We start from the raw sequence: 115,343 nt of genomic DNA, 5'->3' as shown, positions 1-115,343 counted from the left end.
AACGTGCCCGTGCCGCGCCGGGATCGGCTCGGCGCGGAGGGCCAGGGCAAGGACATCATCTATCACGGCGTCTCGCCGGTGTACCTCATCGGGCTCGGCGCCGCGTGGCACGGCGTCGCCCGCGGCGCGCTCGCGACCGTGACCCAGTACGCGCTCGGCACGGTGCACCGCGACTTCAATCGCCGGCTCGCCGATTACCAGGTCCTCCGCCAGCAGCTCGGAGAGGCCAAGGTCCTCGTCGAGAGCCTCCGCCCCTGGCAGGCGGCGCTCGCCGAGCAGCTCGACGAGCTCCAGGCGGCGGGCAAGCCGCAGGGCGAGCTGCTCATGCCGCTCACGGAGTTCAAGGTCCACGCCGCCGAGGTGGCCAACAAGGTGGCGCGCCTCGCGCTCGACGTGAGCGGCGGCTACGGCTACCGCCGCGGGCCGCTCGAGCGCGCCTTCCGCGACGCGCGCGCCGCGATCGGCATGGGGCCGTCCAACAACATCGCGCGCGAGTGGATCGGCAAATCCCTCGTCGGCTTGCCGCTCGAGCTCTTCGAGGCCGGCGGAGAGTGAGCCCCCGCGGGCACGCCTGGAGGAATGAAATCATGAGTGATCACGGAAATATCCCGCTGACCGCGCTGGCCTCGACGGCGCCTTCGCGCGGCCCTGTGAAGTTCGCGTACTGGGTGCCGAACGTCAGCGGCGGCCTCGTTGTGAGCAAGATCGAGCAGCGGACGCACTGGGGCATCGACTACAACCGCAAGCTCGCCCGGCTCGCCGAGAACAGCGGCTTCGAGTACGCGCTCAGCCAGGTCCGGTACATGGCGAGCTACGGCGCCGAGTATCAGCACGAGTCGACGTCGTTCAGCCTGGCGCTCTTGCTCGCGACCGAGCGGCTCAAGGTGATCGCGGCGGTCCACCCGGGGCTGTGGCACCCCGGGGTGCTCGCGAAGCTCGGCGCGACCGCCGACGACCTGTCGGGCGGGCGGTTCGCCGTCAACGTCGTGAGCGGCTGGTTCAAGGGGGAGTTCACCGCCCTCGGCGAGCCCTGGCTCGAGCACGACGAGCGATACCGGCGCTCGGAGGAGTTCATCCGGGCGCTCCGGGGCATCTGGACCGAGGACAACTTCTCGCTGCGGGGCGACTTCTACCGGATCAACGACTTCACGCTGAAGCCGAAGCCGGTGCAGAAGCCGCACCCCGAGATCTTCCAGGGCGGGAACTCGAAGGCAGCGCGGCAGATGGCCGCCCGCGTGTCCGACTGGTACTTCATGAATGGCAACTCCATCGAGGGCGTCCGCGCGCAGGTGACCGAGATCCAGGAGCACGCGGCGCGGGCGGGGCGCCGCGTGAAGTTCGGCCTGAACGCCTTCATCATCGCCCGCGACACGGAGGAGGAGGCGCGGCAGGTCCTGCGCGACATCATCGCGCACGCGGACGTCGAGGCGGTGAACGGCTTCGGCGACGCCGTGCGGCAAGCCGGCCGCGCGTCGCCCGAGCGCGAGGGCATGTGGGCCAACTCCAATTTCGAGGATCTCGTGCAGTACAACGACGGCTTCCGCACGGGCCTCATCGGCACCCCCGAGCAGATCGCGCGGCGGATCGTGGCGTATCAGGCGGCCGGGGTCGATCTGGTGCTGGGCGGGTTCCTGCATTACCTCGAGGACGTGGAGCAGTTCGGGAAGAAGGTCCTGCCGATCGTCCGCGAGCTCGAGGCCGACGAGGCGCGCAAGGCGGCCTGACGGCGGCCGGCGCCCGCGCGGGCGCCGGCGCCTTCTGACGAGCTCGGTCCGGGCGGCGCGGGCGCCCCGCGGGCGGTCGGCCCGCGATCAGCCCTCCTCGTCGCCCGGACGGCGCACCATGCACCCGTACATGAACGGCGGATAGTCGGCGTCCTCACCGTGGTTGCGCCAGGCGGCGACGGGGGTGATTCCATCGCTCGTCAGCCGCCACGGGCCGAGCAGGCGGCGGATGGCCTCCGGGGCGCGCATGTGAAACCGGAGCCCCGGCGCCTCGAGCAGCTCGACGATCCGCGGGTACCGGAGGCACATCTCGCTGTCGAAATCGAGCGCCATCAAGCTGCCGGCCGGCGCCAGGTCGTAGAGCGACGCGAACGTCGCCGCCAGCTCCTCGTCGGCGATGAAGGCGGCGACCCCGACGAACACGATCCCGAGCCGCCGGATCGGCCCGAGCGCGCGCTCGATCGACGCCCGATCGAGCGTGGTCAGGTCCGAAGCATCGCAGTAGGCATACGCGGCGTTCGGCAGGCCGGCGAGGATCCGCTGCCCCATCGCGATGTTGATGCGATCCACGTCGGTGTAGAGCACCCGCGCGTCCGGCACGGCCTCGTGGACGTTCCCGGAGGTCGGCAGCCCGGCGCCGAAGACGAGGAATTGATCGACCCCCTCCGCGCGGATCGCCCTCGCGGCGCGCCCGATGTACGCGCGCAGGACGCGGAAGATGCCGCGGAAATCGCCGTACGCGGCCTCGTATTCCTTCGCCGCCTCGACGTCGACCGGCAGGTAGTGAATGCCGCCGAGCCAGTAATCGATCATGCGCGCCGCGTTCGCGTGAGCGAACCGGCGCATGGCTGCTGAACCGCTCATCATCTGTCATCTCCGCGTCGCGCGCCGGCCGGCCCCGGTAAGGCGCCTCATCGGCGCGCGACCAAAAGGACGCCATCGTCGCCGATCGTGCTCGGCTTCCTCGCGAAATGGGCCCGCAGCTCGCCTGCGAGCCGCCTCTTCATGAGCTCCGCCGCCGGGTGCCGGTCGTACCAGAACCGCTGGAGGACCTCCGCGGCGCTCGCTATCCTCTCCTCGAGATCGGCCTCCTCGCAGCGGAGCTCGACGTTCACCCTCGTCATCTCGATGCTCCTGAAGCCGCGGTCGAAGAGCACCTCCGCGGCCGTCGCGAGCAGGTATCCCTGATGATCGGCCGCGTCGCCCGCCACGGCGCAGCAGTTCCTGTTCAGCAGGCCGATCATCTCGTTGTCAGGGGCCCCCTGCACGATCAAGATCCTCGACCCGCGCTCGTCGCACACCCGGATCATCTCCTCCACGGCCCTCACGACGTCATCGACGTAGTGGAGCACCCAGGTCGATACGACCGCATCGAACGTGTCGTCCTCGATCGGCAGGCGCTCGGCCTTGCCGCGCAGCACGCGGATCCTGTCGCCCGCTCGCCCCTCCCCGATCGCGGAGGCGCTCGCCGCGTCGGGCTCGACGGTCGTGCACCCGCCGAGCGCCTCCGCGATGCGCCGCACGACCACCCCGGTCCCCCCGCCGATATCCAGGATCCTCGTGCACCCCTCCAGCCGGTCGAGGATGGGCGGGATGTCGTTGCGGACGAACCGGTGCGACGCGAGGGCCCAGGCCTGGTGGGTCAGCCGATGCGGCCGGCGGAGGCGCGCTGGCATCGCCTCCGGCGCACCGCAGAGAGGATAACGGCTGACGTCGAACCCGATCATGGCCTCTCTTGTCGGCGTCACGACGCGCCGCCCCGCGCTCGGATCTCGTGGATGACGTGCGCGTGAGGCCCGTCGTCGTCGCGGCGCACGATCCGGGACGTGTACCCGAGCCGCGCCGCGATCGCGCCCGGATCGTTCTCTGCTCCCGCCATCTGCGAGAAGGGCATGAGAATGACGGAATCGCGCCCCACGAAGCCCCTCGCCTGGATCAGGAACCGCTCGATGATGGCGCGGCCGCCGTCGCGCTTCATGCCGAAGACGCCTCCCGGGGCCGTGCTGGGATAGAAGGGCTGATTGAACACGATGAGATCGAACGTCGTGGAGGGCGCGATCGACGCGAACAGATCGCTCTCCACCGCGCGAACCCGGAGCGGCGGGTTCCTCGCCACGTTCGCCATCGTGCACGCGATCGCCGGAGGATGGTTGTCCACCGCCCAGACCTCTCTGGCTCCGTTCTTGCTCAGCACCAGGGCGAGGTACCCCGAGCCGCAGCCCATATCGAGGGCGCGATGAGGCGTGTACCGCCCGAGGACGGCCGCGAGCCGACGTGGCGAGTAGCCCAGATCGGGAGGAAAGACGTCTTGTGCGACCCAGATCCGAAGTCCGTCGACGTCGATCGCGTACGGCTGCCGGCGGCGGAGCGCGCGGAGCTCGGCGTCGCGTCGAGTGTGTTCGCTCGACAACATGCCTCATCCATATAAGTACGAGATGCGCCGCAACAAGAGAGGATGCGCGACTTCGTGCGTGCGCGAGGGCGATTGTAGGTGGCGGGGTGCGGCGTCGTGTCCTGGTCGGTCGCTCAGGACAGACGGCGAGCCCTCCTGCTCTGCTCCAGCGCGTAAGCGATCCCGCTCTGCAGGGTCCCCTTCGTCACGATCGCCCCGAAATCGATGTCCAGCGCGACCAGCGTCTGCGCGACGTCGCCGCGGACGCCCGTGATCACCGCCTGCGCGCCGAGCAGCCGGAGGGCGTTCGCCGTGCGGATGAGCGAGGCGGCGACGCTCGTGTCGATCGATTTCACGCCGGTGATGTCGAGGATCACGACCTGCGTGCTGTTCGCGTCGACCCCTTGCAGCGCCGTGTGCAGCACCTGCTGGGCGCGCGCCGCGTCCATCGTCCCGATGAGCGGCATCACCATGATGCGATCGGTGATGGGGATGAGCGGCGTCGACAGCTCGGCCAGCCTGTCGTTCTGGACCCGGATGATCTCCTCCTGGAGCGACGCCCGGGTCTGCTCGGAGCGCGCACGCTCGGCGAGCTCGAGCTCCAGCCGCTCGCCGGCCACGCGCAGCTCCTCGGTGCGGTGCTGCAAGTGCGCGTAGAGCAACGCGTTCTCCACGGCGATGGCCGCCTGCGACAGGAGCAGCCCGAGGAGCTCTATCCGCGCCGCCGTGAAGGCGTTGCTGACGGCGTTGTTCTCCAGGTAAAGCACGCCCGTGAGCCGGCCCCGGTGGACCATCGACATGCAGAGGACCGACCGCGGGCGGCTCGCGACGATGTACGGATCGGCCGCGAAGCGCGCGTCCTCGGTCGCGTCGCCCAGGACGACCGGCTCCCGGGTCCGGGCGACGTACTGCACGACCGAGACGGCGATGTCGGCGCTGTCCTCGACGGGCGTCGTCATGCCCGTGCGGACCGCGTCGGGATCGACGGTCGCGAGCGCCTCGACCACGAGCCGCTCGCCGCGATCGAGGACGAGCGCGCCCCGCTGCGCCCCCGCGTTCTCCACGGCGATCCGCATCAGCTGCTCGAGCACGTTGTCGAGCTCGACCTCGCCGGCGATCACCTGCGCCGCGCGGATCATCGCGGTCACGTCGAGCACCCCTTTGCGCCCGGTGCTCGCGGTCGAGGAGCTCGACACGGTGAAGGACACCGGCGAGCCCGCGCGGTCCGAGCCGGCCGCGGGCTGGAGGGCGAGCGCTGGATACCTGTCCACGAGGGCCTGCGCCTTGGCCGTGGCCCCCCAGCGGATATACCCGTAGCACGCGCTCGCCAGGTAGAACCGCGCCGTCTTGCGCCTGCCCTTCGCGAGGTGGAGCTTCGCGCAAAGCTCGCTCGCGAGCGCCTCGTCCCTGACGACCCCGCTCTCTTGCGCGGCCTCGATCGCCTCTTCATAGCGCGCCATCGACCCGAGCTCGTCGCCGGACGCGCGGGAGCGCTCGGCGACGACCAGGAGGTGCTTGTGCCGGTAGTTCTCCGGGCAGCTCTCCGCCCAGCGCGCGAGCCTCGCGTGATGCTCCTCGAGCATCGCCGCGCTCCGCGCCGGCCCCTCCGGCGCGGCCTCGCCCAGGGCGAGCAGCGTCAAGCAGATGTAGAACGACAGCTCGGTCGTGGAGAAATACCCCATGCTGCTCGCGAGGGCCCGCTCGGCCGCGAGCGCCTCCGAGAGCGCGGCGGCGTACTCCTCGTCCAGGAACAGGAGCTGTAGCTTGACCACGTGATACCAGAAGGCCGTGAACATGGCGCTCGGCGCGCCGAGCGTCGCCGCGAGCGCGGCCTCGTCGAACTCGTCGTCGCCGAGCGAGGCGCCGCCGTCGGTGCGCCCCTCGAGGCAGGCGACCATCTGCCGCGCGACGCAGAGGAAGGCCGTCGACAGGGCGTTCTTGGTCCGCGCCATGAGGCCCAGGAAGCGGTCGATCTCCTTCCTGACCGACGCGAGCTCGTCGCCGAGCCCGAGGCGGGCCATGACGATCGCGTTGCACGTGTACGAGAGGTAGGCGAAGTCCGCGGACACCATCCCTGCCTCGAGCGCGCTCCGGAGGTGCTCGACCGTCTCGCGCAGCGGGGAGAAGAAATGCGCGTAGACGCCGAACGTGAAGTGGATCTTGCAGGCCAGCTCGACGTTGTCGAACCTCCGGTTGAGCTCGATGCCGAGCCGCCCGAACCGCCGCGCCTCGTCGTACCGGTCGCGCAGCACCGCCATGTAGAGGCCGTACAGCACGAAGCCGAACGCGGACACCTCCGAGTGCCCGCGCCGGAGCGAGAGGTTGACCTGCTTCGCCGTGACGAGCGCCGCGAGCCTCGCGTCGGTGAGGTACGCCGGCGAGGAGAGGTTCGTCAGGAGCTTCAGGACGATCAGCGTCTCTCGGTCCCGGAGCGCCGGGGCGGAGGCCAGGTCCTCGATCCGCCGGCCCCCGAGGTTGACGGGCACCTCCGCGAGCTCCGCGTCGAGCGCCGCCTGGACCTGGTCCTCGGAGCGAGGCAGCTCGATCCCGAACAGCGCGAGGCCCGCGCGCCCGACGCTGATGCAGTCCGCGACCTTGAACAGGGTGAGGTAGAGGACGATCCGCAGGTTGTGGACCTGCGCTCGCTCCAGGGTGGAGCTCGCGCGGGACAGCAGGAGATCGAAGAGCGACTCGGCGCGATCGAAGTGACCGCACATGTACTCGCACTCGGCGCGCGTCACGGTGAGCGCGAACATCAGCTCGCCGTCGCGGGCCCACGCATCCTCGCCGAGCAGCGAGGCCCCGACCGCGAGGTAGCCGGCGGCCGCCTGGTGGGCGTTCGCCGCCTTCGCCCTCCTCCCCGCGGCGAGGTTCAGCCTGGCGAGCTCCGCGCGCTCGCCCGGATCGGAGATCAGGTCGGCGGCGAGGTTCATCTGGTGGACGACGGCGAACAGGGCGTCGTCGCGCGGGCTCGCGCCGGCCTGCGAGAGGAGCAGCCTGCCGATCCGGAGGTGCGCCGCCCTCCGGCGCTCGTCGTCGAGCAGCGAGTACGCGGCCCGCTGGACGCGATCGTGCAAGAACCGGTAGGACACGTTGAACCTGGTCGAGGGCACGTCGTCCGCCGCGTCGCCGCGCGAAGAGTCGTGGACGAAGCGGTACTCGGTGCCCGTGGGCTGGATGAGCCCGTCCCGTAAGGCCTCCCAGAGATCGCCGGCCGTGTCCCGGCGCGATCGATCGCAGATCGCCGAGAGCACCTCCAGCTCGAACTCGTGGCCCAGGCACGCCGCGAGCATCAGGGCGCGCTGGGTGTCCGGCGCGAGCTTCTGGAGCTTGCCCGCCATCAGCGCCACCACGTTGTCCGTCATCTGCATCGCCTGGATCGGGGCGAGATCCCATGTCCAGGCGCGGGAGCGCGCGTCGAAGCGCAGGAGATCGTCCTGGCGGAGCGACCGCAGGAACTGGCTCACGAAGAACGGGTTGCCGCGGGTCTTGTCGAAGACGACCTCCGAGAGCGGCGCCGCCTGCTCCGCCGCGCAGTCCAGCGCCTCGGCGACGAGCTGAGCGACGGCGGACCGCGGGAGCGGCTCGACGGCGATCGCGTGGACGGCGACGCTCGCGCTCCGCAGCGCGTCGACCAGCAGGCGCAGCGGGTGGGCCGCGGCGATCTCGCCCTCCCGGGTCGTGCCGATGACCAGGAGATGCGCGGTGCCCGGCCCGGTCATGAGCGTGTGGATCAGCGTGAGCGAGGCCGCGTCCGCCCACTGGAGGTCCTCGAGCGCGAGCACGACCGGGTGCTCCCGCGTCGCGAAGACGCGGAGGAAGTTCTGGAACACGAGGTTGAACCGGTTCTGGGACTCGGTAGGTCCGAGCTCGGCCACGGCCGGCTGGGGGCCGATGACGAGCGCGAGCTCGGGGACGAGGTCGAGGAGCACCTGGCCGTTCGGGCCGAGCGCCTCGAGCAGCCTCGCCTTCCAGAGCTCGAGGGCGCTCGTGCGCTCGGCCAGGAGGCTCCGGACGAGGCTCCGGAGCGCGCTCGCCACGGAGGCGTACGGCGTGCTGCGGCCGATCTGCTCGAACGCGCCTTCGATGAAGTACGCGCGGCGGTGCGCGATCGCCTTGTGGACCTCCTGCACCAGCGCGGATTTGCCGACGCCCGCCTCGCCCGAGACCAGGAGGAGCTCGACCGCGCCCCGGCTCGCGCGGTCGAACGCCGCGAGGAGCGTCGCCGTCTGCTCTTCGCGACCGTAGAGCTTCTGGACGATCCGGAGCTCGCCGACGCGGTCGTAGCGCCCGAGCGCGAACGGCTCTATCTCGCCGGTCGCCTCCAGCTGGCGCAGGCACTCTTCGAGATCGGCCTTGAGCCCGGCGCCGCTCTGGTAACGCGCCTCGGCGGTCTTGGCGAGGAGCTTCATCACGATTTCGGAGACGATCTGGGGCAGCTGCGGGCTCACCTCCGCCGGCGGCGCCGGCCTCCTCGCGATATGGTGGTGCACGAGCTCCAGCGCGTCGTTCGCCTGGAACGGGAGCACGCCGGTGAGCATCTCGTACAGGGTGACGCCGAGCGAGTAGAGATCGCTGCGGTGATCGACCACGCGGTTCATCCGCCCGGTCTGCTCGGGCGACATGTACGCGAGCGTCCCCTCCAGCGCCTCCGGCGCCAGCGCGGCCTGGCTCTCGCGCGACAGCCGCGTGGCGATGCCGAAGTCGATCAGCTTGACCTGCATCGTCTCGGGGTCGACGAGGATGTTGTGCGGCTTGATGTCCTTGTGGATGACGTGGCGCTGGTGGACCGAGTCGATGATGTCGGCGACCGACGCCGCGATCCGCAGCGCCGACGCGAGGCTGAGCCGCTGCGCCCGCATCATGTCGCTCAGCGACCGCCCGCCGCTGTCCTCCATGATCAGCGCGAGGCCGTTCCCGTGCTTCCCCACGTCGAGCACCACGGGGATGCCCGGGACGCGGAGGTCCCGCATGAGCGCGTGCTCGTGCCGTATCTTGGCGAGCTCTCGCGGATCCGGGTACTCGCTCTTGAGGAGCTTCACCGCGACAGGCAGCCGATCCGCGTTGCGGTGACCACGATAAAGAACGGACGTGATGCCCTCGTAGATCTTTTCCGTGGCAGTGTAGTCCTGAAGAATCAGCATGTAATGAGCCCCTCTGGGTCATCGTACAGCAGTCGAACGCTTGAGTTCCACCTGCCCTGTTGAACAGCGCTGTGTGAAGAGGCGACGGAATGAAGTGTGGAGTCGGGCCGCGTCGCTCCCCGCGCGCGCTCGATCGCGTTTGACTGCGACGGTCTCGCGCCGTCCGCCACGAAATTGGCGACGCGCCACGTGAATCGCCTTACCATGCGCGGCATGTCCAACCAGCAACCCGAGCTCGCCCCGGTCCCGCCCGAAATCAGGGCGGGACGGGCGAGCCGCGCCCTCGACGCGCTCGAGCGGGCGGGCAACAAGCTCCCCGACCCGGCTCTGCTCTTCGTCGTGCTCGCCGCCGTGGTCGTGATCCTGTCGGCGGCGCTCGCGCCGCTCCAGTTCAGCGAGATCGACCCGAGGACGAAGCAGCCGCTCGTGATCCAGAGCCAGCTCTCGGGCAAGGCCGTCACCGAGTTCCTCGCGAGCATGGTCCCGACCTTCACGGGCTTCCATCCGCTCGGCGTGGTGCTCGTGGCCTTGCTCGGCGTCGGGATCGCCGAGCACTCGGGGTTCATCAACGCCGGCCTCAAGAAGCTCCTCGCGGTGACGCCGAGGGCGCTGCTCACGCCGATGCTGATCCTCGTGGCCATCGTCAGCCACACGGCGGCCGACGCGGGCTACGTGCTCGTCATCCCGCTCGGCGCGGTCATCTTCCACACCGCGGGCCGGCACCCGCTCGCCGGCATCTCCGCCGCGTTCGCGGGCGTCTCCGGGGGCTTCAGCGCCAACTTCATCCCTTCCAGCCTCGACCCGCTGCTGCAAGGCCTGACCCAGGCCGGCGCCGGGATCCTCGATCCGAAGCGCGCCGTCAACCCGCTCTGCAACTGGTTCTTCTGCAGCGCCTCATGCCTCTTGATCGTCGGGCTCGGCTGGTTCATCACCGACCGCGTGATCGAGCCGCGCATCGCCCGCACGCCCGTCGACGCCGCGCCGGAGCAGGAGCCTCGCGCGGCGGACCTCACGCCGCGCGAGGCGCGCGCGCTCTGGGCGGGGCTCGCGGCGATGGCGATCTGCATCGGCCTGCTCGTCGCGGCGAGCGCGCCCGCGTCGTCGCCCCTGCGCGCGCCGGGCGGTCAACTGACGATCAGCACGGCGCCGCTCATGAACGCGATCGTGCCGCTCATCTTCCTGTTCTTCTTGATCCCCGGGATCGTCTACGGCTACACGGCCGGCACGTTCACGAGCCACCGCGACGTGATCGGCGGGATGAGCAAGACGATGGGCACGATGGCCTATTACCTGGTCATGGCCTTCTTCGCCGCGCAGTTCATCTACCTGTTCAACAAGTCGAACCTCGGCGCGCTCGTGGCGCTCAAGGGCGCCGCGGCGCTGCAGGCCATGGCGCTCCCGAGCACCGTGACCATCGTGGGCATCATCGCCCTCACGGCGACGGTGAACCTCTTCATCGGCTCCGCGTCGGCGAAATGGGCGCTGCTCGCGCCGATCTTCGTGCCCATGCTCATGTCGCTCGGCATCTCGCCGGAGCTCACCCAGGCGGCTTACCGCGTCGGCGACTCGACCACGAACATCATCACGCCGCTCATGGTGTATTTCCCCTTGGTGGTGGTCTACTGCCAGAAGTACGTGAAAGGCACCGGGATTGGCACGCTCATGGCGCTGATGCTGCCGTACTCCGTGACGTTTCTCGTCGCATGGAGCCTGTTCCTCCTCGCCTACTGGCAGCTCGGGCTCCCCCTCGGGCTCGACGCCCCCTACGTCTACCCCTGAGCGCCTGCGCCCCCGGGCCGCGCCGCCCTCTCCGCCGCGCGTGCGCGGCGGAGAGGGCGCAGCCACGCGCACCCACCTCTGCGCCTTCGGTGCGCCTCGGCGCGGCCGAGATTTCGACGAACGCGCATCGATTGCGTGCCCCGCGCGACAGATGCGCACGCGATGCGGCCTCAGCCGTCAGAACCACGTGAGCTCGCGTATTTAGCCGACGGCGCGCGGCGTGCAAGCACGGACGGTATGCAGGGCCGGACGGCAAAGCGAGGAGGGTGTTTGTATGAGCTCAATGCATCGCGGTGCGGCAACGAACGCTGTCGTGGTGTCCTCGACGCCCCTCCTGACCGGCGGCGGGTCGGTCGTTCCTAACGCAACGGGGTGTGCGCCCGCTGACAAGGATGCGGAGCCGCCAGCCTCGGTCGCGCGCGCGCTGGCCGCCGCAGCGCAGGCCCAGGGCGCTGAGCGCTCCGAATCCTGGGAGCTGTGCGGCGTGCTGCTCGCCGTCGCCACCGGGTGGCTCGCCTGGTCGCTGCCCGCGCCGAACGCGCGCGACGTCCTGCTCGTCGCGCTCTGCTTGACGCTCGTCACGCTCGAGTACCGCCGCGCCGGGGCGCGGTTCCGCAAGGCGATCGCCGCGGCCGCGGGGGCCCGCGGGTTGACCGCCGGCGAGGCGGCGCGCGAGGCGCGGCGGCTCGACGCGGCCTTCCGCACGGCCCGCGCGGCGGGGCAGGCCGCGCCGGACGCTGACGCAGAGCGCCGCTGAGCGGCCTCACCCGCCAGCTATCCGCACCGCGGGCGCCAGCCGCCCCCCAGGTCGCGCTCGCGGAACTCGGCGCGCAGCTCGCTGCGCGCGTCGGCCGCGAGCAGCTCGCACGGGTCGAAGTAATGCGGCGTCCGGGCCTGCGCGGCGATGGGCGGCAGCGCGCCGGAGAACTCCGGCACCCCGGGGCAGCGATGGTGCCAGAGGGCATAGCGGTCCGGCACCTCGCCGAAGCAGAGCACCTCCTTGACCCCGCCGTTGCAGTTGGTGCTCACGACGAGCACCGGACCGGGCAGCGGCGCGAAGCGATGAATCCGAATGACCACGTCGTGGTGGAACTCGCCCTGCGTCCAGTGCGCCAGGAGGTCGAACTCTCCATGTCGATCCCGGACCTCCTGCAGCAGCGAGCCGAGATCCAACGCATCGGCGAGGGCTTGAACACACGCATTCCCCATGGCGCACGCTCCTTACACGGCAGGCCTTGCTCACGTTGTAGCACAGCGCCCGCCCGGCCACCGGACCTGAGCCGCACGACCCCCTCGCGAGGCGCGCGCGACGACGGCGCGACGCGATTCAACTGAAATCAGGAGCGCTGATGGCCGCCGGTCGGGCCTCGCCGCGGCCCCGGCGAGGATCGACCTCACGGCCGCCGGCGCCGAACGCCGCTGGCGGACGCGCCCGCTTTTCATGAGATACTCGATCGCGCATGACACCGGGGGAGCGCTTGGGGGCGCGCTACACGATCGAGCGGCAGGCCGGCAAGGGCGGCCTCGGGACCGTCTACCGCGCGCGCGACGTCGAGAGCGGCGCGCCGGTGGCGATCAAGGTGCTCCGGGAGCCGACCGAGGAGAAGCGCAGCCGGTTCGCCCGTGAGGCGCGCGCGCTCGCCGCCCTGTCGCACCCGAGCATCGTCCGGTACGTCGCCCACGGGACGACGCCGGACGGCGAGCTCTACCTGGTGATGGAGTGGCTCGAGGGGGAAGATCTCGGGGCGAGGCTCGCCCGGGGCCGGCTGGAGGCGACCGCCGCGCTCAGGCTCCTGGTCCGGGTGGCCGACGGGCTCGCGTTCGCGCACGCGCAGGGCATCGTCCACCGCGACATCAAGCCCCAGAACATCTTCCTCCCGGGCGGAGAGATCGAGCGGGCGACGATCGTCGACTTCGGCCTCGCGCGCCTCGAGGACGCGACGTCGTCGCTGACGCGCACCGGGGCGACGGTGGGCACGCCGTCGTTCATGGCGCCCGAGCAGATCATCGGCGATTGCGAGGTCGACGCCCGCGCGGACATCTACTCGCTCGGGTGCGTCCTGTTCGCCTGCCTGACCGGCCGGCCGCCCTTCGCCGCGCCGCACCCGCTCGCCCTGCTGGCCAGGGTGGTCTTCGAGGAGGCCCCGCGCCCGAGCGCGCTCGTGGCCGGGCTGCCGCGGGAGCTCGACGCCTTCGCGACGCGGCTGCTCGCCAAGCGGCCGGGCGATCGCCCCGCCGCGCGGGCCGCCGTCGACGAGCTGCGCGCGCTCGCCGAGCGCGTCGCCGAGTCGTCCTCGACCGCGCCCGCCTCGGTCGCCGGCCTGACGCGCCGCGAGCGGCGCCTCGTCAGCGTCATCCTCGCGTCCGAGGCGCCCGGCGGCGGCCAGGCCCCCGCGCGCGCCGACTCCCTCGAGCTCACCGCCTCGCTCAGCGACTCCCCGCTGCTCAGCACGCTCTTCAACACGTCGCAGGCGCTCCGGCAGGTCGCCGCCCGGCACGGCGCGCAGCTCGAGCTGCTCCGGGACGGCTCCCTCGCGACCGTCCTCGCCGGCTCGGGCTCGCCGACGGATCTCGCCGTGAGCGCCGCGCGCTGCGCCCTCGCCCTCCGCGATCTCCTGCCGCACGCGCGCGTGGCGCTCACGACCGGCTGGGACGAGCTCGAGAAGACGCAGCCGATGGGGCAGGTCATCGACCGCGCGAGCGCGCTGCTCGCGGCGAGCTCGGCCGGCGTGGCCCCCGTCCTCCTCGACCGGATGACCGCGGATCTCCTCGGCGACCGCTTCGACGTGTCCGTCGAGGGCACGGGGCTCGCGCTCGTCGGCGAGCTCGAGCCCGCGGACGAGGCGCGCAAGCTGCTCGGCAAGCCGACGCGGTGCGCCGGGCGGGAGCGCGAGCTGCTCCTCCTCCAGGCGACGTTCGACGAGTGCGTGGCCGAGTCCGAGGCCCGCGCGGTGCTGGTCACGGCCGAGGCCGGGGTGGGCAAGTCGCGCCTGCGCCACGAGCTGGTGCGGCGCCTCGCCGGCCGCGGGGAGCCGTTCGAGCCGTGGATCGCGCGCGGCGACCCGATGCGCGAGGGCGCGCCGTTCGGCATGCTCGGCCAGGTCGTGCGGCGCGCCGCGCGGCTGCTCGACGGCGAGCCGCTCGACGCGCGGCGGCAGAAGCTCGCCGCGCGCGTCGCGGCGACCGTCGCCGAGCCGCTGCGGCGGCAGGTCGCCGAGTTCCTCGGAGAGATGGCGGGCACGCCCTTTCCGGCGGACGACAGCGTGCTGCTCCGGGCGGCGCGGCAGGACGCCAAGCTCATGGGCGACCAGATGCAGGCGGCGTGGGTGGAGCTCGTGCGCGCCGAGTGCCGCGCGCGGCCGCTCCTGCTCGTGCTGGAGGACCTGCACTGGGGCGACCGGCCCACGGTCGAGTACGTCGACGCGGCGCTCCGCCTCCTCGAGGGCGAGCGGCTGATGGTCCTGGCGCTCGCGCGCCCCGAGGTGCGCGAGGCCTTCCCGGCCCTGTGGAGCAAGCGGGCGCTGACGGATCTGCGGCTCACGGCGTTGCCGCGGAGGACGTGCGAGAAGCTCGTGACCGAGGCGCTCGGGGGGCTCGACGCCGAGGCCGTCGCGCGGATCGTCGATCGCTCCGGGGGCAACGCGTTCTTCCTGGAGGAGCTCGTGCGCGCCGCGGCGGAGGGCCACGGCGGCGGCGTCCCGGAGACGGTGCTCGCGATGATGCAGTCGCGCCTGGAGGGGCTCGCGCCGGACGCGCGGCGGGTGCTGCGCGCCGGCAGCGTGTTCGGGGGCGCGTTCTGGCGCGGCGCGGCGCGCGCGCTGCTCGGCCCCGAGGCGGACGAGGCGCTCGTCGACGACTGCCTGGCGGAGCTCGCGCGCAGCGAGCTCATCTCCCGGCTGCACGAGTCGACGCTCCAGGGCGAGGTGGAGTACGCCTTCCGGCACGCGCTCGTGCGCGAGGCGGCCTACGAGATGCTGACCGAGGAGGACCGGCGGCTCGGCCACCGCCTGGCGGGCGCGTGGCTCGAGCAGGCCGGCGAGACCGACGCGATGGTCCTGGCCACGCATTTCGAGCGCGGCGGCGAGCTGGAGCGCGCGATCGGGTGCTACCGGCGGGCGGCCGAGCAGGCGCTCGGGGGGAACGACTACGCGGCGGCGATCGAGCGCGCCGAGCGCGCGGTCGCGTGCGGCGCTGCCGGCGAGGCGCGCGGCGAGATCGAGACGATCCGGGCGGAGGCGTGCCGCTTCCGGGGCGACAGCGCGGCGGCCGAGCAGCACGCGACGGCCGCGATGCGGGCGCTGCCCGAGGGGGGCGCGTGGTGGAGCCGCGCGGTGGGGGTGGCGCTCTGGACCTTCCAGCTGGCGGGGCGGGGGGCGGCCGTCATCGCGCTCGCCAGGCAGCTGTGCGCGCGGTGGTCGGACGAGGCGGTGACCGGGCCCCAGCTCGTCTCCATGGCGCAGGCGGCGCTGGCCCTGCACTACATGATCGGCCAGAGCGAGGAGACGGAGGCGCTGTGCCGCCGGCTCGACGCGACCTTCGACCGCTTCCGGCACGACCCGACCGTGAGCGCGACGGTCCTGCGGCTGCAGACGCACCGCGCGATCCTGTCCGGGGATCTCGGCTCCGCCCGCGAGCTCGGGGAAGCGTCGGTGCGCTGCTACGAGGCGGCGGGCGATGTGCGCAACAGTTGCGTCGCGCGCGGCAACGCCGGCCATTTCTGCAACGAGATCGGCGCGTACGCCGAAGCCGTGCGCCTGCTCCGCGCCTCGCTGGCCGACACGGAGCGGCTCGGCATGCCGTACATGGCGGCGTTCGTGAAGGAGAACCTCGGCCGCACGCTGCTCCACCTCGGCGATCTCGACGAGGCGCGTGGTCTGCTGGACGACTCGCTGCGGTCGTTCGTGGCGTCAGGCGACCGGCGCATGGAGGGCGGCACCTACGTTTACCTTGCGGAGGCATCCCGCCTGGCGGGAGATCTCGCCCGCGCCGAGGCGGAGGCGCGCCGCGGCTGCGAGCTCCTCGCCGAGTGTCCGCCGCTCATGCCGTGCGCCCTGGGCACGCTCGCGGGGGTGCTGCTCGCCGCGGGGCGCGCCGCCGAGGCGCTCGAGGCGGCGGACCGGGCCGCGGAGCTCGCCGCCCCGATCATCGCCTCGCAGGGCCACCTCGAGGAGGGCGAGTCGCAGATCTACCTGGTGCGCGCGGAGGCGCTCGCCGCGTGCGGCGCGCACGGGGAGGCCCGCCGCGCGATCGCGATCGCCCGCGACCGGCTGCTGGAGCGCGCGTCGAAGATCGCGAACGCCGCGTGGCGGGCGAGCTTCCTGGAGAACGTCCCCGAGAACGCCCGCACGCTCGCGCTCGCCCGCGCGTGGCTGGACGAGCAAGACGGCGCGCCGCTCGGGTAGGCGCCGCGGCCGGCGGGCCGCCGTCCTGCCGGCGGCGGCGGCGGCGGGGGCTCGCCTCGCTCCTGGCGAGGGCTCGACGTGGGTGGCAGGAGCGTCGCGCGGGCTCGTTCGTGGTTGGAGGAGAGAGGGAACCACAGAGAGGCACAGAGAACACAGCGGGGAGAGAGCCGTCTTCTCACGCCTTTTATCTTTCCTTGTTGCGCCCTTGCGCCTTCGCGTACTTGCGTTGAACTCTCTCCACGAGATCGAAGTTTTCAGCCCAGCAAAACACATCAAGCGATCCAGCAAACCATGGATGCCAGCCGCGCGAGCCGCAGCGCACCGACGAGCCCGCAGGGCCTTGCCTACCATGCACCACAAATTCAGCCGCTCCGCCGATCTTCACAGCGACATGGTCCCGTGAGCGCGAGCGCTCGACACGCGCTTTCCTCACCGCGGACTCCCGCGCTTGCGTCCGAGAGACGCGCCGCGTATCGTCGGCAGTTCGAGAGCCCTCCGCGGCGGTGAAAGCGCGCGGGCCAGCCGAGATCACGCTGTGCAACCGCCCTGGCCCCTCCCAAGTGTCGCCCTGACGCCGGCCTCCTGCGGGGCCGTGCTGTGGCGCATGCAGGGCGCAGAGCGGCTCACCGTCATCGTCAAGGCCACGTTCGCCCTCGTCCCCGACCGGCTCGCGGAGCTCGCCGCCCCGGCGCCGCTGCTCCGCTCGGACCAGCTGCGCGAAGGGCGCGGCAGCCTGGAGGAGGTGTGTGAGACAGCGCCCTACCTGCCGGGCGCCGGGGTCCTCGTGCGCGGACACGCGGCCGCGCCCGCGGGGACGACTGCGACCGCGCTCTCGGTGCGGATCGCGCTCTTCCGCGAGGATCGCTGGGTGCTCGACAAGGAGCTCCACGTCTACGGCGAATCCACGCGAGAGGCGCTCGAACGCCTCCACGGCGACGAGTGGATCTTCCTCCAGGGGCTGCACCCGCACACGCCGTGGATCCGGTCCAGGCTGCCGTCGGCGCGCGCGCTCGCGCGGCTGCATCGGACCGGGCCGGGAGGCGACGACCCGGGGCAGCCGATCGAGCTCGTCGCCGACACGCTGACCATCGACGCGGATCGCCTGCTCTGCTCGCTGATCTGGCGGGGGAACGCCGCCCTCCTGCCGGGCGATCAGCCGGCCCGGATGCGGGTGGTCGCAGGCGTCGAGATGCCCGGGAGGCCGCTCGCCTGGCCCTCGGCGGCGGGTGTCGAGCCGCCGCTCGCGCCCGTCGCGATCATGGATCCGGGGGGTGCGCTCGCGCCCCGGGGGGCGGCGCTCCCGGCGGGGCACTGGAGCGCCGTCACGCAGCAGGTGACGAAGCTACCTGGGCTGCCCCCGTTGCCGTTCTCGCAGCGGCAGGAGCCGCACTGGAGCGCCGTCACGCAGCAGGTGGCGCCGCTGCAGCCGCCGCCTCCCCTGCCCTTCGTGCAGCGACAGGAGCCGCACTGGAGCGCCGTCACGCAGCAGGTGGCGCCGCTGCAGCCGCCGCCTCCCCTGCCGTTCGCGCCCGCGCCCGAGCCGCCGCCGCGCTCGGAGCCTGCCCCGGGCTCCGTGCCGTTCGCGATGCCCTTCGCCGCTTCGGGGACCCATGCCGCGCCGACCGCGCCGCCGCCCCGGGTGCAGCCGCCGCTCGCCAGGCTCGACCAGACGCACCCCGTCATCGACCCGCCGCCTGGCGAGGCGGGCGCCGTCACTGGACCGCCGCCCTCGCAAGCGCAGCCGTTGCCCGCTCCGGTCCACGAACCCGTCCCCGCAGCGGACGAGACGCGCTCTCCGGACGCCGCGCCGCCCGCGGACGAGATGCCCGCGCCCGCCAGCGCCGCCGCGCCCGTCGAAGCGGCTCCCGCCGACGTCGCGCCCCCTGACGCCCCCGCCGCGGACGCCTCTCCCGCCGACGCCTCTCCCGCCGACGCCTCTCCCGCCGACGCCTCTCCCGCCGAGCCGCCCTCGCCCGAGCCGGAGGCGCGCGGCCTGCGCGCGGTGGTGCTCGCCCGCCTCAAGAGCGGTCAGCCGCTCTACGACCTCGAGCTCGCGGGCGCCGAGCTCGAGGGCATCGACTGGAGCGGCGCCTCCCTCGAGCGCGTCAACCTCGCCGGCGCGACGCTCGCCCGGTGCAACTTCACCTCCGCATGCCTCGCCAGGGCGAACCTGAGCGGCGCCGACCTCACCGACGCGCGCCTCACCGACGCCGACCTGACCCGCGCCGATCTCTCCCGCGCCACGCTCGACCGCGCGCAGCTCTCCTCGGCGATCCTCAGGAGCGCAGACCTCACCTCGGCCAGGGGCGCGCGCGCGCGCTTCGACGGCGCGTCGCTGGACGGCGCCGACCTGCGGCAGGCGCGCCTCACCGACGCCGTCTTCGACGGGGCCAGCCTCGCCGACGTCAACGCGACAAAGGCGGAGCTCTCCCGATCGAGCTTCGCGAACGCGAGCCTCGCCGGCGCCATCCTCCGCGCGGCGAAGCTCAAGGAGGCGAGCCTCCCCCGCGCCAACGTCGATGGCGCCGATCTGCGCGAAGCGGACCTCGCGGGCGCCAACCTCTATGGGGTCAAGCTCGCAAACGCGAAGTCGAGCGGCGCCATCCTGCGGTCCATCGTAGAAATACCGCCGGAGGGAGAGGACATTAACGTTTCTTCACAAGGTTGACTCGCGGACTCCTTTACGTCTAGCTCCATAGAACGCGCTCCCTCGGGAACGAAGGCGGAGCATTCACCCCCTCGCACCCTGGAAGAGACACGACCATGAGCGACCTCATCACGTTCTCCTCGAGCATCCTGCAAGGCCCGACGCGCGTCGTCGGCTTTCGCGGCGTGGAGGCGATCTCGCGCCCGTATCGGTTCGAGATCTTCCTGTCGGTCCCGAGCGAGGGCGAGGACGACACGGACTTCGCCGAGATGGTCGGGGCCAAGGCGCGGCTCTCGATCGACCGCCAGGACGATACGAATCCGCCCTACGTGTTCACCGGCGTGCTCGCCGGCGTCGACCTCGTGCACGAGTTCGGCGGCCGCGCGCTCCTGCGAGCGGTGCTCGTGCCGCGGCTCTGGGGGCTCACCCTGTCGAAGCACAGCCGCATCTTCACGAAGAAGACCGTGCCCGAGGTGATCAAGCTCGTGCTCGAGGAGAACGGCATCACGGGGAGCGACGTCGAGCTCAACCTCGGCAGCTACGAGACCGAGGAGCACATCTGCCAGTACCGCGAGAGCGACTTCGACTTCGTCTCGCGCTGGATGGAGCGGGAAGGCATCTTTTACTATTTCGAGCACACCGAGGACGGCGAGAAGCTCGTCCTCTGTGACGACAAGAGCTACCCCGCGGGGCCGCTCGCCGCGCCGGTCCGCTACCACCCGCAGACCGGCGAGGACCGCAGCGCCTCGGCCTCGTTCCGCACCTTCTCCTGCCAGCACGGGGCGCTGCCGTCGCGGGTGAAGCTCAAGGACTACGACTACGTCCGGCCGCACTTCCCCCTCGCGGGCTCGGCCCCGGTGTCCCAGTACGGCACCGGCGAGATCAGCCTCCATGGCGAGCGCTTCTTCAGCGCCGACGCCGGCAAGCGGCTGGCCCAGCTGCGCGCGGAGGAATACCTCGCCCGCGAGGCGGTCTATCAGGCCACCGGCGCGCGGCTCCACCTGCGCTCCGGGTACACGTTCGAGCTCGAGGACCACCCGCGCGCGCGGTTCAACACGAAGTACCTCGCGGTCGAGCTGCGCCACCACGGCAACCAGTCCGCGGGGCACGGCGACTTCGAGGAGCTCGCCGGCCTCACGCACGAGGAGGTCTATTTCGTCGAGGTCGCGGCCATCCCGGCGTCGACGCAGTTCCGGGCGGAGTCGCGGACGCCGTGGCCGCGCATCTACGGTTACGAGAACGGCACGGTCGACGGCTCCGCGGCGAGCGAGTACGCGCAGATCGACGAGCACGGGCGCTACCTCGTCAAATTCAAGTTCGACGAGGCGAGCCCGCGCGACGGCAGCGGCTCCACGTACGTGCGCATGATGCAGCCGCACGGCGGCGGCGTCGAAGGGTTCCACTTCCCGCTGCGCCGGGGGACCGAGGTCTTGCTGAGCTTCCTCGGCGGCGACCCGGATCGGCCGGTGATCTCCGGCGTGGTGCCCAACGTGCTCACGCCGAGCCCGGTCACGAGCGGCAACCACACGAAGAACGTCATCCAGACCGGCGGCAGGAACCGCCTCGAGCTGGAGGACCAGGCCGGGGCTCAACGCATCACGCTCTCGACGCCGTACTCGAACACGTACATGCGCATGGGGTCGCCCAACCACGGGCACGAGTTCATCGGCAAGACCGACGGCAGGATCCTGCTCGACGCCGGGCAGAACATGGACTTCTTGGTCGGCGCGAGCTGGACGAGCAACGTCGAGAACGACATCACGACGACCGCGAAATCGGGCAACATCACGACGACCGCCACCGCGGGCAACATCACGACGACCGCCACCGCGGGCACCCTCACCGAGACGGCCAAGGGCGATGTGACGATCACCTCCACCACGGGCAAGGTCGTCGTCAAGGCGCTCGGAAACGACGTCGAGATCTCCGCGAAGGGCAAGCTGTTCCTCGAGGCCGAGGGCGACAAGAAGGAGATCCTCAAGTCCAATCACCACATCCAGAGGACCGGCGACTTCAGCGTCACCACGCTGGGGAGCGCGCGTGCCCATGTGTTCGGGGCCAGCTCGTCGACCGTGGTGGGCACCTCGCTCGACGCCAAGCTGGGCGCCTTCCGCTCGATCGTGGTCGGCGCCACGAACGATTTCAAGCTCACGAACGCCACGTCGCTCACCCTCGGCAAATCCTTCGACCTGAAGGGCGGCAACTTCACGTCCGTCAACGTCTCCAAATCGCTCGACATCAAGCTGGCGAGCACGACGGAGCTCAAGGCGACGAGCGCGCAGGAGTTCACGATCGGGAGCAAGCAGTCGTTCTCGCTGAGCAGGAACATGGAGATCACCGCCGGCCAGAAGATGTCGTTCAACCTCACCAACACCGTGGATTTCAAGCTCGGCGCCACGGTCACCGCGAAGAACGGCCCGGAGCTGACCATCCAGGGCCCGAAGTTCACGACGAAGACCGTCGAGCTCAAGAACGGGAGCTTCACCCTGGAGAGCGTCGCGGCCGAGATCAGGAAGCACGGCATCTTCGTGGTCAGCTAGCGACGGGGCGCGCCGCCCGCGCCGTCGCCGCTCCAGCGAGACATCGGCCTCTACCGCGAACGGCGGACGCGAGGCGCCCCCCCGCGACAACCGATCCTTCGAGCCCCATGCGTGTCATCAAGCCCCTCCGCCTCTCCGTCCTCCAGCGCGTGCTCACGGTCCGGCGCAACCATCACCTGAGCATCGGGCTCCTCGTGTTCTTCCCGCTCGACGCCCCGGAGGTCCCGCTGCCCGAGGTCTCGATGTGGCAGCGGGTGATGCCCGCCCTCGGCAAGGACGGCCTCCTCGACGAGGGCATGCCCAAGCCGCGCGGCGAGGTCCTCGTCTTCGGCAAGGCGTTCTCGCCCGGCGGGGAGCCCCGGCCGGCGTTCGCCGCGAGCCTGCAGGTCGGGCCGGTCGACGGGCCCCTCGTCGACAAGTCCGTCGCCGTCGTGGGCAAGCGGCGGTGGCACCAGGGCGCGCCGACCGAGCCCGAGCCGATCACCGAGATGCCGCTCGCCTGGGAGTACGCCTTCGGCGGCCCGGACTACCCGCTGAACCCGAAGGGGATGGGGCTCGATCCGGTCGACGAGCAGGGGACCAAGGTGCATTACCTGCCCCACCTCGAGGACCCGCGGCGACTCCTCATGTCGCCGGGCGACAGGCCGCCGCCGGCGTCCTTCGGCGCGCTCGACCCCACGCTCGCCGCGCGGACGGCCAAGCTCGGCACCTACGGCGGCGAGTGGCTCCAGCACGACTTCCCCGGCTTCGCCCGCGATCTCGACCCCGAGTACTTCCAGGTCGCCCCGGAGGACCAGCGGCTGCCCGGATACTTCGAGGGCGGGGAGGCCATCCGCCTGAAGAACCTGCACCCGGCGCGGCCGCTGCTCGAGACGCGCGCACCGAGGCTCCGCGCCCGGTGCTTCGTGCGGCAGCGGGGCGAGGCGGGCGAGGCGTCGAACGCCGGCGAGGAGCCCCTGCGCGAGGTCGCGACGCGCCTGGAGACGGTGCTCCTCTTCCCCGACATCGAGCGCGGCGTCGCGATCTTCCGCGGCGTCGTGCCCGTGGCCGAGGACGACGCCGACGACGTGCGCGTCCTGATCGCCGGCCTCGAGCGGGCCGACGCGCCGCGGCCCGCCGAGCATTACCGCGCGGCGCTGGAGAGGCGGCTCGACAAGGACAAGGGGCACCTCCACGCGCTGCGCGAGAAGGAGCTCCTCCCGGAGCCCGAGCCCGACGCCCCGTCGTTCCCGGACGAGGTGATCAGCGACATGGACGAGCTCGTCCGGCGCGAGCGGGCGATGGAGGAGCGGTCGATCTCGCGGGCGCAGCGCGAGCTCGAGCAGGCGCGGCTGACGATGCTCGTGCTCGGGATGAACCCGGACGAGAAGCTCCCGCGGGAGATCAAGCGCCCGGAGGAGCCGAAGCCGGACGAGCTCGCGGACTACGTCGAGCGGATGGACCTGGAGGCCGCGGAGCTCCAGAAGGACGCCGAGGAGCAGCGCAGGGCCACCGAGGACGAGGTGCGGAAGCTCTGCGCCGAGCAGGGGCTCGACTTCGACGCGCTCGCCGCGAAGAGCAAGGGCGACGGGGGCGGCCCGCCGAAGTTCAGCGCCGACGAGGAGCTGGCCCGCATGCGCGAGCTCGCGGAGGTGGGGCGCACGGCGGGCGCCCCGATGGAGGACCTCGAGGCGAAGCTCGCGGACCCGGCGTTCGCCGCGAGCCTCCGGAAGGCCGAGGAGAACGTCCTGCTCGCGTACCGCGCCTTCGCCCATTTCTACCCGCCGGCCGAGCCGGCGCCCGAGGGGAAGCGGTCGGACCTGCGCGCCGAGGTGGAGCGGGCGCTCGCCGCCGGCGAGTCGCTCGCGCGGCGCGATCTGACGGGCGCCGACCTCCGCGAGCTCAGCCTCGCCGGCGCGGATCTGCGCGAGGCGCTCCTCGAGGGCGCGGATCTGTCGGGGTGCGATCTCGAGGGGGCCGACCTGACGGGCGCGGTGCTCACGCGCGCGAGGCTCGAGGGCGCGCGGCTCGGGAAGGCGACGCTGCGCGGCGCGAACCTCGGCGAGGCGCGCGCGGCGCGCGCGAGCTTCGACGGGGTCGACCTCCGCAAGGCGGTCCTGCACAAGGCGTGGCTCGAGGAGGCGCGGCTCTCGGGGGCCGACCTCGCCGGGGCCGATTTCCTGGAGGCCCGCGTGCGAGGCGCGGACTTCAGCGGCGCCGCGGCGGACGACGTCCTCTTCTTCCAGCTCGACCTCACGGGCGCACGCTTCGCCGGCGCGAGCCTGCGCAAGGCGACGTTCTTCCAGTGCGCGGCGGCGGGCGCGGACTTCGGCGAGGCCGAGCTCGGGGACGCGGCCCTCGTCGAGTTCAAGGGCGAGAAGGCCTCGTTCCGGAGGGCGAAGGCCGCGGCGCTGCGCGTGGTCTCCGCCTCCGCGCTGCCGGGCGCGGACTTCTCCGGGGCCGACCTCGCGCGGGCGAACCTCCGCGGGGTCGATCTGGAGGGCGCGATCTTCGAGGGCGCCTCGGCGGACGGCGCGGATTTCAGCGAGGCAAACCTCCGCAGGGCGCGCCTCGCGCAGATCTCGGGCAAGGGCGCGCGGTTCATGCGGTCGGACCTCGCCGAGGCGGATCTGACGGGCGCGAACCTCATGGACGCCATGCTGCAGAAGGCGAAGGTGCCCGGCGCCCGCGTCGAGAACACCAACCTGTTCCGCGCCAACCTGCTCGACGCGAAGGGCGATCCGCGGACCTCCTTCTCCGACGCGCACATCAAGCACGTCGTGTTCACGGGGCAGGGCAAATGACCCGCGACGAGCTGCTCGCGAAGGTGGACGAGGGCGAGGTCATCGCCGGGGAGGACCTGTCGGGGCTCGACCTGTCCGGGCTCGACCTGTCGGGCGTCGTGTTCGAGAAGACGACGTTCCGCGGCGCCCGGCTGAAGGGCGCGAAGATCAGCGAGTCCATGTTCAACGGGTGCGATCTCTCGGGCGCCGACCTGTCCGGCGCGCGGGCCCGCCACGCGGTGTGGAGCCAGTGCGCGCTCCTCCACGCGCGCCTCGACGAGAGCGACCTCGTCTCGGCGAGCTTCGCCGAGTGCGACGCGTCGCGGGCGAGCTTCGACCGCGCGAACCTCACGATCGGGGGCATGGTCAAGGGGCGCGCCGACGAGGCGAGCTTCCGCGAGGCCAACCTGGACCGGTTCTCGCTCGTGGAGACCGAGGCCGCGCGCCTCGCGCTCGACGGCGCGAAGCTCAAGCAGGCCTGCCTGCTCAAGGTGGACCTGTCGACCGCGAGCCTGCGCGGCGCGACGATGCACCTCGCGGTGCTGGTCGGCGCCCGCCTCCGCGGGCAGGATCTGTCGGGCATGGACCTGACCCTGGCGCAGCTCACCGACGCCGACCTCGCCGGGTGCGACCTGCGCGGCGCCCGGCTCGTCCAGGCGAGCCTCAAGGGCGCGGACCTCACCGCGGCGAAGCTCGACGGCGCGGACGCCGAGCGCGGCCTCTTCTTCGGCGCGCGGCTCGCCGGGGTCTCGGCCGTCGGCCTCAAGGCGCGGCAGGCGATCTTCTCGGAGGCCGACCTCGAGGCCGCGAGCCTCGCCGGCGCCGACCTCTACCAGGCCATCTTCCACCGGGCGGCCTGCGCGCTGGCGAGCTTCCGCGACGCGGACCTGACCTACGCCGACTTCTCGCACGCGAGCATCGAGAGGGCGGATCTCTCGCACGCGAAGCTCTTCCGCGCGCGCTTCCACCAGGCGCGCGACGCGGGCGCGACCTTCACGAGCCGGTCCGCCGCGCTCGGAGACGACCCGGATCTGCTCGAAGCCGAGCGCTGGACGCCCTGAGGGGATGCCCCTCCCGACAGCAGGAGAACGAGACCATGCGAGACAATCTGGCGAGACAAAGGGTGGAGACCTTCGCGATCCAGGAGGTCGGTACGGTCATCGGCGCGGTGGACCGGTCGTTCCAGGTGCGCGTCGGGTCGGGCGACTACGCGGCCAAGCGGGCGGTGAGCTGCCTGGTCGAGCCCGCGCTCGGCGACCGGGTGCTCGTCGCGCTGCACGACGCCGGGTGCCACGTGCTCGCGGTGCTCGACCGCGAGGGCGACGCGCCGACGCGGCTCGTGGCCGAGGGGGATCTGGAGGTGAGCGCCCCGGGCGGGCGCGTCACGGTCGCCGCGGGCGAGGGCGTGCGCCTGGTCACGCCGGCCGAGGCGTCGGTGGCCGCGGCCAAGGTGCGCGTCGCCGCGGGCGAGGGTTCGCTCGCCGTCGGGGCGATGACGTACGTGGGCGAGCGGCTTGTCGCGCAGGTGGATCGCGTGAAGACGGTCGCGCGGTCGGTCGAGTCGATCGCGGAGCGCTGGGTGCAGCGGCTCGATCGGGCGTACCGGTTCATCGCCGAGTCGGAGCAGGTGCGGGCGCAGTACTACGAGGTCACGGCGAAGGCCGCGGTCAACATCAAGGCGCAGGCGACGCTCGTCTCGAGCGGCGAGCTGACCAAGATCGACGGTGGGCAGATCCACCTCGGCTGACAGGAGGCACCGATGTTCGCGAACACGCAGATGGGAGGCATGGCCCTGGGCGGGCCGGACGTGTGCCTGACGCCGCCGGCGCACCTGCCGGTGCCCTACCCCAACCTGTCGGCGCAGCCGATGGGGGTGCCGGCGGCCTACAACGTCCTGTTCATGTGCACGCCGGCGCACAACTTGATGACGCAGGTGCCGCTGACGAACGGCGACAACGCCGGCCTGGAGATGGGCCTCGTCTCGCACACGGTGATGGGCCCCTCGCGGCACGTCACCGCGGCGTTCACCGTGCTCGTGGGCGGCGCGCCCGCCACGCGGATGACGAGCATCACGATGCAGAACTCCGTCAACGCGGTCGGGGTCAGCCTCGTCCCGAGCCAGGTCAAGGTGCTGCTTCTCGCGCCATAGCCCGCCCATGAAAGAGCACAACCGGCTCCGCATCGAGCGCCTCACGGCCCGCTACGCGCGGCGCATCGAGGGGGCGCGCGCCCCCGCGGAGGCCGATTTCATCAGCGAATTCGCATACTTGCGCGAGCGCGTGCTCCGCCCCCCGATGGAGGAGTTCGCCGCCGAGCTGAGGAAGGCGGGCCACGCGCCGCGCATCGTGATCGATGAGGGGCACGACACGCCGAGCATCGAGCTCGCCCTCGGCCTGCGCGAGGCCAAGGCGAGCCGCAACGTGGTCGGCTTCTGCGTCATCCGCTGGACCGGCTATCCGCTCCAGATCCTCGCCTACCTCGAGGTCAACCCCACACCGTTCGATCTGGAGCGGTTCGCCCGCGCCGCGGACATCGGGCCCGACCGCGTCGAGCAGCTCCTCGTCGAGGCGATCGAGCAGATCATGGTCTGCAATGCGCCCTGAGCGGGGCGGAGCAGCGGAGTCAGCAGGAACGGAGTCAGCGCGAGGCGGCAGCGGGCAGAGCTCGGCGCGGAACGCGGAACGCGGAAGCGGAGGCGCGGAGCCAGGGGCCGGCCGTTCAGCGACAGGGGTGGGTTTCGGGGCTATGCTCCGCGGATGAGTACCCAAGAGCTCAGCGCGGCGAACTTCGAGCAGACGGTCGAGTCGAACGACATCGTCCTCATCGACTGGTGGGCGCCCTGGTGCGGCCCTTGCCGGGTCTTCGGGCCCGTCTTCGAGAAGGCCTCCGAGAAGCACGCGGACATCGTGTTCGGGAAGATCAACACCGACGAGCAGCAGGAGCTGGCCCAGGCCTTCGGCATCCGCTCGATCCCGACGCTGTTCATCTTCCGCGAGAAGGTCCTCCTGTTCGCGGAGGCGGGCTCCCTGCCCGCGTCGGCGCTCGATCAGGTGATCGAGAAGGTGCGCTCGCTCGACATGGACGAGGTGCGCGCGAAGATCGCCGAGGAGGAGGCGAAGGGCGCCGCCGACGGAGGCCAGGCCGCCGAAGGGTCTTGAGGGCCAGGCGGCCGCGAGGGGGCGCCGGGCGCCGGCGGGAGCGCCGGAGTCCTCCTACCGGGATTGGCGCGCTGACGCCGCGAGGAACGCGGCCAGCCGCGACGCGGCGTTCTCCCGGAGGTTCATGAAGAAGAGCTGGAACTCGATCGCGTGGTAGTTCTCCTCGCCGAGCACGCGATCGAGGATGCGGCTCGGCAGGTCCCGGGGCGTTTCGCCGACGTCGTGCACGATGAGCGTGCCGTCCACGCACTGGACGTCGCCCGCGAGCCTCGCGCGCGGCGCCCTGTCGTCGCTCTCGAGGAACACCGCGCCGAGGTTCAGGTCCGCGGGCGCGCGGGCTCCGTCCGTTCGCCATGACAGCGGGTTGGTGCAGAGCCGCTCCCGCGGGTCCGGCCGGTGCATCTCGAAGTCGCTCGGCACGTACGCCGCCCCGCGCGCGTTCCACGCGACGGCGCAGCGGACGTCGTCGGCCGCCCGGCACGGTGGAACGTCGGGCGCGCGCTCGCGCAGCCCGTCGACGGTGACGGCGCCGCCGATGAGGTAGGCCGCCACGAGCTGGTCCCGGAGCGCGGAGCCCGAGATGGCCTCGCGCAGCAGCCGCTCGGCCATGACGGTCCCCTGGCTGTGGGCGGCGAGGAGGAACGGACGGCCGGCGCCGCGCCTCGCGTTGAAGGCGTCGAACGCCCGCCGGACATCGCCGTAGGCCACGTCGATCGCGCGGTCCCCGTCGGCGGAGGATCGCGTGAACGCCATGCCGTTCGCCTGCCGGTACCGGGGCGCGTACACCGCGCAGCAGCCGTTGAACGCCGTCGCCTGGATCCCTGTCGCGCCCCGATCGGTGGCGTCGTTGACGGCTGTGTCGTTCGTGTCGGCGTTCCAGGAGCGGCCCACGTAAGAGGTCGAGTGGACGTAGAAGACGTCGGCGGCGGCGCGGCGCTGGTCGACCGCCGGCGCCGAGGGCGGCGCCGCGTCGCCGGCGTCGTCGCGCTCCGGGAGCGCGCTCCAGCTCCGCGGATCCGCGTAGTCCGGCGCGGGCGGGAGCGCCGCCGCGTCGAAGGGAGCCCCCGGCGTCAACGCGCTTCGAGTCAGCGCGCCGACGTTCAGCGCCGCGATCGCCCCGCAGGCGACGACGCCCAGCGCGACCCGGAGCGCGATCCTCACCGATCTCTTCATGGGGATACCTCGCCTTGGGGCATCTAGGCTACGTGGTGGTCTTGGCGCCGCGGTAGTCGGTGGCCCCGGGGATGGCGGGCAGCCAGGGCACGCGGTGCACGGTCCAGAGCTGGAACGACGGCGGCGGCAGATCGCCCGGCCGGTCCATCGTGCCGAGGAAGATGTCGAGCTCCCTGGCCCCGTCACGGCGCCAGAAGAGCGACGAGCCGCAGGTCGCGCAGAACTGGCGGACCGCGAGGCTGGACGACCGATAGGTCGTGGGGGCGCCGGAGAGCAGCTCGAACAGCTCGTCGGGATAGGTGGCGAACGACGGCATCGGCGCGCCGGTCTGGCGTCGGCACTGGCTGCAGTAACAAACGTTGACGCTCACCGGCGCGCCGCGGGCGCGGTAGCGGATCGCGCCGCACAGGCAGCCGCCGGTGTGGTGAGCCTCGGTCATGGACGTCGCCTCCTTGCTCCTGGAACTCGCGTTCGCCAGCCTGGCCCCTGCCGGCGCACCGCGCAACCGGCGCGCGGCGCGGCGGCGGGGCGGCGCGGCGGCGCGTCACGCAGCGACCCGGAGCGGCCGGCAGAGCGCGAGACCGAGGGCGCAGCCGACGGCGTACAGCGCGAAGTCGGCGGGATCGAACCCGCCGTTCGCGCCGAGCAGGAGCCGCCCCGGGGTGGTGCTGCGCGCGGCCCACAGCCAGGGCAGCTCGCTCAGCTGGAGCAGCTCGATCGCGCACGTCGCGGCGAAGACCGCGAGCGAGAGCCGGTGGGTGCGGGCGGAGATCCACACGAGCTGCGCCGCGGCGATCCACACGACCTCATAGAGCACGGCGCCGGCGCTGTTGCGCAGCCAGACCGGACCGCCGTGGAACCGGGCGATGAGGCCCACGGGAACGACGGCGACGATGAGGAGGGCCAGCGCGAGGCGCTTGCGGGCGGCTTCCGGCATGCGCCGAGCCTAACCGCAGCCTCTCCGCCAGTGCAGCTCCCGGCAGCCGGCCGTTTGGAATTGACAAGCAAAATGTGAACGCTCACAATGCGGTCCTCAAGGGCATCTTTGCTTCGCATCGATCGTGGCAGAATGATGCCTGACCGACGCGGAGGCTCGCGTGATGTCCCGCGAGACGCGAGCCATGGGCCGAGTTCCTTACCTCACTGGCCGGTTCGACCGGCTCGGATCTGCACCGTTTGCAGCAGGAGCGACGATGAAGCTTGCGAGGTTTGCCGCCGCCGCGGTGGCCATGGCCCTGGTCGCGGGCATGAGCGCCTGCGACTCCAGCGAGAAGACGGCCGACAAGGGTGCGTCCGGCGCCAAGACGAGCGCCCTCGTCGGCGTCAGCATGCCGACCAAATCGTCGGAGCGCTGGATCTCCGACGGCAACAACGTCAAGGCGACGCTGGAGAAGCTGGGCTACCAGGTCCACCTGCAGTACGCGGAGAACGACATCCCGACTCAGGTGAACCAGATCGAGACCCAGATCACCAAGGATGCCAAGCTGCTCATCATCGCCTCCATCGACGGCACGGCGATCACCACGCAGCTGCAGCAGGCGGCGGACAAGAAGATCCCGGTCATCGCGTACGACCGGCTCATCCGTAACTCGCCGAACGTCGACTACTATGCCACCTTCGACAACTACAAGGTGGGAGTGCAGCAGGCCACTTCGCTCCTCGTGGGCCTCGGGTTGAAGAAGGAGGACGGCTCCGACGGCGCCGCCCAGGGTCCGTTCAACATCGAGCTGTTCGCCGGCTCGCCCGACGACAACAACGCGACCTTCTTCTTCAACGGGGCCATGGACACGCTCAAGCCCTACATCGACAAGGGCACGCTCGTCGTCAAGAGTGGTCAGAAGGACTTCAAGACCGTGGCCATCCTCCGGTGGGACCCGGCGACCGCGCAGAAGCGCATGGAGGATCTGCTCACCACGACGTACACCGGCGGCGCGAAGGTCGACGGCGTGCTGTCGCCCTACGACGGGCTGTCCATCGGCATCCTGTCGGCGCTGAAGAGCAACGGCTACGGCGCCGGCGGCCAGAAGTACCCGATCGTCACCGGGCAGGACGCCGAGAAGGCGTCGGTCAAGTCGATCATCGCCGGCGAGCAGTTCGCCACCATCTTCAAGGACACTCGCCAGCTGGCAGAGGTCACCGTGAAGATGGCCGACGCGGTGCTCAAGGCCGGCAGGCCCGAGGTGAACAACACCAAGGACTACGACAACGGCAAGAAGGTCGTGCCGTCGTACCTGCTCGAGCCGATCATCGTGTACAAGAGCAACTACAAGAAGGTGCTGATCGACAGCGGTTACTACAAGGAGGACGAGCTCAAGTAGCCGCGTCGCGGCACCGGCCGCGCAGGGACGGCCGGCGTCGAGCGGCGCGATCGCCGCAGGCCGGCGCGCCGCCTGGGACCGCAGCCGGGCCAGCGCCGCCCGGCTCGCGCGCGCGACCCCCCCTCAAGGAGGCAGACCGGGATGGCCGACGACGCGATCCTCGAGATGCACGGAATCACCAAGACGTTCCCGGGTGTCAAGGCGTTGCAAGACGTCAGCCTGTCGGTGCGCCGCGGCGAGATCCACGCGATCTGCGGCGAAAACGGCGCCGGCAAGTCCACCCTGATGAAGGTGCTCTCGGGCGTCTACCCGCACGGCTCGTACGCGGGTGAGATCTACTTCGACGGCGAGCTCTGCAAGTTTGGCAGCGTGCGGGACAGCGAGAAGCGCGGCATCGTGATCATTCACCAGGAGTTCGCGCTGAGCCCCCACCTGTCCATCGCCGAGAACATCTTCCTCGGCAACGAGCGGGTCCACCGCGGGCTGATCGACTGGAACCGCACCAACGCGGAGGCCGAAGTCCTCCTCGCCCGGGTCGGGCTGCCGGAGAACCCGGTGACTCCGGTGATGGACATCGGCGTGGGCAAGCAGCAGCTGGTCGAGATCGCCAAGGCGCTGTCGAAGCGAGTCCGGCTGCTCATCCTCGACGAGCCGACCGCCGCCCTCAACGACGACGACTCCGCGCATCTGCTCGACCTGATCCGGGGGCTGCGCGATGACGGTATCTCCTGTGTGATCATCTCCCACAAGCTGAACGAGATCGAGGCCATCGCCGATTCGACGACGATCCTGCGCGACGGGCGGACGATCGAGACGCTGGACATGAAGAGCGGTCAGGTGACCGAGGACCGGATCATCGCCGGCATGGTCGGCCGGGATCTGGAGCACCGCTTCCCGCCGCGCGAGCCCAAGATCGGCCCCGAGGTGCTGCGGATCGAGGACTGGACCGTGCACGACCCGACCCGGCACGGGCGGGTGGCGGTGTCGGGCGCGAGCCTCACGCTGCGCGCCGGTGAGATCGTCGGACTGGCCGGCCTGATGGGAGCGGGCCGCACCGAGCTGGCGATGAGCGTGTTCGGGGGCAGCTACGGCATCCGCGCCGGCGGGCGGATGTTCAAGAACGGCGGCGAGATCCGCCTGCGGACGGTGAGCGACGCGATCGATCAAGGCATCGCGTACGCGACCGAAGACCGGAAGGCCTATGGCCTGAACCTGATCGAGGACATCAAGCGCAACGTCTCGGCGGCCGCCCTGCGGAAGCTCGCCGACCTGGGCTGGGTCGACGACAACGAGGAGTACCGCGTCGCCGACGAGTACCGCAAGCGCCTGAACATCAAGGCCCCCAGCGTCCTCACGGTCACCGGCACGCTGAGCGGCGGCAACCAGCAGAAGGTCGTCCTGGCCAAGTGGATGTTCGCGGACCCCGACGTGCTGATCCTGGACGAGCCCACCCGCGGCATCGACGTCGGCGCCAAGTACGAGATCTACACGTTCATCAACGCGCTCGCCGACCAGGGCAAGGCGATCCTGGTCATCTCGTCGGAGCTGCCCGAGCTGCTCGGCATCTGCGACCGGATCTACGCCATGTCGGCCGGGCGGATCACCGGTCAGCTCGCCCGCGCCGACGCCACCCCGGAACGGCTGATGCAATACATGACCAAGGCAAAGGAGTAGCGGCGAGATGGCCAGCCTCGCGCCCACCGGCAGCACGGCTCCCACCAGCAAGGCCCTGCCCGCCGACATGCAGTCACCTCCCGAGCGGCCGCTCAACCACCGGTTCTCGATCAACCTGCGGCAGAGCGGCATCTACGTCGCTTTCGCGCTGATCGTCGTGCTGTTCACGGGCCTGACCGGCGGTCAGCTGCTGGCGCCCCAGAACATCTCGAACATCATGGTCCAGAACTCGTACATCCTGATTCTGGCCATCGGGATGATCCTGATCATCATCGCCGGCCACGTCGACCTGTCGGCCGGCTCGGTCGTGGCGGCGACCGGCGCGGTCGCGGCCGTGCTGATGGTCGAAAACCACGTGCCCTGGCCCCTGGCGGCCGGCATCACCGTCGTCGTGGGCGCCCTGATCGGCGCCTGGCAGGGCTTCTGGGTCGCCTACTTCCGCATCCCGGCGTTCATCGTGACGCTCGCCGGCATGCTCCTGTTCCGCGCCGTGACCCTCACGATCCTGGGCAACCAGGGCATCGGCCCGTTCCCGGACGAGGTGCGCACGCTGGCCAACGGCTTCACCGAGGGATACCTGGGCAACATTCGCCTCGGGGCGCTCGGCGGGGCCGACGTGGTCACGCTGCTCGTCGGGGCGGCCGGCGTGGTCGGCATCGTGGCCACCCAGTGGCGCGCCCGGGCCGCCCGGCTCGGCTACAGGCAGCAGGTGGACGCGCTGCCGGTGTTCGTCGCGAAGCTCGCGGCCGCGTCGGCCGTGGTGATGTTCGTCCTCGTGCAGCTGGCCCGGTTCAAGAACCTGCCGTGGGTGCTGATCCTGCTGACCGCCCTGGCGCTGGGCTACACGCTGCTGACCAACCGGACGATCTTCGGCCGCCACATCTACGCGGTGGGCGGCAACGTGCACGCCGCGATGCTGTCCGGGATCAAGGTCAGTTGGGTCACCTTCTGGATCTTCGTGAACATGGGCGTGCTCGCCGCGGTCGCGGGGATCATCTTTGCCGGGCGGCTGAACCAGGCGGGCCCGACCGCTGGGATCAACTTCGAGCTGGACGCGATCGCCGCGGCCTTCATCGGCGGCGCCGCCGTGCAGGGCGGCGTCGGCAAGGTGGCCGGCGCGATCACCGGCGGTCTGATCATGGGTGTGATCAACAACGGCATGTCGCTGATCGGCTCCCCGTCCGAGCGGGTGATGCTCGTCAAAGGCCTGGTGCTGCTCGCCGCGGTGGCCTTCGACGTGTGGTCGAAGCGACGCGCCGGGGCGACCCGCTGACCGCCCGCGCCCCGCTTCACTCCATCACGCGCCGCCGCGCGCGGGGCGGAGCGCGAGCGGCGCGGTGCCGGTGAGCAGCCCCGCCGCGAGGGCGACCACGCCGCCGAAGCCGACGCAGGCGCAGCCGAGGGCGCCCGTCAGCGCGGCGACGCCGCACGCCGAGGCCCAGGAGGCCCCGAGCCGGTCCGACCGGCGCAGCGCGCGCGAGAGCAGCACGCCGGCGGCGACCCCGCCCGCCATGCAGGCCGGAACGCAGATGGAGACGCACCCCTCCGGCGTGCAGAGGTGGCCGTAGACGCGCGCGGCGTGCGCCGCCGCGAAGGGCACGAGCCCCGCCGCGACGCCCGGGAGCACGCCCCGGCCGAGCTCCCGCCCCCGCCACGAGAGCAGCGCCGCGGCGACGTAGAGCGCCGCGCCGATGATCGCGGTGGTGAGCGGACGGTCGCTCATCAGCGCGGCGACGAGCGCCACGGCGAGCGTCGGAGTCGCCGCCCAGGCCGCCTGTCGCGCCCTCCCCCGCTCGTAGGCACGATAGGCCCTCTCCTTCAGGTCGGCGAGCGCCTCAGGTTCCATAAATCCTCCTCCACGCCTCCCGGAGGCGGGCAAATGCGCGCTCGCGGCGCTTGCGGAACGCCGCGCCCGAGACCGAGGGATCGCGATCGCCCTCCAGCAGCGTCGCCCTCAGCGTCTCGCGATCCGCCTCGCCCAGCGCGCCGAGCACCTCGCGCGCCGCGTCGTCCAGATCCCGCGCGATCGCCGCGTCCTCCGGCGTGGGCACGTCGGCCGCGAGCGACGGGAGGTGCTCGTCCGGCGCCTCCCGCGAGCGGGTCCGCCGCCGCCGCGCCGTGCGGCACTCCCACGCCGCGATGGCGAGCGCCCAGGTGAGCGCGTCCGCCTCGGGATCGAACGAGCTGGCGCGGTCGAACACCTTGAGGAGCGCCTGCTGCGCCGCGTCCTCCGCGTCCGCGTCGCCCCCGAGCATGCGGCGGCAGAACGCGCTGATCGCCGGCCAGAGGGCGGCATAGACAGGGTCGAACGCCGCGCGATCGCCGTCGGCGAGGCGCCTCATCGAGGCGTTGAGCAGCGATCGCGCGCGCGGTTCCAAGGGGCTGGGGCCTCAGCCGCAGGGGCAGTCCGGGCACGGGCAATCCGCGCACGGACAGCCGCCGGCGAGCTGCGTTCCAGCATAGGCCATCGCCGGGATGCCGAGGACGGCCGCGAACAGGGTCACCTTGAGCCAACGACGCATGGGAGGTCTCCTTGTCTTCTCCGGCCGGCTGTCCTCACCGGCCTTCCTCGGCTCTAGGCGCGAGCGGGGTCGAGCGTGACACCCGCGGGATCGAAATCGTGGCGACCGGACGCGACCTCGCCGACGCGCGCTCCGCCGGCCCCCGCCGCAGCCTTGGCAGATCATTCCGCCGGGCAGGCTCGGCGTGCTAGGGTGGCGCGCCTATGTCCGGCCGCTCGTGGTTCGCTGCCCTCGGCGCGCTCTGCCTCGCATGCACGCCGTCGCGGCACGACGCCGGCTCGGGCGCCGACCCGGCCGGGCGCGCGGGTGTCGCGGTCGCAGAGCCCTCCAGCGAGCGCCCGGCGGCCGACCCCGGCGCCGCCGGGCCGATCGTCACCCCCGAGCCGCCGAAGGCTCCGGCCGCCGCGGCCCCGCTCGCCGCGGTCGAGGCGGCGCCGGCGGTTCCCTCCCGCGTGTACGCGAAGAGCCGCGAGGTGTGGATCCGGTCCGCGCCGAGGCCGAAGGCCCAGTGGATCGGTTATCTCTCGATCGGCGGGTCGGTCCGCCTGAAGAGCCCCGAGCCCGTCCGGGCCTCCGGCGATTGCCCGGCGTTCTACGCCGTCGAGCCCCGCGGCTACGTCTGCGTCGACGGCGAGCGCGCCACCCTCGACGCGGCCGATCCGATGCTGAAGACGCTGAGCGAGCATGCCCCGCTCGTCGATCAGCCCCTGCCTTACCGCTACGGCGAGTCGCTCGGCCTCAAGCGCCTCTTGAACGTCGAAGGCATCGACGCGCCGGCGTGGCCCGCGGGGATGCACGATCTGCGGCACATGCAGGTCCGCCCGCGCTCGTCGGTCGCATGGACGAAGGAGGTCGAGGCCGGCGGGGCGACGTGGCTCTGGGCCTCCGATCTGACGTTCGTGCCGAAGGACAAGGTGAAGCCGTATGAGCCCGCCACCTTCGAGGGGGTCCACCTCGGCGCCGACGAGCGGCTCCCGCTCGTGTTCTTTCGGCGCAAGCCGCGCCCCAAGTACCGCCTCACCGAGGAGAACCAGCTCGCGAAGACGGACGCCGTGTGGGAGCGCCTCGACCGGGTCGGGCTGACGGGCAAGTCGCGGCAGGTCGGCAAGCTGACGTATCTCGAGACCCGCGACGACGGGCACTGGGTGCTCGAGCGAGATGCGGTGGTGATCAAGCCACGGAAGTCGAAGAACCCGTGGGGGCGCCGCATCCAGCTCGGCGGCGCGGCGCCCGCGGCGCCGGCCGAGGGGCCGAGGAACACGTGGATCGAGATCGCCGCGCTCGAAGGCTGGCTCATCGCCTATGAGGACGACCGGCCCGTCTTCGCCACGCTCATCTCGGCCGGGCGCAACGGGGCCGACGACCCGGAGAGCGTCGAGCCGTTCGTGCCGCCCTCCACGACCCCGCTCGGCCAGTACCGCATCAACCGCAAGTGGGTGACGAAGACGCTCATCACCCCTCACGTCGACGAGGACGACTGGATCGAGGCCGAGGTGCCGTGGAGCCAGCACTTCTTCAGCAAGTACCTCCTCCACGCGGCGTACTGGCACAACAACTGGGGCGACGGGCAGAGCGGCGGCTGCGTGAACCTCTCGCCGGTCGACGCCAAGTGGCTGTTCCACTGGACCGAGCCCCCCGTGCCGGAGGGGTGGTACGCGGTCCAGGTCACGCGCAAAGACCCGTCGACGCGCGTCGTGATCCACCGCTGATCGCCGCGGCCGAGCGCGCGGCGCGCCGCGCGGGCGCCCGCGCCGACGGCTACTTCACCGGGACGCAGCCCGCGTCGCCCGCCTCGCCCGCCGCGGCCATGCGCCGCATGCAGAGCTTGAGGCCGGCGCGGAGGTTGCCGACGGTCGTGACACCGGACAGGTCGAGCCCGAGCGCGATCATCGTCTGGGCCACGTTCGACCGGATCCCGGTGACGATCCCCTCCGCGCCCAAGAGCCGGATCGCCTGGATCATCTCGATGATGTACCCGGCCGTGCGCGTGTCGACCGCGTCGACGCCCGTGAGGTCGAGGATCGCGTAGCGGGCGTCCTTGTCCACGATCGCCGTGAGCAGGTTGTCCATCACCTCGGCGATCCGCAGGCTGTCCACCACGCCCACCATGGGCAGGGTCAGCACCTTGTCCCAGACCTCGATGATCGGCGTCGAGAGATCGCTGATGACCCTCTGCTGCTTCTCGATCAGCTCGAGCTTGTTCCGGAGGTCCTGCTCTCGCTGCCTCGCCGCGGTGGCGTCCATGGTGATGCTGACCGCGCCGGGCTCTCCGCCGAGGCGCACGGGGACGAACCATGTCTCCCAGGTGAGGCCGTGCGCCTCGGTCACGGCGTGCGACCCCTTCCCCTCGATCGCCTGCCGTATGGCCTCCGCCGCCCCCGGCGACCCCGCATAGAGCTCGTAGACGCTCTTGCCGAGGAGCTCTCCCGGCCGCACGCCGCCGGAGACCTCCAGCCCCTTGCCGTCGTGGAACCTGAAGATCCCCTCGCGATCGTACCTGCACACGGAGACCGGGAGATTGTCGAGCACGGCCCGGAGGAGCAGCTCTGCCTCTCCGAGCTCCGCCTCGGGCTCATTCTGGATCTCCGCACCCGCCGCGGCCGACGCCTCGTCCCCCTTCATGAGAGCTTTTTACCCCGCCCGCGCGCTGGCCGTCGAGCGTTTGTCGACAGCGGACGGCAAGTTTCGTGAACCCACCGGGGGAAACATCGCACCGTTTGCTGAGCCCGCTTGGCCCTCGAAGACGCGATTCCCGGTGAAGCTGTCGAGGCGTGCGGTCGCCGTGGCGCCGCGCCGCGGGGCCGGGCCCGGCGCGGGTTGACATGGTGTCCGAAACACACTAAGCTTCGTGTCCAGCTCACACGGAGGTCCGAATGTCCGTCGCGTACGAGCACCCACGGCCGGCATTGACGGTGGATTGCGTCGTGTTCGGCCTCGATGAGGAGGATCTGAAGGTGCTCCTCATCCGGCGGGAGCTCGAGCCGTTCCGCGGCCGGTGGGCGCTCCCGGGCGGCTTCGTGCGCGTCGACGAGTCGCTGGACGACGCCGCGCGGCGGGAGCTCGCCGAGGAGACGGGGCTCTCGGGGGTGTACCTGGAGCAGCTCTACACCTTCGGCGCGCTCGGGCGCGACCCGCGCGAGCGCGTCGTGTCGGTGGCGTACTACGCGCTGGTCAAGCTCGGGGATCACCGGGTGAAGGCGGCGACCGACGCCCGCGAGGCCGCGTGGTTCTCGGTGGACGACACGCCGGCGCTCGCCTTCGATCACGAGGAGATCTTCTCGACCGCGCTGGAGCGGCTGAAGGGCAAGGTGCGGTATCGGCCGATCGGGTTCGAGCTGCTGCCGCCGAAGTTCACGCTGTCGCAGCTCCAGCGGCTCTACGAGAAGATCCTCGAGCGCCCGCTCGACAAGCGCAACTTCCGCAAGAAGGCCCTCGGCACGGGGCTGCTCGTGGAGCTCGACGAGGTCGAGCAGGACGTCGCCCACCGGGCGGCGCGGCTCTACCGGTTCGACCGGCGGAAGTACGAGCGGCTGGAGAGGGACGGGTTCAGCTTCGAGATCTGAGGCGGGGCGGGCGGCGCCCGGCGAGCTCCCCCGGCCGACGCCGGGCGCGCTGATCTTCAATACGGCAACCGCGCGCCGTCCGGGACGAGGATACCGGCGTTGACCTTCTGTGCGACTTCGGCATGCAAGCGCTGCCGCTCGCTCTCGGGTGCCTCGACGAGCAGCCTATGAAAACGGTGCCGCATGGCCTCGGTCCATCGACCGGTCGAGATCGCCTGTGCGACGAGCCCTTCGGCCTGGCCCACGACCTCCCAGTCGCCCTCTTCGGCCGGCGCCGCCGGGGCCTCTCGAGGATCCGGCTGCTCGGCAGGCTCGGAGCCCGCCCCGGCGGCCTGCACCCCGGTCGACGCTTGGGCGAGCCGGGACGAGATACCTCGCGCCAGCGCGTCCATGTCGATCTTGCCAGGCGAGCTCTCGGCGCACCGAGCATTCAGCCTCTCGAGTTGCTGGTGGACGATACCCAGGCTACCCCGGACCGACCTCAGATCGGCGCGAACAGGCGCCCAGCAGAGCGTCGCCGCGAGCGTCCCAGCGGCGCCCCCTGCTCCGATCAGAACAACATCGCGCAACCAGGGATGCATGGCTCAGGGCAGGAAGCGCGAGCCGGTGTGCACGCTGACCGACGTGCAGGTCCCCTGCGCGTTCCAGCTGAACGAGATGGCGGAGTAGTCGGAGATTGCCTGAACCGCGTTCACGATCCCCGCGGACGACGAAGAGCACTCCTTGAATACACCAGCCGCGTTAGCGGCGAAGCAGCGCACGCTGGCGGAGCCGCTCGAATAGCCGTACACCGCGCAGTGGATCATCTCTTCCGAGTTCGACGAGGTCCGGGCGCCATACGCGGTCCCGCTCGCCTCTGACGCCACCGTGTCGATGAAGACCTCGGCGTGGTACGTGTCCCCGGCGACGGCGCTGCCCGCCACCGCGACGCTCGCGAGGGCGACGACGGCTGCTACGATCTTGATCTTATCGAATTTCATGAAGCATCATCTTGGCACAAAAGAAACACACACAACTATTCCAACGACGCCACCATGGCGTTCGAAGACACGGCAGGGAATTCGAATCGCCCTGAGCGGCTCACGCGGCCGCGCCAGCGCTCCGTCCCTGCCATGACGGAGCGCTGGCGAGAGCGCATCGGGCGCTCCGAGCCTACTGGACGAGCCCGCCGCGACCTGCCCGGCGGAGCCGGTCCGCGATGTAGCCCATGAGCTCCTGACGAGAGCGGAAGGGCCACAGCGCGACGACGACGCACCTGGACGCGGATCTCAGCTCGATTTTCCTGTCATTGCCGCGAATGGAGACGATCTCGGTCCATGGGATCGGCCGTGACAGCGGGTAGGCGACGCCCTCGTCGGTGATCTTCACGAGCGCCTGCCACAGTATCATCGCAGACACGGCCAGCGCCGAGCCAAGAAACATGACCACCACCTCGAGCGGTTGCGGGCTGTGCCATCGGGGCATGCACCACGCGAGCACCAGCAATGCAAGCCCCGGAGGAACCAGGATCACCACGGCAACAACCGCCCACCGCCGCCCGATCAGATCGTTCACTTCGATGGCCCATTCGAGTAGATGCCGGCCCCCACGTTCGCGCCGATGCTCCGCAAGGAGGTCGCCGCAAACACCTGAGGAGCGTCGTTCAGAGCCCTGGCAAGCCCTGAGTTGACAGCACCGCTGATGGCGGAGGACTCGACGAACTGCATGGTCGCGACGGGTGAGGGAGACGCCCAGGCGGCGAACCCTCCGCCGACGGCGCCGAGGAGCGCGGCACCGGCGATCCCCTCCCCCGTCGTATCCTGCCCATAGTAGGCGGCGGTGGTAAGGTACTGGCCTTCGCTGGCAAAACCACCGATCAGGGCGCTGCCCCACACGCCCGTTCCGAGCCAGCCAACGCCGAGTCCGGCGAGCCCTCCAGCCGTCGCCGCGATGGCTGCCTCTCCGTAGTCCACGCAGCCGAAGCCCTTCGTCAGCCCCTGCATGATGATCGAGCCCACGCCGCCCGCCACGAACCCGATACCCGCCGTCGCCAGAATCCCAAGTCTCCCGTCTGGATCGACGTAGTTGACTGGATCATTGTGCCCGTAAGCGTAGAAATTCGGGCCACCGGTGAAGCCGCTCGCATCCTTCGACGTCCAGCGCCCCACGCTCGGGTCGTAGTCTCGCGCCCCGAACCGCACGAGCTTCGTCTCCCGGTCGTACAGCCCGCCCGCGAATCCGAACGGCTGGAATCCTGGGTTCGTGTCGAGCGTGACATTGCCCCACTCGTCGTAATCGAGCCGCTGGGCGACCTCGCCGCTCGCCGCGTCCACGACGAGCCTCGGGCTCCCGAGGTGGTCCGTGAGGATACGGTAGGCGGCACCGCCCTTGAGCACCAGATCCGGCACATTCCGCCCCTGCGCGTAGACGAAGCGCGCCACCACGGTCCCCGCGCCGTCGAGCTCCGCCACTGGCTGAAGCGCGCTCCGGTAGAGGAAGCCCTGGACGTTGACCCCGTTCCGCTGCTTCCAGACGCGATGTCCCTCGCCGTCGATCAGGTAATCGAGCTCCGCGCCGTCCGGCAAGTCGACGTGCCGCAGGTTGCCACCGGGATCGTACGTGAAGGTCGTCGTCGCGCCGGTCGCCGTGTCGGTCACGCTCGTCCTGTCGCCTGCCGGGCTCGTCACGTACGTCCTGGTCCCATACGTGAGCAGACGGTCCTGGTCGTCGTAGGTGCCGCCCTCCGCGCCCGCCGGCGACGTGCGCGCCAGGCGGTTGCCGTTTGCATCGTAGTCGTAGTGCGCCGTGAGCACGCCGTCCCGGACCACGTCGGTCAGCCGCCCGGCGAGGTCGTAGGCGTAGTCGTACGCGTGAGTCTCTCCCATGATCGTCTCTGTCCGCTGGTCGATGCGCCCCAGCGCGTCCGGAGTATAACTCACCTCGTACACCGCCGACCCTGCCACCTGCGCGACGTACGTGTCCACCGCACCGTAGTCGTCGGGGCTGACCGTGTCGCTGACGACGCCGACGCTGCTCCCTGTGTACAGCCCGTTCTGCGGGTGGCGGTGCAGCGTGAGGCCGCCAGCCTGGTTGAGGAACCCATCCGCGTCGTAACCGAAGCTCAGGGCCGTGCCGCTGTTCACCCGCTCGCTGGCGATCCGGAAGTTGTTGTCATACGTCCAGTGCACCGCTCCCAGGCTGCTCCCCGTCCCGGTGGTCGTCCAGGTCCGGCTGGTCAGGAGCGCGCCGTCGTATCCGTACGCGACCGAGAGCCCGGAGGGACCGGCAATGCTCGCCAGGTGGCCCGTCGTGGGGTGATAGCCGTACTGGATCGTACCCAATCCGGCTGGCAACGTCACGAGCATGGGTCGGCCTGTAGTCGGATCCGGCGTGTGCACCGTGGCAGGCTCGCCGGGCCGGGTCGAGCTCGTGAGGAGGCGATCCAGGTCGTAGGACCAGGAGGTCTCCCTAGCGATGCCTCCGACCTCGGGCGCCAGGTACTGCTCGAGCAAAGCGGTCGGGGTATGCCCGAACGTGTGCGCGGGCCGGTCTGGCGGCGTCACGCTCTGGACGAGCCCGCCGGCGTCGTAGCTCGCGCCGAAGATCTCGTTGTCCGGCCGCGTCACCTGCGTGACCCGGCCGACCGGATCGTGCCCGACGATGGTGGTGTGATTCAGCGGCTGGGTCACCGTGGTGAGCCACCCGTTGTCCTCGTAGGTGTACGTCCACGTCCTGGACCCCTGAACGAGCGTATGGAGTCGACCGTTCGGATGATACGTCGCCTGGAGCGGAAGGACGCCCGGCACCGCGATCTCGGCTACCCGCCCCTGCGCGTTCAGGGTCGTCGTCACGTGCCGTCCAGACGGCAGGGTGTGGACGACCGTGCCCGACGCTTTGTCGAACACGTCGGTGAACACCTGGCCATTGACGGTCGTGGTCTCGGTGAGCGCGGTGATGTCGAGGTCGTTGGGCGGGAGCACCGATCGCGCTCGGGTGATCTGCATCTGCCTCCCGAGCGGCGTGGTGTAGGTCTCCTTGCCGATGATGGGCGCCTGCACGCCGAAGCGCGGATCGCCCGTCAACTCCGTGGAGACCGCGGTGCCATCCGGCTTCGTGATCGTGATCGATCCGTTCGGATCCATGCTCACGACGGTCGAGAGACCGTTCCATCCGGTATGCGTGCGCTGCTCGCCGCCGGCGGCGAGCTTCTCAATCGCGTGCGTGCGCGTCCGGCCCTCCGCCGTGGTGAGCGTGACGGAGTAGCCCGAGCTGGTGTCCGTCCGGCTGAGCGTCTGGAAGCCGTCCGCCGGATCATCGTCCCTGATGAGGCGCCCCTCGTCGTACTCGAACTCGTGCAGCCGTCCGAGCGGCTCCAGCATCGACATGAGGAGGCCCGTGCCCGGGTAGTACTCCAGCGTCGTCGTCTCGTTCGCGGGGTTCGTCAACGTCCAGAGGTAGCCCTCGGCATCCATCGCGAGCGATGTGGTCTGCAAGGTGGGCGCGACGATAGCCGTCGCGACGCCGCTCGAGTCGCGCTGGATCGTCGTCACCTGGCCGTCCACGTCGGTGACCGTCGTCAATCGGCCTTCGGGGTCGTAGCCGAACTGGTAGCGCGTGACCCCGAGCAGCGCGTCCTTCGTGGCGAGGTGGCGTCCCCGCTCGTCGAACACGTAGTATTCCGTGCCGTCCTCGCTCGGCACCGTGATGTTGCCGGGCGCCACGCCCGGGAAGGGCGCCTTCAAGCGGACGATGAGCGAATTGGTCGCCTGGACCCCGTCGGCGATGAAGATCTCCCCGTTCGGCGTGACGGCGAGGCCCCGCGGCCGGATGAACCAGGCCTTGGTCGCCGGCCCGTCGAGCCCGCAATGCTCGGAGCTGCACAGCGTCGGAAGGGTACCGCGGTTGCCCGCGATCGTGGTGATGATGCCGTCCGGCGAGATGCGGCGCAAGGTGGGGTAGTCGTGATCCGCGATCCTCTGGGTCGTGAAGTAGATGCTGCCGTCGGGTCCGAGCGCGAGCGCTTGCGGCGATCCGAGGAACGCTGACGTCGCCGGGCCCCCGTTGCCCGTCTGCCCCGTGCTTTCGCCCGCGAGGCCCCCGACCGTGGTGAGGACTCCGTTGAGGTCGACGCGCCGTATGAAGTTGCCAGCAGAACCGATCGCACCGCCCGATTCGGCGAGGTAGAAGCCGCCGTCCGGCGCGGCGGCGACGGCGGTGATCCACGCGAACTGAGCCTCGGTGGCCCGGACGCCATCGACGGAGTGGCCTATGTCTCCCGTGCCCGCCACGGTGCTGATGATCCCGTCGGGGGTCACCATTCGGACACGCGTGCGCATGGCGATGTACAGGGCGCCGTCCGGCGCGACCGAGATGCCGTAAACGCTGTCTCCGAGGGGGACAGAGGTCGCGGCCACGTTGCTGGGCGCGTTAGCGAGGCTGCAGCTGCCGTTCCCGGCGACGTTCCAGATGATGCCGTCCGGGGCGACGCGCCGGATGCGGCAGCCGTCCTTGAAGTAGATGCTTCCCTCAGGCCCGATCGTCATGAAATCCAGGCTTCCCAGGAGCGCAGTCGTGGCAGGTCGATTGTCTCCGTTGTATCCGAATTGATTGTAGACGCCGGCGACGGTGCTGATGATCCCGTCGGGGCCGATCTTCCGGACGCGATACGTCCCCGTGTCGGGGAAATAGACGCTGCCATCGGGCCCGACCGCGACGCCGCGCGGAATGCCGATGTACGCGACCGCGGCGTTGATGCCGTCGGCGGCGGCGACGCTGCTCGAGGGGATCTCGCCCGCCACCCGGCGGAGGCTGTTCGGCAAGTCGCGACCCGTGCGCCGCTCGCCGTCGCCTCGATAGAGGATCGAGGTGACGGGATCGTACGCATGGTGCTCGCTGAGGCTCAGCCCGCCGAGCGCGTCGGCGTCGTTGTGCCAGGCGCCCAGGGTGCTCTCCCAACGCCGGTGCAGCGTGATGTCCTGCCGCGTCCTGTTCCCCGAGATCCGGTCGCCGCCCAGGCGGCCGAACGAGCCCCCGCCCCCGCTCACCGTTCCCCCGCCGGCGGTGCCGCTCAGGTTGGGCTTCTTGTATTCCCCCTCGTAGGTGTAGCCGATATCCACCACGACCGGCTGCTTCCCCGCGACGTCGCGGCCGAGAGCGTCCTTGCCGTCCCACTCGAAGACATACTCCTGGTTGGGCGCGCAGGGGCACGACTGGGCGTACCCGAAGCTGCGCCCGGCGATGGTCACGCCGACGCCGATCCGCAGGAGCTTCGAGTGGACCGTCGCCTTGGTCAGCGGGATCGGGAGGCGGTACAGGTCCCTTCGCCCTAGCGTCCGGTCGCTCTGGTAATGCAGGCTGAAGGGCGTGCCGCTCACGGGCAGCCGCTCGCCGAGGACCTGGCTCTCGCACTCGATGATCGAGCCGGTCGCCTTGCAGGTGTTGCACGGAAGGTCGGTCGCCGCGCCGGAGCCGTCGGGCGGCGGGACCGCGTCGTCCGGCGGCCCGAACGGCCAGTTCGTGTCCCACGGCGTGAAGTGCGTCACCTGGACGCGCCAGAGGCTCGTCCCCGCCGTGTACAGCGCGCCAAGCTGCTCGAGCTCCTCGGCGGTGATGCCCAGCTCGTCGAGCGCGCTCGCGTCGTCCGCCACGTCGTCGCCGTCGACGTCCAGCGACGCCACGCCGCCGCTCACGTCGAGGATCTCGATGACGCGCCCGTCCTCCGACGGAATCCATATCCCCTGCTGCGCATCGTAGTACCCGAGCGGGACAGGCGTCCCGACGGGAAAGCTCAGGAAGTTCTCGACGTAGAACGGGACGGGCTGCGTGAACTCGACGTTCGTCGCCCCGGCGGCGACCGCCTCGTCGAGCCCGAGCTCCACCGCATAGGTGTACGCGCTGGCCGCTGGCAGCGTACCCGGCATGGCCTCGGGGCCGTTCGGGCCGACCGTGTACTCGGTGGCGCGCACGTGTACCTCGGCCGGCAAAGCCACGGTCGTCATGGCCCCCGGCGGGCCGTTCGGGTCGGGCACGGTCATCGTCCCCGAGGTGCCCGGGGGGAAGAGCAACGTCGCCTGTCGCGTCCCGCTCTCGTCGGTCTGCACGCTCCCCCGCGCCACCTGGATCTCCGTCGCGCTGCCCAGCTCGACGGGCGTCACCACCGGATCGCGCTCGATCAGCACCACGTCGGGCGCGTCGGACCAGCGTTGCCAGGAGGTGGCCACTTGCCGCTGGGATGGCAGGTATCCGGCCTTCTCATAGCTGATCGTGAGCGGCTGGCCGCCGCGCACGACCAGCTCGAACGCCCCGTCGGCGCGCGTGAGCACCCGACCGAAGCTCTCGGCGTCCTCCACGTCGTGGCCCAGCACGCTCACCTGGACGCCCGATATCGGGACACCCGCCCTCGTCGCGACCTTGCCCTTGACGACCGCGACCGTGCCCGCGGCGAACGTCGCGGTCACGCCCGTCTGCGGCGCGCTCGGCCCCTGGTAGATGCACCCCACCGCGTCGATGAGCCGGGTAGCCACGGTCGGATCCAGCGCCGGACAGGCCACGTGCGTCACCGCGCCGGTGGCCGGGTCACACGTGTCGATCGTGCTCGGATCGCTGTCGTCGGTCGAGATGGGGGTGTGCACGATGCCCAGCACCGGGTCGCAGGTATCGGTCGTGCACGCATCGCCGTCGTCGAGCGTGCCGGCGCAGGTCGACTCGGTCGTGTAACAGACCTCCAGGCTCGGCCGCCTGCTGACCGTCGGCTCCTCGCTGCTCGGGAAGCTGGTGGTGAGGACCGGCGCCTCCTCCAGGAGGACGCCGTGGTTCGGGACGGTGCCCGCAAGCCACGCCGCGGCGAGCGAGGTCAGGTCGGCCGACCGGATCCCGGCACCGGGCAACGATTGGAACGACGCCGCGATCGCCGAGTCGAAGTCGCTCCCGTTCCCCAGGCTCTGCCAGGTCACCGTCGACTCGGTCCACGGCGAGAGGATGCGGTGGATGTTGATGGTGCTCGAGCTCGTGGTATCCCGGAAGATCTGCTCGAGCCGCAGCGTCGCGGAGACGACGTTCGCCCCGGCGGGCACCGGCGAGAGATCGAAGCGCAGGACGGCGTGCCGCACGCCGAACTCGGCCAGGGTGCCCGTGCGGAGGAGCACGGTCGAGTCGCTCCAGGTCGGGAAGGTCTCCCAGATGGTCGCGTCCTCCACCGCGCCGGCCGTCCCACGCTGGATCGTGACACAGGTCGGGTCCTCCAGCGCGAGCTTCGCGGTGCCGTGGAGCTCCTCGTTCGGCGAGCCCGAGCCGCAGCCGGCGCCGAACGCGATGGCGCTCAAGAGGACGCCGTTCGCGAGGAGGGGGTACCTCCGCCGGTACCTGTTCCGCGGCTCGAAGATCTCGAGCGCTTGAAGGGAGGCTCGTCGATGTCGTCTCGCGAGCAATCTAGCTGCTATTTTAGTCGCCATTGCACCTCCGCAGCGCGGAGCGCGTGCGTCACAGCAATGCGACATGCGCGCGCCGGCCTCGCTCGCGCCCGCGGTCACCTCGGTCGGTCACGCCCAGTGGCATTGACGCGCGAGGGGCACACGAGCGCCCTGAGAACATCCAGCGCGCGACCGAGCAAGCCATGTACCAGCCGGCGCTCCTTCCCCCGCTCGGCATCGGCGACGCTCGATCGTCCTTCGTCCCGAGCACACGCTCAGCAGATGACCGTTACCACAGCAAACGTTCACGGGCACGCGTGCCAGGGTGCCAGGGTGCCAGCGTGCCAGCGTGCCACCGCGGGACGGGGCGACGGTCGCGCGCCCTTCGATGCCCTGGACCCCACAGGACCGCGAGGGCGACCCGGCTGGCGCGCCCGGGGTTGACATAGTGTCCAAACAACACTATGCTTCGTGTACCAGTAACACGAAGACCCACTACTTCGGGCCGGCGCCCGCGGAGACGCGGGCGACACGTCGACGCTCGCCTTCGATCGCCAGGGGACCTCCTCGTCGGCGCGCTCGGAAGCGCTGCTCGCTCTCGGGCTCTCAGCGCGCCCTCGCCGGGCGCAGAAGGGATGTTTATGTCTCGCGAGGCCGCTTTCTTTGCTGACCTGGGGGCGGGACCACGCATCGAGATCGCCGGCGGCACCGTGACCGGGACGGACCACCTCGCGTTGGGCCGGCCCAACCAGGATGCCTTTGCCTTCCGGGCCGAGGGCGGCTGTCTTGCCGCGGTGGTCTGCGACGGCTGCGGCAGCGGCGCGCGCAGCGAGGTCGGCGCCGCGCTCGGGGCAAGGCTCGTGACCGAGCAGGTGCTCGGCGCGCTCCGGCGGGGCGGTGCTCTCGAGTCGCCGGAGACCTGGGAAGAGGTGCGGCGCGGGGCGCTCGCGCCGCTCAGAACGATGGCGGTCGGCATGGGCGGGAGCCTCGCCGAGGTCGTGTCGACCTACTTCCTCTTCACCGTGGTCGGCCTCGCCATCTCCGGGGACAGGGCGTGCGCGTTCTCCCTCGGCGACGGCCTGATCGCCCTCGGCGACGAGCTCCTGCGGCTCGGCCCTTTCCCGCGGAACGAGCCCCCGTACCTCGCGTACGGCCTGCTCGATCGCCCGCCGGGCGGCGAGGCGCCGCGCTTCACCGTGCACCGCGCCTTCCCGTCGAGCGCCCTCAGGACTGCCCTGCTCGGCACGGACGGCGCGATCGATCTCCTCGAGTCGTCGTCCCGGCAGATCCCGGGCGGCGGCGGCGCGGTCGGCCCGCTCTCCAGGCTCTGGGAGGACGATCGCATGTTCGCCAACCCGGACGCGGTGAGACGGCGGCTCGCGCTCATCAACCGCACGGTGACGCGGCCTGTATGGAAGGAAGAGCGGATGGAGCGCGAGGGCGGGCTGCTGCGCGACGACACGACGCTCGTCGTCGTGCGGAGGGCGCAGAGCGCGCGCCATTGACCCGCGGCCCTGCGCGGCTTCGCGAGGGGACAACACGGCTTTTCGTACGCCCGGAGGAGGCGAAGGTGGACGTTTATCTCGGTGCAAAGCGGGTTCGGCTCGACCCTCGGACCTCGATCGGCAAGGGCGGAGAGGCGGACGTGTTCGACCTCCGCGACGGCCGGGCGCTCAAGGTCTGGAAGACGCCCGATCACCCGGATTACGCGGGACAGGACGCCGAGCAGCGCGCCGCGCAGGACCGCATCGAGCGCCACCAGGACAAGCTGCGCGCCTTTCCCGGCGCGCTGCCCGCCCAGGTGATCGCGCCCGTCGAGCTCGCGACCGACAGATCGAAGAAGCGCATCGTGGGCTACGCCATGCGCCTCGTGCGCGGCGCCGAGCCGCTCCTGCGGTACGGCGAGCCGTCGATGCGCCACGGCGGGCTCTCGTCGGCCGCGGTCTCCGAGGTGCTCTCCGGGCTCCACCGGACCGTGGAGGCGATCCACGGCCGGGGCGTGGTGATCGGCGACTTCAACGATCTCAACGTCCTCGTCGCCGGCGGCGAGGCGTTCGTCATCGACGCCGACAGCTTCCAGTTCGGCCCGTTCCCGTGCCAGGTGTTCACCGAGCGCTTCGTCGATCCGCTGCTCTGCGACCCTTCCCTGCCCCGGCCGGTCCTGGGGAGGCCCTATTCGCCCGACTCCGACTGGTACGCGTTCACCGTGATGGTCATGCAGAGCCTGCTCTGCGTGGGGCCGTATGGCGGCGTCTTCCGGCCGCGGTCCGCGGCGGCGCGCGTGCCCGAGTGCGCGAGGCCGCTCCGCCGCATCACCGTGTTCGACCGCGAGGTGCGGTATCCGAAGCCGGCGATCCCCTACCGCGTGCTGCCCGACGATCTGCTCGACGCGCTGTACCGCGTCTTCGTCGAGGATCAGCGCGGCGCCTTCCCGCGCCGGCTGCTCGAGGGGCTCGCGTGGACGCGGTGTGCGTCGTGCGGCGTCGAGCACGCGCGCCCCGCCTGCCCGACCTGCGCGGCCGCGGCGTCGGCGGCCGTCAAGGCGTCGACGGTGGTCCACGGCGAGGTGCTCGCGACGCGGCTCCTGAGCACGCGCGGGGTGATCCTCGCTGCGTCCGCCGGACCGGGCGGGCTCGCTTATCTCGTGCACGAGGCCGGGCGATTCCTGCGGGAGGACGGGTCGGTCGTCCTGTCCGGCGCGCCCCACCCCGCGATGCGGTTCGCGGTGCAAGGGAGGGCGACGCTGATCGGCCGCGGCGGCGAGCTCGTGGTGCTCTCGCCGGGGGCGCCGCCCGAGCGGATCCCGGTGGATTGCCTGGGGACGAGCCCCGCCTTCGGCGTCAACGAGCGCGCCCGCTACTGGACCCACGGCGGGAAGCTCCTGCGCAGCGGCAGGCCGGGCGCCGCCGCGCTGTCGGGCGACGCGGGCGCCGTCGCGATGGGCGATGTCCTCGCCGGGCAAACGGTGTTCTGGGTCGGTCCCCGCTTCGGGCTCGGCTTCTACCGCGCCGGGAACGTCTCGATCGCGTTCGTCTTCGACGCCGAGCGGCCGGGCCTCAAGGACACGGTCAAGCTGCCTTTCCCCGGCGGCAAGCTCACCTCGGCCACGTGCGTGTTCGACACGTGCGTGTTCGACGGGGCGGCGCCGCGCGCCGGCCGCGGGCGCGCGTGGCTCTTCCTCGCGGCCGAGCTGGCCGGCCGGACCGCGCACCGGTGCATCGTCGTGGGCGAGGACGGCGCCGTCGAGGCGGTCGCCGACGGCGAGGGGGGCGACGGCTCGTGGCTCGGGGCGCTCACGGGCAAGTGCGCGGCGTCCGGGTTCCTGCTCTCGGCGACCGACGGCGGCGTCGTCCGCGTCGAGGTCCGAGGGGGAGCGCTCGTGCAGACGCGGCAGTTCCCCGGCACCGAGCCGTTCGTCACCCAGGCTTCCCGGCTGGTCGTCGGGCCAGAGGGCCTGTTCGTCGTCGACGCCCAGGCGATCACCTTGCTTCGCATCGCGTGAATTCGATTCTGAGCCGATCGGCCCGCTCCCGCGGGCCGCACGAGAGGAGAGAGAGACCATGAAAACGACAGAGCTCCCGCTGCCCGCCTTCTACGATCCGAGGAACGCCGAGCGGTGGGGTTACCACCCCGACGAGACGGCGCTCCACGGCGCCGCCGCCGCGTGGCGGAAGGCGCACGGCGTCAAGCCGTCGGCCGCGGACGCGCGGAACGTGCACCTCCTGCTCATCGACGTGCAGAAGGACTTCTGCTTCCCGCAGGGCTCGCTCTACGTCGCCGGCAGGAGCGGCACGGGCGCGGTCGACGACAGCCGCCGCATCGCCGAGTTCGTCTACAAGAACCTCGCGTCCATCACGAACATCACGGTCACGATGGACACCCATTTTGCGTACCAGATCTTCTTCCCGTCCTTCTGGGTGGATCGCGAGGACCGGCCGCTCTCGGCGCACCGGGAGATCACGACGGCGCAGATCGACGCGGGGGAGGTGCGGCCGAACCCGGCCGTGGCGCGGTGGCTCTGCGGCGGGAGCTATCCGTGGCTGATGAAGCAGGTCCGGTACTACTGCGAGGAGCTCGAGAAGGCGGGCAAATACAAGCTGTACCTGTGGCCGCCGCACTGCATCCTCGGCAGCGACGGCCACGCGCTCGCGGGCGTCGTGCACGAGGCGCGGATGTTCCACGCGTTCGCGCGCGGGGTGCAGTCGTGGGTGGAGGTCAAGGGCGGCAATCCGCTCACCGAGAACTACTCGGTGATGCAGCCCGAGGTCCTGACGCGCCACGACGGCCAGCCGCTGGCGCAGCGGAGCACGCTCTTCCTGAAGACGCTGCTCCACGCGGACGCGGTGCTCATCGCCGGCCAGGCGGCGAGCCACTGCGTGCGCAGCTCGATCGAGGACATCCTGACCGAGATCGCGCTCACCGATCGCGCGCTCGCGAAGAAGATCTACGTGATGACGGACTGCATGTCGCCGGTCACGGTGCCCGACGGCAAGGGGGGGTTCGTCGCGGACTTCACGGCCGAGGCGGACAAGGCGCTGAGCCGGTTCGCCGCCGCCGGGATGAACCTCGTGAAGAGCACCGACCCGATCGAGCGATGGCTCGTCTGAAGCAAAGAAGAGAAGAGAGGCGATGAACATGAGCAAAGACGACGGTAAGACGATGAATAGCGGTGGCTCGCTCGACATCGAGCAGCTGTTCGAGGCCGCGCGGGACGAGGGCGCGCTCTCGCCCGAGGCGATGCAGGCGCTGCACATCACGGATCTGGGCGCCCAGATCCAGGCCGGCTTCGGCGTGCAGGTGGACGACGTCGCGTCGTCGGAGGTGGTGCTCGTCACCGTGATGCCCGACGACTCGGGATCCATCAAGTTCGCCGGCAACGCCCGGGCGGTCCGGGACGGGCACAACCTGGTGGTGAGCGCCCTCGCCGACTCCAAGCAGCGCGACTCCATCCTCGCGCACAACCGCTACCTGAACGGGACCGTGCTGTATCCGTATTGCCCGATCGGCCAGGCGGTGAAGATGGACACGAAGAACTACGACCCCGAGCTCGGCACGCCGCTCTACGACCAGGCGGTGGTGCTGCTGGGAACGGTGATCGCGAAGGCGCAGGAGTTCGCGCTGAGCGGCGTCCCGGCGCGCACGGTCACGCTGATCATCTCGGACGGCGCCGACGCGGGATCGACGTGGGCCAAGGCCAAGGACGTGTGCGCGCTCGTCCGCGACATGCGCCGCGCCGAGGCCCACATCGTGGCGGCGATCGGCATCGACGACAAGAACACCGACTTCCGCGCCGTCTTCCGCGACATGGGGATCGAGGACCGCTGGATCCTGACGCCGAAGAGCGACGCCGCCGACATCCGCAAGGCGTTCGCGCTGTTCTCGCAGTCGGCGGTGCGCGCCAGCCAGGGCGGCGCGTCGTTCTCGAAGACGGCCGCCGGCGGCTTCGGCGCGTGAGCCGCGTCAGGCCGCGGCCGCCCAGGGAAGGACGCCATAACGGCGGCGCAGCTCCTCGACGTCCACGTCCATGACCGACCAGAAATCCCAGTCGTCCATCAGGTCGATGTTCATCTTCGTGCCTCGAACGAACGAGCGCGCGAGATCGTCGGCGAGCCCCGGCGTCGCCAGCATCCCCTGCTGCGACGGCGCGAGCACCGTGAGCTTTATCCCTTGCTGGAGCTGGACCAGCAGGAACACGAGGATGCCGAACGGGTTCTCGCGGCGATACCCCGCCTGGAAGGCGATCGTCAGCGCCTCGCTGCGGAGGTCGGTGCCGTAGCCGGCGAGGATGTGGCTGAGATCGTGGGTGAGCACGCCCTCGGGCACGCCGCGCTTCTCGCCGGGAAAGGAGAAGCCGTTCTCTCGATAGAAGGTGAAGAGCGCCTTGCCGAGGGTGCCCTCCGGGTACCCCTCGAGGGAGCGGTAGCGCGCGGCAACGGGCTCGTTCTCCAGGAGGCCGGCGAAGCTCGCGAGGTTCTTGGCGAGCCCGGAAACGCCGCCTTCGTCGAGCATGCGCCGCACGCTCTTGCCGAGCAGCGCGTTGCGGCTGATGTCGACGCGCAGGAGGAGCAGCCGCCGCTCGTAGAGGCGCTGGAGCTGGCGGACCGCGGGCGGGCGCGCCCCGAGCGCCGCGGCGAAGCGCTCGACCTCGAGCAGCTCGCGCTCGTCGATGCGCTCGCCGCACAAGGTCATCGCGCAGAGCCCGCTCACGAGCTGCTCGCGGAGCGCGGGCTCGCGGACGGCGGCCGCGAGCTCCTCGGGCGCGATCGGGGCGAGCGCGTCGATGTCGTGCGCCGTGTGGAGGAGGTGCCGCTGCACCGCGGCGATCGCGTCCCGCCGCGGCCCGTCGAGGGGACCGGCCGAGGTGAGGACGCCCTTGATGGCACGCAGACCCGCGTGGGCCTGCTCTTGGCTCGGAATGAGGTAGGTCATGCCGGAGAGGATGAGGACGAGGGCGCGTCCCGTCCTTGACCGGCGGCGCCAATGTGTTGACCGGGCGCGCCGCCGGAGCGGCTCGCAGGCAGGGGCGCCGGGAGGGTCTCTCTGCACGTCGCTGTCCCATTGTTCTGTCCAGGGAGCATGCACCCGCCGTGGCAGCTTTGCGCCGTGGGCTCACCGTAGCCAGATCGCGACACACCGCGCGCGGGGCGGCCGTGGTACGGTGGGCGTCGCTTCTCCGCCGCTGCTGGGCACGCGCTCGTGCCCCGCAGATCGCGGAGCGCGGATCGACAGAGGGCCTCGATCGCGCAAGCGGGTGGCGACGCGCGCCTTCGCCGCGACAGCCTGCGATCGACAGGAGAGATGAGGGGGGTGGCCATGAGGTTTCAGGTTGCTTGTACGAACCGTGACAATCTTGAGCTCGATCGCGAGCTTGGACGCGCAGAGGCGGTGAGCGCCGACCGCGCGGACAGCGGCGATGTGCCGTTCGCGGTCCCTCGACAATCCCGGGTCATCAAGGCGAGCCGGGGCAGCGCCGGAGAACAGACGATGCTCGACGGTCGGGAGGCCCCGAGCGCCCGCGGGATCGTCGAGCACCTGCTCAAGAGCAGGCCGGGGGAGTACGACAGCCGGGCGGCGCAACTCCTCGCCACCGCGTCGGCGTGGGCGTACTCGGATATCGACACCTTCACCAGGATCATGGGCCGCCGGGGCCTCCAGGGGGCGACGTGCGTCGAGGTCTCGCTCACCAACGAGGAGCTCTTCGTCGACACAAGCGCATACCTGGTCCAGAGCCCGTGCAAACAGCTGGCGATCCTCTGCTTCCGAGGGACGAGGCTGAGGAACGTGATCACCTGGCTGACGGACGCTGCCGTGAAGCCGGAGCCGTTCCACGCGGCGGGGACGGTGCATGGCGGCTTCTACCGGGCCGCCCGGGCCGTGTGGTCGCCCCTCCTGGTGATGCTGAGGGGCGCGCTCCACGGGCGCCGCGTCGACGACGAGCTCTCGCGGGAGATCGAGAGGACCGCCGTCCGCTCGGTGACGCTCGACGGGCTCGTGCGCAGCGTCGACGAGGCGCGGCTCGACAAGGTTCTCGAGGAGGTGCGCGCGGTCAAGAAGCTCATCGTGCAGGACGCCAAGGAACGGCTGCTGGACAAGGTCGCTCCGGGGAGCGCCGGCAGAGGACGGCCGGAGGACGCTTCCATGACGCCCGGGTGTGACGAGAGCACCTCGTCCGCGCCGTCGGCGGCCCTGGCGCCCCACGCGGCCGCTGGACACCTGCGCGCGCGTGAATCCGGACCGAAGCGCGCAGAGGAGCCCACGCTGAAGGCGCTCTACATCACCGGCCACAGCCTGGGAGGCGCGCTGGCGGTCCTCGCCGCGTCGCAGCTCTTCATGGCCAACGAGGCTCCAGAAGACGCGGTGGAGGACCTCCAGGCGCTGCAGGGGTGCCTGCGCGGCGTCTACACCTTCGGGCAGCCGATGGTCGGCAACAAGGTGTTCGCCGACAAGCTCGGCCGGTGCTTCGGGGACCGGCTGTTCCGCCATATCTACGGGGTGGACGTGGTGCCGTCGCTCCCGCCGATCTCGACGGGGCCGTTCTCGCATTTCGGCCAGGAGCTGCGCGCCAACGGCGCCGGCTGGGGCGAGCACGCCGGGAAGGTGAACCAGACCTGGTCCGCCACCTTGGGCCTCGCGCTCGGGGTTGCGGCCTTCGTCATCGAGCAGCTGCCTTTCCTCCACTGGATCAAGCTGCGCTTCTCGCTGGCCGACCACTCGCCGCTCACCTACCTCCGCGTGTCCCAGCGGAGGGACTCGGTGACCGAGTTCGACTGATGGGGCCCGCCTCCGCGCCGTCAGGCGGAGCGGCGGTACGCGGCGGGGCTGTGCCCGGTCCAGCGGCGGAACGCGCGCGAGAAGGCGCTCACCTCGGAGAAGCCCAGCAGGAACGCGACCTCGGAGATGGTGCGGCCCCGCTCGCGCATGTGGGCGATCGCGAGCTTGCGGCGCGCCTCGTCGAGGACGCCCTTGTAGCTCTCGCCCTCGTCGCCGAGCCTCCGCTGCAGCGTCCGCGCGCTCATGCCGAGGGCGCGCGCGGCGTCGGCGACGTCGGGGACGCCGCGCCCGAGCGCCTCGAGGAGGTGGCGCTCGAGGGCGCCGCGCACGCTCGGCTCGGCCGGCAGGCGGGCGAGCAGCTCGTCGGCGTGCCGGCGGAGGACCGCGCCGAGCGCCGGGTCCGACCGCAGCGTGGGGGCGTCGAGGAACGCGGCGTCGAAGAGGATCGCGTTCTCGTCCGCGCCGAAGGCGAGCGGCGCGGCGAGGAGGCGGTCGTACTCGCCGCGCTCCGCCGGGGCGGGATGGGCGAGCGTGATCCGGTGCGGTGTGAAGGACAGGCCGGTGAGGGCGCGGGCGCGCAGGACCCACAGGCCCACGATGAAGCTCGAGAGCTGCGGCGGCGCGACGGCGGACGAGAAGCGCTGCGTGACGCGGGCGCGCGCGCCGTCCACGGAGAGCCGCACGTCCGAGGCATCGTGGATCAGGCGCTGATAGCGCAGCACGCAGCCGATCGCCTCGCGCACGGTGGCGCACTGCGCGGTGACGAAATCGACGACGTCGAACAGCTGGCCGACGAGCAGCTCGGCCGCGTGCAGGCCGAACGCCGGGTCGCGCGCGAGCTCGGGGACGCGGGTCCACGCGCGGACGACCGTGTCGTGGGGGACACGGGCGGTGGGATCCTCGAGCTGGGCGGGGTCGACGCCGGCGACCGCGAGGGCCTCGCGCGGGTCGACGCCGGCGCGCGACGCGGTGAGGACGCAGAGTCGGATGGCCTTGATGCAGCCGGTGGGGCCCATGGCGCTCGCTCCCTGTCGTATCCGATCTTGCGCCCGCCATCACGACGGCGCGCCGTCGCGCGGGGGACGAGGCCGGCGCGCGGAAGCTCTCCCCCCCTCTGGCCTTTTCCGGGTCTCCCCCTCCCCTTGCGGTCCGCGGTGGCGCCTGGTAGCCGTGCCCGTCCTGCGGCCCTCCGCGCGCCTCATCGCCTCGCGGCGGCGCCGGTGCGCGCGGGGCTCCGAGGTGATTTCCGATGGCGGTCGTGCGGTGGAGAGCGTTGGAGCGGCGCGTGATTCAGCACTCGCCGTGGCGGAGGATCGAGGATGTCACCTTCGAGCTCCCGGACGGGCAGATCCGCACGTTCTCGCTCAAGAAGGAGGGGCGGGCCGTCTGCGTCCTCGCCATCTCCCGCGAGAGGCGGGTGATCCTGGCGCGCCAGTACAGGCCTGGCCCCGATCGGATCCTCGACGAGCTCCCCGGCGGCGGCGTCGAGCCGGGCGAGACCCCGGAGGACGCGGCCGCGCGCGAGCTGCTCGAGGAGACCGGGTATGTCGCCGGACGGCTCCTGCCGCTCGGACGCCCGCTGGAGTGCGCCTACTCGACCATCGAGCGCCACGCGTTCCTGGCCGTGGACTGCGCGCGCGGGGGGGCGCAGGCGCTCGACGAGACCGAGTTCATCGACGTGATCGAGAAGCCGATCGAGGATTTCGTCGCGCAGCTCAGGGAGGGCGCCTGCACGGATCCGGAGGTCGGGTGGATGGGGCTTTACGAGCTGGGCTGTCTGAGGGCGAACGCCTGATCCGCGCCCGCCTCCCGCGTCGGGGGCGTTGCGAGCCCTGCCTGGCGCCGGCTGGGCTATGCTGGAGCGCATGCGCAGGCACGACCACGTCCTCCTCGCTCCCGGCGCAGACGCGCCCGGTCGCACGCTGAAGGCGCCCTCGTCCAGCCCGGCGCGCCCGCGCGTCGACGATCGGCTGGCCCCGCCCGAGACGCGCGTGGAGTACCTCGACGGCGCCGAGATCTTCGCCGCCCCGGCCGACACGCCGCATGCGACGCAGCATTTCGATCTGACCTACGTCCTCGGCGCCCACGTCGCCCCGGGCTACCGGGGCGCCGTCGACATGCTCACCCGGGTCGACGAGGGCAGCGATTACGCGCCCGACGCCAGCGTCTTCGCGCAGAAGCCCGACCGGGGGGGCCACCGGCGGCTGGAGGAGCTGGCCTTCGAGGTCAGCGACAAGCAGGCCCTCGCCGTTCCGACCAGCAAGGCGCGCCGGCTGATCGATCGAGGCGTGCGGCGGGTGTTCTGCATCCTGGTGAAGCAGCATCGGGTGCTCGAATGGTCGCGCGAGACCGATGGCTGGCGGACGCTCCCGAAGGATGCGGTCATCGAGGACCCGTGCCTCGTGCGCCCGCTGCCGCTCCAGGCCTTGCTCGACGCCGCGTCCTCGGACGACGCCGTGGCCCGCGCGCTGCTCCAGAAGCGCGTGCCCGCGCTCGAGGCGGCGCTCGCAGAGGGCGAGGCGCGCGGGGAGGCGCGCGGCGTGGCGCTCGGCGAAGCGCGCGGCATGACGCTCGGCGAGGCGCGCGGCATGACGCTCGGCGAGGCGCGCGGCGAGGCGCGCGGCGAGGCGCGCGGAGAAGCGCGCGGCGAGGCGCGCGGCGCGCTGCTCGGCGAGATCCGGATGGCGCAGGAGGCCATCACCACGGTGCTCCAGGCGCGCGGGGTCGCCGTGCCGGCCAAGGTGGCGCGCACGATCGCCGGCTGCGACGACCCGAGCAAGCTGCGTCGATGGCTCAAGCGCGCGGCCACCGCGGCGACGGCGGCCGAGGTCGTCGCAGGCTCCCGGCGCAAGCGCTGACGGTCGGTCGTCAATCGGCGCCCCCGCCGCGGCGCACGAGCTTCTTCTCGCTCGTGCGCCGCTTCTCGTCGAGCCGCCTCGCCTTCGACGCCCGCGTCGGCCGCGTCGGCCTCCGCAGCGCCGGCACCTCGAGCGCGCGCAGGATCAGCGCGCGCAGCTTCTCGCGCGCGTCGTCCAGGTTGCGCTGCTGATCGCGCGTCAACTGGCTCACGATGAGCAGCCGCCCTTCGGCGTCGAGGCGGCCGCGCGCCAGCGCGCGCAGCCGCGCCTTGGCGCCCTCGTCGAGCTCCGGCCATGCGGCGAAGTCGAAGCGCAGCTCGACCTTGGAGGCGACCTTGTTGACGTTCTGGCCGCCGGGCCCCGACGCGCGCACGGCGCTCCAGCTGAGGAGCGCGGCCGGGGCGGTCAGCGCATCGTTGACGACGAGGGGGTGGGACACGGCGGCTCGCTCCGCCCTGCGGCAGGCGCGAGCGCCGCGCGGGGCACCTGACGCGTAGCACGCGCGGGCCCGCTGGCGAGAGCGTCGGCTGCCCGCCTCGAGAGCGTCGGCTCCCCGCGAGAGCGTCGGCTCCCCGCCGGGCGCCGGCTCCCGGCGGAGCGTCAGCTCCCCGCGGCCTCGCCGCCGGGGTCCCCCGGCCGAGGCGGGACCTCGACCAGGCGCGCCTCGTCGCGCTTGCTCAGCTTCGCGCCTTGCCGCGAAGCGCCGTAGACGTTCGCCCCGTCGAGCTCCGCGTCGCGCAGGTCCGCCCCCTCGAGCCGGGCGAAGGAGAGGTCGGCCCCGCGCAGCCGGCTGGCGCGCAGGTTCGCGCCCGAGAGATCGGCGCGCACGAGACGGCAGCCGCCGAGATCGGCGCGGTGGGCGATCACCCGACCGAGCGACGCGCCGTCGAAGCGCGCCTCCGCGAGCCGCGCCTGCCGCAGATCCGCGCCGGTCAGGCGGGCGCCCTCGAGATCGGCGCCGTTCCCCTGCGCGCGCTGCAGGTTGGCGCCCGTCAGGTCGGCGCCCGCGAAGACCGACGAGGCGCAGCTCGTGCGCGACAGGTCGGCGCCGGTCAGGTCGGCGCCCGCGAAGCGCGAACCGTCGAGCTTTGCGCCCTGCCAGACCGATCCGGGCGCGGCCGCATCCTGGAACGAGCACCCCGTGAGCTCCGCGCTCGGCGCCCGCGCGTTCCCCAGCCTGGCCCGGTCGAACGCGGCGCCGGCGCCGCGCGCGTCGTCGAGGCGGGCTTCCAGGAGCGACGCGCCCGTGAACCGCGCTGCCGCGAGCGAGGCGCCGGAGAGGTTGGGGGCGAGCAGGTCCGCGCCCTCGAACGAGGCGCTGTCCCAGAGCCCCCGCGCGAAGCTCGCCCGCGCGCCGGTCACGGCCGCCAGGCTCGCCCCTGCGCCGCGGGCCGAGGCGAGGATCGCCTCGTGCAGCGTGGCGCCGTCGAGCCGCGCGCCCTCCAGCACGGCGCGCGACAGGTCGGCGCGGGTCAGATCCGCGCCCGAGAGGTCTGCCCCGCCGAGATCCGCGCCCGCGAGCTTCGCGTCGGCGAGGCGCGCCCCGGCGAGCTTGCTCCCGCGCAGGCTCGCGCCCTGGAGGTCGAGCGCGGACAGCGAGGCGCCGCTCAGGTCGAGCCCGCTCAGGTCCGCGTGCGCGAGCTCGAGCCCTCCGAGCAGCTCGCCGGCCCGCAGCCGCGCGATCACCTCGGCCCGCAGGCGTTCATCCGCGGGGTCCACGGCGGCGGCGCCCGCGGCCGGTGCCGCGCCGGCGGCCGGTGCCGCAGCGGCGGCGCCTGCGAGGCCCGGGGGCGCCACGACGCCAGCCGCCGGCGGATCGGCGGCCCGGGGCACGGCCGCCCGCGGCGCCACCACCGCCGGCGGAGCGCCCACGCCGGCCGGCGTGCTCCCGGCCGACCCAGCTGCCGATGGCCCCAGCGGCGCAGGCGCGTCCTCGGTCTCCGGCACGAGCTCCTGCTCGTCCGGCGGCTCGACGTCGATGAGCACGGTCGCGCTCTCGTCGATCGGCCGGAGCAGCGCGGCGGGCCTGGGCTGCAGCGCGGGCTCCGGGGGAGCCCACGGCGCTCCCGGGATGGGCGCGGCCGGCTGCGCGGGCGGCCCGGGCGGCGCCAGCGCGAACGGCGCGAGCGGCGCCTGCAGCTGCGTCGCCAGCTCCTCCGGGTCCTGCATCCGCGTCTCCTCGTCCACGAGGGTGGCGCCCGACCACCGCGACGGCCGCGACCCCCGCGCGGCGCTCGCGCCGGGCGAGGCCTGCGCCTGGGCTGCCGCGCTCACCGGCGAGAACGGCAGCACCGGCGCGCTCGACCTCGACGCGCCGCCGACGGGCAGCGTCGTGCCGAGATCGTCCGGCGCGCTCGACCTCGACGCGCCGCCGACGGGCAGCGTCGTGCCGAGGTCGTCCGGCGCGCTCGGTCGGCCGTGCAGCGAAGGCGCGGCCTTCTCCAGGCTGGGCCACGAGAGCGGACGGCCCGGCATCTCCAGGCCGGCGCACACCCGGATCGACGCCCGCTCCTCGGCGCGCTCGAGCGCGAAGCTGCCGCGCCACACGATGGAGCAGATCTGGCGATCCACATCGATGACGAGCATGTCGGCGGCCAGATCGACGGGCCGCCCCTGCCCGCCCCCGCCCGCCGGATAGCGGCGCGCCAGCGCCCGCGCCGAGGGGAGCTGCGTCTGCACCCGCGGCAGCTCGGGGTGCAGCCCGTCGAGCACGAGCCACTCGTCCCCGTGCAGGAACGGCAGCTGCTGATCGGGCGGCGCCGCGTGAAAGTAACGCCAGTCGAAGCCCGCCGTCGGCCCGGCCTGCTGCGGCTCGCCCCCCCGCGGCTCCGCGCCGCCGAGCAGCCGATGCCGCGCAGGCCACCGCGGCGAGATCGGCCCCATCCCGGCCGGCCGCGTGGGCTGAACGGGGTCGAGCAGGTTCGGCAGCGCCGGCGCGGCGCTGGACGCGGCGCCGACCCCCACGGGGTTGTCGGGCACCCCGGGCCCGCCGAAGGCGCGCTCGTAGACGAGCGGCATCCGCTGGAACGGCTGCGATCTCCACGGCGGGACGGGGGCGCGATCCCCGACGATCTTGATCCGCTTGTCGAGCAGGCGCGCCTCCCCGCGGTAGATCGCCAGCCGGGCGATCATCGTCGCGACCGGCTGCCCGCCCGGCGCGCACGCGTGGCCGGTCAGCACCACCCCCACGCTCGGCAGGTACGGCGCGACCTCGCTCGCCGCCTCGAGCGAGCCCGAGGGGCCGTGACGGTCATCGCGCACGATCGGAAGCGGCGCGATGGGCCAGGCGAGGCGATCGTGCGCGAGGGCCAGCGTGGCCTTGACGATGACCGTGACCCGCTGCGCGCTCCCGGCCTGCCACAGCACCGAGCCGCACGAGACGGCGTTCAGCGCGACGACTTGGAGAGGCCACGGCGAAGTCACGTGCGGCGGATCGGGCCCGGCGAGGCAGACGCGAGGGCGAGCGTCCACTTTAAGCCCGCCGCCCCGCGGACGACAAGCGCGAGGCGTGACGGGCTGCCTCGGTCCGCGCCCGATCGAGGCACGAAGCGACACGCCGCGCGGCGCCGCCTTCCTGCGGAGCGCTGCGGGGCGGGCCAGCCCACACCCAGGCCCTGAAGTCCCCGGCCGCGCCGCTCGCCGCGGCCGTTCCGCCCTCCGCGCTCAGCCCGCGGCCATCGCGGGCGCGGCGGCGCCGTCGCGCCGGATGCGGCGGTGGATGAGCTCCTCGAGCCAGCGCTCGAACGCCTTGCCCTCGCGCTCGTCGGGGTCGTCGCGGATCACCTCCACGCCCTTCTCGGCGCGGCCGCCGCTGCGCTCGACGACGGTCTCGACGAGCGAGGTCCACGTGTACGTCTGGATCGCCCCGCCCAGCGTCTCCATGATCAGGAGGTCGGCGAGCGTCGAGGCGCGGTTCCACGTCTGCACCTCGAAGCGGACCGCCCCGTCGTCGCCGGGCGCGGGCTCGGCCAGGAAGCGCACGGCGCCGGCCAGCGGGTGGCCCTCGAGGGTGGCGAGGGTGATCGCGCGGGGCGAGACCTCCTCGACGCGCACCTGGACGTGCCCGCGCAGCGGCAGTGCCATCGTGAGCGTCGCGCCCGGCGCGATGCGCGTCGGGCTCTCGGGCTCCGCGCCGACGATGACCGTCTTGCGCGGGGTCAGCTCCGGGAGCTCGTCGCGCGCGAGGGCGATGAGCCCCTCGGCGTCGAGGCGCGCGCCGCGGATCACGGCGCGGTAGATCTTGCGGTGCATCGGGCCGAGCCCCTCGGACGGGAGCCGCTCCGGGAGAGAATCGCCGAGCTTGGCCAGGCTCTCGTCGAGGGGCGTCCCCTTCACGCCGAGCACGTCGAGGGCGTTCTCGCGGCCCTCGGGGATGACGTTGCCCTCGGTCACCATCGTGATCTGGTCGGCGTTGACCGGCGTCTCGATGCCGAACTTCGCCGCGAGCTTCGCCCCGGTCGACTCGATCCACGCCGGCAGCGGGATCCGGGTCGGGTGCCGGTCGGTCATGGCCTCGAAGCGGTCGAGCACCTTGTTCATCGAGGTCAGCTCCTGGCCCGCCAGGTCGAGCTCGCGCCCCGCCAGGTCGGCGCGCTCGGCCGCGATGGCGAGCGCCTCGCCGCAGTCCTCGCACCAGATCGGCTGGAACCGCTCGTCGCCCTTGCCGACGAGCGGCACGACCGGCAGCGTGCGCACCATCTTGAGCAGGAGCGAGATCTGCTCGTCGCCCGGCCCGAAGACGTTGCCGGGTCTGATGATGATCCACTCGCGCGAGAAGGTGCGGGCGATCTCCTCGCCCGCCTTCTTCGAGCGATGGTAATCCGACTCGCCGCGATCGGCGCCCAGCGACGAGACGTACACGAAGCGCTGGACGCGCGCTCGCTCGGCCTCGGCGACGATGTTGCGTGTGCCCTCGACGTTCACGCGCTCGAACGTGACCTCCGGCGGCCGCTCGGCGACGGTCGCCGCCAGGTGAATCACCGCGTCGCACCCGTCGGCGGCGCCGCGGATCGACGCGGCGTCGCCGATGTCGCCGTCGAACGCCTCGACGTCGCCCTCGAACGGCTTGCGATCGTCGCTCGCGTGGCGCGACAGGAGCCGGACGCCGTGCCCTCTCCGCAGGAGCCGCCGCACCACCTCCGGGCCCACCACCCCCGTGCCGCCGGTCACCAGAACCTTCATCGTCCGTTCTCCTTTGCACCCATCGGACGGGCCAGGGCAGGCGAAGGCCGTGCCAGCCCCAGCTCGCAGCGCGCCCGGGGCTTGCTTGCAGGCGGGGCATGAACCCCCGCACGACCGGCGCGCAGCGCCCCGCCGCCGCCTCGCCGCGCGCCCGAGGCGCCTCGCGGGGGCCGCTCGTCACGCCCGACGGCCGCTACCTGATCGTGCGCGGACGCCTGTGGCGTCGGGCCAACCCCGCGCTGCCGGAGGAGGCGCGGAGGCGCCTCGTCTCCGAGCTCATGGCGGCGCGGCGCGAGGTCGGCCGCGCGCTGCGCGCGGCCGACGCGGGGGCGCTGCGCGCGGCCCGCCGTCGCGTGAACGAGGCGAAGATCGCGCTGGGCGAGCGGGGGCCGCCGTGGTGGAGCGACGGCGCGCCCGACGAGAACCGCCGCCTCGTCGCGTCCACGAGCTATGCGCGCTGGTACGACGCGCTCTGCGAGGAGGAAGGGCTTGCGCGGTTAGAGCGCCGCCCGTGCAGGGCGAGCCTGCCGCTTCCCCTATCCGGCGAGGATCTCATCGAGCGAGCTGGCGCTCATCGCCCGCAGCAGCCAGCGCTGCAGCGTCGCGGGGTCCTGACAGGCCCAAAGGCGCGCGCGCGCCTCGTCCGGGCACGGGATGCCGCGCATGGCGAGCGCGGCCAGGAGGGCCTCTCGCAGGCCCGCCATGGCCGCCTCGGCCTGCGCCTGCGCCTGCTCGGCCTGCGCCTGCGCCTGCTCGGCCCTCGACTCCAGGCTCTCCATCATGCCTTTCAAGCGGCCGATCAGATCCGCGGAGCCGAACAGCTCGGCCATGCCGTAGAAGAACTGCAGCCGGTCGCCGACGACCGCCAGATCGAGGCCCAGCACCGCCGAAGCGTAACGCCCCATCTGCGGCACGATGCGCTGGTAGCGCGCGGCATCCGGCGCGGGCAGCCGATAGCCGTGGACCTGCTGCCGGAGCCGGTCGTAGACGAAGTACTCCGGGATCCCCAGGCGCGCGTAGCGCTCGACGTTGGCGACGAGATCCTTCTTCCGGTCCCCCTGGTGCAGCACCTCCAGCACCAGGCTCAGCCCCCTGCCCTCGTCGGCCACCACCCACGCCATCCGCGGGTCATCCTCGGGCTGCGGAACATCCAGCACCGCGAGGATGTCCGGCGCGAACACCTCTTCGCCCGGGACCAGGACCGCCAACTCCTCGGCGAGATAGATGGCGCGCCCCGTCGTCCCGAAGTGCAGGGTGAGCATGTCGATCGCCCGCCCCTTGGCCTTGTGGTGGGGCCGCCCCTCGGCCATCGCGCTCTTCGGGTCCGACAGCGCGTCGAGGATCTTCACCAAAAGGGCCTCGCGCTCCGCCGGCGTCATCGCGCGCCATGCAGCCTCCGTCGGAGCGATCGGCGGGGGGACGGGCGGCCGCGGCGTTCCAGGGGAGGGCAGGACCATGCCGAGGACCTTAGCACCCACCTCGCCGCGCCGGTCATCGGCGTGACCGGGCTCGCTCGCCCGCCCTTGCGCGCGCGCCGCTCAGGACGCCTTGCGGCGCGCCGACTCCCACCCGCGCCGCACGGCGCTCTTGGCCTCGTCCCACGTGCGCCCGCTCTTGAGGTCGTTCCACTCCTCCCGGAGCTTGCCCTCGACGCGGTCGTCCCAGTCGCGGTGCTCGCTGTACTGGCTCGCCGCGCCCCAGCCGTAGCGCAGCCCCGGCTCGACGTCGTCCCAGTCGCTGTTCGGCACGTGCCGCGGCGGGATCGGCTGCTTGCCGAGCGCCTGCTTCACCGTGTCGTCGATGTCCTGGTTGAGCTCCTGCCCCTTGTTGTTCGTGAAGTCCGCCTTGGTCTGCTCCCAGTCGCGGCGCAGCGCTTCCTTCACGCGCTCCCAGCCGGACGTCTTGTGCTCATCCCACCACCTCGGATTGATCGACTGCGTCATGGGGTCCTCCATCGGTTGCGCTGAAAGGGGCCAGCACGGAGGCCGAGCCCGGCGCGTGGAGGGGGGCCGATACACGAACGGTGCCGCAGCGAGCGCACGCAGAAATGACAAGGAAATACAGATGCTTACAGCAGCGCCCTGGCCGCCGCCGCGCCGTCGCTCCGCGGCTGGAAGAGGCGCCCCCCGCGGCAGGCAGCCACGCATGAGACAAGCTGCCTCAGCGCATCCCCCGGGGGGCTCCGCGCAGCCCCAGCGCTGGGCGCGACGCGCCGGATCACCCGGCGGGGCGCGCGCCCTCGTCCCACGCCGGCAGCGCGCAGCGGAGCGTCGCCCCCTCGCCGGGGCCGCGCTCGGCCCACAGCCGGCCGCCGTGCGCCTCGACGATCGAGCGGCTGATCGCCAGGCCCACGCCGAGCCCCCGGGCCTTCGTCGTGAAGAAAGGCTCGAAGATCCGCTCGAGATCCCCGGCCGGGACGCCCTCGCCGGAGTCCGTCACCGAGAGCTCGACGCGGCCTCCGCCGCCCGCGCGCGTCCGGACCACCACGCGGCGCGCCTCGGGCGGGCGCGAGGAGACCGCATCGAACGCGTTGACCAGCAGGTTGCCGAGCACCTGCTGCAGCCCGGCGCCGTCGCCCCGGACGCGCGGCAGGCCCGGCGCGAGCTCGCTCCGCACGGTCGCGCCCGCGCGGAGCGCGGCGCCGGCCAGGAGCCGGCGCACCTCGCGGACGAGCTCGTTCAGGTCCAGCGCGTCCGCGCCGAGCTCGCCCTCGCCGAGCCTCGCGCGCATCCGCTGGATCACCTCCGCGGCGCGGCGGTCGTCCGCCGCGATGTCCTCGAGCGCGGCGCGCACCTCGACGAGGTCCGGCGGGGTCCGCGCGAGCAGCCGCTGCGCCGCCTGCGCGTTGCTCAGGATCGCGGCGAGCGGCTGGTTCAGCTCGTGCGCGATCGACGCCGCGAGCGCGCGCATCGCCGACACCCGGCTCAGGCCCGCGAGCTCCTCCCGCGCCGCCTGCGCCTCGCCCTCGGCGGCCCGGCTCAGCGCGATCGTGCGCTCGAGGCGATGGATCTCCGCGCGGAGCGCCTCCGTCCGCCGCGCCACCTCGAGCTCCAGCAAGGCCCGGGCGCGCGCGACCTCCTCGTGCATCTCCGACATCGCCCTCGCCGCCGCGCGCGCGGCGAGCTGCGCCCGCACCCGCGCCACGAGCTCCTCGCGGACGAACGGCCTGGCCACGCCATCGACGGCGCCGAGCTCGATCCCCCGCGCCCGGCCCGCCGCGTCGGCGAGCGCGGTCATGAAGAGGATCGGGATCTCGTGCGTCGCCGGGTCCTCCTTGAGGCGCCGGCAGATCTCGAACCCGGAGAGGCCCGGCACCGCAGCGTCGAGCAGGACCAGATCGGGCTCCTCGCAGCGGATCTGCTGGAGCGCCGCCTCCCCATCGCCGACCTCCGCGACGTCGAACGGCTGGCCCGCCAGGGCCGCCGAGAGCAGCCCGCGGCTCTCGGGATCGCCGTCCACGAGCAGGACGAGCGGCGGTCGGGCTCGCGCCAGCCGGGAGCCCGATGCCAGCGGGTCGGCGCGCGCGTCGAGCGCCTCGCCGCCCTGGACCCCCTCGGCGACCTGGGCGCGGGATCGAGGTGCTGCCATGACAGACAGTCTGTGCCACGCCTCCCCCGCGGTCGACCATGGGACCTTGGTCTCAGGGCGCGCCCTCGCGCCACACCGGCAGCGCGCAGCGGAACGTCGCCCCCTGGCCGGGGCCGCGCTCGGCCCACAGCCGGCCGCCGTGGGCCTCGACGATCGAGCGGCTGATGGCGAGGCCGACGCCGAGCCCCTGGGCCTTCGACGTGAAGAACGGCTCGAAGATCCGCTCGAGGTCCGCCGGGGGGATCCCCTCGCCGGAATCTGCCACGGAGAGCTCGACGCCGCCGCCGTCGGCCGGGCGGGCCCGCACCACGACGAGGCGCGCCTCGGGCGGACGGCGGGAGACCGCGTCGAGCGCGTTGACGAGGAGGTTGAGGAGCACCTGCTGGAGCTGGATACCGTCGCCCCGGACGCGCGGCAGGCCCGGCGCGAGCTCGATCCGCACGGTCGCGCCCGCGAGGAGCGCCGCGCTGGCCAGGAGCCGGGCCACCTCGCGGACGAGCTCGCCGAGGTCCAGCGCGACCGCGCTGAGCTCGCCCTTGCGGAGCATCGCGCGCATCCGGTCGATGACCTTCCCGGCGCGGCGGCCGTCCGCCGCGATGTCGTCGAGCGCGGCGCGCGCCTCGGCGACGTCCGGCGGGGCCTGCCCCAGGAGCCGCCGCGCCGCCTGCGCGTTGCTCAGGATGGCGGCGAGCGGCTGGTTCAGCTCGTGCGCGATCGAGGCCGCGAGCTCGCTCATCGCCGACACCCGGTTGAGGTGGGCGAGCTCCTCCTGGGCCTTCCGCACCTTCAGCTCGGCGGCCCGGTTGAGCTCGAGCTCGCGCTCCAGGCGCTGGTTGGCCGCGCGCAGCTCCTCCGTCCGCCGCGCCACCTCGAGCTCCAGCGACGCCCGGGCCGCCGCGAGCTCCTCGTTCTTCTCCGACAGCGCCCGCGCGGCGGCGTGGATCGCGAGCTGCGTCCGCACGCGGGCCACGAGCTCCTCGCGGACGAACGGCTTGCTCACGTAATCGACCGCGCCGAGCTCGAGCCCGCGCACCCGGCTCGCCGTGTCGGAGAGCACGGTCATGAACAGGACGGGGACGCCGCGCGTCGCCGGATCTTCCTTGAGCCGGCGGCAGACCTCGAAGCCGGAGAGGCCTGGCATCACGGCGTCGAGCAGGACGAGATCCGGCACCTCGCGCCGGATCTGCCGCAGCGCCATCTCCCCGTCGATGGCCACCGCGAGGGTGAGGGGCTGGCCCGCGAGGGCCTCGGAGAGCAGCTTGAGGCTGCTGGGGTCGTCATCCACCAGCAAGACGAGCGCGTGGCGGTCCGACGCCATGGGGAGAGCAGATGCCAGCGCGCCGTCGGGTGCGTCAAGCGCTTCGCTCCCGCCCCGCCCGCCCGCGGTTGACGCCCTCGGTGGGTTCGGCGTGAAATGCGTCGCTGCCATGCACGTGACAGGGCCCACGGTGTTCGTTGTGGACGACGACCCCTCGGTGCTGCGGGCCCTCGAGCGGCTGCTGCGCTCGGCGGGCTACGCGGTGGAGGGGTACGCGTCGCCCGAGGCGTTCCTGGAGCGCGCCCCCGCGGAGCGGCCGGGCTGCGTGGTCGTCGATCTGCGCATGCCCGGCCTGGGCGGGCTCGAGCTGCAGGACGAGCTCTCGCGCCGGGGGTGCCCCCTGCCGGTCGTGTTCCTGACCGGCCACGGCGACGTGTCGAGCTCGGTGCGGGCGATGAAGGCGGGCGCGATCGACTTCCTCACGAAGCCCTGCGACGACACCGACCTGCTCGCGGCGGTGGAGCGCGCCATCGCGCGCGACGCCGAGGCGCGCGCCGCGCGGGGCGAGCAGCAGGCGCTGCGGACGCGCTTCGAGGCGCTGACCCCGCGCGAGCGCGAGGTGTGCCTGCGGGTCGCGCAGGGGCTCCTGAACAAGCAGATCGCCGACGAGCTCGGCGCGGCGGAGAAGACGATCAAGGTGCACCGCGGCCGGGTGATGGAGAAGCTCGGCGTGGAGTCGGTGGCGGAGCTCGTGCGGCTCGTGGACCGGCTCGAGCCGGGGCCGTGATCCCCGACCCGTGATGCGCGGGTGACGCGGGCCGGCCGCCTGGCTGATAGCTGCGGTGACGTCACACGGGCCGCCGAGGGGCGCGCATCCGGCTACTCGACCTTGCTGTCGAACACGACCTCGCCGCCCACGTTCACGGCGTTCGCGTAGCGGTAATCCGACTGGTTGCGCGTGTAGCCCCAGAACCACGCGTACCGCCCGGAGTTCACCGGGATCTTGAACGTGAATTCGCGCGAGGCGCTGCCGCTGCTGGCCGTGCCCCCCACCTCGCCGTTCCAGACCGGCGTGCCCGCGGCGCGCATCGCGGTCGGCTGCTCGCCGTCGCGGAAGACCTTGCCCTGAATCCAGAAGTCGTGGCTCGCGGCGGACCACCACAAGAACGTCCTGTGGAAGGCGTCGCCCTGGATGCGCGCCGTGACGTGCCAGTTCCCCGGATCCGCCGAGGTGCGGCGCATGGTCAGGGCGGTGAAGGCATTGACCTTGTTGCTCTCGCTCTCCGAATACTCGGTGCGGCAGCCCGATCTCGGGTCGCGGATCGCCTTCTGCTCGGGCGAGTTGACCGGGGGCAGCTCGGGGCATTGCGTGAGGAGCCCGGAGCGGGTGATCCGGAAGCGCGAGATGTCCCGCGTGGTGCTGCCCTTGGCGGCGAGCTCCACGAGGATCTTGCCGAACACCGAGGTGAAGCCGTGCCACGAGCCCGCGATGGCGACGACCAGGTTCTTGTGGCCCGGGAACACCTCGGGGAGGAAATCGATCACGGGCAGGTTGTCGGAGGCGCTCGTCTCCAGATAGACGTCGCCGCCATGAGGGCTGGTATCGACGCCGGTGCAGCGCTGCTCGACGAAGCGCTGGAGGGGCGAAGGCGCGCCGTCCTCCTCGCCGTACCACGCCGCGTACGCATCCGTATCGGCGAAGAACGACGTGGGGTTGTACGCATGGACGCACATGGCGCCGTTCTCCGGGTAGAACGCGCCGAAGAAGTGGTCGCCCTGGGTGGGGCCCTCGATCTGGAAAAAGGCGCCGCCCGACCGGGACTTCCCTGCCTCGGTCAGCCTGTACCAGGCGCTCTCGACCGCCGCGATGCGCAGGTCGAGCTGCACGCCGATCGTCCCGAGGAGCCGGTTGGTCTCGGTCTCCGCGGCGAGGATGCACTTCGAGCCCGTGTACGTCCTGGTGTCGCCCCACTCGTCGACGACGGTGATCTCGACGCCGCCGCTCAGCGCCTTGATGCTCTTTACCTCCTTGATGGCCTGGTGAGCCCCCCTCTGCCGGAGGTTGACCGTCATCAGGCCCGCCGCGACGCCGACGTCGACGACGCCCTCGACGTCGTTGCGCGCGCCCCCGAAGCTCGCCGGAAGGTTCTTGAAGTTGTGCTTCGCCTGGATGGCCGCGGCGTCGAGCTCCTGGAAAGCGATGCCGAGCCGCTTCATCTGCGCGACGGCGCTCGCGTAGGAGCCCCCCGGGCCCTCTACATAACTCCGGTCGCCGAAGGTCAAGAGCCCCGGTTTGAACATCTCCTGCGGCAGACCGCGCCACAGGTCGAGCGCTTCCTTCACCAGGTCGCCGAGCTCCTGGCCACCGTGCAGCATGCGGCACACGCGCGCCGATCTCCCGTAACCTCCCCCCATGGGACCCAGGGCGGGGGACCAGGTCAAGAGCGTCACGTGCCCCGGATACTCGAGGCTGGCGAAATAAGCGGCCCACAGGCCCACGAGGCCGTCGCAGATCACGATCAGGTGGTCGTTCATGGTCGAGTCTCCTTGGACCGCCTTGTATCCGGCGGCAGGGACGCAGAACATGGGACCTTGGTCCCATACGGAAGCGCTGGCGAGACTGGCACCATCCGGGATGGCACCTTGGTCCTATGGCCTCAGCTGCTGGCCACGAACCGCACCCGCTCCACCCCCTCGATCATCTGCAGCGCGAACTGCGCCCCCGTGGAGGGCAGCTCCGACCGCCCCAGCGCCAGCAACGCCTTCATCCGCGTCGCCAGCTCCGCGATGTCGACCACCCGCCTGTCCGCGTGGCGCCACGGGACCGTGACGGTCTCCGGCCGGCTGGTCCCCGACGCGTCCCGCGGGTTCTTCGTGTACGCCTCGCCCTCGGCCTCGTTCGCGTCGAGCCCGTAGTGCAGCGCCTCCGGCGCCTGGAACACGTCCAGCGTCTTCACCTCCCCCGCGAAGAGCGCGAGCAGCGTGTCCTCGGCGAGCCGATCGAACCGCAGCGGCGTCAGCGCCTGGGACGTCGGGGGGATGCTCATGTCCGGCAGCCGCTCCGCGTAGCCCTCCACGAGCAGGCTCGGCCAGCCCGAGACCACGCTCGAGCGCATCAAGAGCCCGGTCACCCGCGGCCCCTCCGACCTGCTCGCGCGCAGCGTGCGCGCGTGCTCCACGTCCGCGTTCGTCACCCGGCCCACGCTGCGCGCCCCGTCGAGCAGGCACTCCACCCAGGCCGGGTCCACGCTGAAGAAGCGCAGCCCCTCGACGGGCAGCAAGCGCTCGTCCGGCACCAGGTAGCTGAAGGGGAGCCCGACCAGGAGCTCCAGGTCCGCGAGCCACTCGACCACGACCTCCGGCATCTCCACCGCCTCCGACCGCGCTCGCCGCAGCGGCAGGCGCCGCGCCGCCCGCTGCCGCATCGCATGCCGCTGCTGCGCGCTCTCCCGCGTCCAGCGCAGCAGCTCCAGCGCCACGCGCGTGTTCGCCAGCGTCCGCAGCCGCCCTAGCTCCCACGCGGCCGCGTAGGACACGTCGAACATGCCCGTCTCCGGGTCGTAGCGCACGAGCTCGTCCGCGCACTCCGCTGGCAGCGTGACCTCCTCCGCGCTCACCCCGGGCACGAAGGGGCCGCGGTAGAACGACACGGTCTTGCTCGCCCGGCGCATCCGGTGCGGCAGCGGCACATAGCCCTGCTCGAGGTACGCCGCCGCCGGGCTCGCGGGAGGGAGCGCCTCCGGCACCGGCGCCCGCAGCTCGGCCGGCTGCCGGTCGAGCTCCTTGAGCAGCGCGCTGAAGCTCTGCTCCGGGTCCACGCTGTCGAACTTCCAGCTCGCGAGGCTCACCAGCCGGATCCAGTCGTTCGGCTCGGCGCCCTGGGCGTCGAAGGCCCCGCTCGGGTAGCGCTTCTCCAGCGAGACCAGGTGCACGGTGCTCGTGCCGTTCGGCTCGGGCAGCCGATTGCAGATCACCGTCGCGTCCAGGTCCCCCTCGGGCGTCTCGTCGGCCGCGACGCGCTGGTGCGCGTGCGCGAGCAGCGCGAGCTCCTCCGCCGTCGGCAGGAGCGGCTCGAGCGTCTTCCACTGCACGTCGATCACCGTCACCTCGTCCGACGCCTGCTGCCCCTCCTCCAGCCGTATGCGCTCGGTGGGGAAGCGCGCCGTCGCCGCCGGCGTCTGGAGGAGCTCGCCCAGCGTGATGGTCTGCACCCGCGGCTTCTCCACGCCCTCGTCGGCGAAGTCCGACGCGCGCAGCAGGAGCAGCGCCATCCACGAGCGGTCCTCGTCGACGAGGCCCGGCAGGCGCTCCCAGGGGAGCGTGCTGCGGCCCAGCGTGACGTGGGGGAGCACGTTCGCGTGCTCCCCCACGCTGCCGGGCGGAGGGAACATCGCGACGATGTCCTCCGGCCCGAGCGGGCCGAAGCGCTCCCCCAGGACCGCGAAGCTGAGGTGCTTCGGGTAGGTCTGCTGCGGGATCTTCGGGCTCTGCACGATCTGCTGGATCTCGATCTTGTACGTCCCGCTCTCCAGCGCCGGCTGATGGAACTGCCGGAACTCGATCCTCCCGTCCTCGCTCGGCGTCCGGAGCGACCCGCGGACGCGCAGCCCCGACCCTCGCAACGCGCGCAAATTGACAGACGGCATGGCTCTCCCTCGTCGACCTGTGGTGGGCGCCGCCTACGCGGCGGCGCTCGTGTCCTTCACCTGCGGGGCGCGCACGAACGTGCCCGCGACGCCCGCGTCCAGCACGACGTCCGCGGCCGGGTCGAAGCCCAGCGCCGCGAGCAGCGCGTCCCTCTCCGCGTGGCCGGCGATCGAGCGCTGGATCGCCTCGCGCCGCTCGTCGGGCTCCCCCGCGGCCGCGCGGAACGCGGGCAGCGCCGCGAAGGCGTGGTCGCCGCCAGCGCTCTCCGGCTCGAAGAGCAGGGGCTTCACGGGCACGGCGTCGGTGACGTCGCCCCTCGGCGGCTGCGCGGGCTCGATGCGCAGGCCGCTCAGCGCGCCTTCGACGAACTTGGTCCCGTTGACGTCGGGGAAACGCAGCCGGTCGCCGCTCATCTGCGGCTCCCCCCACATCGCGGCGGGCGCCCTCCGCTTCAGGGCGGAGAACTTGAACTTGTCGGGCTTCACGTCCGCGTCGTCGTACCAGATGGACACGCGGAGCTCGCTCCGGAGGTCGTCCGCCGTCACGCCCATGGGCGCCACGCCGAACGCGCCGTTCCCCGTCGCCGGCTCGTCCTCCGCCGGGTGGAAGGCCTCCTTGATCGGGATCACCGAGTCGGTCGTGAGCGCGACGTCCTTCGGGTTGACCACCCACAGCGCCTCGCCCGTGACCGTCTTGACCTGCCGCGTCAGGCCCTCGGCCACCGCGATGCTGCAGACCTCCTCGCGCGCGGGCAGCAGCGAGGCGCGGAACTCGTCCCAGCCGATGGGCGTCGGCGCGAACGCGTCCCGGTTGCCGAACCTGACCGTCACCGAGAACAGGAAGACCTTGAGCTTGGCGTAGCCGCCGAGGTCCGGACCCCAGACGCGCAGCTCGGCGCCCAGGCTCGCCGAGAGGGGGCCCAGCCCGAACTTGAAGTGCTGGCGCAGGTGCACGTCGTAGCAGTACGGCTTCCAGCAGATGAGGAAGTCGGCGCCCATGCGGAAGGACGCCCAGGCGGGGCCGGCCTCGAAGTCGGCCGCGAAGCTGCCGCCCGCCATCACCGCGTGGGCGCACAGCGTCATGTAGGCCTCGCCCCGGAGCGACAGCGTGCTCCCGAGCCGCAGGTCGAAGCCGACGCGCGGCACCGTGGGGTAGTGCTTCGGGACCTTGAACGACGGGTGGTAGCCGCCGATCGACAGCACGAAGTCGCCGGCCTTCTCGCCCGCGAACCAGGTGGCGAAGGCGAACCCGCCCGTCAGCCGGCACGACGGCGACAGCAGGTACGACGCGTCCGTGAGCTGCCCCTGCACGAGGAGGGTCCCCTCGGACGGAGCGAAGCGCGCTTGCAACGCCGTCTCCATCACCACGAGCGGCTCCGGGACCCCGAACGGCACCTCCAGCCGCGTCAGGCCGAGGAGGCCCAGCTCGAAGCGGTCGCCGAGCTCCACCGTCAGCAGCGCGAACCCCTCGAGCATCTTGAACGAGGTGAACTTGACCCCGATCGCCAGGAAGCCCGCGTCCGGCGCGATCGTGATGTACCGGGAGAGCTCGCGGAGCTGGCCCGCGGCGACCACGCCGGGGTCCTCGGTGTCGTCGTCGCCGGAGCCGTCCATCGCCTGGGCCACCAGCGGGAAGCGCGCGACGTCCTCCAGCCGCGGCTCCTCGAGCGAGCGCCCGTAGCCGAAGCCGGCCGAAAGGCCGGTCACGAAGAAGAACGGCGGGCCGCCGAGCGGGTACTTGAGCGTCGCGTACAGGAACAGCGAGGGCCGGTCCTCGACGTAGGCGTAGGCGCCGATCGCCGCGAGGCCGAGCGACGCGGGCGGCTTGCCGCCGCTCGCCTTGAGGCGGAGCTCCAGCGCGGCCATGCCGGCGTACTCCTCGAAGCCGTCGCGCTCGCTGCGCAGGAACGCGCCGCCGACGCGCAGCGCGTCGTTCTCGTAGGCGAGGCCGAAGCCGTCGAGGCGGAGCTCCGGGTCGCCCCCGGGCAGCGGGAGGCGCACCGAGACCCCGTTCAGCAGCAGGCGGAGGGGGCCCACCGAGATGACGATCTCCGGGACGAGCTCCGCGGCTCCGTCGCCGTACGTCAGGCCGAGCCGCGCGAAGTGCACCGGGCCCACGGCGCGCTGCACGTCGATCCAGGCGCCGTTCTGGCCCACGGTGACGAGGGCGTCGTCCGGCGCGCTCCGCGGCGCCCGCCCGGCCGACCGCCCCGCCGCCGCGAGGAACGGGTTCGATGATCCGGAGCGCGGCCGGAGCGGCGTGTACCACGTCCGCCGGACGTCCCCGAACGCGGCGTACCCGACGAGGTGCGCCCCGCGCGTGAGGTCCTGCGCGCCGGAGCTCGACGGCCGGATCAGGAACGGCGAGCTCAGCTCCTCCAGCACCCCGTTCAGCGCCTTGAGCTCCTTGTGCGTGAAGTCGTGCGTCGTCGCGAGCAGCTCCAGCGTGAAGTCGGCCTGCGCCTCCCCGTCCTCGAAGTACAGGCCCACGAGCGGGAGCTGCCCGAGGTTCACGCCGGCGTGGAAGCCCACGCCCACGAGGATCCTGCCGCTGCCGGCGCGCCCCGAGAGGACCGCGACGACGTTGCCCCCGAGGGGGATCGCGAGCTCCTCCGGGATCAGCGCGGCGAGGCCCGGCGCGACGCCGCCGAACAGCGCGTGCAGGGGGATGGACGGCTCGCCGGTGACGTTGAGCTGGGCGACGTACATGTCGCCCATCTTGCTGGTGAACTGCCCCTCGAACGCGAGCCGGACGTCGTCCGAGACCGGGACATCGATCTTGCCCCCGTACTCGGCGGGGCGCTTCCCCCCGGTGATCTTGTCCGGCTTGATCGCGATGTTCATCCCGAGGATCAGGTGCTGGGCCTCGCCCTCGTTGTCCTCGGAGACCTTGATGCCGATCGCGAAGGCGATCTCGTACTGGTTCTTCTGGTGGTTGGCGTAGAACGTCGCGCTCTGGAGCGGGAGCTGCTCGTCGAGGGTGCCCAGGAAGCCGGGGAAGAAGTCCACCTGGAACTGGGCGTGCAGCGCCTCGCGCAGCGTCCGGATGCTGGCGAGATCGTCCTCGCCGATCACGATGTCAAGGGCCATGGCATGCCTCCTGGGTCCGCTGGCTGAGGTCAGTATTTGATGATGTAGTTGACGACCGTGTACGGCTGCATGTTGTTGTGGGGTTGCCCTCCGCCGGTGTTGCCGATCGTGATGCCCGTCTTCGCGATTTCGGTATCCTGGTAGTCGGCCTGATCGACGATGGAGTTATAGATGGTACGCTCCACGTCGTCTTTGGTGAGGCATCTGCGTATTCGATGCGAGTGCCCCGGATCGTTCACCTCGTGGTCATGCGTCGGCATCTCGCCGGTGGTCAGGGTATGCGTGGCCGATCCGCCGGTCGCCCCACGCGAGTATCCTGTGCCGACGCCGACCGGGACTCGTGTCCTCAGGTCGGGGACACGAAATTTGCCCGCAGCGGCGGCTCCATAGGTCTCGCCGATGACGGCGAATAGATCCGCATAGGTCTGGCGCGACTCCTCTTGACCATGGCACATCAGCCATCCCTCGGGGGCCGAGTCACCGCCGTAGGCGACGAGGGTGCCCACCGGGACCACGAAGCCGGTCTTGTCCTTGACCCGGCCGCTCGCGGTCAACGTCATCAGGGGAGTCGTCTCGTTCTTCTTGAAGAAGCGCGCCGCGATCTCGTCCTCGGCCCCGTTCGTGGTCACGTCGGTACGGAACACGAACGGGCGCGCGCTCTGGAGCTCCGCCCCCTCCCCGTTCAAGCGCAGGCGCCCCTCGGAGGACAGCGCCATCAGGGGAGTCGCCTCGCCTTGCCTGAAGAAGCGCGCGGAATCGGCGTCCCCGGTGTTGCCGACGTCCGACCGGAGCACGAGCGGACCCGTGTTCTGGAGCTCGCCGCTGTCCAGCCGCAGGTCTCCGTTGCGCACGTAGAGCCTGGCGTCCGGCGCGCTCCCCCCGATCCCGATGCTGTCGCTCTTTTCACCCCGGCCGAAGATCAGCGGCGCCTTCTCGATCGGGCAGAGGATCTCCCCGTCCCAGTAGCCGGGCACGGCGCTGTAGCGGAGCTCGAGGTCCGCCGTCCCGCTCGGGTGCAGCGTCGCGAGGTTGCTCAGCGTCAGCGTGAGCGACTCCTGCGGCGCGAGCTCCACGGCGCTCCCGGGGGTGAGCACCCACTCCAGCAGGTCGCCGTCGGCGTTCTCCGTGGGACCCGAGGCCGTCCAGCCGGCGAGCGCGACCGACACACCGTTCACCTGGTCCTTGGTGCCGAGCGCCCACGGCTGCGCCGCCGGGGTCCCCACGGGCAGCGCCACCACCAGGCGGGATGTCCGCTCCGGCTGGTTGGCGTCGTAGACGAAGCGGAGCTTCTGCTGGCTCCTCGGCGAGGCGCTGTTCACGAGGCGCAGGGTCAACGTGTTCGTCTGGTTGTCCACGTTGAGCACCCGGCTCGGCCCGTCGAAGCGTACCCGCAGCGGGATATCCGGCCTCCCCCGCCGGTCGCGCACCCCGAGGCGGAGCGTCTCTTCCCGGAGGTAGTCCCCGCCCTGCCCGGGACCGCGCAGGTTGAGGGGGAACACATTGGCAGCGGCGAAGCTCTCCACCACGTCGACCTTCGGCCAGGAGAGGCCCAGGACCACCTCGGCGCCGGCGTCGGGCGTCGCGGACACGCCCTGGAGCAGCACCATCAGCCCGTCTCCCGGCGCGATCTGGACGTCCGGGCTGCGCCAGGCCAGGTACAGGTCCGTCGTGCCGTCCTGGCGGTCGACGCGCTTGACGTCCCAGTCCGCCCCCTCCACGCGCGTCTCCCGCGAGGCCAGCGCGCCCGCCGGGAATTGAAGCCGGAAGTGGTGCGCGCCCGCCCCCTCGCCCGCGGAGGGCCGCTGGCGCAGGAGGATCGTCACGTCGGTCAGGATGTTGAGAATGTCGATCTGGAGCGCGTGGCCGGAGCCGAGCTTCTCGATGAGCAGCACGTTCTCCAGGCGCTCGCCGCGGGCGTTGAACAGCTCGTAGCTGACCTTGAACCCGAACGGCATCTTCTTTTCGGTCGCGAGTGTCATCGTCGTTCCCTCGTCTTTGGGTTGCCGGCTCGGGTCAGGCCTTGATGATGTGGTGGAGAGGCTGGTTCGGCTGCGCCGGAGCGCTGGTGCTCAGGTCGGGGACACGGAACTTGCCCTCCCCGGCGTCGCCATAGGTGGTACCGAGGAGATCGGACAGCTCCTTGTGGTCCTCGCTGCTATGCTCGCCCCCGTCGCACATCAGCCAGCCCTCGGGGGCGGGAGGCGCGCTGCCGGCGTAGGCGACGACGGTGCCCACCGGGACCACGAGGCCGGTACCGTCCTTGAACCTGCCGCGCAGGAGGCGCAACGTCCCGTCGCCGAGCAGCTCCATCAGGGGAACCGCGTCGTTCTGCTTGAGGAAGCGGGCCACGGGATCGCCCTCCGCCGCGTCGGAACGGAGCGTGAGCGAGTGCGCGCTCTGGAGCTCCGCATAGGGCTGGTGCAAGCGCAACTTTCCGAGGAAAGACAGCGACATCAGGAGCGCATCGTCTTTGTTGGTGAACTGCGCGACGGCGTTGTCCTCGAGGGTCTTCGCAAAAGACCGGAACTTGAACGCCTGGGCATGCTGGATCTCACCGGTATCGATCATCATGTCACCCCTGTGCAGGTGGAGCGCAGCGGATGGCTCGGCATGTCCGATTCCGACGTTCGTGAAGGTGTCGACCCGACCGAAGCGGAGCGGCGACTTCTCGATCGGGCAGAGGAGCTCCCCGTCCCAGTAGCCGGGAACGGCGCTGTAGCGGAGCTCGAGGAACGTCGTCCCGCTCGGGTGAGTCGTCGCCATGTCGCTCAGCGTCAGCGTGATGGACTCCCGCGGCGCGATCGTCACGTCCTTCGTGGGGGTGAGCTCCCACTCGAGCAGGTCGCCGTCAGCGTTCAGCGTGGGCCCGGAGACCGTCCAGTCGGCGAGCGTGATCTTTGTACGTTCTAGAAAAGACTCGTAACCAAGCGCCCATGGCTGCGCCTCGGCGGTCCCCACGGGCAGCGCCACGACCAGGCGGGAGCTCTTCGCGGGATCGCTCGGGTCGCGGTGAAAGCGGAGGATCTCCTGGCTTTGCGGCGAAGCGCCGTTGACCAGACGAAGGGTCAGCGTGGTGTTCGGGGTCGTGGCGACGTTGATCACCTGATTGGACCCCTCGAAGCGCGCCCGAAGCGGGATGTCCGGCCTCCCCCGCCGGTCGCGCACGCCGAGGGCGAGCTGCTCGGCCAGGGAGCAGTCCGAGCCCGCGCTGCCCTCGGGCGGGACGAGGTGGAAGACGTTGGGATCGTCCTGGCCCTCCGGCACGACGAGCGCCGGCCAGGAGAGGTCCACGGTCACCCCCGTACCGGCGTCGGGGGTCGCGTACAGTCCCTGGACCAGCAGCATCAGCCGGTCTCCCGGCCCGATCCGGACGTCCGGGCTGCGCCAGGCCAGGTACACGTCCGTCGAGCCGTCCTCGCGGTCGACGCGAAGGATGTCCCAGTCCGCCCCCACCACGCGCGTCTCCCGCGCGGCCAGCGCGCCCGCCGCGAAGCGCAGCCGGAAGTGGTGCGCGCCCAGCACCTCGCCCGCGGACGGCCGCTGGCGCAGGACGATCGCCTCGTCGGTCAGGAGGTTGGCGATGTCGAGCCGGAGCGTGTGGCCGGCGCCCGGGTTCTCGAGGAGCAGCGTGTTCCGTAGCCGCTCGCCGCGCGCGTTGAACAGCTCGTAGCTGACCTCGAACCCGAATGGCATCTTCTTGTCGGTCTCTTCCGTCATGATGTCTTCCCTCTCCTCCAAAGGTCGCGCGCCCCTCACTCGCTCGCCGTGGGCCGCAGCATCAGCCACCCCTCGCGGAGCTCCTGCGGCGCGGCGAACGCGGCGCGGGCGTTCGGCGGCGCGAGCTCGCTCGTCTCGGCCCAGTCGCCGCCGGCCTCCTGCGTCACCCACGACCACGCGTGCCCCGGCTGCCGCGGCACCTCCAGCCGGAGCGCCCCCTGGTCCGTGAGCAGCGGCGCCGTCAGGAAGCTGACCTCCATCGCGTCGAGCGCCTCGCGGTAGTGCGCCGGCGACAGGCGGAGCTGCGAGCTCGGCAGCACGCCCGTGGTCGCGTGCACCTGGCCCCCCGGGTCGAGCAACATCGTCACGCGCTGCTCCGGCCCGCTGGGCGTCCGCTCGACGTGCAGCGATCCGTCGGCGTAGGTGCGGATCTTGTCGTGCCCGACCGCGCGGAGCTGCGGCGAGTAGAACACCCCCTCCGCGTACGACCCGTCGTCCTGCTCGAGGAAGTAGCCCACGAGGCCGTCGTCGAGCTGCGCGAACTCGCCGAGGCGCACGGGGATCTTCACCTGCTCCAGCCCGCGGGTCGTGGTCGTGCCCTCGCCCGCCACGTCGGCCACCGCGCTCGGATCGAAGGCCGGCGGGCCCTGGAGCTCCAGGGCGAACGCGGCCCGCACCACCGCCACGGGCCGCGCCACGAGCAGCGCCCGGCTCGGGTTCGCGGCGGACGCCTCGGGATCGATGGTGTCGAGCGCCGTCCGCTGCGCCGAGAGGAAGAGGCGTAAGAACTCCGGGCCCTGAGCGCGCACGTGCTTGACCACCCGATCGAGGTGAGCGTTCGGGAGCTGGAAGTCGCCGCGCGCGTCCATCCGCACCCGGCCGCCGCTCTCCGGCGCGGTGCGCCACGTGCCGCCGCGGTCGACGGCGCCGAGCGCGCGGCCCTCCTTGTCGTAGACCGCGAGCGCGCCGTCGAGCGTGTTGACCAGCAGGAAGCCGCAGACCGGGTTGGTCTCCGGGTGCTCGCTCGTGCGCTGGCGCGCGCCCTCCAGCGGCTCCGCCGGCAGCCACTCGAAGCGCAGGCGCGCCGGCTGCGCCAGCCGGGGCGTGAGCAGGACGTGGTAGAGGAGCCCGTCGAGCGGCGTCTGGTCGGTCGTGGTGATGACCTTCGCGTCGCCGGACGACTCGAGGTCGACCACGTCCTTCGCCTGCCCAAAGGTGTCCACCAGCGTCAGGCCGGTGATCGTCATGGCCCCGGCGCGCAGCGGGTTGAAGCGGTCGAACGCGAGCGGCCGGCGCTGGATGCTGCGGCCCATCACGTCGCGCGCCGTATCCGTGTAGAAGAGATCCTCCGAGTCGTCGCGGGCCGTGGGCAGCGCGATCGCGAGCTGCATCGTCGGCTCGCGCAGGAGCAGCACCTTGTTGAAGTTGCCGAGCGACTGGGCCAGGCACGGCGCCCGCTCCAGCTCCTCGTAGGCCCACAGCGCGGTGAACACGGGGTCCTCGATCCCCGGCGCCGGCGTCGCCTGCCCGAGATACCACGCCTTGATCTCGGCGAAGTGCTGCTCGAGGTAGCCCTTGCCTCGCTCGTCATCGGGGACGCCGTGCGCCTCGTAGTAGTCCTGGACCACGCCGTGATCGAGGTAGTGGACGAGGCGCTCGCGCACCTCCAGGCCCGCCGACGGCGTCAGCAGGCTGACGCCCGTGTAGCTGCTGACCATCGACGAGAAGCTGTCCTCCTGCCCCGGCAGGAGGGCGTGGTCGACCGCCTGCGTGTCGAGCTTGTAATGCGCGCGCACGAGCTCGGGGTCGTAGTCCCCGTTGGCGTCGCGGCCGCAGGAGGCGACGTGGAAGGACCAGTGCATCAGGAACGGGTTCCACGGCGGCTCCGCCCAGACGCCCCCCTCGTCCGCGCCGAGCCCCGCGAGGTAGGCCTGCAGGGCCGCGACGGTGGCGTCCGGCAGCGCCGCGAGGTCGAGCGCCGCGTCCACGCGGTCGCACGGGAGCAGGTCGGCGGCGGCGGCGCTGCCCTTCCAGATCGCGCCCGCCGCCGCCTCGCCCGTGACGAGCAGGACCGGGTCCGCCGGCTCGAAGTAGGGCGCCGCCGGCAGCGCGCGCACGACGAACGGCGCGGCCGCCCCCGCCTCGGTCGCGTTGTGCGCCAGCACGGCCGATTGAAGCGCCTCGAGCGCCGCCGCGAGCCGCCCCGCGATCGACGACGCCGACGGCGGGATCTCCAGCAGGAGCCCCTCGGCGTCCGCGCGTACAGGGTAGACGACCCCGCGGTCGTGGATCTCCCACGCCTCGTCCCGCTGCAGCACCCTGACCGTGTGATCGGCGGACAGCCTGAACGCCTCGTCGATGCAGTTGGGGAGCTCGACGGGCCAGACCCAGTAATCGTCGCCCGACTCGTCCAGATCGAAGGGGGCACCCGCGTTGAGGCTCTCTACGTAGTCGGCGTAATAGCTGCTCAGGCGGGAGACGATCCTGTGAGCCACGGGCTCGACGTGGGCGCGGAAGCCGCCGGTCGCCTCGTCCTGCTCGAGCGCCAGCTGCCCCAGGGAGGTGCGCCGGCGCCGCACGGGCACGACGTAGCCCTCGAAGAAGTTGACGCCCACGACCTCCTTCGCGTTCACGAGGGCGTGCCAGCGGACGTACATCCGCTGGCGCAGGTGCTCGAGCTCCTCGAGCGCGCGCTGGTGCTCGTCCTGGAGCGTGTTCAGCGCCTCGAGCAGGCCCGCCCACGCGGCCGGCTGCGTCCGCGCCGCGCGCGCCGGCGCCCGGCGCAGCCGCGCGAACAGGTCCCCCGCGCCCTCGGTCTCCGGCTGGACCGCCCACCGGACGCCGGCCGCGTGCGAGGCGAACCCCCGCTCGTGGCGCGCCTCGTAGAGGATCGCGTCGAGGTCGAGCCGGTGCCCCTCCAGCCGGTCCGCGAGCTGCAGCGCCTCGAGCTGGTCCTCGATGAGGCGGCGCTTCGCGAGCGCTTCCTCGTTGGTCTCGCCCGCATGCAGGTAGGCGAGGTAGGCGGCCAGCGCCTCCGTCTCGGTCTGCCCCACGGCGAGCGCGGGCGGGGGCAGGTCGCGGACGACATCCCGCGCGGCCCGCGCGCCCGGCGCGAACGTGAGCCGCGCGTGGAAGAGCGTCGCCTGCGGCAGCGCCCCGCCGGGCGGGTCCGCCGCGAGCGTCCACTCGAGCTTCTCCTCGAGCAGCGCCTTCAGCTTCGCCGGCGTGTCGGCCGCGGCGAGCAGCGGGGCCAGGCAGTCGCGCGGCGGGTCGCCGTACCAGCCGATGACGTCGTAACGCAGCCCCGCTGGCGGCGTGCGCGTCGGGAAGTCCTCGTCCCGGAACCCGAACACGGTGCGGCAGTTCGGGTAGAACGACGCGAACGTCGCCCGCACCGGATCGAGGACCGCGACCTCCGTCTCGGGCCCGACGGCCGTGAGCGCCGCGAGGTGCTCGTGCTCCGGATCCGCGCGCGTCGTGCGCCACTCGGCGAGCGGCAGGGCGCGCCCGAGGAAGCGATAGCGATACCCCTCTCCCGGCGCCGGATCGGGCACGGCCATCACGTTGACCGGCGCCTCCCCCTCGCTCTCGATCTCGTCGCCCCAGCCTTCCGGGTAGAGGTAATCGCTCTCCACCACCCACTGCCGCTCCGGCTCCCCCCCTCCGCTGCGCAGGACGAGCCAGCGGTTCGGCACCTCGGGGAACCGCGTCCCCTGCGCCTCGTGCTCCCCCCGGGCCAGGGCGTCCGGCAGGAGCCAGTGCAGGTGGATGCCGGGCAGGAGCGGCAGATCCCGCGAGAACGGCGGCGCGAGGATGTGCTCGCTCAGGTTGGGGTTGTCGTCGTAGTCGACCCCTCCGGCCCTGAACGGCAGCCGGCGGTAGTCCGCCATGGCCCGGACCACACGCCTCCTGTCCCTGGCGGCGTCGTCGTCGCCGTCGTCCAGGCACATGGCCTGTAGCCGGAGAGGAACCCGGAGAAAGCGCTGCGCGTTGCTCGTTGCCGTCATGTCTGCCCCGCTCCGCGATCCGTCGATCGGGGTTGTTGGTGAAGCGTCGTCTGGTGGGCCCCGCCCTCGCCCCGAACGCAGGGCGGCGACCGGCGAGGTGCGCTGTCGGCGCATCGCCGATGGACGCGTTGTACGTAGCCGCGGGCGCCGGGCCGCTTCTATGGGACCTTGGTCCCATGGCGGTAAGCGCCGCACCACCGCCGCGCTGCCCTCGACCCACTGGAAACGGTCCGGGAAAGGCTCCCGCGCTGCCCTCGACCCACCGGAAACGGTCCGGGAATGGCTCCCGCGCTGCCCTCGACCCACCGGAAACGGTGGAGGGAATGCTGCCGCGCTGCCCTCGACTCACCGGAAACGGTCCGGGAAAGGCTCCCGCGCTGCCCTCGACCCACCGGAAACGGTCCGCGCAGGGCCGCCGCGCTGCCTTCCTGCCACCGGACACGGTCCGCGCAGGGCTGCCGCGCTGCCTTCCTGCCACCGGACACGGTCCGCGCAGGGCTGCCGCGCTGCCCTCGACCCGCCGGAAACGGTCTGAACAGCTTCGCTGAGCTTGTCCTCCGAGACCGGAACCGCTCCTGGCAGGGCTGCCGCGCTGCCCACGCGCAAGCTCACGAGCTCGGGCGGCCTGTCGTCAGGATCTTGCCAGGCGCGTTGACGCATGGAGACGCGTCGTTATGCCTGCCCGGAACGTCCGGCGCGCGCCGGGCGCTCACGACAACATCCATCGCGGGGGGTAGAGGGCGTGTCCTTTCCTGTCCTCCACGGCTCGGCGATGGAGACAAGCGAGAGGTAATCCCCTCATGGCGAAATCTTCTTCGGTCAAGAAAAAGCCCGCTCCCAAGAAGCCCTCGGCCCCGCCCCAGGCGGCGGCGGCCTTCGACAAGGCGCTTCCCGAGATCGAGGCCCTGAGCCCGGATCGGCTCATCCCCCTGAACCTCGACGTTCCCCGCGTGGTCTCCCAGGTGCTCGGCGTGCTGCCTGGCCTCCGCGCGCTGCGCCCCGCCATCGCGGAGCACCTGCCGACATTCGAGCTCGCACGGCTCGATCGGCTCGAGACCTACGCGCTCGCCGCCTGGTATGCGCACCTCCTGTGCCTGTCCAGCGGAGATGCCGAGAGCGCGGTGAAGCCGCTCCTCGCCGAGGCGGCTCGGCTGCGCGAGAACCTGCTCGGCGACGCCGAGGCGCTCGCTCGCCGCGGCCTGCTCGACGCAGAGGCGGTCGCGGACATCCGCGCGGGGCAAGGGCACATCGACACGGCGAACGACCTCGTGGCGCTCTCGGCGCTCTTCAGCGCGAGCTGGTCCGAGATCGCCGGCAGGACGGCGGCGACCGAGGAGGAGGTGAAGCGCGCCGGGGAGGTCGGGCCGCAGCTCCTCGCCGCCCTCGGAATCAGGGAGCACGGCAATGGACCCGGGCCGACCGAGGCCGCGGACAAGCGGGCCCGCGCCTTCTCGCTGCTCGTCCATGCCTACGACCAGATCCGCCGCGCCGTCGCCTACCTGCGCTGGGACGAGGAGGACGCGGACGCGATCGCCCCGTCGCTCTACAAGGGGCGTACGGGCCGCGCGACGTCGTCCACCGACACCACGACGGCGCCGCCGGACGAGGCGCCGGCTGGGCCGGCGGCGGTCGCAGGAGGAAGCTCATCGAGCGCTGCATCATGGTCCTAGTGATGGCATGGTCGCCCCCGCTGAGCGCCGCCAGGGCCACACCCAGGGCGATGGGCGGGCGATGATATTGATGCAGCGTCCGATCGATCGGGCCTTGCTGCGCCTCCAGCGCGGACGGCCGAAAGCGTTTTCGGCACAGCGCAATGCCTGTTGCGCATGGACGTCAACCGAGCACAGACACCCTGATGAATGCCTAGAGCTCAGCATAGGGAAGGGGTACCGGCTCAAGTCATCGCTTGACTCGGGTCGCGGCGCCATGGCCTCCTCGGTGCGACGGAGGCTGCAATGGCGCTCGTTCTGCGGTATGTGCTGCGGGCCCTCACCCCGCTCTTGATGTTTCTCGCCTGCGTGCTCGCGCAGAGCGGGTGCCAGTGCATCTCCGGCGACCCGCCCCTGGAGCCGCCTGGCCTCGTCGCCTGTCGGACCCAGAGCGCACGCAGCCCTGCCGCGGCTCGCCCCGCGCCGGAAGTCGAGACCGTCGCCGCCGGCACCATCCCGGGGACGTTCTCCATCACGAGCACCGGGGAGGCCGTGTACACCATGGATCTGGCCTCCCCTCCGCCGCGCGCGGGCATGGGTCCTCGGATCGAGCTCGTCTATCGCAGCGACGGCGGCGACGGTGTGCTCGGCGCCGGCTTCTCGATCGCCGGGCTGTCCGCGATCACGCGATGTCCGAAGAGCCTCGCGCAAGACCGGGAAATCCGCGGCGTGCGGTACGACGGCGACGACGCGCTCTGCCTCGACGGCCAGCGCCTCGTCCCCGTGGGAGAGGGGCCGGGAACCATCGAGTACCGGACGTTCCCGGAGTCCTTCGTCAAGGTGGTTGGGCACTACCCTCCGGAAGGTGGTGCGCCTGCCGAGGCGCTCTTCTTCGAGGCAACCCTGCCCACCGGCCGCGTCGTCGAGTACGGGCGCACCGAGGGCAGCAAGCCGCTCGCGCGGGGCGGCGTCCCGCGCGCCTGGCTCGCGAACAAGGCCCGCGACGGCCGCGGCAACGCCATGACGTATGCGTACTGCCTCGCTGAGGCGGAGGACGGCCATGCTGCCGAGTACGCGGTCGACGAGATCCGCTACACGGCTTTCGAGGGAACACCGTCGCTCGAGCCTTCGCGTGCGGTGCGTTTCGTGTACGCGACGAAGGATCCGGCCGCCATTCGCACCGGGTACTCGGGCGGCATGGCGCTCCAGCGCTCGCTTCGCCTCGAAGAGATCCAGATGCTCGGTCCCGGCGACGCGCTGGTCCGGAGCTACGGATTCCGCTATGAGCTCAGCCCGACGACGAGCCGTACCCTCCTGACCGAGGTCGAAGAGTGCGCGAGCGACAGGGTCTGCAAGCCTCCCACACGTTTTCAGTACAGCCACGCGAAGCCCGGATTCAAGCGGGTGACGACGGAGATCGACGAGCCGGTCTCCGAGAGGGCGAGCCCGATGGTGTTCGACATCGACGCCGACGGGCGCGACGACCTCGTGATCCCGGACATGGTCGCGGGGCTCAGCACACCGAGGAATCCGATCACCGCGTGGCGGGTGGCGCGAAACGTCGGGACGCGCGCCTCGCCGTCCTTTCTCGCACCGGCGGAACTCGCCTTCCTCGAAGAGTGGCCCACGGTCGCCGATCCGGTGGGACCCTCCGATCCGGCCCTTCTTCAGCCCGAGCTCGGGACGGTCCTGGACTACGACGACGATGGGCGGATGGACATCCTGCTCCACGACGTCTATGGCACCGAGGTCACGTGGCATGTGCTCCTGTCCCGACCGGATTGGACCTTCGCGCTCCATGACACGGGCATCCGCAGGCCCTTCCCGCTCGGGGGCACGCCCGCGCCGCCGAGCTTGAGCAGCCCCGGCGCGTCGATGCACCTCGCCGATCTGGACGGCGATGGCGTGCCGGATCTGATCCAGTGCGAGGACCACGCCCGCGAGGGACAGGCACCGCTCCCGCTCGCTGCCGTGTGGGCCGTCCACCCCTGGCGCCCTGCGCGCGGCGCGACGCCCGCGGGCTTCGACCCCGCGGGCGAATCGATCGAGCTGCTCACCGGCTATCCCTGCGATACGGAACTCCATGCGCTCGACATCGACGCCGACGGCAAGATCGATCTCGTCGTGCCGGCCCTGCGGCGGTTCGGCGACGGGACGGTCGTCGTCGGATCGAGCTACGACGCGATCATGCGCCGGGGCGAGAGGCGCTGGGAGGTGAGCGACACCGAGCTGCCCGTCGTGTGGCCCGGGGGCCGCGTCGTCTTTCTCGACGTGAACGGCGATGGGCTGCCCGATGCCGTCGAATCCGGCCCGGGTGATCACCAGCTCTATACCTACTTCAACACGGGGCCGACCTTCGTGGCCTCGCCGTTCCGGACCGTGGACGCGTTCAGCTTCGGCGATCTGTTCGGTCTTCCCGATCAGGACGCGTTCTTCCGGTTCGCCGCGCCGCTCGACTTCAATGGTGACGGGCTGCAGGATCTCCTCATGCCGGTTCCACCAGGCATGCTGCTGGGCGGCTCCGACGCGCTCCCGTCCTGGGCCGTCCTGCTGGCGACCGGCGACCGCGCTGGGCCGCCCTTCAGGCTGGTCGACCCGGGGCTGCCGTTCGAGGCCAGCCTCGGCGACGCGGTCACCCTGGCCGATCCGCGCGGGGCGCGCACCGGCGACGTCGACGGGGATGGGGCCCAGGACGTGATCCTGTCGCTCGGCGGCGTGTTCAACGTCTTCCAGAACCTCTCGGCCGATCAGGACCTCCTGGTCGCGGTCTCCGACGGGATGAACGCGCACGACCCGGCCGAGCCGGACTTCGTGCCCAATGTGAGCATCTCGTACGGGCATCTGACCGACGCGTCGGTGGCAACGGGCGACGGAGCGGCGGATCCGGCGCGGGAAGGCCCGCTGTACGTCGCGCGTTCCGGCGCGGCGGACGACTGCGGCTATCCGCGGCGCTGCGTGGTTGGGCCTCGGCGGGTGGTCAGCGCGTACGCCGTCAACAACGGGACGGACCGACCGCGGCGCTTCGAGGTCAGCTACCGCAACGGGCGCTACCACCGGCTGGGCCGTGGATTTCTCGGCTTCGGCGAGCGGATCGTCACCGACCTGGATACGGGCGCCGCGACGCTCGACGTGTACGATCACGCCACCTTTGACGACGATCTCCAGGTCTTTCCCTTCGCGGGCAGCGTCCAGCGGACATGGCGCTGGGCTCCTGGGCTGGCGAGCCAGCCCAGGCCGGAGCAGATCGAGCTCTCGTTCGTCGACGTGACGCGGACGCTCGTTCCGACGAACGACGGCGCGACGTACTTCACGCTACCCACCGAGCGCCGCGTGAGGCGAGCGCAAGGGATCTATCCACCCCCGAACGGCGCGACGCCGACCATCGAGGCGTACGTGCGGGAAGTCGAGGCCGGAGGCGACGGCGCGACGCTGCTGCAGGACTCGGTGTCGACGGTGACGGACTTCGACACGTTCGGCAATGTGCGCGCCGAGGAGGTCTCGACGAGCGGCGTCGACCTGACGTTCAAGGTCACGCGGACGTTCAAGAACGACACCGAGCGCTGGGTCCTCGGCCAGCTCGAGACGCAGAAGGAGTGCAGCGCGGCGGCGGGAATGTCGCAGTGCCGGACCCTCACGCGAACGACCACGATCTACGGCGAGGTGGAGACCGAGTCCACCGAGAGCGACGACGGCCTGCCGGACACGAAGCTGACGATCGCCTATGCGCGGGACGGCTTCGGGAACATCACCGGCGTCACGGCGGAGGACGCCTTCGGGCACCAGCGGACCTCCAGCACGGACTTCGACGAGGAGGGCATGTTCCCCGAGAAATACGTGAACGCGGCCGAGCATACGACCCTCGTGGAGTTCGACGGCGCGCTCGGCGTGCTCCTCAAGAGGGTCGATCCGAATCAGCTCGTGACGACGTGGGCGTACGACGGCTTCGGGCGCCTCGGCGTCGAGACCCGCCCGGATGGCACGACGACGGTCACGCTCTCCCGCACCAAGGACGGCGGCCCGGCGCAGGACGCGTGGCGGGTGAGGCAGCGGCGCACGACGACCGGCGGGGCCGACGATACGATCGAGCTCGATGGCCTCAGCCGCCCGATCCGGTGGTGGTGGTACGGGCCCGAGCCGGAGCCGGCGCAGGGGGCGAGCGGTGCGAAGCGCATCATGCACGAGATTGGCTACGACGCGCTGGGAGAGCACATCGCGCGGCGCTCGGTGCCGGTCCGCGAAGATACCCCCGAGCGCGAGAGGCTGTACGATCGCTTCGAGTACGACGCGGTAGGCCGCGAGGTGCGGCATACAACGCCGTGGAATGCGGTCACGACGACCGAGTACGATGGCTGGCGCGTGCGCGTCACCGACCCGCTCGATCACGTGACCGTGACCGAGCAGGATCCGCTGGGGCGAACCGAGTCGATCACCGACGCAGCCGACGGGATCACCCGCTACAGTTACGGCCCGTTCGGCATGCTGCTCACGGTCACCGATCCAGGCGATGCGGTGACGCGCACGACGCGCGACGCGTTCGGCCGCGTCCGGCAGCTCGACGACCCCGATCGGGGCACCACGGTCTCGATCCATGACGGCTTCGGCGAGCTGATCTCATCGGCCGATGCGCTCGGGCGAGAAACCGCGTGGGCGTACGACGCGCTCGGGCGACCGCGCACGCGCGTGGACCAAGAGGGCGCCGAGGAGGGCGCCGAGCGCGTGACGACCACGTGGACCTGGGACACCGCGGCGCACGGGATCGGAAAGCTCCACGCGCTCGCGAGCCCTGACGCGGAGAAGACGTACGGGTACACCGATCGCGGCCAGCTCGACACGATCTCACTCCGCATCGACGGCGAGCGCGCTCCCCTGGAGGCCAGGCTGGGCTACGACGAGCTCGGCCGCGTCGAGGCGGTCACGTATCCGGCGCCGGCCGGCGCGGCGCCGTTCGTCGTGGTCTACGACCACGACGCGCATGGCCACGTGATCGCCGTGCGCGACCGCGGAACGGGCTCCGCCTACTGGCGACTGACGGAGGTGGACGACGCGGGGCGCGTCCGGGAGGAGGTGTTCGGCAACGGCGTCGTCACGGAGCGGAGCTACTTCGTCGACAAGCAGCGCTTGAGGCACGTGGCGACGCAGAGCGGCGCGGCCAACGTGCAAGACCTGGACTACGGATATGACGATCTCCTTAATTTCACGCGCCGCACAGACGCGCTCCAGCCCGAGAAAAGAACGGAGCGCTTCCGTTACGACCCGCTCCAGCGGCTGACCTGCGCGTACTTCGGCGACGTCGAGAGCGCGTCGGCGCCCTGCGCGCTCCGGTACGGCCACGACACGAACGGCAATCTCACCTTCAAGTCGGACGTCGGAACGCTCTCGTACGATGACCCGCTGCACCCGCACGCGGTCACCGGCGCGGGCACGGACAGCTTCTCTTACGACGCCGTCGGCAATCAGATCGCGCGGCCCGGCGGCACGACCGTGCGTTATACGCCGTTCGACTTGCCGGAGCGCATCACGCAGGGCGCGAGCACCGTCACGTTCGGCTACGACGGCGACCAGCAGCGGATCCGCAAGACCACCCCGGAGCAGGAGACGCTCTACTTCGACGATCTGTACGAGCGGATCACCAAGGCGGCATCGGGCACCGTGGAGCACCGGTACCACGTCCGCTCGCCGGAGCGCGTGGTGGTGATTGTGACGCGAGGAGGCTCGGACGCCGGCACGCGGTACGTGCATGTCGATCACCTCGGCTCGGTCGACGCGCTCACGGACGAGGACGGCGACGTGATCGAGCGGCGGAGCTACGACCCGTTCGGCCAGCGCAGGAACCCCGTGTGGGGAGAGCCCGCGCCGGCGTCGTTCTCCAGCGAGACGACGCAGGGGTTCACCGGGCACGAGAGCGACGACGAGCTCGGGCTCGTGAACATGAAGGGCAGGCTCTACGATCCCAAGATCGGGCGGTTCTTGACCACGGACCCGATCGTTTCGATGCCGTCCTTCGGGCAGAGCTGGAATCCATACAGCTACGTGCTGAACAACCCGCTCGCATACGTCGATCCGGGCGGCTTTCAGGAAGCGCTCCCGGAGGCCGGGGCTCGCTCACCGCTGCCGGCCGGCGCGGAGTTCACTTGGCAAGTGCTCGACCTGGCGCCGATCGGACTCAAGCTGAGTGTCGTCCCGTCCTCAGAGCACGAAGCGCGCGCCGACGCCGATAGTAATATCGTGGCTGCCGAGACGGGCGGCGCCATGCCGCCCATCGACGTCAGCACGACCGGTAGCGCGTCCGGGTATGTGCCGCAGCCGGTGACCACGGCGCCGATCGACTGGTCGCAGAATCCCTATGTCCAGATCGAGGGAGGGTTCGTCGCCGGGTTGCTGCTGGGGGCGGTTCCTTTCGCCGGCGTGGGTCATGAGCTGCTGGACGCCGCAGGCGTGCTGGCCCCTGGGACGCCGCAAGCCAGGATGGGCCTGGCTGTTGGGCAGATCGTGGGTGGGCTCGCCCTCACGATCGGAGGCTTGACGGGGGAGGTCTTCGGGGGCATCACGAGCGCCACCGGAATCGGCGCGGCGATCGGTGTGCCTGCGATCGCGGTGTCGACCGGGCTCGTCGTCGGTGGAGTCGGGAACATCGCAGCGGGGATCCAGGGGTTATCGCAGGCGCTGATGTCGCAAGGGTCGGGGAGCAAGGGTCCGCAGGGGACGGCGCCCACTGCAACGGAGCGAGGACCGCGGAGGTTCTCACCCGAACAGCGCGAACGAGGTCTTGAACGTGCCCGAGACGCGGATGGTGTGCCACGGTGCGAACACTGCGGCACTGAGCTAACGACAAAACCTGGGGAACCCAATACCTACGAGGCAGATCATCGCATTCCGTATTCGCGTGGAGGTCCAACGATGGACAAGAATTTGGATCCCACATGCCGCACGTGCAACCGATCGAAGGGAGCACAGACGCCCGAGGAGTGGAGACGCCGATGAGCGATCGCGAATTTGCAGCATACGTTTGTGACCACGTATTCGAGGGGAGCCGCCCTGTGCTGCTGGTGGCACACGAAGACGGCGCGTGGCAGTTCTTGTGTGGCGATTCTCATGGCTCGGATGCGATTCCACGGGTGGTCGGGATGAATCACATTCTTGACGCTGACCCTTCATTGCGCGACGTGCTCAATCTGCCAAACAACTGGGAGGCGGAGCGCAGCTCAGTAGGGCTCGCATGGACCAGAACAAGATTAGATCCGACGGCGCAGTGACGATGCGCAGGCGGAGAAACATGACGACTGATCGCAGAACTCCTATGTTCAGTTTGAGGGAGGGTTCGTCGCCAGGTTGTTGCTTGGGTTGATCCCTTTCGGCGTGGGGCACGGGCTACTGGGCGCCGCGGGCGCGCTGGCCGTCACGGCGGCCACGCTGGCTTGCTACCCCATCGAATACGGCTACCCGGGCTGCCCCTACCCCGAGGCGGGCCCGGAGATGCCGGGGATGCAGGCGACGCCGGGGGTGGCGGTGCCGGCGGCGGAGGCGGTGCCGGCGGCGGCGAGGAGCAGGCCTGCGCCGGCGATTGCATCCCGCCGGCGCCGCTCGGCTGGTTCGGCCCGCCGGACCAGGCGCCGGGCATGCCCTCGCCGGAGCAGCCCGGCGTTCCGCCGCCCGGCGGCTTCCTGACCTGCGTCTTCCACGAGGGCGACGTGACGTGCGAGGAGCCCTACCTGGACCGGCACGTCTTCTACGGCGGCGCCGACGACACCCGCGGCTGCTCCGAGTGCGGCTGCGGGGAGCTCGAGGGCGCGTCGTGCACGATCATGGCCTCGGTCTACAGCGGCGGCGCGTGCGCGGACCAGGTCGCGTCCAGCCTCGTCAGCTCGATGGCGTCGTTCTGCGTCGTCACGCCGCCCGGCGTCGCCCTCGGCAGCAAGTCGGCCGAGCTCGTGGCCGTCGATCCCGGCGGCTGCGCCCCGAGCGGCGGCGAGCCGGTCGGCGAGCTGCTGCCGGCCGATCCGTCGACGTTCTGCTGCCAGGCATAGGGCTGCACGGCCGCCGCCGCGGTGATGCCCGGGCGGCGCACTTTGCAGGTCGAGAACCGGCGAATCGCAGCGTGCCCCGGCGCCCTGCGCGGCGCGGCTCGACGAGGCGGCGAGGGTGTGGGTCGGACGGCCCGCGCGGTCAGCCGCCGCGCCGGCGCAGCTCGGCCTCGAGCTCGGCGATGCGCCGCTCCGCGGACGCGCGGGCGGCCTGCTCGGCCTCCGCGCGCCGGCGCTCGGCCTCTGCGCGCCGGCGCTCGGCCTCTGCGCGCCGGCGCTCGGCCTCTGCGCGCCCGCGCGCGGCCTCCTCGGGGGTGAGGACGAGCTCCGCACCGTCGGGGGTGCGGGCGAGCCGAAGCGCGGCCGGCTGCCCTGCGGCCGGAACGACGACCCAGTGCAGATCGAGCACCGTGCACGGGCTGCGCTCCCCCTCGACGACCCGCTCGACCAGATCGCCATCGATGCGATCCCAGACCCGCAGCCGCTCCCCGGGCGCGGCCTCGGGATCGAACGCGACGAGCTCCAGCACGCCGAGCTCGTGGTACTTGCCGAGCTTCTCCGCCCAGGTCTGCGGATCCGCGTCGTGCTCGCTCACGATCTCGACGGCGAGCTCGGGCGCACCGCGCTCCCACGTCTTCCAGGAGCCGAACGGCGTGTCCGGGGTGCCGAGCCGGACGAACGCGTCCGGCGCGAGACACCGGCTCGGATCCGACGCGGACCAGTAGACGAACTGGTCGGAGCCGATCGCCGCTCGATCGGCGAAGGTCTTGAGCACGAGGTAGAGCAGGGTCCTCAGATCGAGGTGGCGCTTGGTCTCCGGCACGAGGGCCTCTTCCGGGAAGTGGAGCGGCGAGGGCGCGCGAACGTGACGGAGACGACGCGCGTGCACGGCGGGTTGCATGGGGGGAGTATAGCGTCCCCGGTCATACCGTGCGGAGCAGCATCGCCGGGGCGGCTCGAACGGTCGCCCGGATGCGCCCGCCTCGGAAGGGCGCCGCTCTGCTGCCGGCTTGAGGGCGTCGTATCAGGCGGTGGCCTCGGCGAGATCGCGCTCGAACGTCGGCGCGGCTTCGGCCTTCGCCTGCGCCTCCAGCCAGGCGGCTTCGTCGAAGGTCTTGCTCGCCATTGCGCGCTCGATGGCCTGCGTCTCTCGAAACTCCCGCGCCTCGGCCGCCAGCGTCCACGTCACCTCCAACGACATCCGCTCGATCTCCTGGCGGATGTCGTGGAGCGGCACACGGAAGAACTCCTTGCGGGGGTTCACCTTGTTCACCTGGTTCCGGACGAACCGCTGGTGAAGCACGCGCTCGAGGGACGGAGCATCCTGGCTCGAGATCATCGCGTGCACGTCGAACTCGAACGGCACGCTCGCGTCGCCCAGCTCACGGACCCGGTCCAGGGGCTCGAGCCGCCGCGTCATGCCGATCTTGTAGACGTGCTCTCCGAACGAACCGACATTCGAGATGATGTAGACGTGCCCGGCCTTCGTCTGCTGCGCCATCGAGATGGCGCGCTGGTTCTTCTCCTCCGCCGCGCGGAGCCGTTCGGAGAGCTCGAGGAGCTTCTGCTCGTACCTGGCGCGCTCATCGTCGTTCGCCTTCTCCACGTCCCGACGCGCCTTTTCCATCGCCTTCCGGATCGTCTCCTCCTCCTTCTCGGCCTCCTTCTTCGCCTTCTCGAACTCGCGCTGCGCCCTCTCCTCCTCGCGGATACGCTCCTTGATCTGCCGCTGCTCCTCGCGCTCCTTTACCTTCAGCTCCTGCGCGACCACGGCCCATCGGAGCTCCTCGAGCCGAGCGTCGAGGTACTCGGGCAGGATCCGCGCCTCGCGGAAGGCGCGCCCGCCCTGGTTCACCAGCATGAACGCGTCCCGGATCTTCTGCTGCAAGGTCCCGAAGTTGTCGTGCCGAACGTCGGCGAGGATCGTGTCCACCTTGCCGTTGAATGCGTCGAGCACGAAGGCGATGGCGGTCGTGCGCCGGTTCGCCTCCGCGTACTCGCACGTCGCCGCCAGGCCGTCGCTGATCATGTCGCGGCACTTGCCGCGGGCCGCCTTGAGGCGCTGTCCTGCCTCGGCGAAACCGAACTCCTCGGCGAGCTCGTCCAGGAGACCCGCCGTCGGCATGACGTAGCGATCGCCGTAGCCCTCGATCACGTTCTTCATCGCCTGCGCGGTCTGCTCGAGGCGCTTCGCTTCCCGTTGCGCGGTGAGCGCAGCGCCGGCGATCTCCTCGGCGCGCCGGTTCGCGCTGTCCACGACGCGCGCCGCGTCGGCAGAAGCCTGGGCCAGCGTCGCTTGAACGGAGGCGCGCGCCGCCGCCTGGGCGGCCTGCGCCTCCGCCGAGACCTGCGCCTTCAAGGCGTCGGCCGCGGTTTGTGCTTGCGCGTGCGTAGCGCGCGCGTCGGCGAGGAGGCGATCGGCCTCCCGTCGGGCGCCGGCGGCGAGCTCCGTCGCGGCGGCCTGCGCGTGCGCTCTGAGCTGCGCTGCCCACGTCTCGGTCTGCGCTCGTATCCCCGCGGCGGCGGCTTCGGCGTCGACAACGGAGGCGCGCGCCGCCGCCTGGGCGGCCTGCGCCTCCGCCGAGACCTGCGCCTTCAAGGCGTCGGCCGCGGTGTGTGCCTGCGCGTGCGTAGCGCGCGCGTCGGCGAGGAGGCGATCGGCCTCCCGTCGGGCGCCGGCGGCGACCTCCGTCGCGGCGGCCTGCGCATGCGCTCTGAGCTGCGCTGCCCACGTCTCCGTCTGCGCTCGTATCCCCGCGGCGGCGGCTTCGGCGTCGACGATCGTCTGGTAGCGGCTCAGACGCTGGAGTTGCTCCTGCAGGCTCGCGACGTGCTGGCAAAGACCTCCGTTCGTGTCGAGCGCCCGCTTCAGCTCGCCGTTCACCTGCTGGAGGGAGCTCTCCATTTGACGGAGCGAGCCCGCCGCTTGCCTGAGCGAGCCGCTCGTCTTGTGCTCCTTGGACGCGAAGAACGCCGCGGTCGCGAGCGCGACCACGAACAGAACGATGAGAACGAGCTCCACGATGCCCCCTCTGCGGACGGCAGTACGCCGCGCTTCCAGAGTACGCGACCGTCGTATGACGCGTCCCGGCTCGAATCTGATGACGGCATATCTTTGTCAATCGCGGGGGGCATCCCTCAACACTCTTCACGACATCAGGGGCGTCCCACATCGCACCAACACACCCGCCATCGCCGGCAACCCGAACATCGACCCGGAGGAGCTCCTCACCGTAAAAGCCTACAGCGTGTGGCCCCACATCCACGAGCGGGCGCGCGTCGAGCTGGCCAAGGAGGACTCGTGGGGCGGGCTCAAGGGGAACGAGCAGCTGCGCCCGGAGCCGAACCCCAGCAAGAAGGCGTTCTTCGACCAGCTCGAGCTCATGAATCCCGCCCTCCGGATCCTCGCCCCGATCCGGATCTCCCAGGCCGCGAAGGATCAACGCATCCGGGCGGACTTCACGAGGACGCTCCACCACCAGCTCGCCGCGCTGAACGGCCCCGTCAACGTGACCTACAAGGAGTACGAAGAGGTCTCCGCGACGCACGATCCGGTCGAGCTCGGCTTCCACTTCGGCCTGATGGACACGGACCTCCCGAGCCTGACGAGGTGGCTGGAGGAGCGGTTCGCCGACGTCGAGCCGGAGGCGCCGACGGCCAGCCCCCGGTGAGCGCCCGGGGCGGCCCGCGGGAGGCCGCGCCGGGCGCAGGCCGGGCTCGGCGTCGAGGCCGCCTCGAGGCCGCTCGGGCCGAGCGGCAGAACGCCGCGGCCGAGGCGCCGCGGACGGAGCCGGCAGAGCAGCTCATACCGACCTCGGCGAACCCCCGGGGCAGGGCGCGCCGCGCTTCCCGCGCTTGCGGCCCCCCCACGCCTTCACCTACCCTCTCGCCCATGGCCAATCCGACCGCACTCCTCGAGACCTCCCTGGGCAACATCAAGATCGAGCTCTACCTCGACAAGATGCCCGTCACCGCCGGAAACTTCCTCAAGCTCGCGAAGAGCGGGTTTTACGACGGGCTGCACTTCCACCGCGTCATCGACGGCTTCATGCTCCAGTTCGGCTGCCCGCACAGCCGCGATCCGAAGAGCCGGCTGGCGGGCACGGGCGACGGGCCCGACGGCTGCGTCAAGGACGAGCACCCGGCGGGCGCCAAGCTCTCGAACGAGCCCGGCACGCTCTCCATGGCCAACACGGGCGCCCCCAACAGCGGCTCGTGCCAGTTCTTCATCAACACGGTCCACAACGCCTACCTCGACTGGTTCACGCCCGGCCCCTCGAAGCACCCCGTGTTCGGCCGCGTGATCGAGGGCATGGACGTCGTGCACAAGATCGAGAAGTCGCCCACCGACGGGAGCGATCGGCCCGTGACCCCGATCCGCATGAACCGCGTCGTCGTGCAGGACTCCTGATCCGCGCGGCCGCAGTCGCGGCGCGCGTTTCCTGCCCCATTCCCCAGCCAGGACGCTCAGCGCCGGCTTCGCGCTCTCGTAGCTCCTCGTGAGCCAGCCCTTCACGACACCTCACATCGTCTGCCTGCGACGCGCCCATGGGACCAAGGTCCCATGGCGCGATCCCAGCTCCCGGGACTAGATCCCACCGGGCCGCGCGACGGTGCGCGGAGGCATCGCTTCCCATGCAGCGATCGCGCCCTTGAGCGCGCTGCCGCCCGGGACGTGCGCTCCGCCGGGCCGCGGCGCGCGGTCCATTTCCCCAGCGTTCACGGGAGCGCGCCTCGGCGCGCCAGACGAGCAACCATCGAATTCAAGGAGACGAGTCCATGACGAGCAACAGCACGCCGATCATCAACACGGTAGAGGGCCCGGTCCAGGGCGTCGTCGAGAGCGAGATCCTCGTGTTCAAGGGCATCCCGTACGCCAGGCCGCCCGTGGGCGACCTGCGCTGGAAGGAGCCCCAGCCGGTCGAGCCCTGGAAGGAGACCCGCAAGGCCGACACGTTCGGCAAGGCCTGCCTCCAGCCCACCTATCCCTCGATGGATGGCGCGGGCAGCGTGGGTCCGCAGAGCGAGGATTGCCTTTACCTGAACGTATGGACGAGCGGCGTGGACCCCGGCGCGCTCAAGCCCGTCATGGTGTGGATCCACGGCGGCGCCTTCAAGATCGGCGTCGGCAGCGACAAGATCTACGGCGGGGGTCCGCTGGCCAGGAAGGGCGCGGTGGTGGTGACCATCAACTACCGCGTGGGCCTCCTCGGGTTCTTCGCCCATCCGGGCCTGGACAGGGAGCTCGGGCCGGTCAACTTCGGCCTGCTCGATCAGATCGCCGCGCTGGAGTGGGTGCAGCGCAACATCGCGGCGTTCGGCGGCGACCCTGGCAACGTGACGATCTTCGGCCAGTCGGCGGGGGCCGAGAGCGTCCTCGCCCTGTTCGCCTCCCCGCTCTCGCGGGACAGGAGCCCGGCCCTGTTCCACAAGGGCATCGCGCAGAGCCCTTACGCGATCCCGGAGCAGACCCGAGTGAAGGCGTCCGAGCTCGGCGTGAAGGTCGCATCGGGGCTGTTCGGGCTGAGCGGCGCCAACGCCACGGCCGAGGAGCTGCGGGCGGTGCCGGCCGAGAAGTTCACCGAGAAGCTCATGCCGACCCCGGAGAACCCGCTCGGCCAGGTGCCGTTCCTGGGGCCGAGCCCGGTGCGCGGAGACACGGTGCTGCCGACGGGGCTCAGGGCCACCTTCGAGGCCGGGGAGCAGGCGAAAAAGCCGCTCATCATCGGCACCAACAGCGACGAGGCGAGCGTCCTCGAGGCGTTCGACATGGATCCGGCGGAAATCATGCAGAAGATCATCGACGCGGGAGGGGAGGACGCCGAGAACGCGCTGGAACAGCTCAAGGGTCTTTACCGCAGCGACCCTGAGGTGACCGAGGAGGACCTCAAGGACCCGAGCCGCTTCGCCGGCCTGGTGCTGCGCGACATGCTGTTCACCGCGCAGGCCAGGTGGCTCGCGGACAAGCACTCGAAGGCGGCCGACACGCGCTGGTACTACTTCAGCTACGTGCCCGAGGGGGACCGCCAAGACCAGCCCCACGGCGTCCCGCACGGCGGCGAGATGATGTTCCCGTTCGGGGGCATCAAGCCCAGGTTCACCGCGGCCGATCGGGCGATGTCCGAGAAGGTGAGCAAGTACTGGTTCTCCTTCGCGAACACCGCTACGCCGGAGGGCGACGTGGCGTGGCCCAAGCACGAGACGGGGGGGTTGCTCCTGCGGGACAAGACCCTGAAGCTCGGCGAGACGATCGAGGTCGCGTACGACTTCAGGAAGGTGCGATTGGACGTGCTCATCGCGCAGTACCCGAAGCTCGAGGCGGCGCTCGCGGCGGGCGCTGGCTCGAGGGGCGGGTCGCGGTAGGGGGCTCGCCGGCCCTCGCCGACGCGCTCCCGAGCTGCGCTCGGTGCTGGTCCAGCGCGACGTTCACGAGATCGGGGTGAAGGACGTCGCGGACCTCGAACCGCCAAGGACGCCAAGGAGAAAATCCTATCTTGGCGTCCTTGGCGCCTTGGCGGTTGATGTCTCGCTCGCCCTTCAGCCGCCCGCCGAGCCGAGGCTCTTGGGATCGAGGCCGCCCTTCTTGACGATGAAGGCGGCGATCTCCTCGACCCCCTTGTTCTCCTTCAGGTTGGTGAAGAGGAACGGCCTGTCTCCCCGCATCTTCCGGGCGTCCCGGTCCATCACCTCGAGGCTCGCGCCGACCATGGGCGCGAGATCGATCTTGTTGATGATGAGCAGGTCCGACCGGGTGATCCCGGGGCCGCCCTTGCGCGGGATCTTGTCGCCGGCCGACACGTCGATGACATAGAGGGTCAGATCGGCGAGCTCCGGCGAGAAGGTCGCGGCCAGGTTGTCCCCGCCCGACTCGACGAACACGAGATCGAGCGGGGCGAGGCGCTGCGCGATCTCCCGCACGGCCGCCAGGTTGATCGAGGCGTCCTCGCGGATCGCCGTGTGGGGGCAGCCGCCGGTCTCGACGCCGACGATGCGCTCGGGGCTGAGCGCGCCCGAGCGGGTCAGGAACTCGGCGTCTTCCTTCGTGTAGATGTCGTTGGTGACCACGGCGACGCGCCACTCGTCGCGCATGCGCTTGCAGAGGCGATCGACGAGCGCCGTCTTGCCGGAGCCGACCGGCCCTCCGATACCGACGCGGAGGGGACCGTGGGTGCTTGCTGTCATGATCGAAACAACCTCGTGTGTTGGGTTTCGTGGTGCATCGACGAGAGATCGACCCCCGGCGTCGCGGCGCCGATGCGATCGAGCGGCGTGTCGCGGGCGCGCCGGGCGGCGGCGACGATGACCGGCTGGAGCGCCGCCACGACGCGCTGGCCGTCCGTCTGGCCGAGCGGGACCAGGCGGATGCCCGCCGAGACAAGGCTGGAGCCGAAGGCGTGCAGGTACGCCGTCAGCGTCGGATCGAGCGGGACGCCGTGCGCGGCCGCGGCGAGCCCGACCGCGACCGGGAACGGGGCCTCGCCGGCGTGGCGCTCCGCGAACGCGTCGAGGCGCGGGTGCGGCCAGGCGGCGCGCGTGATGGTGAGGAACGCGGCCCCCTGCTGCGCGCTCTCCAGCGCGAGCTCGCGGGTGCCCCGGAGCGCCGCCCCGAGCTCGGCCACCTCGTCGAGCTCCCGGTCGTGCTCCGCGCGGTAAGCGGCCGCGAGGAGGGCCGCGTCGACCCGGCCCGAGCCGTCGCCGAGGATCGCCGCGACCCAGACCCGGAGCTGCTCCGCCGTGCCCACCAGGCCTGCCTCCACCGCCCACTCCAGGCCGTGGCTGTAGCTGAAGCCGCCGACCGGATAGGCCGGCGACATCCAGCTCATCAGGCGATAGAGCGCGTCATCGCCCACGGAGGTCACCCGTGTCGGTCCTCGTGACCGTGCCCATGGCCGTGGGGATGACCGTGGCCGTGAGTGTGGGAGTGCTCGTGGGAGTGCCCATGATCGTGGGAGTGTCCATGATCGTGGGAATGCCCATGATCGTGGGAATGCCCATGATCGTGAGCATGCGAGTGTCCATGCCCGTGGGGCGCCTTCTGGTCGTACGCGCCGCGCTCCGGCGTGAACGGCGCGCGGAGCGGCGTCGCCTCGGCGCCGAGCCCCCGGACCATGTCGACGATCACGTGATCGTACCGGATGAGGATCCGCGCGCCGTCGAAGGCGGCCGGGATATGACGGTTGCCGATGTGCCAGGCGATGCGCGGCAGATCCGCCGCCTCGCGGCACGTGACCGCGACGAGCTCCTCGTCCGCCGCGCGGACCAGGAGCCAGCCGCCGTCCTCGAGGCGAAGGCCGTCCCCGTCGCCGAGCACGGTCGCCTCCGGCAGGTCGAGCAGGAATTCCCACCCCTCGTCGGTCGCGAGCCGGATCCGCCGGCGGTGCCGGTCGTCGTAGGCGAGCGTCACGCGCGCCTCGGCGGAGATCTCGGGCGTGCTGCCGCGGGGGATGACCTGGATGGCGCGTCGCATGTCAGAACAGGAAGTAACGCTGGGCCATGGGGACCACCTCCGCCGGCTCGCAGGTGAGCAGCTCGCCGTCGGCCTTCACCGTGTAGTGCTCCGGGTCGACCTCGATGCGCGGCGTGGCGCTGTTGTGGATCATGCTCGCCTTCGAGATCCCCGACCGGGTGTTCTCCACCGCGACGAGCGGGCGCGACAGCCCCGCGGCCGCCCCGACCCCGCGCGCGAGCGACGCCTGGCTGACGAACAGGACCGAGCTCTCGATCGCGCTCCGGCCATAGGCCGCGTACATCGGCCGGTAGTGCACGGGCTGCGGCGTCGGGATCGCGGCGTTTGGATCGCCCATCGGCGCCATGACGATCGAGCCGCCCTTGAGCACCATGTCCGGCTTGACCCCGAAGAAGGCCGGCGACCAGATCACGAGATCGGCGAGCTTGCCGACCTCGACCGAGCCGATGTGCCGGCTGACGCCCTGGGCGATGGCCGGGTTGATGGTGTACTTCGCGACATACCGCTTGGCGCGGAAATTGTCGTTGTTCTGCCTCTCCTCCGGCAGCTTGCCGCGCTGGCGCTTCATCTTGTCGGCGGTCTGCCAGGTCCGCAGGACGACCTCGCCGATGCGACCCATCGCCTGGCTGTCGCTCGACATGATCGAGATGGCGCCGAGGTCGTGCAGGATGTCCTCGGCGGCGATCGTCTCCTTCCGGATGCGGCTCTCGGCGAACTTCACGTCCTCCGGGATGTCCTTCTTGAGGTGGTGACAGACCATGAGCATGTCGAGGTGCTCGGCCACCGTGTTCCTGGTGAACGGCCGGGTCGGGTTCGTGGACGCCGGCAGCACGTTGGGCACCCCGACCAGCGCGATGACGTCGGGCGCGTGGCCGCCCCCGGCCCCCTCGGTGTGGAACGAGTGGATCGTCCGGCCCTTGAAGGCCCGGATCGTATCCTGGACGAAGCCGCCCTCGTTCAGCGTGTCGGAGTGGATCGCCACCTGGACGTCGTACGCGTCGGCCACGGAGAGGCAGTTGTCGATGGCCGCGGGCGTGCTGCCCCAGTCTTCATGGAGCTTCAGCCCGCAGGCGCCAGCCTCGATCTGCTCGATGAGGCCCGCGGGCCGGCTCGTGTTCCCCTTGCCGAACAGGCCGATGTTGATCGGCAGCGCCTCGGCGGCCTGGAGCATGCGCCGGAGGTGGAAGGGGCCGGGCGTGCACGTCGTCGCGGTCGTGCCCGCCGCCGGCCCGGTGCCGCCGCCGATCATCGTGGTCAGGCCCGAGCAGAGCGCCTCCTCGACGAGCTGCGGGCAGATGAAATGGATGTGCGTGTCGATGCCGCCGGCGGTGACGATCTTCCCGGCGCCCGCGATCACCTCGGTGCCGGGGCCGATGACGATGGTCACGCCGTCCTGCACGTCGGGGTTGCCGGCCTTGCCGATGGCGGCGATCCGGCCGTCCTTGAGGCCGATGTCCGCCTTGACGATGCCCCAGTGGTCGAGGATGACCGCGTTCACGATCACCGTGTCGACGGCGCCCTCGGCCCGCGTCCTCTGCGACTGGCCCATGCCGTCGCGGATGACCTTGCCGCCGCCGAACGAGACCTCCTCTCCATAGCCGTGGAGGGCGGTGAGGTCGTGCTCGACCTCGATGAAGAGGTCGGTGTCGGCGAGCCTCACCTTGTCGCCGACCGTCGGGCCGTACAGGCTCGCGTAGTTGAAGGGAGTGATCGTGGAAGCCATCGCCCGGGTCTCCTAGAGTGAACCGTTGATCTTCCCCTGAAATCCCACGACGACACGGGCGCCGCCGTAGGCCACCAGGGGCACGTCCTCGTACGTCTGGCCCGGCTCGAACCGCCTCGCCGTGCCGGCCGGGATGTCGAGCCGCATGCCGCGCGCCCTCTCGCGGTCGAACTCGAGCGCCCCGTTGACCTCGTAGAAGTGGTAATGGCTGCCCACCTGGATCGGCCGATCGCCGGTGTTCTTGACGGTGACCGTCACGCTCGGCTTCCCTTCGTTGAGCACGATCAGGTCTTTTCTTCTGCTGATGATCTCTCCGGGGATCATGGAACCTCCTCCTCGCCTCTACGGCTTGTCGTGCTCGTTCTGGGGCGCCGACGTGACCCCGAGCCGCGGGCCGATCGGGTTGTGGACCGTGACGAGCTTCGTGCCGTCGGGGAACGTCGCCTCGACCTGGACGTCGTGGATCATCTCGGCGACGCCCTCCATCACGTCTTCCAGGAAGACCACCCGCGCGCCCCTGCGCATCAGATCCTCCACGGAATGGCCGTCGCGGGCGCCCTCCATCACGAAGTCGGAGATGAGCGCGATCGCCTCCGGATAATTGAGCTTGACGCCGCGCTCGAGCCGCCGGCGCGCGACCATCGCGGCCATGGAGATCAGCAGTTTGTCCTTCTCTCGCGGGGTGAGATTCATCGACTCCTCCTCAGATCGACCAGAAACGCGGCATGCGCGCCGGATGGCCCGAGCGCGCCGCCCTGAGCCACGAGACCAGCTCGGCGAGATCGCGCCGCACGTGCGCCGGCTCCGCGCCGAGCGCCCGGGCCACGAGCGCCCCGCCGACGAGCGTGACGCCCGCGCGGGACGACCCCCGCGAGAGCCGCGCGCGCGCCTCGTCGACCCACGCCGCCGCGTCGTCGGCGACGAGCAGCAAGAGCCCCGCCGCCGTGGCGCCCCCGAAGCCCGCGGGACTCGCGATCTGCGCGGCGACGTCGCCCGAGAGGCCGAGCGCGTCCGCCCACGTGAGCCGCCCTCCGCGCCGGAGGCGCCACACGTCGTGCAGCGCGCCGGCCGTGAAGCGCTCGCCCCGCGCCAGCCGGCCGAAGACGACGAGATCCAGCGCCAGGAGGCTCCCGCCCGGCGCGACGTCGAGCTCGACGCGCCGCTCGAGACGGGCGCTGTCGAACAGGATCGTCTCCTGGGGCAGCCACTCGAGCTCGGCGCCCTCCTCCACGCGGAGCTTCAGCGAGAGGCAGCTCGGGGCGCCGAGCGACGGATAGATCTTCTCGGCGGCCTGGCTCGTCACGGTCGCCGTGGCGCCGCGGGACGCCTCGATGGAGACGCGGAGGACATCGCCTCCGGCCGTCCCGCCGGAGGTCGTGATGAACACCCCGAGCAGCGGCTCGTCCGGCTCCTGCCGCGGGAAGAGCATGCGGCACGGGGCGCGGTGCGCGACGTGCACCGGCCTCGTGCGATCGTGCCGCTCGAAGCGGACCTCGAGAAACCCGTCGTCCCGCTGCAGCCCCAGGCGGCGCTCGGGGTAGTCCGTCGGATCAGCCAATGAGAGCCCCTGTCGATCGTGCAAAGTGCCCCGCCTCGCCGCTCGCCGATCCGGCCTCGGGCTTGTACTCCAGCCCATGCAGCCCTGTCCATAGGACTTTGGTCCCATGCCGGTCGCCCCTCTCGGCGAGCGGGCCAGCCGTGCGCACGCGACGCTCGCGCTCGCCGCGACGTGCGATGCGCAGCCGGTGCTCTGGTGTCGGGAGGCCGAGGCAGGAGGCCGAGGATCGAGCCGTATGTCCATCGTGTAGCCGCCCGGTCACGGTCCTGTCATCCTCGACAGGATCATCTCCAGCACGGCGTTTCCCAGGCTCGCCTCCGGCCCCGCGATGGAGAAGAATTCGAGCCACAGAGGCGCAGAGGGCACAGAGGAGAGAGATATATAGCCTTCTCTCTCTTCCTCTGTGCCCTCTGCGCCTCTGTGGCTCAGTCTCTCATTTTCCCATGAAACCAGGGATGAGCTCGGGCGACGCGTCGAGGGGCCAGATCCGTCGCCGCGAACTCGTCTAGAGTGCGGCCGGCATGCTCGGCCAATCCCCCCTCCCCTGCGGGCGCCTGCGCGTCGCCCTCGCGCTCGGGCTCGGGCTCGGCGTGGCCCTCGCGCCCGCGCCCGCCGCGGGCGACCTCCTGGCGCGCGGCGCGCCGGCGATGCGCGTCTTCGACGTGGAGGACGGCATCCCCCAGATCACCATCAACGCGATCGCCTTCGAGCCCGGCGGCCGCCTGTGGATCGGGACCCAGAACGGCGCGGCCTCCTATGATGGGCGCCGCTTCACGCCCCTCCCCCTGCCGACCGGCGGCGGATCGAGCTGGGTGCAGGCGGTCGCCGTGGGATGGGACGGCGCGGTCTGGTTCGGGATGATGACCGGCCAGGTCATCCGCTACGCCGAGGGGCGCTTCACGCGCTTCGGGGCCGCCGAGGGGCTCGCGGGCGAGAGGCCGATCCGGGCGCTCCTCGAGGCGCCCGCGGGCCCAGGGCGCGCGCTCTGGGTGGGCACGATCGACGGCCTCTACCGGCTCGACGGCGAGCGGTGGGCGCGGGTCGACCTGGGGCCCGGGTTCGAGCACCCGGATGTCCGCTCGCTGCACGCGGCCACGCTCCCGGGCCGGGCGCAGGGGCTCTGGGCCGGCACCGGCGACGGCCTCTTCCGCTGCGACGCCCGGGGCTGCGCCCGCTTCGCGAGCACCGCCGACGGGCTGCCCAGCAACGTGGTCATGAGCCTGCTCGAGACCTCCGGGGAGGCGGGGAGCCGCGTACTCTGGGCAGGCACGAGGGGCGGCGTCGCCCGGCTCGCGGACGGGCGCTGGGAGAGCTTCACCCCGGCGACCGTGCCGGAGCTCTCGCAGCCCGTGCGGGCGTTCGCCGAGACGGTGAGCGGCACGGGCGCGCGGACGCTCTGGGCCGGCACCTACGGCGGCGGCCTCGCGCGGCTCCAGGGCGGCACGTGGACGGCGCTGACGAAGGCGAGCTCGACGCTGCCGGACGACCACGTGATGGCGCTCGCGGCGGCCGGCGCGGCGCACGGCGGCCGCACGCTCTGGGTCGGCACGAACGCCGGCGGCCTGGCGCGCCTCCGGCACGACGGGTGGGTGGGGTTCACGCAGCGGAACGCGGGCCTGTCCGGCAGCATCACCTCCATCGCCGAGGTGCGCGCGCCAGGAGCCGAGGGCGGCCCGCCCGCGATCTGGGTGGCCGTGAACGACACCGTGGTGCGATCGTCGGAGCAGCGCTTCGCGCCGCTCGACGCGCCCGAGCTCGCCGGCAAGCTCGGCACCCTGGTGACCTTCCTCCTGCCGTCTTCGCGCGAGCCCGGGGTGGTCTGGATCGGCAGCGACGTCGCCGGGGTCCATCGCTGGGCCGATGGGCAGCTCACCACGTACACGAAGCAGAGCTCGCCTCTCCCCGGCGTCGGCGTGCAGGCGCTGTCGGAGTCCCTAGACGGGCGCGCGCTCTGGATCGCGACGGACACCGGGGCCGCACGCCTGGACGCGGGCGGCGCGTGGCAGGTCTTCACGAAGGCGCAGGTGCCCCTCGCGGACGATCACGTGACCGGCGTCCTCGAGACCGCGGCCCCGGGCGGGAAGATCTCCACCTGGTTCGGCACCATGAGGGGGCTCTCGCGGCTCACGGACGGGCAGTGGCGGAGCTACACGGCCGCGGACGCGCCGCTCGCCTCGAACGCGGTCGCCGCGCTCACCGAGATCCGGGACGCGCGCGGCCGGCGCGTGCTCTGGATCGGCACCCAGGGCGGGATCTCGCGCTACGACCTCGACGCGGAGGCGTGGCTCGAGCCGCTGAACGAGCGGACCCGGCCGGCGCTGCCGGACAGCATCGTCTACGGCGTGCGCGCGGACGCGCAGGGGCGGATCTACGCGTTCACCGACCGCGGCGTCACCCGCTTCACCCCGCGCGCGCCCACGCACGACGACCCCGCCGAGCTCGCCGCGTACACCTTCACCACCGACGACGGGCTGCCGAGCAACGAGTGCAACCAGAACGGGTCGTTCATCGACGGCCGGGGCCGCGTCTGGGCGGGCACGACCGGCGGGGTGGCGGTGCTCGATCCGGCCGAGGAGGTCCCGGACGTCGCGCCGAAGCCGCTCGCGCTCGACGCGCGCGCTCAACGTCCGCGCGGCGCGCTCGCCCTCTCGCCGGGCGCGTCGCTCGCCTGGGACGAGAACACCGTCGCGTTCGAGTACGCGCTCCTGAGCCTCTTCCACGAGCGCAGCACCCGCTACCGCACCCAGCTCGTCGGCTTCGACGCGGCGCCGAGCGCGTGGGGCGCGGACGCGAGCGCGCGCTACACGAACCTCGCGCCCGGCCCGTACACCTTCCAGGTCTGGGGCCGCGATCACGCCGGCAACGTGGCCGGGCCCGCGGCCGTCGCCTTCCACGTCCGGCCCGCGCCGTGGCGCACCGCCTGGGCGTACCTCGGCTACGCGGCGGCGCTGTCCGGGCTCGCCTACGCCGGCGTGCGCCTGCGGCTCCGGGCGCTCCGGAGGCGCACGCGCGAGCTGGAGCTCCTCGTGGAGCAGCGCACCGCCGAGCTCAAGGCCGCCAAGGACGCCGCCGACGCCGCGAACCGGGCGAAGACCACCTTCCTCGCGAGCATCAGCCACGAGCTGCGCACCCCGCTCAACGGCATCCTCGGGTACGCGCAGCTCCTCCAGCGCTCCGGGCGGATCGCCGCCGAGGATCGGGCGAGCGTCGACGTGGTGCGCCGGTCGGGCGAGCACCTGCTCACGCTGATCGACGACGTGCTCGACCTCGCCCGCATCGAGGCCGGCCGGATGGATCTCGCGCCGGCGGACGTCCACCTGCCGTCGCTCGCGCGGACGGTCGCGGAGCTGTGCAAGGTGCGGGCGGCGCAGAAGGGGCTCGCGTTCGAGCTCGAGGTCGCGGAGGGCACGCCGGCGTGGGTCCGGGTCGACGAGAAGCGGCTCACGCAGGTGCTCCTCAACCTGCTCGGCAACGCCATCAAGTTCACGCGCGCGGGGCGGGTGACCTTCCGGGTCGCGCCGCGCGACGGGCGCGCGCGCGGCGTCGTGCTCCGCGTCGAGGACACCGGCCCGGGCATCGCGCCGGCGGATCTCGCGCGCGTCTTCGAGCCGTTCGAGCAGGCCGGCGAGCGGCGCGCGCAGGGCGAGGGCGCGGGCCTGGGGCTCGCGATCACGCGCCGCATCGTCGACCAGATGGGCGGCCGCGTCGACGTGGAGAGCGCGCCCGGCGAGGGCAGCGCCTTCACGGTGGCGCTCGATCTCCCCGTCATCTCGGGCGAATCGCCGGCGGGCGAGCGGCGCGGGGCCGAGGCGATCGCGGGCTACGAGGGAGCGCGCCGGTCGATCCTCGTCGTCGACGACCACGAGGACAACCGCGCCTTCCTGCGGGACGCGCTCGCCCCGCTCGGCTTCGAGGTCCTGGAGGCCGCGGGCGGAGCGGCGGCGGTCGCGCTGGCGGCCGGGCGCAGGCCGGACCTCGTGTTGATGGATCTGCGCATGCCCGACCTCGGCGGCGACGAGGCCGCGCGCCGCATCCGCCGGCTCCCTGGGCTGGCGGAGGTGCCGATCCTGGCCACGTCGGCCAGCGTCGAGGCGCCCGAGCGCGCGCGCAGCGCGGCCGCCGGCTGCGACGGCTTCCTCCCGAAGCCGATCGAGCTCGGCGCCCTGCTCGAGCTCCTGGAGCGCCGCCTCGCGCTCACCTGGATCCGCGCGTCGACCGGCGGCGCGCGCGGCGTGGATGGCGGCGGCGCGCCGTCGCGTGCGCCGGTGGTGCCGCCGCCCCCGGAGGAGCTCGCGCGGCTCGCCGAGCTCGTCGACCGGGGTCGCATCCCGGATCTCGTGCAGCGCCTCGCCGCGCTCGAAGCGGAGGACCCGCGGCTCGCGTCCTGGCTCCGGGAGGTGCGCGGGCTGGCCGAGGAGTTCCGGATCCACGAGCTCGGCGCGCGGCTGGCTGCGCCCGGCGAGCCGCCGGCGCGCGCCGAGGCGGCGCCGCGGAGCGCGTGAGGTCCCGGGGGCGTCTGGCGAGCCGCAGGGCTTCGCGCTTCGGCGAGGGCCTCACCTTCGCTATCCGGGCTACCTGGGTACCGGCTCCGCCGTGGTGACGCGCGGGGCCGCCGTGCTGCCGCCGATGACGCTCTCCAGCATCGTGAGGCAGGCGCCCAGGCCGTCGTGCGCGACGAAGAACTGGCCGCCCGTCTGGGCGGCCACGCGCGCGTACTCCGCCTCGATGCCCTCGCGCCGCCGCTCCTGGAGCTCCGCGTCGCCGCGGGACCGGTCGAGCCTCGGACACAGATGCACGCGCGCTCCCATCCGCCTGGCGACCTCGATGACGCGGCTCGCGGCCCCGCGATCCTCGCCCTGCCCCGCCGGCGTGAGCGACTCGACGCCATCGAGCGGCCCATCGCCCAGGAAGAGGACGTTGCGCGTGGCGCCGGACCGCCAGTCGAAGTGGGTGATGATGTCCATGATGGCGTGGCCCGCGCTCCCAGGGGCACCGGCAGATTGCCCCTCGTGCTCGGCGCTCCGCGACCCGCGGGGGCGGCTCATGAGCAACGCTCCGTCGATCCGGCACGCCACGGTGAGATAGCCGCGCGCCGAGATCATGAAGACGGTATGAGGAATCGCGGCTTCGGTGCCCAGGTACGTGACGCGGAGGTTCGCCGGATGCCTCAGCCTGGCGGCGCCTATGGCCGCGCCGACCACCTTGCTGAGCGTGTCTGCCAGATCCCTCATCGCGTCGCCGGAATCGATGAGCACGACCAGGTCGACGGCCGCGATTCCGACTCCGGGCCTCGCCGAGGGCGGGCGCTCCCTGCCCGCCGACGGCGCGACCGTCCCCACGTCCAAGATTTGACGCTCGCAGCGCATGTCGCGGCCATGGTGGGGTCATGGCGGCCCCGCGCGCCATGGGACCTTGGTCCTACGCCGCGGCGCCGCCGCGCTGGCGCGAACGACGCCGGGCGTCCCCCGGGGAGCTTCCGCCGATTTCGCCTCGGCGGCCTCTCACTGACCAGGAGAAAAGCGCTCGGCCATCCACGCCTGCCACGAGGGCTCGGCGCGGGCGGCCCCGGCTTTGGCCTGGTCGCCGTACAGGAAGAGGCGGATCGGCAGGAAGATCTGCCCGGCCATGGGGAGCGCGAAGATGTGGGCGATGCCGGGCGCCGGCTCGTCGAGCCGCAGGAGCAGCTCCGGATGCTCGCTCGGCCCGACGCTCTCGACCACGCCGGCGAGGGGCGGCGCGCCGGCGGAGGTGCTCACCCGCTGGCCCTGGGCGGCGCCCGCGAGCCCGAGCGGACCGACAAGCGCGTCCCACGTCGCGGTGAGCGGCGCGGGGCCGGCGCCCATCACCTGGAAAGCCACGCAGGGCTCTCCGCGGAAATGGGCGAGATAGAGCCGCAGGATGCGGAAGAAGGCGACCCAGCCATGCTCCTGACCCTCGAACTGGTTGTCCCAGTCGTCGGTGCTCGCGAACCAGCTGTGCACCACGCGCACGACGCAGCTCCCGCCGGACCGCGCCTCGACGACCCACTCCGTGGCGACGGCCGGGCTGCCCGGCCCCATGGCCTCCGGGCTCTCGGCGGTGAACCGGCGCGGCGGATCCCAGGCCGTGATCTTCGACACCGAGTCCATGCTGTTGCCCGGGCCGAAGTGAGACACGGCGGCGCCGCCCTCGCGCTCCTCCACCTCGCTCGGCACGAACCACGACGAGATCCCGGGACCGGTCGCGATGGCGCGCCACACCTCCTGGGGGCTGCCGGGGACCTCGACCTCCGCTTGGACGCTCCGGCGGCCGGACGCGTCTTTTTTCACTGGCATGTTGGCTCCTTTCAAGATGTCGCGATCCGGGAGCCGAGCTCCGCGAGCAGCCGGCTCTCGACGAGCTCGATCGCCGCCGTGGCCGCGGCCGGATCTCGACGACGTCAACGTCAGCCACTCGGTCAGGCTTAGCGTTGACAACTTTTCTTGTCAATGACCTCCGGGCGTTCCTCGGCCCGGCGGTCCCCGCCCCCGCGAGGGCGTGGCCGCGCGCGCGATGCGCGTCACGCGCCGCCGGCGCCGGGGAACAGCCCGGGCTCGATCTCCCGGTAGATGGCGGCGAGGCGCTGCGCCCAGGCCTCCACGCCCTCGTCGCTCAGCAGCCCGTCCTGGCGGATCTCGAGGAGCACGCACGGCAGGCCGCGGGCCTCGCCGTGCACGGGGATCCCGTAATCGCCCCCGTCGGTCACGCGGTACGGCTCGTTGTCGCCGACGCAGAGCCCGGGCTCGCGGCGCATCGCCTCGAGGAACGGCGCGGCGAGCCGCCGGTCGCGGCCGTAGAGGACGGCGGCGTGCCAGGGCCGGTCCTGGCCGGGCATCGACGGCGTGAAGCTGTGGACGCTGAGGATCGCCGTGCTCTCCCGGCGATCCCGCCGCGCGTCGAGGAGCGCGTCGATGGCGCGGTGGTAGGGCCAGAAGCATGCGTCGGCGCGCGCCGTGGCCTCCGCGGCGTCGATGGCATTGCCGGGGATGGGGACGCCGCAGCTGATCTCGGGGATGGAGGTCGGCGAGCCCAGCGGCCGGTTGCAGTCGATGACCAGGCGCGAGTAGCCGGAGAGCACGAGCGCCGCGTCGAGGAGGGCGGACAGGCGCCGCGCGAGGCGCGCCGCGCCGATGTCCCAGCCGGTGTGCTGGCTGAGCGCTTCCTCCTGCGCGCCCAGCGCGGCGAGGCGCCGCGGGACCGCGTTGGAGGCGTGATCGCAGAGCAGGACCGCGCTGGATCGACCCTGGGGATTCACCACCTCGAACGCAGGCGGCTCGTCGGGCGCGAGGATGCGCAAGTCAGGCGGAGGGGAGCTCATGGCGTCTCGCCCGACACATAGCAGACCCGAGCGCCGCCGCGCCCCGCGCGCGATCGGGAGCGAGCGCGCGCGCCGGGAGCGCGCCGGCCGCGATCAGGGCGGCGCCGTCATGCAGGCGCGCAGCGCGGCCTTGGCGCGGTGCAGGAGGACCGCGACGTGGCCGGCCGAGATGCCGAGCGCCCGCGCCACGTCCTCCCCCGGCTGCTCCTCGAGCATGCGCAGGGTCACGACCGCCTTCTGGATCTCGCAGAGCTCCTCGACGCACGCGCGCAAGCGCACGTGCTCCTCCGCGCGCGCGATCGCCTCGTCGGTCGCCGGGACGACCCCCGCGGCCTCCGGGTGCGCGTCGAGGTCCTCGTGCGGCCGGGCGCGGAAGTGCCGGCGGCGCCGGTTGCGCGCGGCGTTCCGCACCATGCCGGCGAGCACGCCTCCCCACGCGCCGGCGTCCTCCGGGAGCTCGCCCCGCTGCGCGAGGGTGAGCAGCGTGCAGAGGCCCTCCTGCACGCAGTCGACCGCATCCTCGGGCGTCACCCCCTCGGCGCGCGCCAGCGCGGCGAGCGCCGCGCGCTCGACGCGCACGAGGTGCGACACGCGACCCAGGATGTCGTCCGCGTCCTTGATGGCTTCCATGGTCTACGGAGGTCAGGTCTCGAGCCGCGCCCACATTACACCGGCGAGGGCTGTAATGGATGCCGGTCTCGAGACCTGCCAGGGCATGGAGGCTCGCGCAATGTCCATGAATCCCGTCCACGAGATCAACGAGCTCGACTTCAACGCCGAGGTGCTGGAGGCCAGGGTGCCCGTCCTCGTCGAGTTCACCGCGGAGTGGTGCCCGCCGTGCCGCGCGCTCGCGCCGATCCTGCACAAGGTGGCGGAGGAGGGCGCAGGGCGCCTGAAGGTGGTGGCGGTGAACGGCGACCGGAGCCCGGCGCTCGCCCGCCGCTTCGGCATCCGCGGGCTCCCCACGGTCGTCGCGTTCGCCGGGGGCAAGGAGGTGGCGCGCCACGTGGGGCTGACCACGAAAGAGAAGCTCCTGAAGCTCGTCGAGGGGCGAGAGCTCTCCGCGGGGGCGCGGGGCGACCGGGCGCCCTCGCCGCTCTGAGGGCGTCCCGCCGGCGCTGCCCTGGCCCGGTGATGCCGCGGCGGCTCGGCCCGATCCTGCCGCGGCGGCTCGGCCCGATCCTGCCGCGGCGGCGGGTCCGCGCTCGAGCTCGCTCCGGGGGGTCGCGCCGGCGGCGCGCCCCGCCCGCGCTCTAACGTCGTTGCCGGTCGTGCGGTCGATGCGTGCCGCGCTGCCCCTCGTTGCCCCGCTGCCCCTCGTTGCCCCGCTGCCCCTCGGCGGCGGGGAAGCTGACCCGGCGCGTCGCCTGCTCGGTCGCGGAGACCTCGAACGGTCCGACCGGCAGCGGCTCGCTGACCGGCTTGCCGTTCTCGTCGACGAGCGTGATCGTCCCGACGTAGTCGTCGGCGGCGACCTGGACGCTGGTGTCGAACCGCTCGCACGGGACCACCTGCCTGGTGACCTGGTTGTTCTTCGTGTCGATGAGTATCAGCTCGACCGCGCTCGCGCCGTACGCCTTGCACTGAGAGGCGTTGGTCTGGTCCTCGATCGCCCAGTGGACGGTGACGAATCCCATCTTTTCAGGCTCGGTCTCTCCCGGCCGTGTCTCTCCAGGCTCCGTCTCGTCGCTCGTGTTGTGCATGCACGCGCCCATCATCGCTGCGCATGCGCATAGCCCTGCCACAGAGTAGATACTTCGCATTCCTAACCTCGCTGTGCTCGGCGCAGATCCCGGCGCCGCGCTCCGCGCCAGCAACGCGGGTGCCACGCGGATCTCGCGGCGCGGCGGCGGGCGCTCGTCCGCCGGGCGCGCGCCGCGGGTTTGCCTGGCTCGCTGGACGCCGGCGCGCGCGCCGGGCCACGCCATCGGGCCGGCGGGCGCGGGGTTCGGCGGCGCGCACGCGCTGCGCGGTGGCGGGCGCGAGCACGGCAGTCGTCCGGCGAGCGCGCGGGCGGGCGCGCAGGACTACGCTTCTGGGCCGGCGCCCACCGCGCCGCGCCGATCAGCGGAAGTCGTCGATGTTCATGTTGAATCGCCGGATCCACCGGTGCACCTGCGCGCGATCTCTCCCGAGCTCGCGCGCCACCGCGGCGACGTTGCCCCGCTGCTGCACCAGGAGCTCCCGCAGCACCTTCTCGTCCGGGGAGATCCTCGGCGGCAGCGTCGCCCGCGGCGCGTACGCCCCCTCGCCGGCCGACATCGCCGCCTCGTCCTCCGGGGCCAGCGTCGCGCGGGCCTCGTCCGCGGGCGGCGGCTGCGAAGCCGAGCTCCGGGCGCCGTAGCCCCGCATCGTGCGCCGGATCTCGTCGCTGAGGTCCTCGACGTCGAGCTCGGCGCCGCGATCCCTCGCGGCCCAGCGCTTGATGTGTGCCTCTAGCTCCCGCACGTTGTAGGGAAAATCGTGGTGGAGCAGGCCCGCCATGAACGCCATGCTGGGCCGCATCACGGGCCGACCGTGGCGCCTCGCGAGCGCGACGCACAGCGAGAAGATGTCTTCCTTGCGCTCGCGCAAGGGCGGCAGGGTGATGCGAAACTCGTTCAGGCGAGCGAACAGGTCGGCGCGGAAGGCGCCCGTCTGCTGGAGCGCGTCGAGGTCGCGGTGGGTGGCGGCGACGATCCGCACGTCGACCTGCTCGGGCTGCGACGCGCCGAGCGGCGTGATCTCCTTCGACTGGATCACCCGGAGGAGCTTCGCCTGGGCTTCCAGCGGCATATCCCCGATCTCG

General features: G+C 71.7%; 81 protein-coding genes and 1 pseudogene (2 of these 82 cut by a window edge). 36 read left to right on the top strand and 46 right to left on the bottom strand.

Annotated features, from left to right (window positions below; all coding sequences use genetic code 11):
• Positions 1-555: the 3' portion of an acyl-CoA dehydrogenase family protein gene (locus NQZ70_RS14765; RefSeq protein ID WP_129574780.1), read on the top strand. It extends 627 nt beyond the left edge of the window; the window shows 555 of its 1,182 coding nt (coding positions 628-1,182); the start codon falls outside the window, past its left edge; its stop codon occupies positions 553-555.
• 32 nt (positions 556-587) lie between these two features.
• A complete protein-coding gene (gene sfnG / locus NQZ70_RS14760) occupies positions 588-1,724 on the top strand; it encodes a dimethylsulfone monooxygenase SfnG (protein ID WP_129574779.1) in 1,137 nt (378 codons plus the stop codon).
• A gap of 87 nt (positions 1,725-1,811) precedes the next feature.
• On the opposite strand, the gene NQZ70_RS14755 is transcribed toward sfnG, so the two are convergent.
• The 4 genes from NQZ70_RS14755 to NQZ70_RS14740 form a co-directional block, all read right to left on the bottom strand.
• On the bottom strand, positions 1,812-2,570 hold the full coding sequence (locus NQZ70_RS14755) for an SAM-dependent methyltransferase (RefSeq protein WP_129574778.1): 759 nt from the start codon (positions 2,568-2,570) through the stop codon (positions 1,812-1,814).
• 65 nt (positions 2,571-2,635) lie between these two features.
• The gene (locus NQZ70_RS14750; RefSeq protein ID WP_207217855.1) at positions 2,636-3,451 is read right to left on the bottom strand and encodes a class I SAM-dependent methyltransferase; all 816 of its coding nucleotides are present in this window, start codon (positions 3,449-3,451) and stop codon (positions 2,636-2,638) included.
• Between the two features lie 17 nt (positions 3,452-3,468).
• On the bottom strand, positions 3,469-4,137 hold the full coding sequence (locus NQZ70_RS14745) for a methyltransferase (protein WP_129574777.1): 669 nt from the start codon (positions 4,135-4,137) through the stop codon (positions 3,469-3,471).
• A 113-nt stretch (positions 4,138-4,250) separates the two neighbouring features.
• Complete coding sequence (locus NQZ70_RS14740) at positions 4,251-9,260, bottom strand: AAA family ATPase (RefSeq protein WP_129574776.1); 5,010 nt, start codon at positions 9,258-9,260, stop codon at positions 4,251-4,253.
• 213 nt (positions 9,261-9,473) lie between these two features.
• On the opposite strand from NQZ70_RS14740, the gene NQZ70_RS14735 reads away from it, so the two are divergent.
• Positions 9,474-11,039, top strand: a complete 1,566-nt coding sequence (locus tag NQZ70_RS14735; RefSeq protein WP_207217854.1) for an AbgT family transporter — start codon at positions 9,474-9,476, stop codon at positions 11,037-11,039.
• 316 nt (positions 11,040-11,355) lie between these two features.
• Complete coding sequence (locus tag NQZ70_RS14730) at positions 11,356-11,796, top strand: hypothetical protein (RefSeq protein WP_237245308.1); 441 nt, start codon at positions 11,356-11,358, stop codon at positions 11,794-11,796.
• 17 nt (positions 11,797-11,813) lie between these two features.
• On the opposite strand, the gene NQZ70_RS14725 is transcribed toward NQZ70_RS14730, so the two are convergent.
• The gene (locus NQZ70_RS14725) at positions 11,814-12,248 is read right to left on the bottom strand and encodes a hypothetical protein (protein ID WP_129574774.1); all 435 of its coding nucleotides are present in this window, start codon (positions 12,246-12,248) and stop codon (positions 11,814-11,816) included.
• A 251-nt stretch (positions 12,249-12,499) separates the two neighbouring features.
• Between NQZ70_RS14725 and NQZ70_RS14720 the strand changes: the two genes are divergently transcribed.
• The 9 genes from NQZ70_RS14720 to trxA all read left to right on the top strand — a co-directional run bounded on the left by NQZ70_RS14720 (position 12,500) and on the right by trxA (position 27,548).
• Positions 12,500-16,441: a serine/threonine-protein kinase gene (locus NQZ70_RS14720; protein WP_129574773.1), complete on the top strand. Its 3,942-nt coding sequence runs from the start codon at positions 12,500-12,502 to the stop codon at positions 16,439-16,441.
• A gap of 604 nt (positions 16,442-17,045) precedes the next feature.
• Positions 17,046-19,109: a pentapeptide repeat-containing protein gene (locus NQZ70_RS14715; RefSeq protein WP_129574772.1), complete on the top strand. Its 2,064-nt coding sequence runs from the start codon at positions 17,046-17,048 to the stop codon at positions 19,107-19,109.
• A gap of 95 nt (positions 19,110-19,204) precedes the next feature.
• Positions 19,205-21,628, top strand: coding sequence for a type VI secretion system Vgr family protein (locus NQZ70_RS14710; RefSeq protein ID WP_129574771.1), 2,424 nt, complete (start codon positions 19,205-19,207; stop codon positions 21,626-21,628).
• A 107-nt stretch (positions 21,629-21,735) separates the two neighbouring features.
• On the top strand, positions 21,736-24,411 hold the full coding sequence (locus NQZ70_RS14705; RefSeq protein ID WP_129574770.1) for a DUF2169 domain-containing protein: 2,676 nt from the start codon (positions 21,736-21,738) through the stop codon (positions 24,409-24,411).
• A complete protein-coding gene (locus tag NQZ70_RS14700; protein ID WP_129574769.1) occupies positions 24,408-25,451 on the top strand; it encodes a pentapeptide repeat-containing protein in 1,044 nt (347 codons plus the stop codon). Before NQZ70_RS14705 ends, NQZ70_RS14700 begins: the two co-directional genes overlap by 4 nt.
• A gap of 35 nt (positions 25,452-25,486) precedes the next feature.
• Positions 25,487-26,137 carry a DUF3540 domain-containing protein gene (locus NQZ70_RS14695; RefSeq protein ID WP_237245307.1) on the top strand — a complete coding sequence of 217 codons (651 nt, stop codon included), beginning with the start codon at positions 25,487-25,489 and terminating at the stop codon, positions 26,135-26,137.
• A gap of 12 nt (positions 26,138-26,149) precedes the next feature.
• A complete protein-coding gene (locus NQZ70_RS14690) occupies positions 26,150-26,539 on the top strand; it encodes a DUF4150 domain-containing protein (protein ID WP_129574768.1) in 390 nt (129 codons plus the stop codon).
• Positions 26,540-26,546: 7 nt separating this feature from the next.
• The gene (locus NQZ70_RS14685) at positions 26,547-26,993 is read left to right on the top strand and encodes a hypothetical protein (RefSeq protein ID WP_129574767.1); all 447 of its coding nucleotides are present in this window, start codon (positions 26,547-26,549) and stop codon (positions 26,991-26,993) included.
• A 153-nt stretch (positions 26,994-27,146) separates the two neighbouring features.
• Positions 27,147-27,548, top strand: a complete 402-nt coding sequence (trxA, locus tag NQZ70_RS14680) for a thioredoxin (protein WP_129574766.1) — start codon at positions 27,147-27,149, stop codon at positions 27,546-27,548.
• A 54-nt stretch (positions 27,549-27,602) separates the two neighbouring features.
• Here the strand turns inward: trxA and NQZ70_RS14675 are convergent, their stop codons facing one another.
• From NQZ70_RS14675 to NQZ70_RS14665, 3 genes are all read right to left on the bottom strand, one after another.
• Positions 27,603-28,721: a DUF3089 domain-containing protein gene (locus tag NQZ70_RS14675; RefSeq protein WP_129574765.1), complete on the bottom strand. Its 1,119-nt coding sequence runs from the start codon at positions 28,719-28,721 to the stop codon at positions 27,603-27,605.
• A 28-nt stretch (positions 28,722-28,749) separates the two neighbouring features.
• Positions 28,750-29,160, bottom strand: a complete 411-nt coding sequence (locus NQZ70_RS14670; RefSeq protein WP_129574764.1) for a GFA family protein — start codon at positions 29,158-29,160, stop codon at positions 28,750-28,752.
• Positions 29,161-29,265: 105 nt separating this feature from the next.
• Complete coding sequence (locus NQZ70_RS14665) at positions 29,266-29,658, bottom strand: DUF2809 domain-containing protein (protein ID WP_129574763.1); 393 nt, start codon at positions 29,656-29,658, stop codon at positions 29,266-29,268.
• A gap of 256 nt (positions 29,659-29,914) precedes the next feature.
• On the opposite strand from NQZ70_RS14665, the gene chvE reads away from it, so the two are divergent.
• From chvE to mmsB, 3 genes are all read left to right on the top strand, one after another.
• Entirely contained in the window at positions 29,915-31,039 is a 1,125-nt protein-coding gene (gene chvE, locus NQZ70_RS14660; protein WP_129574762.1) for a multiple monosaccharide ABC transporter substrate-binding protein, read from the top strand.
• Between the two features lie 141 nt (positions 31,040-31,180).
• Positions 31,181-32,713 (top strand): multiple monosaccharide ABC transporter ATP-binding protein, encoded by a 1,533-nt coding sequence (gene mmsA, locus NQZ70_RS14655; protein ID WP_129574761.1) that lies wholly within the window; start codon positions 31,181-31,183, stop codon positions 32,711-32,713.
• 7 nt (positions 32,714-32,720) lie between these two features.
• A complete protein-coding gene (mmsB, locus tag NQZ70_RS14650; protein WP_207217852.1) occupies positions 32,721-33,986 on the top strand; it encodes a multiple monosaccharide ABC transporter permease in 1,266 nt (421 codons plus the stop codon).
• Between the two features lie 24 nt (positions 33,987-34,010).
• On the opposite strand, the gene NQZ70_RS14645 is transcribed toward mmsB, so the two are convergent.
• Genes NQZ70_RS14645 through NQZ70_RS14635 form a run of 3 tightly spaced genes read right to left on the bottom strand, consistent with a single transcriptional unit; the run spans position 34,011 to position 35,235 of the window.
• Positions 34,011-34,559, bottom strand: a complete 549-nt coding sequence (locus tag NQZ70_RS14645; RefSeq protein ID WP_129574760.1) for a hypothetical protein — start codon at positions 34,557-34,559, stop codon at positions 34,011-34,013.
• Positions 34,549-35,091, bottom strand: a complete 543-nt coding sequence (locus tag NQZ70_RS14640; RefSeq protein WP_129574759.1) for an RNA polymerase sigma factor — start codon at positions 35,089-35,091, stop codon at positions 34,549-34,551. Before NQZ70_RS14640 ends, NQZ70_RS14645 begins: the two co-directional genes overlap by 11 nt.
• 12 nt (positions 35,092-35,103) lie before the next feature.
• Complete coding sequence (locus NQZ70_RS14635; RefSeq protein WP_257792777.1) at positions 35,104-35,235, bottom strand: hypothetical protein; 132 nt, start codon at positions 35,233-35,235, stop codon at positions 35,104-35,106.
• Positions 35,236-35,438: 203 nt separating this feature from the next.
• On the opposite strand from NQZ70_RS14635, the gene NQZ70_RS14630 reads away from it, so the two are divergent.
• On the top strand, positions 35,439-36,944 hold the full coding sequence (locus NQZ70_RS14630) for a L,D-transpeptidase (protein WP_129574758.1): 1,506 nt from the start codon (positions 35,439-35,441) through the stop codon (positions 36,942-36,944).
• A 49-nt stretch (positions 36,945-36,993) separates the two neighbouring features.
• Here NQZ70_RS14630 and NQZ70_RS14625 read toward each other — a convergent pair whose 3' ends face one another.
• On the bottom strand, positions 36,994-37,857 hold the full coding sequence (locus NQZ70_RS14625) for an STAS domain-containing protein (RefSeq protein ID WP_129574757.1): 864 nt from the start codon (positions 37,855-37,857) through the stop codon (positions 36,994-36,996).
• Between the two features lie 251 nt (positions 37,858-38,108).
• On the opposite strand from NQZ70_RS14625, the gene NQZ70_RS14620 reads away from it, so the two are divergent.
• Positions 38,109-38,798 carry an NrtR DNA-binding winged helix domain-containing protein gene (locus NQZ70_RS14620; RefSeq protein WP_129574756.1) on the top strand — a complete coding sequence of 230 codons (690 nt, stop codon included), beginning with the start codon at positions 38,109-38,111 and terminating at the stop codon, positions 38,796-38,798.
• A gap of 56 nt (positions 38,799-38,854) precedes the next feature.
• Here NQZ70_RS14620 and NQZ70_RS14615 read toward each other — a convergent pair whose 3' ends face one another.
• From NQZ70_RS14615 to NQZ70_RS14600, 4 genes are all read right to left on the bottom strand, one after another.
• Positions 38,855-39,190: a hypothetical protein gene (locus NQZ70_RS14615; RefSeq protein ID WP_207217851.1), complete on the bottom strand. Its 336-nt coding sequence runs from the start codon at positions 39,188-39,190 to the stop codon at positions 38,855-38,857.
• Positions 39,191-39,382: 192 nt separating this feature from the next.
• A complete protein-coding gene (locus NQZ70_RS14610) occupies positions 39,383-39,778 on the bottom strand; it encodes a hypothetical protein (RefSeq protein ID WP_129574754.1) in 396 nt (131 codons plus the stop codon).
• 172 nt (positions 39,779-39,950) lie between these two features.
• Positions 39,951-40,352 (bottom strand): hypothetical protein, encoded by a 402-nt coding sequence (locus tag NQZ70_RS14605; protein ID WP_129574753.1) that lies wholly within the window; start codon positions 40,350-40,352, stop codon positions 39,951-39,953.
• A complete protein-coding gene (locus tag NQZ70_RS14600; protein WP_207217850.1) occupies positions 40,349-47,203 on the bottom strand; it encodes a DNRLRE domain-containing protein in 6,855 nt (2,284 codons plus the stop codon). Before NQZ70_RS14600 ends, NQZ70_RS14605 begins: the two co-directional genes overlap by 4 nt.
• Positions 47,204-47,820: 617 nt before the next feature.
• On the opposite strand from NQZ70_RS14600, the gene NQZ70_RS14595 reads away from it, so the two are divergent.
• The 4 genes from NQZ70_RS14595 (at position 47,821) to NQZ70_RS14580 (ending at position 52,639) form a co-directional block, all read left to right on the top strand.
• Positions 47,821-48,690, top strand: a complete 870-nt coding sequence (locus tag NQZ70_RS14595; protein ID WP_237245306.1) for a protein phosphatase 2C domain-containing protein — start codon at positions 47,821-47,823, stop codon at positions 48,688-48,690.
• Positions 48,691-48,755: 65 nt separating this feature from the next.
• A complete protein-coding gene (locus tag NQZ70_RS14590; RefSeq protein WP_129574750.1) occupies positions 48,756-50,687 on the top strand; it encodes a hypothetical protein in 1,932 nt (643 codons plus the stop codon).
• A 58-nt stretch (positions 50,688-50,745) separates the two neighbouring features.
• On the top strand, positions 50,746-51,792 hold the full coding sequence (locus tag NQZ70_RS14585) for a nicotinamidase (protein ID WP_129574749.1): 1,047 nt from the start codon (positions 50,746-50,748) through the stop codon (positions 51,790-51,792).
• 22 nt (positions 51,793-51,814) lie between these two features.
• A complete protein-coding gene (locus tag NQZ70_RS14580; protein WP_129574748.1) occupies positions 51,815-52,639 on the top strand; it encodes a hypothetical protein in 825 nt (274 codons plus the stop codon).
• A 6-nt stretch (positions 52,640-52,645) separates the two neighbouring features.
• On the opposite strand, the gene NQZ70_RS14575 is transcribed toward NQZ70_RS14580, so the two are convergent.
• Positions 52,646-53,614: a hypothetical protein gene (locus NQZ70_RS14575; protein WP_129574747.1), complete on the bottom strand. Its 969-nt coding sequence runs from the start codon at positions 53,612-53,614 to the stop codon at positions 52,646-52,648.
• 456 nt (positions 53,615-54,070) lie between these two features.
• Between NQZ70_RS14575 and NQZ70_RS14570 the strand changes: the two genes are divergently transcribed.
• A complete protein-coding gene (locus NQZ70_RS14570) occupies positions 54,071-55,456 on the top strand; it encodes a lipase family protein (protein WP_207217849.1) in 1,386 nt (461 codons plus the stop codon).
• A gap of 20 nt (positions 55,457-55,476) precedes the next feature.
• On the opposite strand, the gene NQZ70_RS14565 is transcribed toward NQZ70_RS14570, so the two are convergent.
• Positions 55,477-56,472, bottom strand: coding sequence for an AraC family transcriptional regulator (locus tag NQZ70_RS14565; protein ID WP_129574746.1), 996 nt, complete (start codon positions 56,470-56,472; stop codon positions 55,477-55,479).
• A 269-nt stretch (positions 56,473-56,741) separates the two neighbouring features.
• Between NQZ70_RS14565 and NQZ70_RS14560 the strand changes: the two genes are divergently transcribed.
• Both NQZ70_RS14560 and NQZ70_RS14555 read left to right on the top strand, forming a co-directional pair.
• The gene (locus tag NQZ70_RS14560) at positions 56,742-57,251 is read left to right on the top strand and encodes an NUDIX hydrolase (protein WP_237245305.1); all 510 of its coding nucleotides are present in this window, start codon (positions 56,742-56,744) and stop codon (positions 57,249-57,251) included.
• Between the two features lie 70 nt (positions 57,252-57,321).
• Entirely contained in the window at positions 57,322-58,314 is a 993-nt protein-coding gene (locus tag NQZ70_RS14555; protein ID WP_165373965.1) for a Uma2 family endonuclease, read from the top strand.
• Positions 58,315-58,324: 10 nt separating this feature from the next.
• Here NQZ70_RS14555 and arfB read toward each other — a convergent pair whose 3' ends face one another.
• The 3 genes from arfB to NQZ70_RS14540 form a co-directional block, all read right to left on the bottom strand.
• A complete protein-coding gene (gene arfB, locus NQZ70_RS14550; protein ID WP_129574743.1) occupies positions 58,325-58,753 on the bottom strand; it encodes an alternative ribosome rescue aminoacyl-tRNA hydrolase ArfB in 429 nt (142 codons plus the stop codon).
• A 161-nt stretch (positions 58,754-58,914) separates the two neighbouring features.
• Positions 58,915-61,737 (bottom strand): DUF2169 domain-containing protein, encoded by a 2,823-nt coding sequence (locus NQZ70_RS14545; RefSeq protein ID WP_129574742.1) that lies wholly within the window; start codon positions 61,735-61,737, stop codon positions 58,915-58,917.
• A 240-nt stretch (positions 61,738-61,977) separates the two neighbouring features.
• A complete protein-coding gene (locus NQZ70_RS14540; RefSeq protein WP_129574741.1) occupies positions 61,978-63,495 on the bottom strand; it encodes a DUF1990 family protein in 1,518 nt (505 codons plus the stop codon).
• Between the two features lie 98 nt (positions 63,496-63,593).
• Here NQZ70_RS14540 and NQZ70_RS53355 point away from each other — a divergent pair.
• Positions 63,594-63,980 (top strand): annotated as a pseudogene (locus NQZ70_RS53355) (hypothetical protein); the annotation flags it as partial.
• Between the two features lie 51 nt (positions 63,981-64,031).
• Here the strand turns inward: NQZ70_RS53355 and NQZ70_RS14535 are convergent.
• From NQZ70_RS14535 to NQZ70_RS14520, 4 genes are all read right to left on the bottom strand, one after another.
• Positions 64,032-64,874, bottom strand: a complete 843-nt coding sequence (locus NQZ70_RS14535) for a Uma2 family endonuclease (RefSeq protein ID WP_207217848.1) — start codon at positions 64,872-64,874, stop codon at positions 64,032-64,034.
• A gap of 159 nt (positions 64,875-65,033) precedes the next feature.
• Positions 65,034-65,438, bottom strand: a complete 405-nt coding sequence (locus NQZ70_RS14530) for a hypothetical protein (protein ID WP_129574739.1) — start codon at positions 65,436-65,438, stop codon at positions 65,034-65,036.
• A 274-nt stretch (positions 65,439-65,712) separates the two neighbouring features.
• Positions 65,713-67,083 carry an ATP-binding protein gene (locus NQZ70_RS14525; protein WP_129574738.1) on the bottom strand — a complete coding sequence of 457 codons (1,371 nt, stop codon included), beginning with the start codon at positions 67,081-67,083 and terminating at the stop codon, positions 65,713-65,715.
• Positions 67,084-67,135: 52 nt separating this feature from the next.
• On the bottom strand, positions 67,136-68,401 hold the full coding sequence (locus NQZ70_RS14520) for an ATP-binding protein (RefSeq protein WP_165373964.1): 1,266 nt from the start codon (positions 68,399-68,401) through the stop codon (positions 67,136-67,138).
• A 109-nt stretch (positions 68,402-68,510) separates the two neighbouring features.
• Here NQZ70_RS14520 and NQZ70_RS14515 point away from each other — a divergent pair, with 109 nt between their 5' ends.
• Positions 68,511-69,128, top strand: coding sequence for a response regulator transcription factor (locus NQZ70_RS14515; protein WP_129574736.1), 618 nt, complete (start codon positions 68,511-68,513; stop codon positions 69,126-69,128).
• Between the two features lie 92 nt (positions 69,129-69,220).
• Here NQZ70_RS14515 and NQZ70_RS14510 read toward each other — a convergent pair whose 3' ends face one another.
• The 6 genes from NQZ70_RS14510 to NQZ70_RS14485 form a co-directional block, all read right to left on the bottom strand.
• Positions 69,221-70,876, bottom strand: coding sequence for a hypothetical protein (locus NQZ70_RS14510; protein ID WP_129574735.1), 1,656 nt, complete (start codon positions 70,874-70,876; stop codon positions 69,221-69,223).
• Positions 70,877-70,998: 122 nt separating this feature from the next.
• Positions 70,999-72,987: a hypothetical protein gene (locus tag NQZ70_RS14505; RefSeq protein ID WP_129574734.1), complete on the bottom strand. Its 1,989-nt coding sequence runs from the start codon at positions 72,985-72,987 to the stop codon at positions 70,999-71,001.
• 33 nt (positions 72,988-73,020) lie between these two features.
• On the bottom strand, positions 73,021-76,077 hold the full coding sequence (locus NQZ70_RS14500; protein ID WP_129574733.1) for a DUF6603 domain-containing protein: 3,057 nt from the start codon (positions 76,075-76,077) through the stop codon (positions 73,021-73,023).
• 29 nt (positions 76,078-76,106) lie between these two features.
• Positions 76,107-78,056: a phage tail protein gene (locus tag NQZ70_RS14495; RefSeq protein WP_129574732.1), complete on the bottom strand. Its 1,950-nt coding sequence runs from the start codon at positions 78,054-78,056 to the stop codon at positions 76,107-76,109.
• Between the two features lie 34 nt (positions 78,057-78,090).
• Complete coding sequence (locus NQZ70_RS14490; protein WP_129574731.1) at positions 78,091-79,794, bottom strand: phage tail protein; 1,704 nt, start codon at positions 79,792-79,794, stop codon at positions 78,091-78,093.
• 35 nt (positions 79,795-79,829) lie between these two features.
• Complete coding sequence (locus tag NQZ70_RS14485; RefSeq protein ID WP_129574730.1) at positions 79,830-83,801, bottom strand: hypothetical protein; 3,972 nt, start codon at positions 83,799-83,801, stop codon at positions 79,830-79,832.
• An 800-nt stretch (positions 83,802-84,601) separates the two neighbouring features.
• On the opposite strand from NQZ70_RS14485, the gene NQZ70_RS14480 reads away from it, so the two are divergent.
• From NQZ70_RS14480 to NQZ70_RS14465, 4 genes are all read left to right on the top strand, one after another.
• A complete protein-coding gene (locus NQZ70_RS14480; RefSeq protein ID WP_129574729.1) occupies positions 84,602-85,471 on the top strand; it encodes a hypothetical protein in 870 nt (289 codons plus the stop codon).
• Positions 85,472-85,756: 285 nt separating this feature from the next.
• Positions 85,757-92,431: an RHS repeat-associated core domain-containing protein gene (locus tag NQZ70_RS14475; protein ID WP_129574728.1), complete on the top strand. Its 6,675-nt coding sequence runs from the start codon at positions 85,757-85,759 to the stop codon at positions 92,429-92,431.
• Positions 92,428-92,703, top strand: coding sequence for a hypothetical protein (locus tag NQZ70_RS14470; RefSeq protein ID WP_129574727.1), 276 nt, complete (start codon positions 92,428-92,430; stop codon positions 92,701-92,703). Before NQZ70_RS14475 ends, NQZ70_RS14470 begins: the two co-directional genes overlap by 4 nt.
• 363 nt (positions 92,704-93,066) lie before the next feature.
• Entirely contained in the window at positions 93,067-93,474 is a 408-nt protein-coding gene (locus NQZ70_RS14465; protein ID WP_165373963.1) for a hypothetical protein, read from the top strand.
• A 139-nt stretch (positions 93,475-93,613) separates the two neighbouring features.
• On the opposite strand, the gene NQZ70_RS14460 is transcribed toward NQZ70_RS14465, so the two are convergent.
• Together NQZ70_RS14460 and NQZ70_RS14455 are read right to left on the bottom strand one after the other, a co-directional pair.
• A complete protein-coding gene (locus NQZ70_RS14460) occupies positions 93,614-94,294 on the bottom strand; it encodes a Uma2 family endonuclease (RefSeq protein ID WP_129581353.1) in 681 nt (226 codons plus the stop codon).
• Between the two features lie 201 nt (positions 94,295-94,495).
• Entirely contained in the window at positions 94,496-96,493 is a 1,998-nt protein-coding gene (locus NQZ70_RS14455; RefSeq protein WP_237245304.1) for a DUF4041 domain-containing protein, read from the bottom strand.
• A gap of 226 nt (positions 96,494-96,719) precedes the next feature.
• On the opposite strand from NQZ70_RS14455, the gene NQZ70_RS14450 reads away from it, so the two are divergent.
• From NQZ70_RS14450 to NQZ70_RS14440, 3 genes are all read left to right on the top strand, one after another.
• A complete protein-coding gene (locus NQZ70_RS14450; RefSeq protein ID WP_272828371.1) occupies positions 96,720-97,142 on the top strand; it encodes a hypothetical protein in 423 nt (140 codons plus the stop codon).
• A 221-nt stretch (positions 97,143-97,363) separates the two neighbouring features.
• Positions 97,364-97,882: a peptidylprolyl isomerase gene (locus tag NQZ70_RS14445; RefSeq protein WP_129574725.1), complete on the top strand. Its 519-nt coding sequence runs from the start codon at positions 97,364-97,366 to the stop codon at positions 97,880-97,882.
• Between the two features lie 368 nt (positions 97,883-98,250).
• A complete protein-coding gene (locus NQZ70_RS14440; RefSeq protein WP_129574724.1) occupies positions 98,251-99,834 on the top strand; it encodes a carboxylesterase/lipase family protein in 1,584 nt (527 codons plus the stop codon).
• A gap of 174 nt (positions 99,835-100,008) precedes the next feature.
• On the opposite strand, the gene ureG is transcribed toward NQZ70_RS14440, so the two are convergent.
• Genes ureG through NQZ70_RS14405 form a run of 7 tightly spaced genes read right to left on the bottom strand, consistent with a single transcriptional unit; the run spans position 100,009 to position 105,219 of the window.
• Entirely contained in the window at positions 100,009-100,653 is a 645-nt protein-coding gene (gene ureG / locus NQZ70_RS14435; RefSeq protein ID WP_129574723.1) for an urease accessory protein UreG, read from the bottom strand.
• Positions 100,650-101,294, bottom strand: a complete 645-nt coding sequence (locus NQZ70_RS14430) for an urease accessory protein UreF (protein ID WP_408022430.1) — start codon at positions 101,292-101,294, stop codon at positions 100,650-100,652. Before NQZ70_RS14430 ends, ureG begins: the two co-directional genes overlap by 4 nt.
• 32 nt (positions 101,295-101,326) lie before the next feature.
• Positions 101,327-101,938 carry an urease accessory protein UreE gene (locus tag NQZ70_RS14425; protein ID WP_129574721.1) on the bottom strand — a complete coding sequence of 204 codons (612 nt, stop codon included), beginning with the start codon at positions 101,936-101,938 and terminating at the stop codon, positions 101,327-101,329.
• A 1-nt stretch (position 101,939) separates the two neighbouring features.
• Positions 101,940-103,661 carry an urease subunit alpha gene (ureC, locus tag NQZ70_RS14420; protein WP_129574720.1) on the bottom strand — a complete coding sequence of 574 codons (1,722 nt, stop codon included), beginning with the start codon at positions 103,659-103,661 and terminating at the stop codon, positions 101,940-101,942.
• A 12-nt stretch (positions 103,662-103,673) separates the two neighbouring features.
• On the bottom strand, positions 103,674-103,985 hold the full coding sequence (locus NQZ70_RS14415; protein WP_129574719.1) for an urease subunit beta: 312 nt from the start codon (positions 103,983-103,985) through the stop codon (positions 103,674-103,676).
• Between the two features lie 18 nt (positions 103,986-104,003).
• The gene (locus NQZ70_RS14410; protein WP_129574718.1) at positions 104,004-104,354 is read right to left on the bottom strand and encodes an urease subunit gamma; all 351 of its coding nucleotides are present in this window, start codon (positions 104,352-104,354) and stop codon (positions 104,004-104,006) included.
• Between the two features lie 10 nt (positions 104,355-104,364).
• Positions 104,365-105,219, bottom strand: coding sequence for an urease accessory protein UreD (locus NQZ70_RS14405; protein ID WP_165373962.1), 855 nt, complete (start codon positions 105,217-105,219; stop codon positions 104,365-104,367).
• A gap of 521 nt (positions 105,220-105,740) precedes the next feature.
• Here NQZ70_RS14405 and NQZ70_RS14400 point away from each other — a divergent pair.
• Positions 105,741-109,721, top strand: coding sequence for a hybrid sensor histidine kinase/response regulator (locus NQZ70_RS14400; protein ID WP_129574716.1), 3,981 nt, complete (start codon positions 105,741-105,743; stop codon positions 109,719-109,721).
• Between the two features lie 69 nt (positions 109,722-109,790).
• Here the strand turns inward: NQZ70_RS14400 and NQZ70_RS14395 are convergent, their stop codons facing one another.
• The 4 genes from NQZ70_RS14395 to NQZ70_RS14380 all read right to left on the bottom strand — a co-directional run bounded on the left by NQZ70_RS14395 (position 109,791) and on the right by NQZ70_RS14380 (position 113,185).
• Entirely contained in the window at positions 109,791-110,564 is a 774-nt protein-coding gene (locus NQZ70_RS14395) for a hypothetical protein (RefSeq protein WP_207217847.1), read from the bottom strand.
• A 156-nt stretch (positions 110,565-110,720) separates the two neighbouring features.
• The gene (locus NQZ70_RS14390; protein ID WP_129574714.1) at positions 110,721-111,533 is read right to left on the bottom strand and encodes an SRPBCC domain-containing protein; all 813 of its coding nucleotides are present in this window, start codon (positions 111,531-111,533) and stop codon (positions 110,721-110,723) included.
• A gap of 224 nt (positions 111,534-111,757) precedes the next feature.
• Positions 111,758-112,555, bottom strand: coding sequence for an N-formylglutamate amidohydrolase (locus NQZ70_RS14385; protein ID WP_165373961.1), 798 nt, complete (start codon positions 112,553-112,555; stop codon positions 111,758-111,760).
• A gap of 93 nt (positions 112,556-112,648) precedes the next feature.
• Positions 112,649-113,185: an RNA polymerase sigma factor gene (locus NQZ70_RS14380; RefSeq protein ID WP_129574713.1), complete on the bottom strand. Its 537-nt coding sequence runs from the start codon at positions 113,183-113,185 to the stop codon at positions 112,649-112,651.
• Between the two features lie 100 nt (positions 113,186-113,285).
• Between NQZ70_RS14380 and NQZ70_RS14375 the strand changes: the two genes are divergently transcribed.
• Positions 113,286-113,657: a co-chaperone YbbN gene (locus NQZ70_RS14375; protein ID WP_165373960.1), complete on the top strand. Its 372-nt coding sequence runs from the start codon at positions 113,286-113,288 to the stop codon at positions 113,655-113,657.
• Positions 113,658-113,808: 151 nt separating this feature from the next.
• Here NQZ70_RS14375 and NQZ70_RS14370 read toward each other — a convergent pair whose 3' ends face one another.
• Both NQZ70_RS14370 and NQZ70_RS14365 read right to left on the bottom strand, forming a co-directional pair.
• Positions 113,809-114,192, bottom strand: coding sequence for a hypothetical protein (locus NQZ70_RS14370; protein ID WP_129574711.1), 384 nt, complete (start codon positions 114,190-114,192; stop codon positions 113,809-113,811).
• Between the two features lie 427 nt (positions 114,193-114,619).
• Positions 114,620-115,343: the 3' portion of a sigma 54-interacting transcriptional regulator gene (locus tag NQZ70_RS14365; RefSeq protein ID WP_237245303.1), read on the bottom strand. The gene runs 722 nt beyond the window's last position; the window shows 724 of its 1,446 coding nt (coding positions 723-1,446); the start codon falls outside the window, past its right edge; its stop codon occupies positions 114,620-114,622.

Source organism: Sorangium sp. So ce836 (genome assembly GCF_028553905.1).
GTDB classification, from domain to species: domain Bacteria; phylum Myxococcota_A; class Polyangia; order Polyangiales; family Polyangiaceae; genus Sorangium; species Sorangium cellulosum_D.
Note: the sequence above shows the minus strand (reverse complement) of the source record. Positions and strands in the feature narration are given on the sequence as shown.

What these genes read in the sequence shown, in the direction of transcription:
- sfnG (WP_129574779.1), top strand. Translation starts at nt 588, where the DNA reads ATGAGTGATCACGGAAATATCCCGCTGACCGCGCTGGCCTCGACGGCG.
- NQZ70_RS14755 (WP_129574778.1), bottom strand. Translation starts at nt 2,570, where the DNA reads ATGCGCCGGTTCGCTCACGCGAACGCGGCGCGCATGATCGATTACTGG.
- NQZ70_RS14750 (WP_207217855.1), bottom strand. Translation starts at nt 3,451, where the DNA reads ATGATCGGGTTCGACGTCAGCCGTTATCCTCTCTGCGGTGCGCCGGAG.
- NQZ70_RS14745 (WP_129574777.1), bottom strand. Translation starts at nt 4,137, where the DNA reads ATGTTGTCGAGCGAACACACTCGACGCGACGCCGAGCTCCGCGCGCTC.
- NQZ70_RS14740 (WP_129574776.1), bottom strand. Translation starts at nt 9,260, where the DNA reads ATGCTGATTCTTCAGGACTACACTGCCACGGAAAAGATCTACGAGGGC.
- NQZ70_RS14735 (WP_207217854.1), top strand. Translation starts at nt 9,474, where the DNA reads ATGTCCAACCAGCAACCCGAGCTCGCCCCGGTCCCGCCCGAAATCAGG.
- NQZ70_RS14725 (WP_129574774.1), bottom strand. Translation starts at nt 12,248, where the DNA reads ATGGGGAATGCGTGTGTTCAAGCCCTCGCCGATGCGTTGGATCTCGGC.
- NQZ70_RS14720 (WP_129574773.1), top strand. Translation starts at nt 12,500, where the DNA reads ATGACACCGGGGGAGCGCTTGGGGGCGCGCTACACGATCGAGCGGCAG.
- NQZ70_RS14715 (WP_129574772.1), top strand. Translation starts at nt 17,046, where the DNA reads ATGCAGGGCGCAGAGCGGCTCACCGTCATCGTCAAGGCCACGTTCGCC.
- NQZ70_RS14710 (WP_129574771.1), top strand. Translation starts at nt 19,205, where the DNA reads ATGAGCGACCTCATCACGTTCTCCTCGAGCATCCTGCAAGGCCCGACG.
- NQZ70_RS14705 (WP_129574770.1), top strand. Translation starts at nt 21,736, where the DNA reads ATGCGTGTCATCAAGCCCCTCCGCCTCTCCGTCCTCCAGCGCGTGCTC.
- NQZ70_RS14700 (WP_129574769.1), top strand. Translation starts at nt 24,408, where the DNA reads ATGACCCGCGACGAGCTGCTCGCGAAGGTGGACGAGGGCGAGGTCATC.
- NQZ70_RS14695 (WP_237245307.1), top strand. Translation starts at nt 25,487, where the DNA reads ATGCGAGACAATCTGGCGAGACAAAGGGTGGAGACCTTCGCGATCCAG.
- NQZ70_RS14690 (WP_129574768.1), top strand. Translation starts at nt 26,150, where the DNA reads ATGTTCGCGAACACGCAGATGGGAGGCATGGCCCTGGGCGGGCCGGAC.
- NQZ70_RS14685 (WP_129574767.1), top strand. Translation starts at nt 26,547, where the DNA reads ATGAAAGAGCACAACCGGCTCCGCATCGAGCGCCTCACGGCCCGCTAC.
- trxA (WP_129574766.1), top strand. Translation starts at nt 27,147, where the DNA reads ATGAGTACCCAAGAGCTCAGCGCGGCGAACTTCGAGCAGACGGTCGAG.
- NQZ70_RS14675 (WP_129574765.1), bottom strand. Translation starts at nt 28,721, where the DNA reads ATGAAGAGATCGGTGAGGATCGCGCTCCGGGTCGCGCTGGGCGTCGTC.
- NQZ70_RS14670 (WP_129574764.1), bottom strand. Translation starts at nt 29,160, where the DNA reads ATGACCGAGGCTCACCACACCGGCGGCTGCCTGTGCGGCGCGATCCGC.
- NQZ70_RS14665 (WP_129574763.1), bottom strand. Translation starts at nt 29,658, where the DNA reads ATGCCGGAAGCCGCCCGCAAGCGCCTCGCGCTGGCCCTCCTCATCGTC.
- chvE (WP_129574762.1), top strand. Translation starts at nt 29,915, where the DNA reads ATGAAGCTTGCGAGGTTTGCCGCCGCCGCGGTGGCCATGGCCCTGGTC.
- mmsA (WP_129574761.1), top strand. Translation starts at nt 31,181, where the DNA reads ATGGCCGACGACGCGATCCTCGAGATGCACGGAATCACCAAGACGTTC.
- mmsB (WP_207217852.1), top strand. Translation starts at nt 32,721, where the DNA reads ATGGCCAGCCTCGCGCCCACCGGCAGCACGGCTCCCACCAGCAAGGCC.
- NQZ70_RS14645 (WP_129574760.1), bottom strand. Translation starts at nt 34,559, where the DNA reads ATGGAACCTGAGGCGCTCGCCGACCTGAAGGAGAGGGCCTATCGTGCC.
- NQZ70_RS14635 (WP_257792777.1), bottom strand. Translation starts at nt 35,235, where the DNA reads ATGCGTCGTTGGCTCAAGGTGACCCTGTTCGCGGCCGTCCTCGGCATC.
- NQZ70_RS14630 (WP_129574758.1), top strand. Translation starts at nt 35,439, where the DNA reads ATGTCCGGCCGCTCGTGGTTCGCTGCCCTCGGCGCGCTCTGCCTCGCA.
- NQZ70_RS14625 (WP_129574757.1), bottom strand. Translation starts at nt 37,857, where the DNA reads ATGAAGGGGGACGAGGCGTCGGCCGCGGCGGGTGCGGAGATCCAGAAT.
- NQZ70_RS14620 (WP_129574756.1), top strand. Translation starts at nt 38,109, where the DNA reads ATGTCCGTCGCGTACGAGCACCCACGGCCGGCATTGACGGTGGATTGC.
- NQZ70_RS14615 (WP_207217851.1), bottom strand. Translation starts at nt 39,190, where the DNA reads ATGGACGCGCTGGCGCGAGGTATCTCGTCCCGGCTCGCCCAAGCGTCG.
- NQZ70_RS14610 (WP_129574754.1), bottom strand. Translation starts at nt 39,778, where the DNA reads ATGAAATTCGATAAGATCAAGATCGTAGCAGCCGTCGTCGCCCTCGCG.
- NQZ70_RS14595 (WP_237245306.1), top strand. Translation starts at nt 47,821, where the DNA reads ATGTTTATGTCTCGCGAGGCCGCTTTCTTTGCTGACCTGGGGGCGGGA.
- NQZ70_RS14585 (WP_129574749.1), top strand. Translation starts at nt 50,746, where the DNA reads ATGAAAACGACAGAGCTCCCGCTGCCCGCCTTCTACGATCCGAGGAAC.
- NQZ70_RS14580 (WP_129574748.1), top strand. Translation starts at nt 51,815, where the DNA reads ATGAACATGAGCAAAGACGACGGTAAGACGATGAATAGCGGTGGCTCG.
- NQZ70_RS14575 (WP_129574747.1), bottom strand. Translation starts at nt 53,614, where the DNA reads ATGACCTACCTCATTCCGAGCCAAGAGCAGGCCCACGCGGGTCTGCGT.
- NQZ70_RS14565 (WP_129574746.1), bottom strand. Translation starts at nt 56,472, where the DNA reads ATGGGCCCCACCGGCTGCATCAAGGCCATCCGACTCTGCGTCCTCACC.
- NQZ70_RS14555 (WP_165373965.1), top strand. Translation starts at nt 57,322, where the DNA reads ATGCGCAGGCACGACCACGTCCTCCTCGCTCCCGGCGCAGACGCGCCC.
- NQZ70_RS14540 (WP_129574741.1), bottom strand. Translation starts at nt 63,495, where the DNA reads ATGAAGGTTCTGGTGACCGGCGGCACGGGGGTGGTGGGCCCGGAGGTG.
- NQZ70_RS14535 (WP_207217848.1), bottom strand. Translation starts at nt 64,874, where the DNA reads ATGACGCCGGCGGAGCGCGAGGCCCTTTTGGTGAAGATCCTCGACGCG.
- NQZ70_RS14530 (WP_129574739.1), bottom strand. Translation starts at nt 65,438, where the DNA reads ATGACGCAGTCGATCAATCCGAGGTGGTGGGATGAGCACAAGACGTCC.
- NQZ70_RS14525 (WP_129574738.1), bottom strand. Translation starts at nt 67,083, where the DNA reads ATGGCAGCACCTCGATCCCGCGCCCAGGTCGCCGAGGGGGTCCAGGGC.
- NQZ70_RS14520 (WP_165373964.1), bottom strand. Translation starts at nt 68,401, where the DNA reads ATGGCGTCGGACCGCCACGCGCTCGTCTTGCTGGTGGATGACGACCCC.
- NQZ70_RS14515 (WP_129574736.1), top strand. Translation starts at nt 68,511, where the DNA reads ATGCACGTGACAGGGCCCACGGTGTTCGTTGTGGACGACGACCCCTCG.
- NQZ70_RS14510 (WP_129574735.1), bottom strand. Translation starts at nt 70,876, where the DNA reads ATGAACGACCACCTGATCGTGATCTGCGACGGCCTCGTGGGCCTGTGG.
- NQZ70_RS14505 (WP_129574734.1), bottom strand. Translation starts at nt 72,987, where the DNA reads ATGCCGTCTGTCAATTTGCGCGCGTTGCGAGGGTCGGGGCTGCGCGTC.
- NQZ70_RS14500 (WP_129574733.1), bottom strand. Translation starts at nt 76,077, where the DNA reads ATGGCCCTTGACATCGTGATCGGCGAGGACGATCTCGCCAGCATCCGG.
- NQZ70_RS14495 (WP_129574732.1), bottom strand. Translation starts at nt 78,056, where the DNA reads ATGACACTCGCGACCGAAAAGAAGATGCCGTTCGGGTTCAAGGTCAGC.
- NQZ70_RS14490 (WP_129574731.1), bottom strand. Translation starts at nt 79,794, where the DNA reads ATGACGGAAGAGACCGACAAGAAGATGCCATTCGGGTTCGAGGTCAGC.
- NQZ70_RS14485 (WP_129574730.1), bottom strand. Translation starts at nt 83,801, where the DNA reads ATGACGGCAACGAGCAACGCGCAGCGCTTTCTCCGGGTTCCTCTCCGG.
- NQZ70_RS14480 (WP_129574729.1), top strand. Translation starts at nt 84,602, where the DNA reads ATGGCGAAATCTTCTTCGGTCAAGAAAAAGCCCGCTCCCAAGAAGCCC.
- NQZ70_RS14475 (WP_129574728.1), top strand. Translation starts at nt 85,757, where the DNA reads ATGGCGCTCGTTCTGCGGTATGTGCTGCGGGCCCTCACCCCGCTCTTG.
- NQZ70_RS14470 (WP_129574727.1), top strand. Translation starts at nt 92,428, where the DNA reads ATGAGCGATCGCGAATTTGCAGCATACGTTTGTGACCACGTATTCGAG.
- NQZ70_RS14465 (WP_165373963.1), top strand. Translation starts at nt 93,067, where the DNA reads ATGCCCTCGCCGGAGCAGCCCGGCGTTCCGCCGCCCGGCGGCTTCCTG.
- NQZ70_RS14445 (WP_129574725.1), top strand. Translation starts at nt 97,364, where the DNA reads ATGGCCAATCCGACCGCACTCCTCGAGACCTCCCTGGGCAACATCAAG.
- NQZ70_RS14440 (WP_129574724.1), top strand. Translation starts at nt 98,251, where the DNA reads ATGACGAGCAACAGCACGCCGATCATCAACACGGTAGAGGGCCCGGTC.
- ureG (WP_129574723.1), bottom strand. Translation starts at nt 100,653, where the DNA reads ATGACAGCAAGCACCCACGGTCCCCTCCGCGTCGGTATCGGAGGGCCG.
- NQZ70_RS14430 (WP_408022430.1), bottom strand. Translation starts at nt 101,294, where the DNA reads ATGAGCTGGATGTCGCCGGCCTATCCGGTCGGCGGCTTCAGCTACAGC.
- NQZ70_RS14425 (WP_129574721.1), bottom strand. Translation starts at nt 101,938, where the DNA reads ATGCGACGCGCCATCCAGGTCATCCCCCGCGGCAGCACGCCCGAGATC.
- ureC (WP_129574720.1), bottom strand. Translation starts at nt 103,661, where the DNA reads ATGGCTTCCACGATCACTCCCTTCAACTACGCGAGCCTGTACGGCCCG.
- NQZ70_RS14415 (WP_129574719.1), bottom strand. Translation starts at nt 103,985, where the DNA reads ATGATCCCCGGAGAGATCATCAGCAGAAGAAAAGACCTGATCGTGCTC.
- NQZ70_RS14410 (WP_129574718.1), bottom strand. Translation starts at nt 104,354, where the DNA reads ATGAATCTCACCCCGCGAGAGAAGGACAAACTGCTGATCTCCATGGCC.
- NQZ70_RS14400 (WP_129574716.1), top strand. Translation starts at nt 105,741, where the DNA reads ATGCTCGGCCAATCCCCCCTCCCCTGCGGGCGCCTGCGCGTCGCCCTC.
- NQZ70_RS14390 (WP_129574714.1), bottom strand. Translation starts at nt 111,533, where the DNA reads ATGCCAGTGAAAAAAGACGCGTCCGGCCGCCGGAGCGTCCAAGCGGAG.
- NQZ70_RS14385 (WP_165373961.1), bottom strand. Translation starts at nt 112,555, where the DNA reads ATGAGCTCCCCTCCGCCTGACTTGCGCATCCTCGCGCCCGACGAGCCG.
- NQZ70_RS14380 (WP_129574713.1), bottom strand. Translation starts at nt 113,185, where the DNA reads ATGGAAGCCATCAAGGACGCGGACGACATCCTGGGTCGCGTGTCGCAC.
- NQZ70_RS14375 (WP_165373960.1), top strand. Translation starts at nt 113,286, where the DNA reads ATGTCCATGAATCCCGTCCACGAGATCAACGAGCTCGACTTCAACGCC.
- NQZ70_RS14370 (WP_129574711.1), bottom strand. Translation starts at nt 114,192, where the DNA reads ATGGGATTCGTCACCGTCCACTGGGCGATCGAGGACCAGACCAACGCC.